This is a genomic window from Streptomyces sp. NPDC050610 (assembly GCF_040654875.1).
In the GTDB taxonomy this organism is placed as follows: domain Bacteria; phylum Actinomycetota; class Actinomycetes; order Streptomycetales; family Streptomycetaceae; genus Streptomyces.
Genome location: NZ_JBFAIV010000017.1, coordinates 111,555 through 196,838 on the forward strand (window position 1 = coordinate 111,555; position 85,284 = coordinate 196,838).

General features: G+C 72.3%; 76 protein-coding genes, 1 other RNA gene, 1 pseudogene and 1 riboswitch (1 of these 79 cut by a window edge). Of the genes and pseudogenes, 39 read left to right on the forward strand and 39 right to left on the reverse strand.

Annotated features, from left to right (window positions below):
* Both AB0I22_RS21905 and AB0I22_RS21910 read left to right on the forward strand, forming a co-directional pair.
* On the forward strand, positions 1 to 12 hold the 3' portion of the coding sequence (locus AB0I22_RS21905; RefSeq protein WP_363132512.1) for a hypothetical protein. The gene continues 633 nt to the left of window position 1, outside the view; only the last 12 of its 645 coding nucleotides appear in the window; its start codon lies off the left edge, out of view; it ends in the stop codon at positions 10 to 12.
* Between the two features lie 191 nt (positions 13 to 203).
* Positions 204 to 875 (forward strand): hypothetical protein, encoded by a 672-nt coding sequence (locus AB0I22_RS21910; protein ID WP_363132513.1) that lies wholly within the window; start codon positions 204 to 206, stop codon positions 873 to 875.
* A gap of 148 nt (positions 876 to 1,023) precedes the next feature.
* Here AB0I22_RS21910 and AB0I22_RS21915 read toward each other — a convergent pair whose 3' ends face one another.
* Both AB0I22_RS21915 and AB0I22_RS21920 read right to left on the reverse strand, forming a co-directional pair.
* Complete coding sequence (locus AB0I22_RS21915) at positions 1,024 to 1,704, reverse strand: helix-turn-helix domain-containing protein (RefSeq protein ID WP_363132514.1); 681 nt, start codon at positions 1,702 to 1,704, stop codon at positions 1,024 to 1,026.
* Between the two features lie 254 nt (positions 1,705 to 1,958).
* Positions 1,959 to 2,783: an O-methyltransferase gene (locus AB0I22_RS21920; RefSeq protein ID WP_363132515.1), complete on the reverse strand. Its 825-nt coding sequence runs from the start codon at positions 2,781 to 2,783 to the stop codon at positions 1,959 to 1,961.
* Between the two features lie 250 nt (positions 2,784 to 3,033).
* Between AB0I22_RS21920 and AB0I22_RS21925 the strand changes: the two genes are divergently transcribed.
* Positions 3,034 to 5,244, forward strand: a complete 2,211-nt coding sequence (locus tag AB0I22_RS21925; RefSeq protein WP_363132589.1) for a bifunctional glycosyltransferase 87/phosphatase PAP2 family protein — start codon at positions 3,034 to 3,036, stop codon at positions 5,242 to 5,244.
* Between the two features lie 164 nt (positions 5,245 to 5,408).
* Here AB0I22_RS21925 and AB0I22_RS21930 read toward each other — a convergent pair whose 3' ends face one another.
* The 6 genes from AB0I22_RS21930 to AB0I22_RS21955 all read right to left on the reverse strand — a co-directional run bounded on the left by AB0I22_RS21930 (position 5,409) and on the right by AB0I22_RS21955 (position 13,204).
* On the reverse strand, positions 5,409 to 6,146 hold the full coding sequence (locus AB0I22_RS21930) for a dienelactone hydrolase family protein (RefSeq protein ID WP_363132516.1): 738 nt from the start codon (positions 6,144 to 6,146) through the stop codon (positions 5,409 to 5,411).
* Positions 6,147 to 6,333: 187 nt separating this feature from the next.
* Entirely contained in the window at positions 6,334 to 8,490 is a 2,157-nt protein-coding gene (locus AB0I22_RS21935; protein ID WP_363132517.1) for an MMPL family transporter, read from the reverse strand.
* Between the two features lie 429 nt (positions 8,491 to 8,919).
* Positions 8,920 to 9,627, reverse strand: a complete 708-nt coding sequence (locus AB0I22_RS21940) for a hypothetical protein (RefSeq protein WP_363132518.1) — start codon at positions 9,625 to 9,627, stop codon at positions 8,920 to 8,922.
* Positions 9,627 to 10,178, reverse strand: coding sequence for a DUF6114 domain-containing protein (locus tag AB0I22_RS21945; protein WP_363132519.1), 552 nt, complete (start codon positions 10,176 to 10,178; stop codon positions 9,627 to 9,629). The genes AB0I22_RS21940 and AB0I22_RS21945 overlap by 1 nt, the downstream gene beginning before the upstream one ends.
* Positions 10,169 to 10,789, reverse strand: coding sequence for a DUF6230 family protein (locus AB0I22_RS21950; RefSeq protein ID WP_363132520.1), 621 nt, complete (start codon positions 10,787 to 10,789; stop codon positions 10,169 to 10,171). The genes AB0I22_RS21945 and AB0I22_RS21950 overlap by 10 nt, the downstream gene beginning before the upstream one ends.
* A 1,134-nt stretch (positions 10,790 to 11,923) precedes the next feature.
* Positions 11,924 to 13,204, reverse strand: coding sequence for a cytochrome P450 (locus AB0I22_RS21955; protein WP_363132521.1), 1,281 nt, complete (start codon positions 13,202 to 13,204; stop codon positions 11,924 to 11,926).
* A gap of 230 nt (positions 13,205 to 13,434) precedes the next feature.
* On the opposite strand from AB0I22_RS21955, the gene AB0I22_RS21960 reads away from it, so the two are divergent.
* Complete coding sequence (locus AB0I22_RS21960) at positions 13,435 to 14,604, forward strand: steroid 3-ketoacyl-CoA thiolase (RefSeq protein ID WP_363132522.1); 1,170 nt, start codon at positions 13,435 to 13,437, stop codon at positions 14,602 to 14,604.
* Positions 14,605 to 14,715: 111 nt separating this feature from the next.
* On the opposite strand, the gene AB0I22_RS21965 is transcribed toward AB0I22_RS21960, so the two are convergent.
* A complete protein-coding gene (locus tag AB0I22_RS21965; RefSeq protein ID WP_363132523.1) occupies positions 14,716 to 15,162 on the reverse strand; it encodes a transglycosylase SLT domain-containing protein in 447 nt (148 codons plus the stop codon).
* A gap of 314 nt (positions 15,163 to 15,476) precedes the next feature.
* Here AB0I22_RS21965 and AB0I22_RS21970 point away from each other — a divergent pair, with 314 nt between their 5' ends.
* The 3 genes from AB0I22_RS21970 (at position 15,477) to AB0I22_RS21980 (ending at position 16,961) form a co-directional block, all read left to right on the forward strand.
* Complete coding sequence (locus AB0I22_RS21970; RefSeq protein ID WP_363132524.1) at positions 15,477 to 16,064, forward strand: GNAT family N-acetyltransferase; 588 nt, start codon at positions 15,477 to 15,479, stop codon at positions 16,062 to 16,064.
* A 116-nt stretch (positions 16,065 to 16,180) separates the two neighbouring features.
* A complete protein-coding gene (locus tag AB0I22_RS21975) occupies positions 16,181 to 16,429 on the forward strand; it encodes a toxin-antitoxin system HicB family antitoxin (protein ID WP_363132525.1) in 249 nt (82 codons plus the stop codon).
* Entirely contained in the window at positions 16,413 to 16,961 is a 549-nt protein-coding gene (locus AB0I22_RS21980) for a hypothetical protein (RefSeq protein ID WP_363132526.1), read from the forward strand. The genes AB0I22_RS21975 and AB0I22_RS21980 overlap by 17 nt, the downstream gene beginning before the upstream one ends.
* An 89-nt stretch (positions 16,962 to 17,050) precedes the next feature.
* Here the strand turns inward: AB0I22_RS21980 and AB0I22_RS21985 are convergent, their stop codons facing one another.
* From AB0I22_RS21985 to AB0I22_RS22010, 6 genes are all read right to left on the reverse strand, one after another.
* Positions 17,051 to 17,920 carry an ECF transporter S component gene (locus AB0I22_RS21985; RefSeq protein WP_363132590.1) on the reverse strand — a complete coding sequence of 290 codons (870 nt, stop codon included), beginning with the start codon at positions 17,918 to 17,920 and terminating at the stop codon, positions 17,051 to 17,053.
* Between the two features lie 5 nt (positions 17,921 to 17,925).
* Complete coding sequence (locus AB0I22_RS21990; RefSeq protein WP_363132527.1) at positions 17,926 to 19,626, reverse strand: ATP-binding cassette domain-containing protein; 1,701 nt, start codon at positions 19,624 to 19,626, stop codon at positions 17,926 to 17,928.
* Positions 19,623 to 21,002 carry a CbiQ family ECF transporter T component gene (locus AB0I22_RS21995; protein ID WP_363132591.1) on the reverse strand — a complete coding sequence of 460 codons (1,380 nt, stop codon included), beginning with the start codon at positions 21,000 to 21,002 and terminating at the stop codon, positions 19,623 to 19,625. Before AB0I22_RS21995 ends, AB0I22_RS21990 begins: the two co-directional genes overlap by 4 nt.
* Before the next feature lie 62 nt (positions 21,003 to 21,064).
* Complete coding sequence (locus AB0I22_RS22000; RefSeq protein ID WP_363132528.1) at positions 21,065 to 21,745, reverse strand: SCO2322 family protein; 681 nt, start codon at positions 21,743 to 21,745, stop codon at positions 21,065 to 21,067.
* Positions 21,742 to 23,007, reverse strand: coding sequence for a prenyltransferase/squalene oxidase repeat-containing protein (locus AB0I22_RS22005; protein WP_363132529.1), 1,266 nt, complete (start codon positions 23,005 to 23,007; stop codon positions 21,742 to 21,744). Before AB0I22_RS22005 ends, AB0I22_RS22000 begins: the two co-directional genes overlap by 4 nt.
* Positions 23,008 to 23,205: 198 nt before the next feature.
* A riboswitch (cobalamin riboswitch) is annotated at positions 23,206 to 23,349 on the reverse strand.
* 58 nt (positions 23,350 to 23,407) lie between these two features.
* Positions 23,408 to 24,583 (reverse strand): MBL fold metallo-hydrolase, encoded by a 1,176-nt coding sequence (locus AB0I22_RS22010; protein ID WP_363132530.1) that lies wholly within the window; start codon positions 24,581 to 24,583, stop codon positions 23,408 to 23,410.
* Positions 24,584 to 24,789: 206 nt separating this feature from the next.
* Here AB0I22_RS22010 and AB0I22_RS22015 point away from each other — a divergent pair, with 206 nt between their 5' ends.
* From AB0I22_RS22015 to AB0I22_RS22040, 6 genes are all read left to right on the forward strand, one after another.
* Positions 24,790 to 26,250, forward strand: coding sequence for an aldehyde dehydrogenase (locus tag AB0I22_RS22015; protein ID WP_363132531.1), 1,461 nt, complete (start codon positions 24,790 to 24,792; stop codon positions 26,248 to 26,250).
* A gap of 174 nt (positions 26,251 to 26,424) precedes the next feature.
* Positions 26,425 to 26,658 carry a ferredoxin gene (locus AB0I22_RS22020; RefSeq protein ID WP_363132532.1) on the forward strand — a complete coding sequence of 78 codons (234 nt, stop codon included), beginning with the start codon at positions 26,425 to 26,427 and terminating at the stop codon, positions 26,656 to 26,658.
* Between the two features lie 131 nt (positions 26,659 to 26,789).
* Positions 26,790 to 29,564 carry a class III lanthionine synthetase LanKC gene (gene lanKC / locus AB0I22_RS22025; RefSeq protein WP_363132533.1) on the forward strand — a complete coding sequence of 925 codons (2,775 nt, stop codon included), beginning with the start codon at positions 26,790 to 26,792 and terminating at the stop codon, positions 29,562 to 29,564.
* Between the two features lie 36 nt (positions 29,565 to 29,600).
* Positions 29,601 to 29,720 carry a SapB/AmfS family lanthipeptide gene (locus AB0I22_RS22030; protein ID WP_363132534.1) on the forward strand — a complete coding sequence of 40 codons (120 nt, stop codon included), beginning with the start codon at positions 29,601 to 29,603 and terminating at the stop codon, positions 29,718 to 29,720.
* 140 nt (positions 29,721 to 29,860) lie between these two features.
* Positions 29,861 to 31,795, forward strand: coding sequence for an ABC transporter ATP-binding protein (locus AB0I22_RS22035; RefSeq protein WP_363132535.1), 1,935 nt, complete (start codon positions 29,861 to 29,863; stop codon positions 31,793 to 31,795).
* On the forward strand, positions 31,788 to 33,971 hold the full coding sequence (locus tag AB0I22_RS22040; RefSeq protein WP_363132536.1) for an ABC transporter ATP-binding protein: 2,184 nt from the start codon (positions 31,788 to 31,790) through the stop codon (positions 33,969 to 33,971). Before AB0I22_RS22035 ends, AB0I22_RS22040 begins: the two co-directional genes overlap by 8 nt.
* Here AB0I22_RS22040 and AB0I22_RS22045 read toward each other — a convergent pair.
* Positions 33,885 to 34,256: pseudogene (locus tag AB0I22_RS22045) on the reverse strand (LuxR C-terminal-related transcriptional regulator); the annotation flags it as partial. The gene AB0I22_RS22040 and the pseudogene AB0I22_RS22045 overlap by 87 nt on opposite strands.
* A gap of 346 nt (positions 34,257 to 34,602) precedes the next feature.
* Positions 34,603 to 35,235: a TetR family transcriptional regulator gene (locus tag AB0I22_RS22050; RefSeq protein ID WP_363132537.1), complete on the reverse strand. Its 633-nt coding sequence runs from the start codon at positions 35,233 to 35,235 to the stop codon at positions 34,603 to 34,605.
* Positions 35,236 to 35,463: 228 nt separating this feature from the next.
* On the opposite strand from AB0I22_RS22050, the gene AB0I22_RS22055 reads away from it, so the two are divergent.
* The 3 genes from AB0I22_RS22055 (at position 35,464) to AB0I22_RS22065 (ending at position 38,745) form a co-directional block, all read left to right on the forward strand.
* The gene (locus tag AB0I22_RS22055; RefSeq protein ID WP_363132538.1) at positions 35,464 to 36,801 is read left to right on the forward strand and encodes a glycosyltransferase family 4 protein; all 1,338 of its coding nucleotides are present in this window, start codon (positions 35,464 to 35,466) and stop codon (positions 36,799 to 36,801) included.
* A 121-nt stretch (positions 36,802 to 36,922) separates the two neighbouring features.
* Positions 36,923 to 37,666 carry a class I SAM-dependent methyltransferase gene (locus tag AB0I22_RS22060; protein ID WP_363132539.1) on the forward strand — a complete coding sequence of 248 codons (744 nt, stop codon included), beginning with the start codon at positions 36,923 to 36,925 and terminating at the stop codon, positions 37,664 to 37,666.
* The gene (locus tag AB0I22_RS22065) at positions 37,663 to 38,745 is read left to right on the forward strand and encodes a prenyltransferase/squalene oxidase repeat-containing protein (protein WP_363132540.1); all 1,083 of its coding nucleotides are present in this window, start codon (positions 37,663 to 37,665) and stop codon (positions 38,743 to 38,745) included. The genes AB0I22_RS22060 and AB0I22_RS22065 overlap by 4 nt, the downstream gene beginning before the upstream one ends.
* 7 nt (positions 38,746 to 38,752) lie before the next feature.
* Here the strand turns inward: AB0I22_RS22065 and AB0I22_RS22070 are convergent, their stop codons facing one another.
* The 5 genes from AB0I22_RS22070 to AB0I22_RS22090 form a co-directional block, all read right to left on the reverse strand.
* Positions 38,753 to 39,193 (reverse strand): hypothetical protein, encoded by a 441-nt coding sequence (locus tag AB0I22_RS22070; protein ID WP_363132541.1) that lies wholly within the window; start codon positions 39,191 to 39,193, stop codon positions 38,753 to 38,755.
* A gap of 244 nt (positions 39,194 to 39,437) precedes the next feature.
* Positions 39,438 to 39,731, reverse strand: coding sequence for a hypothetical protein (locus tag AB0I22_RS22075; RefSeq protein WP_363132542.1), 294 nt, complete (start codon positions 39,729 to 39,731; stop codon positions 39,438 to 39,440).
* 109 nt (positions 39,732 to 39,840) lie between these two features.
* Complete coding sequence (locus AB0I22_RS22080) at positions 39,841 to 40,977, reverse strand: hypothetical protein (RefSeq protein ID WP_363132543.1); 1,137 nt, start codon at positions 40,975 to 40,977, stop codon at positions 39,841 to 39,843.
* A 476-nt stretch (positions 40,978 to 41,453) separates the two neighbouring features.
* Positions 41,454 to 41,654, reverse strand: coding sequence for a DUF397 domain-containing protein (locus tag AB0I22_RS22085; protein ID WP_363132544.1), 201 nt, complete (start codon positions 41,652 to 41,654; stop codon positions 41,454 to 41,456).
* A 12-nt stretch (positions 41,655 to 41,666) separates the two neighbouring features.
* Positions 41,667 to 42,554, reverse strand: coding sequence for a helix-turn-helix transcriptional regulator (locus tag AB0I22_RS22090; protein WP_363132545.1), 888 nt, complete (start codon positions 42,552 to 42,554; stop codon positions 41,667 to 41,669).
* A 258-nt stretch (positions 42,555 to 42,812) separates the two neighbouring features.
* Here AB0I22_RS22090 and AB0I22_RS22095 point away from each other — a divergent pair, with 258 nt between their 5' ends.
* From AB0I22_RS22095 to AB0I22_RS22110, 4 genes are all read left to right on the forward strand, one after another.
* Positions 42,813 to 43,295, forward strand: a complete 483-nt coding sequence (locus AB0I22_RS22095) for an ATP-binding protein (protein WP_363132546.1) — start codon at positions 42,813 to 42,815, stop codon at positions 43,293 to 43,295.
* Between the two features lie 147 nt (positions 43,296 to 43,442).
* A complete protein-coding gene (locus tag AB0I22_RS22100; RefSeq protein WP_363132547.1) occupies positions 43,443 to 43,991 on the forward strand; it encodes a hypothetical protein in 549 nt (182 codons plus the stop codon).
* A 38-nt stretch (positions 43,992 to 44,029) separates the two neighbouring features.
* The gene (locus AB0I22_RS22105; protein WP_363132548.1) at positions 44,030 to 44,821 is read left to right on the forward strand and encodes a maleylpyruvate isomerase family mycothiol-dependent enzyme; all 792 of its coding nucleotides are present in this window, start codon (positions 44,030 to 44,032) and stop codon (positions 44,819 to 44,821) included.
* A 91-nt stretch (positions 44,822 to 44,912) separates the two neighbouring features.
* A complete protein-coding gene (locus AB0I22_RS22110) occupies positions 44,913 to 46,379 on the forward strand; it encodes a M1 family metallopeptidase (RefSeq protein WP_363132549.1) in 1,467 nt (488 codons plus the stop codon).
* 131 nt (positions 46,380 to 46,510) lie between these two features.
* On the opposite strand, the gene AB0I22_RS22115 is transcribed toward AB0I22_RS22110, so the two are convergent.
* Positions 46,511 to 46,963 carry a helix-turn-helix domain-containing protein gene (locus tag AB0I22_RS22115; RefSeq protein ID WP_363132550.1) on the reverse strand — a complete coding sequence of 151 codons (453 nt, stop codon included), beginning with the start codon at positions 46,961 to 46,963 and terminating at the stop codon, positions 46,511 to 46,513.
* 165 nt (positions 46,964 to 47,128) lie between these two features.
* Here AB0I22_RS22115 and AB0I22_RS22120 point away from each other — a divergent pair, with 165 nt between their 5' ends.
* Positions 47,129 to 48,361 carry an MFS transporter gene (locus AB0I22_RS22120; protein WP_363132592.1) on the forward strand — a complete coding sequence of 411 codons (1,233 nt, stop codon included), beginning with the start codon at positions 47,129 to 47,131 and terminating at the stop codon, positions 48,359 to 48,361.
* Between the two features lie 174 nt (positions 48,362 to 48,535).
* On the opposite strand, the gene AB0I22_RS22125 is transcribed toward AB0I22_RS22120, so the two are convergent.
* From AB0I22_RS22125 to AB0I22_RS22140, 4 genes are all read right to left on the reverse strand, one after another.
* Positions 48,536 to 49,546, reverse strand: a complete 1,011-nt coding sequence (locus tag AB0I22_RS22125) for an LLM class F420-dependent oxidoreductase (protein ID WP_363132551.1) — start codon at positions 49,544 to 49,546, stop codon at positions 48,536 to 48,538.
* Between the two features lie 248 nt (positions 49,547 to 49,794).
* The gene (locus AB0I22_RS22130) at positions 49,795 to 50,676 is read right to left on the reverse strand and encodes a hypothetical protein (RefSeq protein ID WP_363132552.1); all 882 of its coding nucleotides are present in this window, start codon (positions 50,674 to 50,676) and stop codon (positions 49,795 to 49,797) included.
* 333 nt (positions 50,677 to 51,009) lie between these two features.
* Positions 51,010 to 51,885: an N-acetylmuramoyl-L-alanine amidase gene (locus AB0I22_RS22135; protein ID WP_363132553.1), complete on the reverse strand. Its 876-nt coding sequence runs from the start codon at positions 51,883 to 51,885 to the stop codon at positions 51,010 to 51,012.
* Positions 51,886 to 52,114: 229 nt separating this feature from the next.
* Positions 52,115 to 52,753, reverse strand: coding sequence for a class I SAM-dependent methyltransferase (locus AB0I22_RS22140; protein ID WP_363132554.1), 639 nt, complete (start codon positions 52,751 to 52,753; stop codon positions 52,115 to 52,117).
* Between the two features lie 364 nt (positions 52,754 to 53,117).
* On the opposite strand from AB0I22_RS22140, the gene AB0I22_RS22145 reads away from it, so the two are divergent.
* The 3 genes from AB0I22_RS22145 to AB0I22_RS22155 all read left to right on the forward strand — a co-directional run bounded on the left by AB0I22_RS22145 (position 53,118) and on the right by AB0I22_RS22155 (position 58,289).
* Entirely contained in the window at positions 53,118 to 54,674 is a 1,557-nt protein-coding gene (locus AB0I22_RS22145) for a SpoIIE family protein phosphatase (RefSeq protein ID WP_363132555.1), read from the forward strand.
* Between the two features lie 228 nt (positions 54,675 to 54,902).
* Positions 54,903 to 57,086, forward strand: coding sequence for an acyl-CoA dehydrogenase (locus AB0I22_RS22150; protein WP_363132556.1), 2,184 nt, complete (start codon positions 54,903 to 54,905; stop codon positions 57,084 to 57,086).
* Positions 57,087 to 57,098: 12 nt separating this feature from the next.
* On the forward strand, positions 57,099 to 58,289 hold the full coding sequence (locus tag AB0I22_RS22155; RefSeq protein WP_363132557.1) for a lipid-transfer protein: 1,191 nt from the start codon (positions 57,099 to 57,101) through the stop codon (positions 58,287 to 58,289).
* Between the two features lie 173 nt (positions 58,290 to 58,462).
* On the opposite strand, the gene AB0I22_RS22160 is transcribed toward AB0I22_RS22155, so the two are convergent.
* The 3 genes from AB0I22_RS22160 to AB0I22_RS22170 all read right to left on the reverse strand — a co-directional run bounded on the left by AB0I22_RS22160 (position 58,463) and on the right by AB0I22_RS22170 (position 60,894).
* Positions 58,463 to 58,810: an SH3 domain-containing protein gene (locus AB0I22_RS22160; protein WP_363132558.1), complete on the reverse strand. Its 348-nt coding sequence runs from the start codon at positions 58,808 to 58,810 to the stop codon at positions 58,463 to 58,465.
* A 258-nt stretch (positions 58,811 to 59,068) separates the two neighbouring features.
* Positions 59,069 to 59,692 (reverse strand): response regulator transcription factor, encoded by a 624-nt coding sequence (locus tag AB0I22_RS22165; protein WP_363132559.1) that lies wholly within the window; start codon positions 59,690 to 59,692, stop codon positions 59,069 to 59,071.
* A complete protein-coding gene (locus AB0I22_RS22170; protein WP_363132560.1) occupies positions 59,689 to 60,894 on the reverse strand; it encodes a histidine kinase in 1,206 nt (401 codons plus the stop codon). Before AB0I22_RS22170 ends, AB0I22_RS22165 begins: the two co-directional genes overlap by 4 nt.
* A gap of 440 nt (positions 60,895 to 61,334) precedes the next feature.
* Here AB0I22_RS22170 and AB0I22_RS22175 point away from each other — a divergent pair, with 440 nt between their 5' ends.
* The 3 genes from AB0I22_RS22175 to AB0I22_RS22185 all read left to right on the forward strand — a co-directional run bounded on the left by AB0I22_RS22175 (position 61,335) and on the right by AB0I22_RS22185 (position 64,338).
* Positions 61,335 to 62,189 (forward strand): MaoC/PaaZ C-terminal domain-containing protein, encoded by an 855-nt coding sequence (locus AB0I22_RS22175; protein ID WP_363132561.1) that lies wholly within the window; start codon positions 61,335 to 61,337, stop codon positions 62,187 to 62,189.
* Positions 62,190 to 62,266: 77 nt separating this feature from the next.
* Positions 62,267 to 63,343: a Zn-dependent alcohol dehydrogenase gene (locus AB0I22_RS22180; RefSeq protein WP_363132562.1), complete on the forward strand. Its 1,077-nt coding sequence runs from the start codon at positions 62,267 to 62,269 to the stop codon at positions 63,341 to 63,343.
* Positions 63,344 to 63,399: 56 nt separating this feature from the next.
* Positions 63,400 to 64,338 (forward strand): 3-oxoacyl-ACP reductase, encoded by a 939-nt coding sequence (locus AB0I22_RS22185; RefSeq protein WP_363132563.1) that lies wholly within the window; start codon positions 63,400 to 63,402, stop codon positions 64,336 to 64,338.
* A 100-nt stretch (positions 64,339 to 64,438) separates the two neighbouring features.
* Here AB0I22_RS22185 and AB0I22_RS22190 read toward each other — a convergent pair whose 3' ends face one another.
* Positions 64,439 to 64,615 carry a hypothetical protein gene (locus AB0I22_RS22190; protein WP_363132564.1) on the reverse strand — a complete coding sequence of 59 codons (177 nt, stop codon included), beginning with the start codon at positions 64,613 to 64,615 and terminating at the stop codon, positions 64,439 to 64,441.
* 326 nt (positions 64,616 to 64,941) lie between these two features.
* On the reverse strand, positions 64,942 to 66,192 hold the full coding sequence (locus AB0I22_RS22195) for a hypothetical protein (RefSeq protein WP_363132565.1): 1,251 nt from the start codon (positions 66,190 to 66,192) through the stop codon (positions 64,942 to 64,944).
* 201 nt (positions 66,193 to 66,393) lie between these two features.
* Between AB0I22_RS22195 and AB0I22_RS22200 the strand changes: the two genes are divergently transcribed.
* The 4 genes from AB0I22_RS22200 to AB0I22_RS22215 all read left to right on the forward strand — a co-directional run bounded on the left by AB0I22_RS22200 (position 66,394) and on the right by AB0I22_RS22215 (position 70,296).
* Complete coding sequence (locus AB0I22_RS22200; protein WP_363132566.1) at positions 66,394 to 67,431, forward strand: iron-siderophore ABC transporter substrate-binding protein; 1,038 nt, start codon at positions 66,394 to 66,396, stop codon at positions 67,429 to 67,431.
* 101 nt (positions 67,432 to 67,532) lie between these two features.
* Complete coding sequence (locus tag AB0I22_RS22205; RefSeq protein ID WP_363132567.1) at positions 67,533 to 68,372, forward strand: Nif3-like dinuclear metal center hexameric protein; 840 nt, start codon at positions 67,533 to 67,535, stop codon at positions 68,370 to 68,372.
* A 13-nt stretch (positions 68,373 to 68,385) separates the two neighbouring features.
* Positions 68,386 to 69,129 carry a C4-type zinc ribbon domain-containing protein gene (locus tag AB0I22_RS22210; RefSeq protein WP_363132593.1) on the forward strand — a complete coding sequence of 248 codons (744 nt, stop codon included), beginning with the start codon at positions 68,386 to 68,388 and terminating at the stop codon, positions 69,127 to 69,129.
* Positions 69,130 to 70,296, forward strand: a complete 1,167-nt coding sequence (locus AB0I22_RS22215; protein WP_363132568.1) for a bifunctional RNase H/acid phosphatase — start codon at positions 69,130 to 69,132, stop codon at positions 70,294 to 70,296. It begins immediately after the preceding gene.
* Between the two features lie 670 nt (positions 70,297 to 70,966).
* Here AB0I22_RS22215 and AB0I22_RS22220 read toward each other — a convergent pair.
* Entirely contained in the window at positions 70,967 to 71,611 is a 645-nt protein-coding gene (locus AB0I22_RS22220; protein WP_363132569.1) for a bifunctional 4-hydroxy-2-oxoglutarate aldolase/2-dehydro-3-deoxy-phosphogluconate aldolase, read from the reverse strand.
* A 69-nt stretch (positions 71,612 to 71,680) separates the two neighbouring features.
* On the reverse strand, positions 71,681 to 72,478 hold the full coding sequence (gene yaaA / locus AB0I22_RS22225; RefSeq protein WP_363132570.1) for a peroxide stress protein YaaA: 798 nt from the start codon (positions 72,476 to 72,478) through the stop codon (positions 71,681 to 71,683).
* Positions 72,479 to 72,699: 221 nt separating this feature from the next.
* On the opposite strand from yaaA, the gene AB0I22_RS22230 reads away from it, so the two are divergent.
* Positions 72,700 to 74,151, forward strand: coding sequence for an RNB domain-containing ribonuclease (locus tag AB0I22_RS22230; RefSeq protein WP_363132571.1), 1,452 nt, complete (start codon positions 72,700 to 72,702; stop codon positions 74,149 to 74,151).
* A 17-nt stretch (positions 74,152 to 74,168) separates the two neighbouring features.
* On the opposite strand, the gene AB0I22_RS22235 is transcribed toward AB0I22_RS22230, so the two are convergent.
* Positions 74,169 to 74,771, reverse strand: coding sequence for a hypothetical protein (locus AB0I22_RS22235; protein WP_363132572.1), 603 nt, complete (start codon positions 74,769 to 74,771; stop codon positions 74,169 to 74,171).
* Positions 74,768 to 75,598, reverse strand: coding sequence for a MerR family transcriptional regulator (locus tag AB0I22_RS22240; protein WP_363132573.1), 831 nt, complete (start codon positions 75,596 to 75,598; stop codon positions 74,768 to 74,770). The genes AB0I22_RS22235 and AB0I22_RS22240 overlap by 4 nt, the downstream gene beginning before the upstream one ends.
* An 88-nt stretch (positions 75,599 to 75,686) precedes the next feature.
* Here AB0I22_RS22240 and rnpB point away from each other — a divergent pair.
* From rnpB to AB0I22_RS22255, 3 genes are all read left to right on the forward strand, one after another.
* An RNA gene (rnpB, locus tag AB0I22_RS22245) (RNase P RNA component class A) lies at positions 75,687 to 76,090 on the forward strand.
* A 316-nt stretch (positions 76,091 to 76,406) separates the two neighbouring features.
* Positions 76,407 to 77,186: an oxidoreductase gene (locus AB0I22_RS22250; protein WP_363132574.1), complete on the forward strand. Its 780-nt coding sequence runs from the start codon at positions 76,407 to 76,409 to the stop codon at positions 77,184 to 77,186.
* A gap of 196 nt (positions 77,187 to 77,382) precedes the next feature.
* Positions 77,383 to 78,126, forward strand: coding sequence for an SDR family oxidoreductase (locus AB0I22_RS22255; RefSeq protein WP_363132575.1), 744 nt, complete (start codon positions 77,383 to 77,385; stop codon positions 78,124 to 78,126).
* 1,402 nt (positions 78,127 to 79,528) lie between these two features.
* Here AB0I22_RS22255 and AB0I22_RS22260 read toward each other — a convergent pair.
* Complete coding sequence (locus AB0I22_RS22260) at positions 79,529 to 79,951, reverse strand: MarR family transcriptional regulator (RefSeq protein ID WP_363132576.1); 423 nt, start codon at positions 79,949 to 79,951, stop codon at positions 79,529 to 79,531.
* A 133-nt stretch (positions 79,952 to 80,084) separates the two neighbouring features.
* Here AB0I22_RS22260 and AB0I22_RS22265 point away from each other — a divergent pair, with 133 nt between their 5' ends.
* Positions 80,085 to 80,918: an SDR family oxidoreductase gene (locus AB0I22_RS22265; RefSeq protein WP_363132577.1), complete on the forward strand. Its 834-nt coding sequence runs from the start codon at positions 80,085 to 80,087 to the stop codon at positions 80,916 to 80,918.
* An 88-nt stretch (positions 80,919 to 81,006) separates the two neighbouring features.
* Here AB0I22_RS22265 and AB0I22_RS22270 read toward each other — a convergent pair whose 3' ends face one another.
* Together AB0I22_RS22270 and AB0I22_RS22275 are read right to left on the reverse strand one after the other, a co-directional pair.
* On the reverse strand, positions 81,007 to 81,903 hold the full coding sequence (locus AB0I22_RS22270) for a LysR family transcriptional regulator (RefSeq protein ID WP_363132578.1): 897 nt from the start codon (positions 81,901 to 81,903) through the stop codon (positions 81,007 to 81,009).
* A gap of 115 nt (positions 81,904 to 82,018) precedes the next feature.
* Positions 82,019 to 82,654 carry a TetR family transcriptional regulator gene (locus AB0I22_RS22275; protein WP_363132579.1) on the reverse strand — a complete coding sequence of 212 codons (636 nt, stop codon included), beginning with the start codon at positions 82,652 to 82,654 and terminating at the stop codon, positions 82,019 to 82,021.
* A 100-nt stretch (positions 82,655 to 82,754) separates the two neighbouring features.
* Between AB0I22_RS22275 and AB0I22_RS22280 the strand changes: the two genes are divergently transcribed.
* From AB0I22_RS22280 to AB0I22_RS22290, 3 genes are all read left to right on the forward strand, one after another.
* On the forward strand, positions 82,755 to 83,444 hold the full coding sequence (locus AB0I22_RS22280; protein WP_363132580.1) for a nitroreductase: 690 nt from the start codon (positions 82,755 to 82,757) through the stop codon (positions 83,442 to 83,444).
* Between the two features lie 146 nt (positions 83,445 to 83,590).
* Positions 83,591 to 84,511 (forward strand): oxidoreductase, encoded by a 921-nt coding sequence (locus tag AB0I22_RS22285; RefSeq protein WP_363132581.1) that lies wholly within the window; start codon positions 83,591 to 83,593, stop codon positions 84,509 to 84,511.
* Positions 84,511 to 85,125 carry a TetR/AcrR family transcriptional regulator gene (locus AB0I22_RS22290; RefSeq protein ID WP_363132582.1) on the forward strand — a complete coding sequence of 205 codons (615 nt, stop codon included), beginning with the start codon at positions 84,511 to 84,513 and terminating at the stop codon, positions 85,123 to 85,125. The genes AB0I22_RS22285 and AB0I22_RS22290 overlap by 1 nt, the downstream gene beginning before the upstream one ends.
* The last annotated feature ends 159 nt before the right edge of the window (positions 85,126 to 85,284 follow it).

An 85,284-nucleotide genomic window follows, 5' to 3' on the forward strand; every position in this document is an offset into this window, starting at 1 on the left:
GGGACACCGTGACGATGGGACCCACTGGACCGGGCGGCTTCTCGGGACGCGAAGGACGTGAAGGACGCCAAGAACGTGAGGGGCGCGAAGGGCGCGAGGGCCGCGGCTGGCGCGACGGGCAGGACGGCCTCGATGGACGTGAGGGGCCTGAAGAGCAGCGGCTCGGCACATCCGACGCGGGTCCCGCCGACCGTACGGACGGTATGGAACGAACGGGCCGCACGGACGGTACGGACGGTACGGACCGCGTGGACGGTACGGACCGAACGGGCCGTACGCGGTCGCCCGGGCACTACGAGCCGGGGAGCCGCGAGCCCGGACGCCACGAGTCCGAGAGCTACGGGCCCGGCGCCTCCGGGCCCGGGCGCGGCGGCCGGGAGGCGCGCGGCGGACGCGGCTCGGCGCCCCCGCCGGGCGAGGGCAGGGCCCCGGGTGAGGGCAGCGCTCCGGGGGAAGGGACCCCGCCGGGTACGGGCGCGGAGGCGGGCGCGGGCACGGGGGCGGTCCCGGGCAGGGACGCGGCCCGCGCCGCGGAAGAGCGCACTCCGCGCGTACCGCGGCAGGGCGGACCGGACGAGCGGGTGCCGCTTCAAGGTGAGCCGCCCGCGGCCACGCTGCTGCCGCAGGACGACCGCGACCGGCTCCTGCCGCAGCTGCGCCGCGCGGTCAACGGCTTCGTCGACGAGCCGCGGTCGTCGGTCCAGGAGATCGACGCGCTCTACGAGGAACTCACCGCCCGCCTCACCGACCTCTTCGGGGAACGCCGCCGCGCGCTGCGCGCCTCCTGGCACGACGACGCCGAACCGCAGACGGAAGAGCTGCGGCTGGTGCTGCGCGACTACCGTGACGCGATCGAACGGCTGCTTGCGATCTGATACGCCGTCATAGCTGTTGCTCGATGGGTCGCCATGGTCGTCGCGGTCGTCGGTTCTTCGGCCCGGCGGCGGGTCAGGGCCGCCGCCGGGTCTTTCGCCAACTGCCCTTCCCCCGAAGGGGAATGGCGCGTACGGGAGACGGCAGGGCCTATGCGGTCGGCGTACGGCCCGGGTTCATGTCCGCCATGACGCCCGCGAGTTGGGCGAGGGAGAGCGGCGGGGCGGGGAGCGGGTGCGCGCCCTCCGGGCGGAGGGCGTCCAGGAGCAGGGCGAGGTGCCGGCGCCAGGAACCGGGGGCGACGGCGGCGAAGGCGGGCACGGAGCGGCCCAGGGCGGCGAGTTGGAAGAGGATGTCCTCGGCGGTGATGTCGGGCCGCATCGTGCCTTGCTCCTGGGCGCGGGTGACGAGCGTCAGCACGGTCTCGTGGTTGTGCTCGCGGAGTGCGTCGAGCGAGGGCACGCCCTCTATGCCCGTGGTGATCAGGTCGCCGGCCCCTCGGTCGGCGGCGACGAGGGTGAAGATCCGCTCCCAGTAGCCGCGCAGCGCTTCCCAGGCGTCCTCGACCCGCCGTGCTTGCTCGCCGGCCTCGCGCGTCTCGGTGAGCGTGTCGTGGAAGACCGCCTCGATGAGCGCCTCGCGGGTCGGGAAGCGGCGGTAGAGCGTGGCGTTCCCGACGCCGGCCCGGCGCGCGATCTCGTCCAGCGGGGCCTCCACGCCCTGCTCGGCGTAGATCTCGTGGGCGGCCGCGATCAGCAGTTCCCGGTTGCGCCGGGCGTCCCGCCGCAGCGCCGGGGGCTCCCCGGCCGCCTTCTCCGCGCTCGCACTCATGGCCGCACCCTAGCAACAACCGAGGAAGGCTCCCCGTTTCAGCCGGGGTGCGGCAGGCGGGGCGGATGACGGGGCGGATATCGGGGCGCATGACGGGGCGGATATCGGGACCGGCGGCCCGTACCGTACCGGGCCGCCGTCTGCACCGCTGTCCGTCCCGCCACCCGTCCCGCCGTCCGTCGGCACGTGGTCGTCTTCCGGCTTTCGTGACCGGCCTGCATGCGGGCGAGCGCACCCCCGTCAAGGCCCGCCTGTCACTCCGTGACGAGCGCCATCGCGAAGCCGTCGTAGCCCTTGCTGCCGACCGTCTGGAACGCGGTGGCGTTCACCCGCGGGTGCTCGGCGAGCATGTCGAGGAAGGTGCGGATGCCCTGTATCCCGGCGTCCGTCTGGGCCGGGTCGATCACCGCGCCCGACCGTACGACGTTGTCGCCGATGATGAGCGTGCCCGGCCGGGAGAGCTTCAGCGCCCACTCCAGGTAGTGCGGGTTGTTCTGCTTGTCGGCGTCGATGAAGACGAGGTCGTACGGGGCCGTGTCCTCGGCCGCCAGCCGGGGCAGCGTCTCCAGGGCCGGGCCGACGTGCACCTTGACCCGGTCGGCGAGGCCGGCGCGCGCGATGTTGGCGCGGGCGACCTCGGCGTGCGCGGGGCTGAACTCCAAGGTGTCGAGGCGGCCGCCGGCGGGCAGGGCGCGGCCCATCCAGATGCTGCTGTAGCCGCCGAGCGTGCCGAACTCCAGGATGCGGCGGGCGCCCCGGAGCTGGGCCAGGAGCTGGAGAAGCTTGCCCTGGTTGGGGGCGACCGCTATCCGCGGCAGGCCGGCCGCGTCGCTGTCGCGCAGCGCCGCCGTGAGCGCGTCGTCGTCCGGGGCGAGCAGTTCGCTGAAGTAGCGGTCGACCTCGGTCCACCGCTCCTCGTCCCGTCGGCGCGGGGTGGCCGGGGCGCTCGCGCCGCTCGTGCTGCTTGTGCTGTTCGCGGCGCTGCTCGTACTGCTCGTACTGTTCGTACTGCTCGTGCCGTGGTGCGGGGTGGTCGGGTCGGTCGTACCGTTCGGGCCCTGCCCGGTGCTCTGAGTCATAAGGTCCTCGGGGTCCTCTCCCTTAGTTCCGCGAACAAAATACGTAAGAGGTGGGGGCGCGGCAATCGCTTTCGGACAACTGTGGGAGGTTGTCAGGTGGCCTAGGGGTGTCCTGCGTCTGTTTCCGGGGACTCAGTAAGGTTTCAACCTCCCCTAAGAGGGTGACTGGGCGACGGAGGAGCGGCGGGGCGTGGCAAATGCGGAACGGGGCGGACTGAGCGGTCCGTCGGGGCGAGGGCCCAGGATCTTCGTGGCGCTGGGCGCCCTGTGGCTCGTCGCGGGCCTGCTGGCCGCGCGGCAGGCCGCCGCCGTGCTGCGGCTGCCGCCCGAGCGGCGCTTCACGGCCCTGGAGACCTGGATCGGCGAGCACGGCGTGCTGCACGTGAACGGCTCGCTGTACGACACGGACAAGTTCACCGGGTCGCCGTTCGCCGGCCTCGTGCTCAAACCGCTGACCCGGGCCGCCGAGCAGGGGCTCGGCCTCGTCTGGACCTTCGCGACCCTGCTCCTCGTCGTCGCCCTCGCCCTCGTCGCCGCCCGGTCCCTGCCCGGCCCGGTCTCCCGGCGGACGGCGCACCTGGCCGCGCCCGTGGCGATCAGCCTGACGGTGCTGTCCCTGCCGGTACGGAACACCTTCACCCTCGGGCAGACCAGCATCATCCCGGTGCTGCTCGTGCTCCTCGGCTGCTGCCTGCCGCGGCTGTCGGACCGTACGACCGGGGTGCTCGTCGGCGTCGCGGCGGCGCTCCAGCCCGCCGTCCTGCTCTTCGCGCCCCTGCTGTGGCTGGTGGGGCGCCGCCGCGCGGCCGTGACGTCCGCCGCCTCCTTCGCCGTCTGCACGGCCCTGGCCTGGGTGGCGATGCCGGACGACTCCTGGTCGTACTGGGTGCACCACATCGCGGGCGCCGGGCTCGGCGACGCCGCCGACGGCCTCGCCAACCAGTCGCTGCACGGGCTGCTGCTGCGCATCGGGCTGCACGGCCCCGCGGAGCTGGCCCTGTACGGGGTGCTCGCCCTCGCGGTCGCCGTCCTCGGGCTGCGCCGCGCCGCGCACTACGCCAAGGACGGGCAGATCCTGCTCGCCACGGCGATCACCGGGTGCGTCGCGGTCGCCGTCTCGCCCACCGCCTGGCAGCACCAGCAGCTGTGGATTCTGCTCGCCCTCGTCGGGCGCGTCGGCAAGCGCCGCGCGGACCGGCTCGTATGGCCGGTACTCGTCGTGCTCGTCATGACGCTCAGCAGCACCGTCCTGGTGCCGGACAACCCGTTCCTCGGCCCCATCGGCGACAACGCGCCCCTCCTCGCGGCGCTCGCCGCGGCCTGCGCCGTGCCGTTCCTGACGCGGTCCTCGCCGCTGTGGGAGCGCCCGATGCCGACGCCGGTCGCCGAGCAGCTCCCCGGCCGGTTCGCCTGGATTCCCCTGCTCCGCTTCTGGCGGCGGCCGCTGACCCGGCCGAACCTGATGCTGGAGCTGATGCTGATCCGCATCGGCTACTTCGTCTACTCCTACATCCGCGGCAGCGCACCCGACGAACGGACCACCGCCGAGCACCACGGGCAGCAGATAGTCTCGGCCGAGCGGTTCCTGCACATCGATTTCGAGCACTGGTTCAACCACCTGGTGGCGAATACCCACTGGCTCGAAAGCAGCATGAACTACTACTACGGGACCTTCCACTTCCTGCTCCCGCTCTCCACGCTCGGCTACCTCTACGTCCGCCGCCCCGCCACCTACCGCTGGGCCCGCACCGCGCTGTCCATCACCACCCTGCTCGCCCTCGTCGGCTTCTGGCTCTACCCGCTGGCGCCGCCGCGGCTGATGCCCGGCCTCGGCTTCATCGACACCGCCAACGGCCCGCAGGACTTCGCCAACCCGGACTACGGCGCGCTCACCAAGCTCTCCAACCAGTACGCGGCGATGCCCTCGCTGCACATCGGCTGGTCGCTGTGGTGCGGCGTGGTGATAGCGATCGTCGCGCCGAAGCTGTGGATGAAGCTGCTGGGCCTGGTCTACCCGCTGCTGACCTTCTCCGTGATCGTCGGCACCGCCAACCACTACGTACTGGACGCGGTCGGCGGCGCGACGGTCGTCGGGCTGGGCTTCGGCCTCCAGTACGTGCTGACGGGGCCGGGTCGGCAGGCGCTCGGCAGGTTCAGGGCGGGGAAGGGCGAGGGCGAGGGTGAGGGGGCCGCGGGGGCTCTGGCGATCGTGGGGGCCCCGGGAGTCGTGGGGGTCGCCGGGGGCGCGGAAGCCGCAGCGGTGCAGGGCGGCGGGGGCCGTGCGTCCGAGCCGGGGGCCGACAGCGATCCGGATTCCAGCGATTCGAAGTCGAACGATTCGAAGTCCGGCGATTTGAAGTCGAGCGATCTGGGGGCCGGGGGCCTGGAGTCGAATGATCCGGAGACGGACGATTCGGAGTCGGTCGGCGCGGGCGGAGAGGATCGCAAGGCGAAGGCCTGACGCGCGGGCTCGTGGGGCGGCCGGCCCGTGGAGGCCGTCCCGTCCGGCTCCCGCCTCCGCCCCGTCAGTCCTCGCGTGAAGTCGGTCTCGGCGAACGCCGTTATGCACTCCAGCGCGCCCCCGAAACCGCCCGTAGACCCCGTAGACCGCCCGTATACCGGCCGTCATTCCGTCGCGAGATGCTCCCCGAAGAACGCCTCGATCCGCTGCCAGGCGTCGGCCGCCGACTCCGGTTCCGGGCCGAAGCCGGTGATGCGCCGCATGACCGGCGCCAGCGCGCGCGGCACGTTCTCGGCATCGCTCAGGAAACTGTGCCCCGCCTTGGGGTAGAGCTTCACATCGTGCGCGACGCCGGCGCGCTGGAGCGCAGACTCCAGCTTGGCCGCGTTGGCCCGGAACGGCTTGTCACGCCCGCCGTAGCTCGCGACCACCGGGCACGCGCCCTCCATCGCCTTGTCCAACTCGCCCGGCAACTGGCCGTAGTTGGCAGCCGCCGCGTCGAACCGGCCCTGCCCGGCCAGCACCAGTGCGAAGCCGCCGCCCATGCAGAACCCGATGACCCCGACCTTGCCCGTGCACGAGGGCTCGGCGAGCAGCCACTGCCGCGACGCCTCGATGTCCGCGAACGCCGGGCCGTGACCGCGCGCCAGTTGACGCATCGTCGGCACCATGCAGCGGATCGCCTTGCGGCCCGAGTAGAGGTCCGGCATCAGCGCCAGGTAACCCGCCGCCGCCATCCGCTCGTTGAGCCGCAGGTTCACCGCGTCCGCGCCCATCGCCTCGAAGATCACCACGACGCCGGGCCGGGGCCCCGTCCCCTCGGGGCGGGCGAGGTGGCCCAACAGGTGTGATGTGCCCGAGTGTTGGGCGCTGAGCGCCGAGAGTTCCACCGTTTCATTCATGAGCGTGACCGTACGCGAGGCGCGGTGTGATCGGCAGAGCGGGGCGGGGAGGGGTGGGTTGGGACGGGGCGCCGTGCGGAGGCTCGTACTGACGGGGGCGTGCGGGGCGTACGGGAGTGAGGGCGTACGGGCGTACTGGCGTGCCGGGCAGGGCCCGTACGGTCCGTACGCGCCGTACCCCTTGCGCTCAGCCAGTCGGGGGCGACGGCGGTGATGGGGGCGACGCGGTCGTCGGTGCGGCGGTCTCCCGCTTCTCGTCGCCGTGTCCCGGCCACCACGCCGCGTGTCCGATCAGCGCCGTCAGGCTCGGTGTGAAGACCATCGACATGACGAACGCGGACACCACGATGCCGAAGGACAGCGCGAACCCCATCTGGGAGAGGGTGGAGTTGCCCGCGAGCATCAGCGTCGCGAAGGTGCCCGCGAGGATCACGCCCGCCGCGGCGATCGTCGGCCCGGAGTGGCGGATGGCGGTGCCCGCCGCGTCGTGCGGGCCGCGGCCCTCGCGGGCCTCCTCGCGCAGCCGGGAGACCATCAGGATGTTGTAGTCGGTGCCGAGCGCGACGACGAAGAGATACATGATCACCGGCAGCATGAACATCAGCCCCGGCTGGCTGCCGATCTGCTGGAAGATGATCGAGGTCGCGCCGAGCGTCGCGCCGAAGCCGAGGGCGACGGACAGCATCAGATACCAGGGCGCGACGAGGCTGCGCAGCAGCAGCCCCAGAATCACCATGATGCACAGCGCGGCGACGGGGAACACCACCGAATAGTCGCGGTCCACGGCCTTGTTGATGTCGACGTAGACGGCGGTGATGCCGCCGACGAGCGCCTTCGTACCCTGCGGAGCGCCGTCGTGCGCGGCCGGCCGCAGCCGGTCCTTCACCGTCGACAGGGCCTCGTCGGAGGCGGGCGGGTTGGACAGGACGACGGAGTACGAGGCCGTGGAGCGGTCCGGGCTGAGCTTCGGCGCGGAGACCGAGCCGACGCCCTTGACCTTGCCCAGGTCCGTACGGAACGACGCGGCCTGCGCCGCGCTCAACGGGCGGTCGTCGTCCGAGGAGAGATAGACGGAGGTGGGGTCGACCGTGCCGGCCGGGAAGCCCTTCTGCATGTCCCGCATCGCCACCATCGACTCCTTGGTCTTCGGCAGCGAGGAGCCGGCGAGGTCGAAGTTGGCCCGGTAGCCGAGCGCGCCGACCGCCAGCCCGCCCATGACCAGGGCGGATATCAGCGCCCAGACGGCGGGGCGGCGGGCTATCGACGTCCCGAGCCGGGTGAAGGCGGCCCCCTTCGGCTCGTGCCGCCACGCCTTCGACGGCCAGAACACCCGGGTGCCCAGCAGGGACACCACGGCCGGTACGAGCGTGAGCCCGGCCAGCAGCGTCACGAACACCGCGATGGCGAGCGCGGGACCCATCGACTTGAGCATGCCGAGGGTGGACAGCGCGAGCGCGGCGAAGGCGACGATCACCGCGCCGGCCGCCGAGGCGATGGCCTCGCCTACCCGCTCCACGGCGTGCACCATGCCGCTCTTGGAGTCCTCACCGGCGCGCAGCGCCTCCCGGTACCGGAACAGGAGGAAGAGGATGTAGTCGGTGCCGACGCCGAAGAGTACGACCGTCAGCAGCTCCTGGACGGAGCTGTCGGCCTTCATGTCGAACGCCTTGTTGGCGGAGGCGATCAGTCCGGTCGCCATGGGCGAGATGAGGCCGATGAGGACGACGGGCAGCAGCGCGATGATCGGGCTGCGGAAGATGACCAGCAGCAGCAGGACGATGATCACCACCGTGCCGGCCGCCACCAGCATCCCCGCACGCGCGGAGGAGTCGCTCTCGTCCAGCGCCTGCGCGGCGGAGCCGGTGACGCCCGCCTTGAGCCGCGTACCGTCGAGGTCCGGCTTCAGGTCCTTGCGGAGCTCCTTGACCGCGTCCTGCGGGGACTTGTCGGCCGGGTCGGTCACCTTGGGCATGGCGACCGCGGCGGTCTGCACCTTCTTGTTGGGGGAGAGCGGGCCGGGCGCGACGGAGTCGATGCCCTTGATCTTCTCCTTGTTCAGCGCGGTGGCGATCTTCGCCACGGACGCGCTGTCCCGCGCGGTCAGCCGAGCGCCGTCGGAGCGCTGGAAGACGATGATCGCGCCGATGTTCTGCTGCTGGGGGAAGTCCTTCTCCTGGACGTCCGACGCTCTGATCGACTCGTAGTCGCCGGGCAGAAAGCTCGCCTCGTCGCTGCTGGAGGTGAGCTTGGGAGCGAGCGAGATGACCGCCGCGGCGGCGATGACCCAGGCGAGGATCACCCACCACGGCCGACGGACCACGAAGCGGCCCAGACTTGCGAACATGGAAGCCTCCCGCTCGCCCCCGACTCGGATCGTCGCGTCCCACCATGATGGGGCGGGGCGGGTGCCTCCGCGACTCGAATCCTGAAGCCGGTGCGGGCGGTGGCGAGTGGCGGCGGGTGGGCGGCGATGCGGGCTGCTATGGGGCGTGACGGGCGGGTAACGGCTCGGTGAGATGCGGGTGCCGCCGCTCGGCCGGGGGCCGGGGGCCGGTTGGTGGGCCGGAGGCGGGCCGGTGGGAGTGCTGGGCCGGGCCGACGGGATCGCTGGGCCGGTCCGGGCCGTTCGGCCGAGCGGCGGGGCGCGTGATGTCACTCAGTGTGCGCTTTGGTGGCGATTAGTGCTGGTTTGCTTGGGGGTGGCTTGGCTGACTGGCTGGATTGGCCGGTCAGATGGCCGGTCAGCCGGTCAGCCGGTCAGCCGGTCAGCCGGTCAGCCGGTGACGGTGATCTGCGACGCGGTGTCGGTCGTGTCCGTGACGTTGTACGTGGCATTGAACGTCGAGGACGTGGAGCTGGTCGGGCAGCCGAAGCCGCCGACGACGTGGACCGGTACGGATGCGCCGGAGAACCCGAGCTTCGACGGCGCGCCGTTGGCCCAGGTCCCGGCGATGTTCGCCGGCGCGGTCGGCGCGGCGGTCACGGTGCAGGAGGCCAGGCCGTTGGTCTGGAGGACGAAGCCGCCGGTGGGGATCGTCAGGCTCGCGGTGGTCGGGGAGCCGTTCTGCATGGAGACGCCCCAGTTGCCGCTGGTGGTGATGGTGGCGGTCACGCCGGGAAGGCTGGCGGTGCAGGAGCTGAAGCCGGGCGCGTTGATGGGGTTCGAGACCGGGCCCGAGGGGTTGGTGTTGCCGGGGGCCGCCGGAACCTTGTTGTTGTCGCCCGCGCCGGGTACGGAACTTGAGACGGAACACGTCACCGTCACGGCACCGGCCTTGAAGGTGGCCTTGCCGGTCAGGTTGGCGGCGAAGTGGTGCCCGGCCGGGGTGACGGTGGTCGACGCCGCGGCGACGCCGGTACCGGTGGTGGAGAGGGGCGCCTCGGCACCGGCGGTGCCGCCGCCGAGGGTGAACGCGGCGGCGAAGGCGAGCCCGGCCGCGGGGGCCGGCAGGGCGCGGGCGCGTAAGGGCTGACGTCTCATCAGATCTCCTTGAGGGGTGAGGGTTTGCGGAGATTGGTGGGTGCGGTTGGGGCGGTGCTTCTGGAGCTGGCGCCGGTGGGTGGGGCGCCTGCGGGTGGGGCGCCTGTGGGCGGTGGTACGTCCGTAGGCTGGGCGTCTCCGGGCGGTGCGGCTCCATGCGGCGAGGCGCCATGAGGTGCGTCCGGCGGTGTCTCGTCCGTGCTCGGGAGCGGCTGCCAGGCGAAGATCAGGCCACCGCCGACGATCCCGATGAGGGTGCCGACGAGGAACCCGCCGAGGTTGGACATGACCAGCGCGGCGGCGGCGACCATGACCGTGACGATCCCGGCCAGCGACCGGTACTGCGGGGCGAACCAGGCGGCGAGCCCCATCAGGATCATGACCGCGCCCATGAGCACGGACGGGATACCGGCGATGCCCTGCTGGAGCATGACCTTCAGCGGCGCGAGCGGAATGGCGCAGATCTCGGCGCCCGCGATGATGGCGGCCAGCCCGCCCCAGAAGGGGCGGCCCCGGCGCCACTGCCGCCACCGGCGCCGGATCAGAAGCATTCCTTCTTGCCCTTGGACACGTTCATGCTCAGCCCGGTGAGCTTGAACGTCGCGGCGTTGGTGGCCCACGCGGTCTGCTTGAGGTCGGTGATGCTGACGTCGTCGGCCTGCTGGGCGAACAGGTCCTGAAGGCCCTGCGCGCTGTCCGGGCCCTTGTCGAGCGTCGAGGCGTCGCGGCCGATCTCGATGTTGTTGAACGCGGCGTTGCCCGAGAGCTGCGTCGCGTCCACGAACAGGTCCTTGGCCTCGACGGGCTTGCCGCCGCCACCGGCGGAGAGCTTCAGGGAGATGTCCCCGACGACGGGGAGGTGGGTGACGACCGACTGACAGAGATTGTGCAGCTCGGCCTTCTTGATGGCGGTCACGGCCACCGGCAGCAGATCGCCGCGGGCGTTGGTGTCGATGCTGCCGTACTGGGCGAAGCCGTCGCCCTTGAGGCTGGTGGCCGAGACCTTGAACTGTTGCCCGGACACGGCGAACGACGCCGCCAGTGCCCCGTTGGCGAGGGCGATGGCAAGCGCCGCCGTCACCGCGAACCCGGGCACGGACAGCACGGCGAACCTCCGCCACCTGACCCGACCCGTCACCTGTCTGCCGTGTGCGTCTTTCATGTCGTGTTGCCCCTTCGATGAGCGTCGCGTAGCGCTGTCGAATCACATGTGGGGAGCGGCGGCGTGACCATGCGGTTGAGCTGCTGAACTACGTGTAGAGGTCATGCCAACCGTGCGGTGTACCCGAGAGTAAGTCCGCCAATGACCACTGGCAAGGTACGGGAACGTACCGAATTGCGGCGAGGGGGGAGGGGAGTTGGGGGGAGGGGGTGGTTGGTGGTGGGTGGTTGGTGGTGGGTGGGGTGCTGCTGGGTGGGGGGTGTGGGGCTGGGTGGGGCGGTATTGCCGGTGGGTGGGTGCTTGTTTCGTCTCGGACCCTCCGGGTCCAAGGCGCTACCAGCGGGAGGGGAGGGGGCCGGGCTACTCTCGGCTTGCTGACTGCGGGCGGGTTCTCGGCCGGGGCTAGAGAAGGCTCGCTGCGCTTCACCGCTGGTTGCTGCCGCGATGGGGTTGGCGCAGGGATCTTCGGGTGCGGGTGGGTTTGGGGCTTGGGCCTGTGATCCACGGCAGTGAGCAGGGGAGTGCGGCTCGCTGCGCTGCGCCTGGTGGTGGTTGCTGTCCGGGGAGGGTTTCCGCACCCAGGGGAGGGGTGTGCGGGTGTGGAAACTCCCCTCCGACGCCTGCGTGCCCGGTATGTCCGGCCTGGCAGGTTGAATGGGCAACCGGTTGGGGTTTCCATCCGATTCCGCGCCCGATATGGCGCTTTTGCCTGATGGAAACTCCTACCTACTTGCTGGTAGTCAACGAGGCCCTCCACAAGGCAGCCGCCGGCCGCGCAGCGCAGCGGAGCCCTCCCTGACCTCAACCTAGGACCGGGCGACAGCCAGCGAACCAGCCCAGGCCACCCACTCCCCGCCCCTGCCGGATCATTGGGCCGCAACCCACCCCCGACCCCCACCCGAAAGCCCCACCGAGACCACTTCGCGGCAGCAACCAGCGGGCAAAGCGCAGCGAGCCATCCCTGACCCCAGCCACACACACGGCGACAGCCAGCAAACCAACAGCAGCCCGGCCCCCTCCCCTCCCGCTGCTAGCGCCTTGGACCCGGAGGGTCCGAGACGAGAGCCGCAGTCGGCAGGGCGCAATACCGCCCCACCCAGCAACGCCCCACCCCGACGCCCTGCTGCCAACCCCCTACCCGTAAGCCACCCCCATCTCCTTGATGCCGTTCAGCCACGCCGACCTCAAGCGCCTCGGCGGGTCCGTCAGGCGGATGTCGGGGAGGGTGTCGGCTATGGCGTTGAAGATGAGGTTGATCTCCAGGACCGCCAGGGACTTGCCCAGGCAGAAGTGCGGGCCCCCGCCTCCGAAGCCCAGGTGGGGGTTGGGGTCCCGGGTGATGTCGAAGAGTTCGGGGTGGTCGAAGACTTCCGGGTCGTTGTTGGCCGACGCGTAGAAGATGCCTACGCGCTGGCCCTTCTTGATGTGGGCCCCGCCCAGTTCCGTGTCGTGGGTGGCCGTGCGCTGGAAGGAGATGACCGGGGTCGCCCACCGTACGATCTCCTCGGCCGCCGTCGCCGGGCGTTCGCGCTTGTAGATCTCCCACTGTTCGGGGTGGGTGAGGAACGCGTGCATGCCGTGCGAAATGGCGTTGCGCGTCGTCTCGTTGCCCGCGACCGCCAGCAGCAGGACGAAGAAGCCGAACTCGTCCGAGCCGAGGTTGCCCTCGTCCTCGGCGGCCACGAGCTGGCTGACGATGTCCTTGGCCGGACACTCCTTGCGGGCGGCGGAGAGGTTCATCGCGTATGAGATCAGTTCCATGGCCGCGTTGGCGCCGACCTCTTCCGTGATGGCCAGTTCGGGGTCGTCGTACGCGATCATCTTGTTGGACCAGTCGAAGATCCTGGCCCGCTCCTCCTGCGGCACGCCGATGAGTTCGGCGATGGCCTGGAGCGGCAGTTCGCAGGCGATGTCGGTGACGAAGTCGCCGCGCCCGCTCTCCTTCGCCTCCGCCACGATCTTGGCGGCCCGGTCGCGCAGGGCGTCTTCGAGCGCCCGTATGGCGCGTGGGGTGAAGCCGCGCTGGACGATCTGGCGGACCCGGGTGTGTTCGGGCGGGTCCATGTTGAGCATGATGAGTTTCTGTACGTCGATCTGTTCGCGCTGGATGTGTTCGTTGAAGCGGATGATCGAGGTGTTGAGGCCGGCCGAGTAGGTCTCCGGCTTGGTGGAGACCTCCTTGACGTCGGCGTGGCGGGTGACGACCCAGTACCCGTCGTCGTCGAAGCCCGCGATGCCGTGCGGCTGGGCGTTCCACCAGACCGGGGAGGTCTCCCGCAGCCGCGCGAACTCCGGGAGCGGCACCCGCTGGTGGTACAGGTCGGGGTCGGTGAAGTCGAAGCCTTCGGGGAGTCCGTGGGGGAGTCCTTGGCGGAGTCCGTCGGGCAGTCCTTCGGGGTGTACTGGGCAGGACATCGGCCACTCCAGGTCTGACGGCCCATCAGAAGTTGGCCTGAAGGTAGTAACGAGTTCTATAGGTCGCAAGGGTCGCGGCGTCATCTGTTGCCCGCTCGGCGCGGACGTGGTGCGTGCACACCCCTTGCGTACCGGGGGCGGCAGTCGTGAGACTGCGTGCAGAACTAGAACGGGTACTAGTTCTGCCGTGGGCGCCGGGACGCCCTGCGGACGCGAGGAGAGGACGAGTCATGGCCGCGGAACCCGTCATCGTCGAAGCCGTACGCACCCCCATCGGCAAGCGCGGGGGCGCGCTCGCCAACCTCCACCCCGCCTATCTGCTGGGCGAGACGTACCGCGAACTCCTGGCCCGTACGGGCATTCAGCCGGACTGCGTCGAGCAGATCGTCGGCGGCACGGTCACGCACGCGGGCGAGCAGTCCATGAACCCGGCGCGCAACGCCTGGCTCGCGATGGGACTGCCGTACGAGACGGCCGCCACCACCGTCGACTGCCAGTGCGGCTCGTCCCAGCAGGCCAACCACATGGTCGCCAACATGATCGCGGGCGGTGTCATCGACATCGGCATCGGCTGCGGCGTGGAGGCCATGTCGCGGGTGCCGCTGGGCAGCGGGTCCAAGCACGGGCCGGGCAAGCCCTGGCCGGACGAGTGGAATGTGGACCTCCCCAACCAGTTCCAGGCCGCCGAGCGGATCGCCAAGCGGCGCGGGCTGACCCGTGAGGACGTCGACGGGCTCGGTCTCGCCTCGCAGCGGCGCGCCGCCGAGGCCTGGGCCGAGGAGCGGTTCAAGCGCGAGACCTTCGCGGTCCAGGTGCCCACCACCGAGGAGGAGCAGACGGCCGGGCAAGGCATGTGGCGGCTCGTCGACCGGGACGAGGGGCTGCGCGATACGAGCATGGAGGCGCTCGGCGGCCTCAAGCCCGTCATGCCGACCGCCGTGCACACGGCCGGGAACTCCTCGCAGATCTCGGACGGCGCGTGCGCCGTGATGTGGGCGTCCAAGCGGATGGCGCGGGCGCTGCGGCTGCGGCCCCGCGCCCGTATCGTCGCCCAGGCGCTCGTCGGCTCCGACCCGCACTTCCACCTCGACGGGCCCATCGACGCGACGCGCGCGGTGCTCGGCAAGGCCGGGATGGCGCTGAAGGACATCGACCTCGTGGAGATCAACGAGGCTTTCGCTTCAGTGGTGTTGTCCTGGGGGCGCGTCTTCGAGCAGGACATGGCGAAGGTGAACGTGAACGGCGGCGCGATAGCGCTGGGCCATCCGGTCGGGGCCACCGGGGCGCGGCTGATCACCACCGCGCTGCATGAACTGGAGCGCAGGGACAAGGAGTTCGCGCTGATCACGATGTGCGCGGGCGGCGCGCTGGCGACCGGGACGATCATTCAGCGGCTGTGAGACGGCGCCGCGCCCGCCCCCCCCGTATGGCCTTCGCGTGGCATCCGCACGGCCTGAGGGGCCGACGTCGGCGACGTCGGCCCCTCAGGGGTGCTGTTGGGTCCGTCCGGCTCAGTACCAGTTGTGGGACTGCCAGAAGGACCAGGCGGCGCACGGGCTGCCGTACGTGGAGTTCATGTACTCCAGACCCCACTTGACCTGGGTCTCCGGGTTGGTCTTGTAGTCCGCGCCGGCCGAGGCCATCTTCGAGGCGGGCAGGGCCTGTACGAGGCCGTAGGCGCCGCTGGCCGCGTTGGTCGCGGTGGGGTTCCAGCCGCTCTCGTGCTCGACGATGTTGCTGAAGCACTGGTACTGCGCGGCGTCCGGGATCAGCTTGTGCGCGGCGGCCTGCGGGCTGCCGGTGGCGGTGGCGCTCACCGGGGCCTTGGGGGCCGCCGGGGCCGCGGCCTGGGCCGGGACGGAGGCGAGGGCGACGCCGGCCGCGCCCAGTGCCACGGTGGCGGCGGCAGCGGCGGTCTTGGTGCGGGGGGTGAAGCGGCTGATGGTGCGGGACGTCACGGGGAAAAGCCTTCCGTCGGGGGCAGGGGGGAAGTGCGATGTGCGTAACCGGACCGTCCTGCGTTCCGGCGACTCCACCGACAGTGCATCCGACGGGAAATGTCCGCAATGCCCCCTCTTACTAGTGGAACTCGCACGCCGGGCGGAAGGTCCCGGCCTGCGGGAGCACCCATATCTCCGCAGGTGAGAGCCGGTTTTTCGGAGGCCGCGACGGAGGCCGCGACATTACGAGGCGCGGTCGTAGGTGACGAAGGTCCTTGTGCGGGGCCTCACATTTCGGCCGCCGTGCGGCCCGGGTGCGTAATACTCGTCGCATGCCTTCAGTGATTACCGGCGGGGCGCGACGAGCGGCCGGAGTGACGGTGCGCCGGGCCACCGCCAAGGACGCGAAGCGGCTCACCGGGCTCGTACGGAAATCCAGCGCGTACCAGGGCCAGTACGCGGCCATGGTCGCCGGATACACCGTGGGCCCCGACTACATCGAGTCCCACCGCGTCTTCCTGGCCGTCGAGGGGGCGGGAGCGGACGGCGCGGGCGTGGACGGTACGGGCGGGGGGCCGGGCCCCGGCGGTACGGGCGCCGTGCTCGGCTTCTACGCGCTGGTCGTCGAGCCGCCGGAGCTGGACCTGATGTTCGTGTCCGACGCGGCCCAGGGGCTCGGCATCGGCCGGCTCCTCGTCCGGCACATGACCGCCGAGGCGCGCGCCGCCGGGCTGGAGAGCGTCCGCGTGGTCTCGCACCCGCCCGCCGAGGGCTTCTACCGCAGCGTGGGCGCGCGGCCGGTCGGCGTGATCCCCGCCAATCCGCCCGCGGTGCTGTGGGACCGGCCGGAGCTGGTCTTCCCCATCGGCCCCGTTGTCGCCTCTGACGCCACCGATCCCACCAGCTCGCCGGAGGGCTGACCCGCTCGGCGGGAGGGGTGCGGCCGTCACTCGGCCGTTGCCGCTGCCTCCGTCGCTGTCCGACAGGTGCTGGCCAAGGCTGGTGAGTGGTCGCTAGGCCCGGCTAGCTTCCCCGCATGGGGACCATCAAGACGCAGTTCAACGTCCGGCTGTCGCAGGAGGCCGCCGAGGCGGCCCGGCACGCGGCCACGGACGAGCGAATCAGCCTCAACGAGTACATCGAGCGGCTGATCAACGCCGACACCGACACCAAGCGCGCCGCGTCGCGGCGGGCCGCCGGGCGCTTCATCGCGGAGTGGGGAGAGTTCATCGAGGCCGAGGCGGCACGAGTGGACGGCGGGGCGCGGCGTGCCGTCTCGGGCTGACGGCATCAGGGCGGCTGCGGGTGCGGGTGCGGGCGCGAGTGCCGACGCGGGTGCCGGTGCGGGTACCGGCCCGGCCGCCCAGGGCCCGGCCGCCCCGGGCCCGTACGCCCGTACCAACGGGCATCAGCGCCAGGGGCCCGACATCGATCTCGCCTGGGTGCTGGAGACCGCCGAGGACGCCGGTGCGTACGGCCGGGGCCGGGCCCCCGCGGACTTCGGCGTGGGCATCGCCGCCGTGGAGCGGCACCGGGCCGGGCTGCTGGGCCGCCCCGTCTACGACAGCGTCCACGAGCGCGCCGCCGCCCTCGCGCACGCGCTCAGCCTGGACTGGCTGGAGCGCGCCAACACCACCGTCGCCGCCGCCTGCGCCGTGCGCTACCTCAGCGAGTCGGGGCCCGTACGGACGCCCGGCCGGGCCGCGGTCGCCGAGCTGGCCCGCGAGCTGCGCAACCCCGCGCGCACGGTACGGACCATCGCCGCCGTACTGCGCCGCTGGCAGGAGCCCGAACGACGCCCGCGCAATTGGAACTGAGCGTTCCCCGGGAGCCCAAGGCGCGGAGCGCCGTCCGCGGGCCCGCCGTGGCTGGTCGCGCAGGTTCCCCGCGCCCCTCGGGGCGCTGCCTAGCGCGGCCCCGCCTCAGGCCCGGCGAACTCCACCGGCGCGTCGAAGGCCGCCTTCCGCGTCGCCCTGCGCAGCGCCTTCAGCACCGTCGGCCCGAGCGCCAGCGTCAACGTGATCGTGACGACCGCGCGGGGCAGGTCCCAGCCGAGGGATGTGGCGAGGCAGTACGCGATGAAGCGGGCCAGGTTGTCGGGGAGCGGGTCGCCCGGGACGAAGGAGACGCCCGAGGTCAGCCCGCCGATGTAGGGCCAGCCCTGGAGGTTCATGATCGTGCCGTAGAGCAGCGAGGCGACGGCCCCGTACGCCGCCAGCATCGCCAGTTCGCGCCGGCCGCGCAGCCGGTCGGGGCCCGGCAGCAGCCCCGCGCCCATCGACACCCACCCCATCGACAGCATCTGGAACGGCATCCACGGGCCCACCCCGCCCGTCAGCAGCGCGGACGCGAACATCGACACCGCGCCCAGCACGAAGCCGAAGCCGGGGCCGAGCACCCGGCCGGACAGCACCATCAGGAAGAACATCGGCTCGATGCCGGCCGTGCCCGCGCCCAGCGGCCGCAGGGCCGCGCCCGCCGCCGCCAGGACGCCGAGCATCGCGATGGCCTTGGCGTCCAGGCCGGTGTCGGCGATCGTCGCCACGACGACCGCCAGCAGCAGGGGCAGCAGGGCGGCGAACAGCCAGGGCGCGTCCTTGGAGTGCGCGAGGCCGGAGGCGGAGTCGGCGAGCAGCGGCCAACCGAAGGCGGCCACGCCGATCGCGGAGATCAGGGCGAGGGCGGCCACGGAGCGGGGGCCGAGGCGAATCGCCCTCGCCTGCCGGTCGGCCGTCGCTGTCGGCTCAGTCGGCCCGGCCGCGTCGGGGGTGCGCAGCGCGGTCACGCGGTCGGCTCCAGTACGGCGCGTACCTGCGGGACCGTCAGCCAGGGCAGCGGCGCGAGGACCTTCGAGACCTGCGGGGCGAAGGCGGGGGACGAGACGACGACCTCGGCCGTCGGACCGTCCGCGACGATCTCCCCGTCGGCGAGGATCACCACCCGGTGGGCCAGCTCGGCGGCCAGCTCCACATCATGGGTGGCCAGCACGATCGCGTGGCCGTCCGCCGCCAGGGCCCGCAGGATCTCCACGAGCCGGGCCTTGGCCGCGTAGTCGAGGCCGCGCGTCGGCTCGTCGAGGAGGATCAGCGGCGGGCGGGCCGTCAGCACGATCGCCAGCGCGAGCGCGAGCCGCTGCCCCTCGGACAGATCGCGCGGATGCGTGGAGTCCGGTACGTCCGGCAGCAGCTCGCCGACCAGCGCCCGGCAGGCGCCGGGGGCCGCGCCCGCGTCGTGGTCGGCGGCCTCGCACTCGGCGCGGACGGTGTCCGCGTACAGCAGGTCGCGGGGCTCCTGCGGGACGAGTCCGACGTGGCGCAGCAGGTCGCGCGGGCCGGTGCGGTGCGGTACGAGCCCGCCGACGCGCGCGGTGCCGTTCGCCGGCTCGTGCATGCCGACGAGGGTGCGCAGCAGGGTGGACTTGCCCGCGCCGTTGCGGCCCATCAGCGCGATGGCCTCCCCGGCCCGCACGGTCAGCCCGACGCCGCTGAGCGCCTCGACGCGGCCCCGGCGCACCGCGAGCCCGGTGACGGCGGCGGGCGGCGCGTCGGCCCTCTTCTCCTCGACCGCCTTGCGGAACAGGCGCGGGCGGCGCGCCGCCCCACTCCGAGGGCCCTGGCGGTCCGCCCCGGCGCCGGCCGGGGGCGCGGGCGGAGTGAGGCCGGCCAGCCGCTCGCGCAGCGGCCCGGCCTTGCGGCGGGCGTCCCGTACGGACAGCGGCAGCGGTGACCAGCCCGCGAGGCGGCCGAGGTCGACCACGGGCGGGCGGACCGGGGAGCGGGCCATGACCTCGGCCGGGTCGCCGACGACGGGCGCCGCGCCGGGGGAGGGGAGCAGGATCACCTGGTCCGCGTACTGCACGACCCGCTCCAGCCGGTGCTCGGCCAGCAGGACCGTGGTGCCCAGGTCGTGGACGAGCCGCTGGAGGACCGCGAGGACCTCCTCGGCGGCGGCCGGGTCGAGCGCGGACGTCGGCTCGTCGAGCACCAGCACCTTGGGGTGGGTGGTGAGCACCGAGCCGATGGCGACGCGCTGCTGCTGGCCGCCGGAGAGGGCGGTGATGGGCCGGTCGCGCAGCTCGGCGAGGCCGAGCAGGTCGAGGGTCTCCTCGACGCGGCGGCGCATCACGTCGGGAGCGAGCCCCAGCGACTCCATGCCGTAGGCCAGCTCGTCCTCGACGGTGTCGGTGACGAAGTGGGAGAGCGGGTCCTGGCCGACCGTGCCGACGACGTCGGCGAGCTCGCGCGGCTTGTGGGTGCGGGTGTCGCGGCCCGCGACGGTGACGCGGCCGCGCAGCGTGCCGCCGGTGAAGTGCGGTACGAGCCCGCTCACCGCGCCCAGCATCGTCGACTTGCCGACACCGGACGGCCCGACCAGCAGCACCAGCTCCCCTTCGGGAACGGCCAGGTCCACGCCGTGGATCGCGGGCGCCGTCGCGTTGTCGTACGTGACCGACACCTGCTCGAAGCGGATCGCCGCGCTCACTGTCCGGCCTCCTTCGCATACGGGTACGGGCCGGGTTCGCCGCCCGGAGGGTGCGGAGCGGACGGTGTACGGCGGCTCGTGCGGGCGGGTGCCGAGCCCTCGGGATCGTCCGACGGGCGGGGATCGTCGGACGGCCGTGGATCGTCCGCCGGGTGCGGATCGTCCGACGGTCGCGGATCGCCGGACGGTCGCGGATCGCCGGACGGTCGCGGATCGTCCGACGGTCGCGGATCGTCCGACGGCCCCGGATCGCCGGACAAGCGCGGATCGTCCGACGGCCGCGGCCCGCGCGGCGGCACCGGTGCGACGAACGCGGGCAGCAGCCCCAGCAGCACCGAGGCCGCGGGCCACAGCGGCAGGTCCGGCGCGGTCAGCGGCACGGCCGGGGGGTGCAGCGGCTGCGCCGCGTAGGAACCGGCCCAGATCATCAGCCCCGCCACCGCCACCCCCGAACCCGCCACCAGCCACGCCCGCGCGCCCCACCGGTCGGGGCGGTAGCGGGTACGGACCGAGCGCTGCCCGCCCAGCCACAGGCCGCCCATGGCGGCGGCGAGACCGGCCAGCAGCACCGGCAGCCCGTACCCCGCGCCCTGCGCGGCCAGCAGCCCGTACGTACCGGCGCACACCCCGAGCAGCCCGCCCAGCGTCAGAGCGGTCGTGGTGTGCCGCACAGCGGACGGCACCTGGGCGGTACGGCCGTAGCCGCGCGCGTCCATGGCCGCCGCCAGCGCCACCGAACGCTCCAGCGCGCCCTCCAGCACCGGCAGCCCGACCTGGAGCAGCGCCTTGGCGCCGCGGTCGGGACGGCCGCGCAGCCGGCGCGCGGCGCGCAGCCGCGCCACGTCCGCGACGAGGTTCGGCGCGAACGTCATGGCGACGACGATCGCGACGCCCGCCTCGTACAGCGCGCCCGGCAGGGACTTCAGCAGCCGCGCCGGGTTCGCGAGCGCGTTCGCCGCGCCGACGCAGATCAGCAGGGCGGCGAGCTTGAGCCCGTCGTACAGCGCGAAGACCAGCCCCTCCGCCGTCACCCGGCCGCCGATCCGCACCCCGCGCGCCCAGTCCGGCAGCGGCACCTCGGGGAGGGTGAAGAGCGTGTGCGTACCGGGGATCGGGGAGCCGAGCACGACGGCGAAGACCAGGCGGATCGCCAGCACCAGCAGCCCCAGCTTGAGGAACGCCCCGTACGAACGCGCCCACGGCGCGTCCGTACGCCGCGCCGCCACCACATACCCCGCGACCCCGACCAGCAGGCACAGCAGCAGCGGATTCGTGGTCCGCGAAGCGGCCGTGGCCAGCCCGAGCGCCCACAGCCACCACGCGCCGGGGTGCAGGGCGCTGCTCCGGGAGGTCAGAGGAGCACGGGCGCGGCCCATGACCGGCCCGTTCCGCTGGTCCGCCGTCGTACGGGCGCGGGGGCGCCGCGCTTGGTGGTCGTTCATCCGCGGCGGCGGCGTGCCTGCCACCAGGCGGCGGCGCCGAGGGCGACGACGGCGGCGATGCCGCCGATCAGCCCGGCGGACGGGCCGCCCCCGCCATCGTCCTTGTCCGCCTTGTCTGTGGCCTCGGCCTTGTCCGACCCGCTCGGCGCGGGGGTCTTCTTCCCGCCGTCGGCGACCTGCTCGCCGCAGCCCGACTTCGGGTAGCCGTCGATGGCGCACAGCAGCGCCGCCGAGTTGTAGCGCAGCGGCTTCGCGACCGCCGCCAGGGCCTCGCTCGCGCTGGCGTCCGTACCGACGCGCGCGCAGGCCGTACGGGCCGGGGGCGGCGTACGCCCGTCCGGCGCGTCGGCGGCGGTGCCGAAGTCGACGACGAGCGCGACGCGCTTGCTGCCGCCCTTGGCCGGGGTGTCCGCGCAGATCGCGCCGAAGCCCGCGGCCCCGCGCGGCTTCGCCGCCTGCGAGGAGTCCTGGCTGACGGCGAACCGGAAGCCGAGGGTGTCGCCGTCGTCGGGCCGCGCCACAGAGGGCCCCTGTGTGGCGTACGTCCACTCTTGGCCGGAACGCTCCCAGAAGGACCAGTAGCGGTAGCCGTCCGCGTGCGCGGGCGCGGCGCCCAGGACGGCGAGCGCCCCGGCGAGCAGCGCCGCGCCGAACGCCCGGCGCAGGCCGCCCGTCACCGCTTCGGGTTCTTCTTGCGGCCGCTGATCAGGAAGCCGACGCCGATGCCCGCCACCAGGCAGACGCCCACGAACCACCAGACGCCGAACCCGCTGTCGTCCTTCTTCTTCTCGTCCTTCGCGTCCTTCTTCGACGAGTCCGCCGCCTCCGGCTTCGGGCCCGTCGCGTTCAGCTGCTGTACGAGGTCGCCGCCGACGGTGCGCGGGTCGGTCCCGGACGCCTTGGCCGCGAGGATCAGCTTCGCGAGCTTGCCGGGGTCGCCCTTGGCCCAGGCGGCGGCGCCGTTCTTGTCGTCCCGCAGCCACCCCATGGCCTTCCCCGCGGCGTCGGTGTGGCCGCCCGCCGCGAGGGCGGTGACGGCGTCGGCCGTGGCCCCGAAGTCGGGCTTGTCGGACTTGGGGTCCATGGCGGAGGCCAGGTGCTGCCCGTTGCCCGCGAGTTTCGCCGCCAGGTAGGCGGACCCGGCGTCGGCCGCCGCGGAGGCGTTCTCCGCCTTGCCCTTGCCGTTGCCATCGGTGCAGGCGAGCGGCTTCGGGGCCTTGTCCCCACCACTCGGGTGCTCCACCAGATACCCCTTGCCCGATGCGGCCAGCGTCGCCGCCGCGCTCGCGAGGTCGTTGGCGAGCAGCTGCCCCTTCTGCGGCAGATAGGCGAAGGCGCCGCGCTCGCCTTCCTTGGCGTCGCAGCCGAGCTGGAAGGTCAGCAGCGCGTCGTACGGGCTCTTGCCGCCCTTGGCGGCGGCCTTCGCCGGGTCCTGGCCGGCCGCGGCGTACGCGCCGATGGCCGTCGCGGTGGAGCTGGCGTTGCTGGGGTTGCCGGGCTGCGCGCCCCAGCCGCCGTCCTCGTTCTGGGTGGCCTTGAGCCAGTCGAGCCCCTTCTTCACCTCCGCGCCGCGCCCGCCGACCGTCGCGAGCCCCTGCACGGCGGCGGCCGTGGCGTCGGTGAACTCGCCCTTCTTCGCGTCGCACGCTGTGCCGGTGTCGGCCCGGTACCCGGCGAAGCCGCCGTCCGCGCACTGCTGCCCGGCCAGCCAGTCCACGGCCGGCTTGGCGGGCGTGACGCCCGCCGAGTCCTGCGCGAGGAAGGCCAGCGACTGCCGGAACACGCCGTCGAACTGCGGGTTCGTCGTCCCGTACAGGCCCGGCGCCGCCGGGGGCGGCGAATCGGCGAAGGCGGCGGGGGCCGCGGCCGCGCTCAGCAGGGCGGCGGCGGCCAGAGCCGCGGCGCCGCGGCGCGCGTGGACGGCGGGGGAGGGGGCCATGGGGTCGGTGCCTCTCGGTGAATGTCGCAGCGGTGGGTGATACACAGCGTGGTACACAGCGGTGGTGGTACACAGCCGTGCACGGCCGCCCACCCGCGCACTGTCGTCCAGACCGCGCGGTGGCACCGGGCTCAGCTCCGTATACCTCGACGGTGCCGGTGGCCGGGCGCCGCCGCCAGGCGGGCGCGTCCGGTTCCGGGAGCCTGTTCGCCCCGGCGCGGGTGCTCCGGCTCGTACGGCCGTACACGCGGTACGGGCCGCACTCACGGTTGCGGGTCAGCGCCGGAGTCGCACCGGCTTTCCCCGTGGCGAGGCGGGATGAAGTTGTGCAGAACACTCTAACGGGCGGGTTCCGCGCGCTCCGCTCACGGGCCGGAGCGGACCTTCCCTTCCCCTCTCTTCACACCGCCCGGTAGGTGACCGGCTCGCTCCCCGGCACCGCCTCCGCGTGGCCGAGCTTCACCAGCCGCCGCAGGTGGGCCTCGGTCTCGGAGACGGCGATGTTGCGGGAGGAGTAGGGGATGCCGGCCCAGGGGCGGTTCCACTCCATGGCCACGGCGAGCTGCCAGGGCGTCCGGGGGGTGGCGAGGAGTTCGCGCAGGTCGGCGAGGCGGGCCCGGTGGTGTTCGAGGAGTTCGCGGACGCGGGCGGGGGCGTCGGTGAAGGGGTGCTGGTGGGCGGGGAGCACTTCGGCGGGGCCGAGGGCGGCGACGCGTTCTAGGGAGGCGAGGTAGTCGCCGAGCGGGTCGATGGCCGCGCCCGCCGGGACGACTGCCGAAGCGCTCGCCGAGGCGTCTGGCGAAATGCCCGTCGACGCGCTCACCGAAGGGCTCGCCGAAGCGCTCGCCGAAGGGCCTGCCGAAGCGTCTCCCGGAGTGCCCGCCGCCGTTCCCTTCCCGGCGGCCGGGCCCTCGTACAGGCCGATGTGCGGGGTGATGCCGGGCAGCAGGTGGTCGCCGGAGAAGAGCCGGCCGTGACCGGGCCGGCCGGCGGGGTGGGCCTCTTCGAGGTGGAGGCAGACGTGGCCGGGCGTGTGGCCGGGGGTCCAGACGGCGCGCAGCCGGCGGCCGGGGAGGTCGAGGAGTTCGCCCGGTTCGATGGCCCGGTCGGGCAGTGCGGCCCGGTGTCCGGGGAGGGGGCGGGCGCGGCCTTCGGCGAGCGCGGCGGTCAGCGGGGCGAGGTGGTCGTCGGGGGCGCCCGCGGCGGCGAGCTTGTCGACGAGGTAGCCCAGCCAGTGGAGGGGGTCCGTCTCCCGGGTGCGGCGCACCACGTCCGTATCGGCGGGGTGCATGGCGATCCACGCGCCCGACGCCTCGCGGACCTGCCCGGAGAGGCCGTGGTGGTCGGGGTGGTGGTGGGTGATGAGCACGCCGCGCAGTTCGGAGACGGCCGTGCCGCACTCCGTGAGCCCTGCGGCGAGCGCGTCCCAGGAGGCGGGGTCGTCCCAGCCGGTGTCGATGAGGACGGGGCCGTCGTCGGTGTCGAGGAGGTATATGAGGGTGTGGCCGAGGGGGTTGTCCGGTATGGGGACGGGGATGGACCAGACCCCGCCTCCGTGGTCCGTGACGTGCGCCATGCGGGGTCCCCTCTCGCTGTGGCCGCCCGGTCTCGTCGCCGGGCGGGCCGTTCGTCGTCTGCCGGGCCGTATCCCACGGCGTCCCGCGTCGGATCCATTGCCCACTATAACTAGAACTGGTATCAGTTCTGATGCAGTGTCAGAACGGTTGCCGGCACCGGCGGCCGTACGGGCAGGGGCCAAGCCAACCCGCGGGAGGCTCAGACATGAGCGACCTCATCGAGCACGGACAGCTCTTCATCGGCGGCGAGTTGACCGATCCGGCAGGCCGGGACGCCATCGAGGTCGTCTCGCCGCACACGGAACAGGTCATCGGCCGGGTGCCGCACGCCTCGCGCGCGGACGTCGACAAGGCGGTCGCCGCCGCCCGCGCCTCCTTCGACTCCGGCGTCTGGGCGAGCCGCACCCTGGACGAGCGGATCGAGGTCGTCACCCGCATCAAGGACGCCATAGCCGCGCGCCACGAGGAGATCGCCCGGCTCATCTCGGCCCAGAACGGCTCCCCTTCCTCCTGGAGCGTTCTCGCGCAGGCGCTCGGCGCGATGATGGTCTGGGACTGCGCGATCACCGTCGCGCGCGACTTCCCGTACGAGGAGCGGCGGGCCGGAGTGCTCGGGCCGCTGCTGGTGCGGCGTGAGCCGGTGGGCGTGGTCGCGGCCGTGGTGCCGTGGAACGTACCGCAGTTCGTGGCCGCCGCGAAGCTCGCGCCCGCCCTGCTCGCCGGCTGCTCGGTGGTGCTCAAGCCGTCGCCGGAGACGCCGCTGGACGCGTATCTGCTGGCCGAGATCACGGCCGAGGCGGGGCTGCCGCGCGGGGTGCTGTCCGTCCTGCCGGCCGACCGGGAGGTCAGCGAGTACCTGGTCGGGCACCCCGGCGTCGACAAGGTGTCCTTCACCGGGTCGGTCGAGGCGGGCCGGCGCGTCATGGAGGTGGCCGCCCGGAACCTGACCCGCGTCACCCTGGAACTGGGCGGCAAGTCGGCCGCCGTCATCCTGCCGGACGCCGACCTGGAGGCGGCCGTCGCCGGGATCGTGCCCAGCGCCTGGATGAACAACGGGCAGGCGTGCGTGGCCCAGACCCGGGTGCTCGCGCCCCGCGCCCGCTACGACGAGATCGCGGAGCGGCTCGCCGCCGCCGCGGGCGCGCTCGTGGTGGGCGACCCGCTCGACGCCGCCACCGAGATCGGCCCGCTGGTCGCGCGGCGGCAGCGGCAGCGGTCCCTGGACTACATCGCCATCGGGCAGCGGGAGGGGGCCAAACTCCTCACCGGCGGCGGACGCCCGGCGGACCAGGAGACGGGCTGGTACGTGGAGCCGACGCTCTTCGGCGACGTCTCCAACTCCATGCGGATCGCCCGTGAGGAGATCTTCGGCCCGGTCGTCTGCCTGATCCCGTACGAGGGGGAGGAGGAGGCGGTACGGATCGCCAACGACTCCGACTACGGCCTGTCCGGCAGCGTCTGGACCGCCGACGTCGAGCGCGGCATCGACGTCGCGCGCCGGGTGCGCACCGGCACGTACTGCGTGAACACCTTCAGCCTCGACATGCTCGGACCGTTCGGCGGCTACAAGAACTCCGGCCTGGGCCGGGAGTTCGGGCCCGAGGGGTTCTCGGAGTATCTGGAGCACAAGATGATCCACCTGCCCGCGGGCTACGGGGACAGCTGATGGGCGACTGCCGGCACATCGAGGGGGACGGTTGATGGGCGACGGCCGGCACGTCGAGGGAGGCGGCTGATGGGCGACCGTCGGCACGTCGAGGGAGGTGGCTGATGAGGGACCGTCGGCACATCGAGGGAGACAGCTGATGGGCGACCGCCCGTACGTCGAGGGAGACAGCTGATGAGCGACCGCTGGCACGTCGAGGTGGACCGGGGCGTGTGCATCGGCTCCGGCATGTGCGCGAGCACCGCGCCCGAGGGCTTCCGGCTCGACGAGGCCCGCCAGTCGCACCCGGTGGCCGCCGAACGGGACGCCTCGGAATCCGTGCTCGCCGCGGCCGAGGGCTGTCCCGTCGAGGCCATCTCCATCACGGTGCTCGCGAGCGGAGAGGCGGTATTTCCACCCGAGGAATAGGGAACGCGCTCACCTACTAGCGCGTAATAGCGGTTACTTGTGAGTTCCGCACGGCCGCTTCATGACAACCGTGACTGTCCGTCCCCCCGGCGGCGTGGAAATCTCGATGCAACGTCGTCGAGGGGGGTCCGGTGGACAAGCGGTACGAGGTCTTCTGCCTTGCCGACAAGTACTTCTACGAGACCCCGGACCGACTCTCCGCCGCGGCCCCTGGAACCGGTGGTTCCGGCCCGCTTTACGAGGCCGCCCAGCGCGCCGTCCCCGAAGGATGGCGGTCCTTCCTCTCCGGGGACTGGCTCCATGTCAGCCCCGTGACCCCGGAGGGGAAATCCCTTCCGGGAAGGCCCCAGCAGGGGTGGAAGGTCCATGTCTCCGCGTGTCTGGAGAACGCCGAGAAGACCGCCGCGAAGGTGTGGGACTACTGCGTTCCGCGGGCCATTCCCTTCAAGTTCGTCCCCGGCCCGCGCCCGCTCCACTTGCGGAACTCCAAGTACGCGCCGCGCGGATCGAGCGGGAAATTCGTCACCATCTACCCGGCCGACGACCGGCAATTCCACCTCATTCTCGAAGAGCTGGGCGCGCTGCTGGCCGGCGAACCCGGCCCGTACATCCTCTCCGACCTGCGCTGGAACGAAGGCCCGCTGTACGTCAGATACGGCGGCTTCGCACCCCGCTACTGTCTCGACGCCGCCGGCTCCCTCGTCTCGGCCATCGAGGACGCCGACGGCCAGCTGATCCCGGACCGCCGGGACCCGGCCTTCCACGTCCCGGACTGGGTGACGCTGCCCGCCTTCCTGGAACCGCAGCTCGCCGCCCGCAACGCCACGACCACCACCGAACTGCCGTACCGCATCGAGCGGGCCCTGCACTTCTCCAACGGCGGCGGCGTCTACGCGGGGCAGTCCACCCGGACCGGCGCGAAGGTCGTCCTCAAGGAAGCCCGGCCGCACGCGGGACTCGCCGCCGACCGGGCCGACGCCGTCACCCGCCTGGAGCGCGAGAAGACGGCCCTGGAGCGGCTGACCGGCCTCGGCGTGGCCCCCGAGGTGCGGGACTGGTTCACCCTCGGCGACCACCGCTTCCTGGTGATGGACTACCTGGAGGGCACCACCCTCAACTCGTTCTACGCGCGGCGGCACCCTCTGATCGGCGCCGCCCCGGACCCCGCCGCCGTCGCCGACTACACCCGCTGGGCGCTGCGCGTCCACGGCGCGGTACGAGCGGCCGTCGCCGCCGTGCACAGCCGCGACGTGGTCTTCAACGACCTGCACATGTTCAACATCATGGTCGCGCCCGACGAGGAGTCCGTGATGCTCCTCGACTTCGAGACGGCCGCGCACGTCGACGAGAACCACCGGCAGGCCGTCGCCCACCCCGGCTTCATCGCCCCCGCCGACCGCCGGGGCTTCGACGTCGACCGCTACGCGCTCGCGTGTCTGGGCCTCGCGCTGTTCCTGCCGATGACCACGCTGCTGGTGATGGACCGGGACAAGGCGGCACACCTCGCCGCCGTCGCCGCCGACGAATTCCCCGATGTGCCCCAGGAGTTCTGGGACGACGCGGTACGGGAGATCGCGCGCGTCACGGGAGCGCCGGAGGGGGCGGCTACGGCGGTCACGGCTGCTGAGCCGGTCACTGAGGGGCGGCCGTACCGCCTGCTGGACGAGGTCTCCACGGCCTCCACGAGCCCGTCAGCCGGGTCGGCCGGCTCGGCCTCCACGAGCCCGTCAGCCGGGTCGGCCTCCACGGCTCCCTCGGCCTCCGCCGAGCGGTACCTGCCCGTCGAGCCCGCGGAGTGGCCGCTCAGCCGTGACTCCATGGTCCGCGCCATCCTCGCGTCGGCCACCCCCGAGCGCGACGACCGGCTCTTCCCGGGCGACATCTCCCAGTTCGAGACCGGCGGCGGCCTCGGCCTCGCGTACGGCGCGGCCGGGGTGCTGTACGCGCTCGGCGAGGTGGGCGCGGCCCGTTACGAGCAGGGCGAGCAGTGGCTGCTGCGCCAGGCCGGCGACCCGCCGCGCGGCGCGCCGCTCGGGCTCTACGACGGCCTGCTCGGCGCCGGGTACGTACTCGACCGGCTCGGCCACCCCGAGCCCGCGCTGGACCTGGTCGAACAGGTGCTCAGCGAGAAGTGGCAGCGGCTGTCCCCCGACCTGAACAGCGGACTCGCCGGGCTGGGCCTCACGCTCGACCACCTGGCGGCGACCACGGGCGAGTCCGCCCTGCGCGGCCGGGCCCTGGAGGTCGCCGAGCTCACCGCCGCCCGGCTGGCCCGGGTCCGGGAGGCCGGGAAGCGGACCCGCGCCGGACTGCTGCACGGGGCGAGCGGACCGGCCCTGCTCTTCCTGCGGCTGTACGAGCGTACGGGCGACGCGGCCCTGCTGGACCTCGCGGCCGACGCCCTGCGGCAGGACCTCGCGGTGTGCGTTCGCAACGACCGCGGCACCCTGGTCGTCGACGAGGGCTGGCGCACCCTGCCGTATCTGGGCGAGGGCAGCATCGGCATCGGGGCGGTGCTCGACGACTTCGCGGCGCACCGGACCGACGAGGAGTTCGAGTCGGCGCGGTCCGGCATCCTGCCCGCCGCGAAGTCGCGCTTCTACGCGCAGCCCGGCCTCTTCCGGGGCCGCGGCGGATCGATCCTCCACCTCAGCCGTACGACCGTACCCGGCGCCGCCGGCGGCCTCGCCGCCCAACTGGCCGCCCTCGCCTGGTACGCGGTCCCCTACCAGGGCCATCTCGCCTTCCCCGGCGACCAGATGATGCGCCTGTCGATGGATCTGGCGACCGGCACCGCGGGCTGTCTGCTCGCCCTGGGCGCCGCGCTGCACACCGAGCCCGTAGGGCTCCCCTTCCTCCCGCCGCCCCGGCGGGACCACGAACCGGCCCCGGAGACGGGTCCGTAGCAAGACAGTTCAGTCCCCACTGTGAAAGGAACCACCATGGCCCTTCTCGACCTGCAGACGATGGAAACCGAATTCGGCGGGCACGGCGGTGGCGGCGGCAGCGAGGCCAGCCTCCTGCTGTGCTGGAGCGAAGCGAGCATCGTTCTGTGTCTCTGAGCGTCTGAGTATCCGAGTCTCTGACAACGAGTCTCTGACAACCCTGATGACACGTCACGCATGACGCTTCATCGGTTGTAGGGCGGCCCCGGGCAGCACCAAGCCCGGGGCCGCACCCCGAAGGGAGGACCGCTCCGAGCATGCCGACGCCCACCGGCGGTGACCAGCCGACGCGGACGACGAACCGGGCCGCCGACCGCCTGCTGCTGGAAGCGGTACGGCACAGCGCCGGCCGCACCGCGGCGATCTGCCTGCTCACCACGGCCGCCGCCGGAGCCTCCCTGGCGCTGCCCCTGGTACTCGGCCGCGCCCTCGACGCCGTCCTCGTCGGCGGCCACGGGACGGATGCCGCCCGGTGGATCACCGTGTGCGCCGCCCTGATCGGACTCTCCGTCCTGTTCGACGCGGTCGAAGAGCTGCTCACCGGCACCGCCAACGCCCGCGGCACGGCCTGGGCGCGCGGCCGCCTGCTGCGGCACGTACTGCACACCGGGCCGCGCGCCGCCGACCGGTTCGGCCCCGGCGACCTGGTCTCGCGGCTGGTCGGCAACGCCGCCTACGCGGGCACCGCCCCCGCCAACTTCGCCGCCACCCTCTCCGCCGTCGTCCCGCCCGTCGGCGGGCTCGTGGCGCTCGCCCTGATCGACCTCTGGGCCGCCGCGGCCTTCCTCCTCGGGATGCCGCTGCTCGCCGCGCTGCTGCGGGTCTTCGTGCGCGACAGCACCGACAGCATCGCCCAGTACCAACGCGGCCAGGGCGAGATCGCGGGCCGGCTCGTGGAGGCCATCGGCGGTGCCGCCACCATCGCCGCCGCGCGGACCGCCGGGCGGGAACGCGCCCGCATCCTCGAACCGCTCCCGGAACTGGGCCGGCAGGGCCACCGGATGTGGCGGGTCCAGGGCAAGTCCAGCGCGCGGGCCGTCATGGTCGTCCCCCTCCTCCAGATCGCTGTCCTCGCCGTCGCCGGATTCCGGCTGGCGGCAGGGCAGTTGAGCGTGGGCGAACTGCTGGCCGTCTCCCGGTACGCCGTCCTCGCCTCGGGCATCGGCGCGATCGTCGGCCGCCTCAACGCCCTCGTGCACGCCCGCACCGCCGCCCGCCGCCTCGCCGAAGTCCTCACCGAGCCCGCGATGGAGTACGGGCCGCGCCGCCTTCCGCCCGGCCCCGGCACCCTGGAACTGGCCGGGGTGACGGCCCGGCGCGGCGGCCGCGAGGTGCTGCGCGAGGTGGACCTCGTAGTGCCCGGCGGCACCTCGATGGCCCTGGTCGGCCGCTCCGGCACGGGAAAGTCCGTACTCGCGGCGGTCGCCGGCCGGCTCGCCGACGCCGACGCCGGAACCGTCACCATCGACGGCGAACCACTGACCGGCCTCGACCGCGAGACGCTGCGCGGCGCGGTCGGCTACGCCTTCGAGCGCCCCGCCCCGCTGGGCGGCACCATCGGCGGCACGATCGGCTTCGGCGCCCGCGAACCCACCGCGGAACGGGTCCGCGAAGCGGCGCGCGCGGCCTGCGCCGACGGATTCGTACAACTGCTTCCGGACGGCTACGAAACCCGGCTGACGGAAGCACCGCTGTCCGGGGGAGAGGCCCAACGCCTAGGACTGGCACGGGCGTTCACCCACCAAGGGCGTCTGCTCGTACTGGACGACGCGACCTCCAGCCTCGACACCGTGACGGAACTCCGCGTCGCCGAAGCCCTGTTGAACGACATCGGCCCCCGAACCCACCTGATCGTCGCCCACCGCGCCACGACCGCGGCCCGTGCCGACCGCGTGGCGTGGCTGGAGGACGGACGCATCCGCGCGGTGGGACGCCACGAGGAGCTGTGGCGACTCCCCGGATACCGGGCGGTGTTCAACGCCGGGGCGGATGACGGCGCGAGCGATGGCGGTCCGCCTGATCGCGCGAGGGATGGGGCGTTGTCTGACTGTATGGACGACGACAAGTTGCCTGATCGTGCGGGCGACGGCAAGTTGCCAGGCTGTACGAGCGCCGGCAAGTTGCTTGATCGTACGAGCGATGCCCCGTCGCCCGGCCCCGCGGACGACGGCGGGCGGGGGCCGCATGGCTGACGGCCGGGGAGGTGCGGGCGGTCGGACGGCGGGCTCCGGCACGTACGCGCAGGGGCTGCGGTTCCTGCGCCGCCGCGCCCGGGTGGTGGCGCGGCTCGCGGCGTGGTCGGCGCTGGAGACCGGGCAGACGTTCGTGATGGGGTTCGCGCTGGCCCGCGCGCTCGACGAGGGCTTCCTGGCGGGCCGGTCCGAGGTCGGCCTGGGCTGGCTGGGGCTGGCGGCGCTCGCCGTGGCCGTCGGTGCGTACGGCACGGGCCGGGTGTACGGGGCCGTGGCCGCGCTCGTGGAACCGCTGCGCGACGCGCTCGTGCGCCGTGTGGTGAACCGGGCGCTCGTCGATGCCGACAGCGCGGCCGTCTCCCGCCTCACCCACCAGGTCGAGATCGCCCGCGACACCTTCGCGGGGCTGGTCATGGTGGCCCGCTCCTTCGTCTTCACCGCCGCCGGAGCGCTCGTCGGCCTCTTCTCCCTCGCGCCCGTACTGCTCCTGGTCGTCGTGCCCCCGCTCGTACTGGGCCTGGCACTCTTCGCGGCCACCCTGCGGCCGATGGCCCGCCGCCAGGAGACGTTCCTCGCGGCGGACGAGGCCATCGCCGAGGAGCTGGGCACGGTGGCCGAGGGGCTCCGCGATATCACCGCCGCCGGCGCCGAGGACCGTGTGGCGGCGGACGCGGACACCCGTATCGAGGCCGAGTTCCGCGCCGCCCGCACCCTCGCCCGCTGGGGGGTGCTGCGGGTGCTGGCCGTGGCCCTGGCCGGGCGGTTCCCCATCGTCCTGCTCATCGTCACCGCGCCGTGGCTGCTGGACCGGGGCGTCACTCCGGGCGCGCTCGTCGGCGCGCTCTCCTACCTCACGACGTCGCTGCTGCCGGCGTTGCAGAACCTGATGCACGGGCTCGGCACGAGCGGTTCGCGGCTGGTGGTGGTGGTGCGCCGACTGACGGCCGGGGCGGCTGTGCCGCTCGGGGGCACGGCTCGTACGGGCGAGGCGCCGTCCGATTCCTCCGGTACGGGCTCGGGCGCGGTCTCCCGGCCGGGGCCCGCCGTCGAGCTGAACGCGGTGACCTTCGCGTACGGGGAGCACGCGCGGCCGGTGGTCCAGGACCTGGACCTGAGCGTTCCCGAGGGCGGCCATCTGGCGGTCGTCGGCCCCAGCGGCGTGGGGAAGTCGACCCTCGCGGGGCTGATCGCCGGGCTGCTGGAGCCGCGTTCCGGGGAGGTCAGGGTCGGCGGCGAGCCCGTACGGGGCGGCGGCGACCCCGGGCGGCGGGTGCTGATCCCGCAGGAGGCGTACGTCTTCTCCGGAACCCTCCGCGCCAACCTGGGCTATCTGCGCGCTGATCCGGTACCGGACACAGAGCTGGCGGCGGCCGCCGACGCGATCGGCCTGACCGAACTGGCCGATCGGCTAGGGGGGCCGACGGCCGCCGTCGACCCGGCGGGGCTCTCCGCCGGGGAACGTCAGCTGATCGCGCTGACCCGGGCGTATCTGAGCCGCGCACCGGTCGCGGTGCTGGACGAGGCGACGTGCCACCTCGACCCGGCGGCGGAGGCGCGTGCCGAGCGGGCCTTCGCCCGCCGCGCCGGCGGCACGCTGATCGTGATCGCCCACCGCGTCAGCTCGGCCCACCGCGCGGACCGCATTCTGATCATGGACGGCCCGCAGGCCCTCTGCGGCACCCATGAGGAGCTGCTGCGCCGCTCCGATCTCTACCGGGCGCTGACGGGAGGCTGGTCCAATCCGCCTCCCGGAGCTCTATCCGCCGCTGAGCCTCCGGGGCCGGGGCGCTCAGCGCTCGATGCCGTACCGTCCGCGCCTCCGCCGCCGGGTCCGGGGCGGCCGTGCCCGGGGGGTACCGCTGACGCGCCCGCGTCCAGGCAACGGTTGGCGGGTTCCGATGCGACAGCACCCCGGCGACGGTTGGCGGATTCCGAGGGGGACGCGTCGCAGCCGGCCCGTTCCGCGGGCGCAACGTCACCGGCAGCCCGTTTCGCGGGAGCGCCGTCACAGCCATCCGGCCCCGCGCGAGATGCGGATGGCGTCGACCCGGTTGCGGGCCCCCGTCTTTCGGGTGATGGCGGCCATGTAGTTGCGCACGGTCCCCTGCGAGAGGTGCAGGCTGCACGCGATCTCGCTGATGGAGGCGCCTTCGGCGGCGAGCGAGAGGACCCCTAATTCGCGCGGCGTGAGCGGGATCTCCGCCGCCTGGAGGAAGCCGAAGCCGAGTGACTCGTCTATGCAGCGTTCGCCTTTGGCCACCCGCCGTATCGACTCGATCAGGCGCCCCGGGGAAGCGTTTTTGCTCACGTACCCGAGCGCCCGCGCCTCGAACGCGCGGCGGAGCGGGCCCGGTCTGCCCGCCGTCGCGAGGGCGAGCAGCGAGGGGCCTCCTTCCTCGTCGCAACAGTCCTCGCTGAGCAGCCGCACCCCTCGGGGACCGCCGGCCTCCGGACTGTCCATGTCCACCACGCAGACGTGCGGCCGCACGGCGTGGGCCTTGCCGATGGCGCCGTTCCACGCCGTGGAGGACACCTCGATGTCCGTTTCTCTGCCTACCAGCGCCGCCAGCGCGGTGCGCAGCAGATAGGTGTCGTGCACCAGAAGTACCCGGATCACGTTCTCCCCCAGACCCTCTGCGCAGGTCGCATCGGTTGGACGCGTGGCTACATATTCCTACCGGTATCCCCCGGCGTCCCGGATACGCAATATTGGCCAAGAGGGAGCGTAGGGGCGCATCGAACAAGCCGTGTGCGCCCCGCTCGCTACCAAATACGTTCGTTGCGGTCCCCGGGGACCGACATGGGTACTAAGTGACCGGAGCGGCCTGGTGGGGAGCGGTGAGGTCGATGAGGCGGCAGACCATCTCGATGTCGATCTTCACCTGGGCGATCGACGCGCGCCCCGACAGCCAGGTGATGAGCGCCGAGTGCCAGGTGTGCTCGATGACGCGGACGGCCGAGAGCTGCTCGGGCGTGGGCGGCCCCGTCAGCCCCATCGCGTCGAGAATGATGGCCGTGGTCAGCCGCGAGACGGTGTCGACCTCGGGGCTCACGGACCGGTCGGCGAAGGTGAGGGCGCGCACCATCGCGTCGGCGAGGTGCGGTTCGCGCTGCATGGCGCGGAAGGCCCGCATCAGCGTCTGCGCGACGCGGGCGGCCGGGGCCTCGTCGGTCGGCGGGCGCTTGCGCAGGGTCGCGTGCATGTGCTGGAGCTGGTCCTGCATGGTCGCGACCAGCAGGTGGATCTTCGACGGGAAGTAGCGGTAGAGGGTGCCGAGTGCGACCCCGGCCGCCTCGGCGACCTCCCGCATCTGCACGGCGTCGAAGCCGCCGCGGCCGGCCAGCTCCGCGCTGGCGTGCAGGATGCGGCGCCGGCGCGCCTCCTGACGCTCGGTCAGGGGCGGGGTGGAGGCGATGGCCGACTTGGTTTCTGTCGTCATATGTCCCATTCCCTGGTCCCTGGTGCCCATCGGGCGGTCTTGCTGCGGCCCGGATGGGCCCACAGCATGGCAGGGCCCGGGCCGTGGCGCGAATCACCCGATCCGGCCCTTTGCGGGCCGGGCCGGGCCGGTAGATTCGGAGCCTCTTGAACGATCAAGTCTGAAACTTGTTCTAGATTAGCGCTACCGGTTACGCTCCGGCTGAACTGCGTGAGAAGGGGGCCGAGAGTGACCGCTGAGGCCACGGAGGCAGCCGCGCCTCGCCTCCTGGGCGGGGACGAGGACGGGCCGCTGCGCATCGCGCTGCTCACCTACAAGGGCAACCCGTACTGCGGCGGCCAAGGCGTGTACGTACGCCACCTCTCCCGCGAACTCGCCCGCCTCGGCCACCGCGTCGAGGTCATCGGCGCCCAGCCCTACCCGGTCCTCGACCCCGGCGAGGGCGTCACCCTCACCGAGCTCCCCAGCCTCGACCTCTACCGGCAGCCCGACCCCTTCCGCACGCCGGGCCGCGGCGAGTACCGCGACTGGATCGACGCCCTCGAAGTCGCCACCATGTGGACCGGCGGCTTCCCCGAGCCGCTCACCTTCTCGCTCCGCGCCCGCCGCCATCTGGCCGCCCGGCGCGGCGAATTCGACGTCGTGCACGACAACCAGACCCTCGGCTACGGGCTGCTCGGCATGGAACGCGCCGGGTTCCCCCTGGTCACCACCATCCACCACCCCATCACCGTCGACCGCCGGCTCGATCTCGACGCCGCCCCCGACTGGCGGCGCCGCGCCTCCGTCCGCCGCTGGTACGGCTTCACCCGCATGCAGAAGCGCGTGGCCCGCCGGCTGCCGGCCGTGCTCACCGTCTCCGGCTCCTCCCGCCAGGAGATCGTCGACGACCTCGGCGTCCGCGACGACCGGGTGCACGTCGTCCACATCGGCGCCGACACCGGCCTCTTCGCCCCGGACCCGGCCGTTCCCGAGACCCCCGGCCGCATCGTCACCACCTCCAGCGCGGACGTCCCCCTCAAGGGCCTCGTCCACCTCGTCGAGGCGCTGGCCAAGGTCCGTACCGAATACCCCGAAGCGCACCTGGTCGTCGTCGGCAAGCGCGCGGAGGACGGCCCGGTGGCCACCGCGATCGAGCGGTACGGGCTGGGGGACGCCGTGGAATTCGTCAAGGGCATCAGCGACTCCGAACTCGTGGACCTCATGCGCTCCGCCCAGATCGCCTGCGTGCCCTCCCTCTACGAGGGCTTCTCGCTGCCCGCCGCCGAGGCCATGGCCACCGGCACCCCGCTGGTCGCCACCACGGGCGGCGCCATCCCCGAGGTCGCCGGACCCGACGGCGAGACCTGCCTGGCCGTACCGCCCGGCGACGCGCAGGCGCTAGCCGCCGGACTCGGCCGGCTGCTGGGCGACGCCGAGCTGCGGCGCAGGCTCGGCGCCGCCGGACGGGAGCGCGTACTGGCCCGCTTCACCTGGAAACAGGCCGCCCTCGGCACGGTCGAGCGCTACCGCGCCGCGATGGCGGACCGCCCCGCCGCCGCCCCGCCCAGACGCGGACGGGGCTAGCGGGGCCGGGGCTAGCGGGGCCGGGGCGCCCCCTTCGCACCGCCCCCGCCGGACGCCCCTTCCACTCCAGACAGCCGCAGACTCCCTCCCCGAGACGGCCCAAGACAGAAGGCAGACCCCCGTGCTGACCGTCGATTTCTCCCGCTTCCCGCTCGCCGCAGGCGATCGCGTCCTCGACCTGGGCTGCGGCGCGGGGCGGCACGCCTTCGAGTGCTACCGGCGTGGCGCCCAGGTCGTGGCCCTCGACCGCAACGGCGAGGAGATCCGCGAGGTCGCCAAGTGGTTCGCCGCGATGAAGGAGGCGGGCGAGGCCCCGGCCGGGGCGACCGCCACCGCGATGGAGGGCGACGCGCTCGCGCTGCCCTTCCCCGACGACAGCTTCGACGTCGTGATCATCTCCGAGGTCATGGAGCACATCCCGGACGACAAGGGCGTGCTCGCGGAGATGGCGCGGGTCCTGCGGCCCGGCGGCCGGATCGCCGTCACCGTGCCCCGGTACGGGCCGGAGAAGGTCTGCTGGGCGCTGAGCGACGCGTACCACGAGGTGGAGGGCGGCCACATCCGCATCTACCGCGGCGGGGAACTGCTCGCCAAGATGCGCGAGGCCGGCCTCAAGCCGTACGGCACCCACCACGCGCACGGTCTGCACAGCCCGTACTGGTGGCTGAAGTGCGCGTTCGGCGTCGACAACGACAAGGCGCTGCCGGTACGGGCGTACCACCAGCTGCTGGTCTGGGACATCATGAAGAAGCCGCTGGCCACCCGGGTCGCCGAACAGGCGCTCAACCCCCTCATCGGAAAGAGTTTCGTGGCCTACGCGACCAAGCCGCACCTGCCTGCCACGGCCGCGGCGGCCGCCGAATGACCTCGCCGGAACGTACCGAACGCCTCGAACTCGCCGGGGTCCTCACCGCCGAACAGGCCGCCCGCACGGTGGCCGGCATCGCCGCCGCCCAGCGCTCGGACGGGGCCATCCCGTGGTTCCGCGGCCACCACCTGGACCCCTGGGACCACGTCGAGGCCGCGATGGCGCTCGACGCGGCCGGCGAACACGAGCGCGCCGAGGCCGCGTACCGGTGGCTCGCGGAGCACCAGAACCCCGACGGCTCCTGGTACGCGGCCTACACCGACGAACCGAGCGGCGTGAACACCGAGGAGCCCGCGGACCGGGGCCGGGAGACGAACTTCGTCGCGTACGTGGCGGTCGGGGTCTGGCACCACTACCTCGCCACCGGCGACGACACCTTCGTCGACCGGATGTGGCCGGTCGTCTTCGCGGCGGTCGAGTTCGTACTGGCACTCCAGCAGCCCGGCGGCCAGATCGGCTGGAAACGCGAGGACGACGGCGCTCCGGTCGCGGACGCCCTCCTCACCGGCTCCTCCTCCATCCACCAGGCCCTGCGCTGCGCCCTGGCCATCGCCGAACACCGCGAAGAGCCCCAGCCCGACTGGGAACTGGCCCTCGGCCTGCTGCGCCACGCGATCCGCCACCACCCGGAACGGTTCCTCGACAAGCGCCGCTACTCCATGGACTGGTACTACCCGATCCTCGGCGGCGCCCTCACCGGCCTCGCCGCCAAGGCCCGCGTCGAATCCGACTGGGACCGCTTCGTCGTCCCCGGCCTAGGCGTCCGCTGCGTCCTCCCCAACCCCTGGGTGACCGGCGGCGAAAGCTGCGAACTCGCCCTGGCCCTCTGGGCCATGGGCGAATCCGACCGCGCCGTGGAGATCCTCCAATGGATCCAGCCCCACCTGCGCGCCCCGGACGGCCTGTACTGGACCGGCTACGTCTACGACGACGACGCCGTCTGGCCCGAGGAACGGACCACTTGGACCGCCGCCTCCCTGCTCCTGGCCGTGGCCGCACTGGGCGGGGACGAGGCGACGACGACGGTCTTCGGCGGCGAGGGCCTGCCGAAGGGCTTGGCACCGGACTGCTGCTGACGCTCGGTCAGGGCTCCGAGTCGGCTTTCGAGCACTCGGGCAGGCCGGGGGCGGGGTTCTGGTCAGTGTTCACATCTGCCGCCGGAGCATTGCCCCAATAGCGGTCGCTGTCGTAGTCCGTCCAGTACCAGATGTCGTTGCCTTCCGAGTCGGGAAAGCCATGCCCCCAGCACGAATAAAGGATGGAGGTATTGGTGAGTGTGAAGAGGAGATCGGACTTTTCGTCGCGCTGACGGTACAACTTGACCGCTCGCTTGTCGCCTGTGCAGTAGAGGAACTCGGAACGGACCTTGCACTTGGCGGCGGAGGCGGAGGTGGGCCGGCCGGTGCCAGGTGTTTCGGCAGCGGCCGCCTTCTGCGGCCTTTCATCGCCGTCCCCGCCACCGCCCATCGCAGTCGTGGCGGCGGTGGCCACGCCGAACGCCCCTCCACCGACGGTCGTGATCACAGCCGCGACAAGAGCGACCTTGCCCGCCTCGCTCAGACCGACGAACCACTCCCGCAACCGGCGCAAGCGCCCCCGCCGGGGTGGAGGAACTGGTCCGGGACCCGGGCCGGGGACGGGGTCCGGGTCACTGTTCGGAGATGCCGGCGCCGGGGACAACGAAACCTCCTGGGCCTTCCCATTGGCAGGTCGGGCTCAAGACTGTAGAGGATTCGAGTGACCAGGGCGACAGGGCAAAACCAGTGCGCTAGACGCGACGAATCCGGGCCGCGACCATGTGCCCGACGATCAGGTAAATCACGGCGGGCAGCCCGTAGTTGAGCAGCGTACGCAACCAGTCGGTGCGCATCGTGAAGAGGTCGTACGACCATCCCGCCAGCCAGCGTGCCGCGTCGTGCACAAAGCTGACGAGGTCGTTCGCCCGGTTGGCATCGAGCACGTAGAAGAGAATCCACAACCCGAGGATCAGCGCGGTGACATCCGCGACGACGATCACGGCTGTCGCCGCGCCATTACTCCCCTGACGAAGGCGTTTGGACATAGGGCCCGAGTGACCCGTGAGGAACGTCTCAAACTCGCCCGGCGGCAGGGGAGTTGGGTACGGCGGAGGCCAGGGCCCGCCCGCCTCCCCTGGCAGCCGGCCGGTACCGTCAGGTCCGCCGGTAGTGGACGCGGATCTCCGGGTAGAGCAACGCCTTGTCCTTGATGAGGAATTCGTTGGTTCCTGTCGCTCCGATCCGGGCCGGGTTCTTCTTGAGGCCGGGGCTCATCACGGAGGTACGGCCCTCCTTCAGCGTCTTGTGGTCCTCGGCCCGCCTGTTGTGCCCGAGGTGCGCGAAGTCGGGTGATCCCAGGAGGCCGCGCATCAGCATCAACTGCCGGGGCGGGTGCGTCGCGTCCGTGCACTCGGGGTCCTCGCACTGGGGGCAGGCGAAGTACGTCTGTGCTTTGGAGGCGTTGTCGGCGACGTAGGTGCCCTGGCCGAGCACGCCGTACTTGGGCTTGTCGTCGGTGCCCTTGTTCCGGCCGAGATGGGGCGCCGGTCCGTTCTCGTCGATCAGGTCCATGATGTTGGTACCGGTGCCGTGCCAGAAGAATCCCTCCCCGGCGCTCTGGGGCACGCCGGGCGGCAACTGGGCGGGGCGCTGGTAGCCGGGCTGGACCGAGGTCGACGCCGCGCCGTCGAGGTCGGGCCGGCTTCCGGTGGACCAGGGGATCCGCTCGCTGCGGTCCTTCCCCGATGCCTTCAGCCCCTGTTTGCCGTGCGAGAGCATCGACTGGTGGTAGAGCTGCCGGTTGGTCGCGTACTTCTTCCACAGCGTGGGGTTGGCGCAGACGACGATCTCCACGATGTCCATGTGGGCGCTGCTGGGCGGTGGCGGACCGCCGGGCTTGCCCTCCTGGAGCCGACGGGTGTGGGACGCGCGCTGTTCGTCGGTGATCGCCGGGTCGGTGAGCCGCTTCTCGGACTCCGCCATCCGGGTCGCCTCGGCCTTCGGCGCGGTGACGGGTGCGCGTTCCTGGGAGAGCCGGGCGTAGTTCTCGATGGCGTCCCACACGCGATGGCCGCGGGGCAGGGAGGCCGTGTGGAAACCCCGCCCGCTGTCGGCCCACTGGAGATCGTGCCAGTAGTCCGGGATCTCCTTGCCGAGCGCGGTATTGAGGTCCGGCGGCAGCCCGACCTGCGGCTGCGCCGGGGCCGGGGTATTGCCCGGCGCCCGCTGGACGTGCCCGACGCGCGTCGCGGCGGCCCGCTGGACGAGGCCGGCGGTTTCTCCCCGCGTCATCCCCTGACCGTGTCCGCACCCGGGACCGTGCTGATGCCGGGCCTCGCCGACCGCGCGCGAGACGGCCGCGTTCCCGGCCAGCCGCTGGAGCGAGAGGACACCGTCCGGCCACCCTGGCGCCCGCGCCGGCCGGGACCGCTTCCCAGCCGGACCGCTCCCGCGGTCCGCCTCCTTGCCGCTGTCCTGCGCGCGCACGAGCGCTCCCCTCATCGGTGTATGCGTATCAGCACGAGACTGTCCTCCGGCGTGCCCCTGTCAGGCAGGACCCCGAGGGCACAACTGAGGGCAGAGGGAAGGGCCTTATGACCGTAAGGGAGACGTAAGGGGGCCTGGGAGGGCAGAAGGACTGCCCCTCTTCCGGCACTTGAGGATGTTTCGACGGGCCCTCGCGTGTTTTCGGGCCGCCGTCAGGACGGGCGCCGGGCGTGCGTGCGTATGAGGGGTGCCCTGCCCCGATCCGGACGACCGCCCTCTCTCTACCGCCAGGCCGTCGCCGCCGGCTCTTTCGCCCAGCTGAGCAGCGCCCGCATGGCGGGCTTGGAAGGGGCGATCACGGTGTGGGGGTTGTCGCTCTCGCGGAGGCGGAGGACGCCGCTGCCGTCAGCGGAGACTTCGATGCACGTGGTGTTGCCGTCACTGCTGCTGAAGGAGGATTTCTGCCAGGACAGTTGGGACATGAGGCCGCTTTCTCACAGGATGTAGGCAAGGTGCTGCAAGAGGGTAAACGAATCACGCTCTGTGGGGAACCTTCGTTCGGCCTCGGGCATAAGGGCCGGCAGGGCGACTGATGAGAGGCGCTCGAAGATCATGTTGTACCGATTGAGGTGGCCTTGATCGCCGAAGAAGACGGCCCCCGCGTCGTGTTCCAGGTAGACGGTGTTCAGTTCCGGTGACGCCGCGTGGAAGAGCGTGAACGGTGTTCCCATCGCGGGGAACCTGCTAGATCTGAAGGGCAGGATCTGGATGATGACGTGTGGGAGGCGCGCCACCTCTACGAGGTGGGCCAGCTGTCGTCTCATGGCCGTCGGGTCGACGAAGCCCATGTGGAACGCCGCCTCATGGATGATCGCGTGATAGCGGGCCGGGTAGTCACCGGTGAGGATCTCCTGTCGCTGGAGCCGGAACTCCAGGAAGCGTTCTGTGATGCGCGGGTCACTGCCCTGAGGAGCCGACTCCAGGAGGGCTCGGGCGTATTCGGGCGACTGGAGCAGTCCTGGCAGGTTCACCATGTCGAAGACGCCTTGAGATTCGGATGTGCCCTCCAGCTCGGCCAAGTCGACGGCGCTGCTTGCGACATCACCTCTGTAGTCGGACCACCAACCACGGCCGGTAGCGTCGTTCATGGTCAGTAGGCCCCGGATATAGGGCTCTGATTCAATCCCATAAGCATCCAGCAAGGCGTGCAGCTTGGCTGAGGGGACGGCTGTCCGCCCTGACTCCATGTGCCCCAGGTGCGTGCCGCCGATGCCGGCGCGCTGGCCTGCCTGTGCCGCGGTCATGCCGCTGATGTCACGTAGTCGGCGCAGTTCAAGGCCGATGCGCTGTTGCCGTTGTGACGGGTTGACGCGTAGTCCCATGGCGCTCTCCTAGCATTGGCTCGTTGCGCTGGGGCCGGAACCCGCTCTCGTCACACGATAGAGGGAGGCGCTTATGAAGGTGACGTATTCGATACCTTTTTGCTCTACCTTCTGAAGTGCCTCACCTGGCACCGGCAAAAGCCGGAAGTGAACGGAGCGCCCTAGAAGTTGGCGATGGCGCCTCCGTCAAAACCGGGCCGGGTCCGCCGAGCGGAATGGCGCTGTCCGGCTACTCCTCGCACTCACGGAGGCCGCATCATGTGCCCCACCCCCGCTCTGGCTCCCTCTCTCGACTTCTCCCTCGCATTCCCACCCGATCCGGTGTGGGTCCGTACCTGCCGGGAGACCATTCGTACGTTCACCCGCACGCTAAAGGCCCCCGAGCTCACCGAACTCGCCGTGCTGCTCACTTCGGAGAGCGTTACCAATGCGATCACGGCATGCGCGGGTGGCGGGTGCGCGCACGCCATCACGCTTCACGGCGAGTGGCGGCGTGAGGGTTCGCTCCGCATCCACGTGCGCGACGCGGCACCTGGTGTTCCCGCTGTGCACAGTCCCGCCCCCGATGCCGTGCATGGCCGCGGTATGCACCTCATCGCCACCTGTGCCGCCCGTTGGGGCATCTGTCTCGACGGGCCAGGGCCCGGCAAATCCGTCTGGTTCCAACTGGATGAGCCCGCCAACCCCCGTGGCGGCTCCGGCGGATCGGTGGTACGCGGACCGCATCGCGTCGCCGTATGACTTCCCGTACTGCCGTCAGCGCCGCGCCGCCCGGTGCGGATCGGCTCGAATCGGACCCGTACGGATGTCCTGGGGTCGCGGTAGCGGGGCGGGTGGGCGACCCTGCCAGGGAGTGTGTCCTGATAGCGCCCTGCCTGGAGGTCCGCGGTGTCCGTACGCGTCACGTTGCGCCATGCCGTTATTGCTCTGCTGCTCAGCAGCTTCCTTCTGGTGGGGACGGGCTGCGGGAGTAAGGACAAGGACGGTGGGAGTGGGGCGACGCCGTCGGCCAGTACGTCCGCGGAGCGGCAGAAGTTCGCGAAGACGCGGTTCGTGGCCAATGCGGGGCTGGCGGCGGGGGCGACGTATCAGTGGATTGTGAAGCCGTATCGGAACGGCAAGTTCAAGAAGGGCGCGAACGGGCGCGTCGCAGCCATGGTCAAGGCGGGGCTGGCCGGGGCCTTCACCTATAACCGGTTGAAGGCTGCGAGTGCCAACGCCAAGGGGGATCCGACGCTCTCCAAGGCCGTCGCGCCGCTCGGTGCGGGCATCGCCTCGCTCAAGGGGCTCGGGAGCAAGCTGCGCAGGGGGGAGAGCGTGGACGGGGACGTCGGCTCGTTCCAGAACGTCATCTCCGGCGTCAAGGACGCGGGCAAGGGGGCGGGGGCCGAAGTGACGGACAAGGTTCCGTCGTTCTCGGACGTCAAGAAGGGGTAGCGGGGGCCCTTGTCAGTGGGGCGGTCTATCGTGCCGTCATGACTCTTCTCAGCTTTGACCGGTACTGCGACGAAGTGCTGTCGCAGACCGAGCAGTTGGCGTCGGCCGTGGCGGGCGCGGATCTGACGGCCATGGTGCCGTCCTGTCCGGAGTGGACGCTGGAGCAGCTGCTGCGGCACGTCGGCGGGGCCCACCACCGGGTCGAGGCGATCATCCGGACGCGGGCGACCGCGTTCATTCCGGACGAGCAGATCAGCGGCATAGGCGGGCCCGAGGGCGGGGACGCGGGCGCCATCGCCGACTGGCTGCGGGAGGGCGCCGCCGAGCTGGTACGGACGCTGCGCGCCACGGAGCCCGACGCCGAGGTGTGGGTGATCTTCGGTTCGGGGCCCGCGTCCTTCTGGGCCCGGCGCATGGTGCACGAGACGGTCGTCCACCGCGCGGACGCGGAGCAGACCGTGGGCGTGGAGTTCACCGTGGACGGGGCGGTCGGGGCCGACGCCATCGACGAGTGGCTCCAGATCTGCGCCATGCCGCAGCTCATGGAGGCACGGCCCGAGCTGCGCGAGCTGCTCGGCTCCGGGCGCACCCTGCACTTCCACGGCACCGACGCCGGGCCCGCGACCGAAGCCGAGTGGCTCGTCGACCTCACCGGCGATGCCATAGCCGTCCGGCGCGCCCACGAGAAGGCCGCCGTCGCGGTGCGGGGCCCCATCGGTGACGTACTCCAGGTCGTCTACCGCCGGCAGCCGGTCTCCGCGGGGCGCGTCGAGGTGCTCGGCGACGCGAAGCTGCTCGACTTCTGGCTGGAACGCGTCAAGTTCGGATGAGGAGCGGGGGAGGGGGAGTGAGTGAGCCGCGGGTCCCGGGGGACGGTTCTTCTATGCTCGGGTGACCGCTGACTAGGGGGAACGCCCGAGCATGACCACGTCGAGCAGGACCACGCCGACAACGACCGCCGCACGCCGTACGGCCCCGCGCCGCCGCCTCCTGGCCTGCGCCCTGCCGCTAGTACTGGCGCTCACCGCCTCCTGTACGAGCGCGGGTCATCAGGAGAAGTCCGCGACCGCCGGGGCCCCCGGCGTCGGGGACCCGCTCTTCCCCGGCCTCGGCAACGGCGGCTACCACGTCCGGCACTACGGCCTCACGCTCGACTACGAGCCCGACGGCAACCGCCTCAAGGGCAAGGCGGTGATCACGGCCCGCTCCACCCAGCCGCTCAGCGCGTTCAACCTGGACCTCAAGGGGCTGAAGGTGCGGAGCGCGAGCGTCGACGGGAAGGCGGCCCGTACGGCCCGCGCGGGCGCCGAGCTGACGGTGACGCCGGAGACGGCCGTCGGCAAGGACCGCGAGTTCACGACGACCGTCGTCTACGACGGCGTCCCGGAGACGATCGAGGGCGCCGACGGCTCGAAGGAAGGGTGGATCGAGACGTCCGACGGCGCGGTGGGGCTCGGCGAGCCATCCGGGTCGATGACCTGGTTCCCGGGCAACCACCACCCCTCGGACAAGGCCGCCTACGACATCGCCGTCACCGTGCCCAAGGGCCTCACCGCCGTCTCCAACGGCGAGCTGAAGCGCAAGGAGACCAAGGGCGACCGCACCACCTTCGCCTGGCACAACGGCGAACCCATGGCCGGCTACCTCGCCACCGTCGCCGTCGGCGACTTCGACGTCGCCACCTCGAAGTCCGGCGACACCTCCGTCTACGTCGCCACCGACCCCAAGGAGGCCGAGACCGAGGACGACGACAGCATCGACGTGCCCGGCACCGTCGACGAGGTCCTCGACTGGGAGCGCGGCCTCTTCGGCCCGTATCCCTTCAGCAGCGCGGGCGCGATCGTCGACCACCTCCCCGGCCTCGACTACGCCCTGGAGACCCAGACCAAGCCGTACTTCGACTCGGCGCCCGACGAATCCCTCGTGGTGCACGAGCTGGCCCACCAGTGGTTCGGCAACTCCGTCACCCCGCGCACCTGGCGCGACATGTGGCTGAACGAGAGTTTCGCGACGTACGCCGAGTGGATGTGGGAGGAGAAGTCGGGCGGGCGCTCCACGGACCAGATCTTCTCGGACTTCTACGACGGCACCGACGACGAGAGCGACGGCATCTGGGCCTTCCCGCCCGCCGATCCGCCCTCGGGGGCCGAGGTCTCCGACTCGCCGGTCTACGGCCGGGGCGCCATGGTCCTGCACAAGGTGCGCAAGGCCGTCGGCGACAAGGTCTTCTTCGCGACCGTACGGGCCTGGGTCAAGGACCACCGGCACGGGAACGCCGACACCGCGCAGTTCATCCGGCACTGCGAGGAACAGTCCGGCAAAGACCTCGGCGGCGTCTTCGACACCTGGCTGCGGGCCAAGGGGAAGCCGTCATCCGCCGACGCCTGATGTCCTGAGCGATGCGCGGCGCACGATGCGCGACGCACGATGCGCGACGCACGATGCGCGACGCACGATGCGCGACGCACGATGCGCGACGCACGATGCGCGACGCACGATGCGCGGGGCCCCGGCCCGCATCACTCGGTCGGCACCTTGTGGACCGCGGTGTCGTCGGGGTCCAGTCGGCGTCCGTCCGCGGACAGCACCTCCAGTGCGCGCAGCGGGCGTTCCTGCCTGCGGTCGACCAGCTGTGAGTGCGGTTCGCCGGGGGCGAAGAAGTTCCCTTCGCCCCACTGCCGCAGCGCCACGATGACGGGGAACAGGGCTCTGCCCTTCGGCGTCAGTACGTACTCGCGGTAGGCGCTGCCGTCCGAGGCGGGGACGGTTTCGAGGACACCGCCCGCGACGAGGCCGCGCAGCCGCGCCGTGAGGATGTTCTTGGCCACGCCGAGGCTGCGCTGGAACTCCCCGAACCGCCGGCTTCCGTCGAAGGCGTCCCGCACGATCAGCAGGGACCACCAGTCGCCGATCGCGTCCACGGACCGGGCTACGGGGCAGTCGCTGTCGTCGAAGCGCGTCCTGGTGACCATGGCGTCCCTCACTCTCCTCATGACGGTTGCAACATGCTACCAAGGCGGCTACTTTCCTTTCTGGTAGCAAGATGAAACCAGATGCGTGGAGGGGCGCCGATGTCGGGCAAGGCCAAGGCCAAGGGTGAGGGCAAGCTCAAGGGCGATAGTGATGGCGCGACTGTGATGCGACGGGCCGAACCCCGAAGCGGAGACGGCCCCGCGCCCGCCCTGCCCCGCGGCCTCGTCGCGCTGTTCGCCGTCGCCTGCGGCGCCGCCGTGGCCAACGTCTACTTCTCCCAGCCGCTCCTGGTGACCATGGGCCACGACCTCGCCATGAGCCCGGCCCTCGTCGGCGGCGTCGTCACCCTCACGCAGGTCGGATACGGACTGGGGCTCTTCTTCCTCGTGCCGCTGGGCGACGTGGCCGACCGCAGACGGCTCATCGTCGCCCAACTGCTGCTCCTGGTAGTCGCGTTGATCGTGGTGGCCGCCGCCCCCACGGCTGCGGCACTGCTCGCGGGCATGGCCGCGATGGGGCTGCTCGCCGTCGTCACGCAGACGCTGGCGGCCTTCGCGGCGTCACTGGCCCCGCCCGCCGGGCGCGGCCGCGTCGTCGGCCTGGTCACCAGCGGCGTGGTCACCGGCATCCTGCTCGCCCGCACCGCGTCCGGCCTGCTGGCCGACCTCGCGGGCTGGCGCTCCGTCTACCTCGCCTCCGCGTCGCTCACCGCACTGCTCGCCCTGGTCCTGCACCGCGTACTGCCCCGGCACAGCGGCGCCTCGCCGACGACCGCCCTGCGCTACGGCCAACTCCTGCGCTCCACGGTCACCCTGTTCGCACGGGAGCGGCTGCTGCGGCTCCGGGCCCTGTTCGGACTGCTGATCTTCGCCGCCTTCAGCACCCTCTGGAGCAGCGTCGCGCTACCGCTCAGCGAACCCCCGTACTCCCTGTCCCACAGCGCGATCGGCGCGCTGGGCCTGATCGGCGTCGCCGGCGCCCTGGCCGCGACCGCGGCGGGCCGCCTCAACGACCGCGGACTCTCCGGGCGGACCACCGGCATCGCCCTGGCCCTGCTCACCGCCGCGTGGCTGCCCCTGGCCTTCACCCGCACCTCGCTCTGGGCCCTGATCGTCGGGGTCGTCCTGCTCGACCTCGCCGTGCAGGCGGTCCACGTCACCAACCAGACCCTGATCTACGCGCTGCACCCGGTCGCGGGCAGCCGCCTGATCGGCGGATACATGGTCTTCTACTCCATCGGCAGCGCCACCGGCGCCATCGCCGCTACCTCCCTCTACGCGGCGGCGGGCTGGGGCGCGGTCTGCGCGCTGGGCGCCGCGTTCAGCTGCGCCGGGCTGGCGCTCTGGGCATTCACCCGGCGCGGCGGGCAGGGACCGGCCGCCGCCCCGGCCTCGTAAGCTCGACCGGCCCCGTACGAGCGTCCGCCACGGACCTTGCTCAGCCGTACGAGCGTCCGCCACGGTCCCCGCTCAGCCGTACGGGCGTCCGCCACGGACCCGCTGTACGGGCGGCCCGGCTGTACGACCGTCCCGGCCCCCGAGCGCCCCGGCCTCCACACGCCCCGGCCCCGCTCAGCTGTTCAGCTCCGCGAGCACCCGCAGCGTCGCCGGGTCCGGGGCCGTGACCAGGAGGTCCGTGACCGGGCCCGCGCGCCACAGCTCCAGCCGCTCCGCGATCCGGGCGCGCGGGCCGACCAGCGAGATCTCGTCGGCGAACGCGTCCGGCACGGCGGCTATCGCCTCGTCGCGGCGGCCTTCCCCGAACAGTTCCTGTACCCGCCGGGCCGCCTCCCCGTACCCCATCCGGGCCATGAGGTCGGCGTGGAAGTTGCGGGTCGCGTGGCCCATGCCGCCGATGTAGAAGCCCAGCATCGCCTTGACCGGCAGCAGCCCTTCGGCGACGTCGTCGCAGAGTCGGGCCTGGGCCATGGGCGCGACCAGGAAGCCGGGCGGCGCCTCGGCGAGGGCCGGCGCGTACACGTCGGCGCGCGCCGGGGACCAGTACAGCGGCAGCCAGCCGTCGGCGATGCGCGCCGTCTGCGCGATGTTCTTGGGGCCCTCCGCGCCGAGCAGTACGGGCAGGTCCGCGCGGAGCGGGTGGGTGATCGGCTTGAGGGGCTTGCCGAGCCCGGTGGCGTCGGGGCCCCGGTACGGGTGGGGGTGGAAGCGCCCGGCCGACTGGACCGGGGCCTCGCGCCGCAGGACCTGCCGGATCACGTCCACGTACTCGCGCGTCGCGGTCAGCGGGCTCTTGGGGAACGGGCGCCCGTACCAGCCCTCCACGACCTGCGGGCCCGACAGCCCGAGGCCGAGCAGCACCCGGCCCCCGCTGAGGTGATCGAGCGTCAGCGCGTGCATGGCGGTGGCCGTGGGCGTACGGGCGGCCATCTGCGCGATGGCCGTGCCGAGCCTGATCCGCGTGGTGTGCGCGGCGAACCAGGTCAGCGCGGTGAAGGCGTCCGAGCCCCAGGACTCGGACGTCCAGAGCGAGTGGTATCCCAAGTCCTCGGCCAGCCGGGCGAGTTCGAGGTGGCGGGGGTCGGGGCCGCGCCCCCAGTAGCCGAGTGCGAGGCCGAGCCGCATGGTGTGCCCTCCACGGTCGCCGTTGCTGACGCCGGGTGTAGCTGACGCTGCGTCAGTTCAATGCGTCGTGACTGTACGGGCCGGGGCACGGACTAGGCAACGCCCCCAGCGCGGGACGCCCCCGCCCGGCCCTTGCCACCCGGCGAGCCCGCCCGGCCCATACCCCCTGAGAGCCCGGGCAACGCAACGGCCCCCCGCCCGCGAGTGCGGGCGAGGGGCCGGAGGTGCGATGTGCGCGGTGTCGGCCGTCAGCCGCGCTGGATGCCCGTGGTGTCCTGGAGGACGCCGCGGCGGCCGTCCTGCGTCTGGGCGACGAGCGCCTGACCGCGCTGGTCCACCGCGAGGTACCAGGTGCCGGGCGCGAGCTCAGCGATCGGCGTGGGCGCGCCGTCCTCCCCGTACAGCGGACGGGCGACCGGTACCGCGAACCAGAACGGGGCGAACTCCGGACCGGGCTGCGCCGCGGCGGGCTGCTGCTGCGCGGCCGGGCCCGGCTGCTGCTGGGCGGCCATCGGCTGACCGCCCTGGCTGTGCTGCTGCGGGCCGGGCTGGGCTCCGTACGGCTGCTGGCCGCCGGGCTGCGCGCCGTATGGGGAGGGGCCGCCGGGCTGGCCGGCGGCCGGGCCGGGGTAGCCGTACCCCGGGTTCGGGCCCACGCCGTACGGGGACGGCTTCGGGGCCGCGGCCGGCAGCAGGCCCGCCTTCAGCGCCGGGAGGCGCGGCGTGAGCACGGCCGCGGCGGCGAGCGCCAGGGTCGCGATCACGGTGAGGATGGAGCCGATGCCCGCCGAGGCGTGCTTGGGGGAGACCAGCAGGGACCAGATCGCGGACCAGGCCGCGGCCACCGTGAGGGCCGCGCCCCACTGGTCGAGGGAGAGCCCCGCGAGCTTGCGGCCGGTGGGCTGAAAACGCGCGGCGATGATAAGGATCGCGCCGATCAGGCCGGTCAGGATCACCGACGGAAGCACCAGGAAAAGCTCGTCCGTCGACCACGCGTTGGGGAGATCGAGCTTGTCGCAGAACCTGCCGCAGTTGTCGACGGAGTAGTAGTCGAGGAACGAGGCGATGAACAGCAACACCGCTGCTCCGATCACCACGCCGTCGCCTCTAGTGAGGGAGCGGATGTTCACCTGAAATCCTTTGTCGGTCTCGTCGGTCTTCTTTGTCGCTGTCGCCGGAACGCGAGGTGCGAGGGCGCGGGGGTGGCCCCCCATCGTACGGGTGAACATATCCCCTGGATGGTCGGGGCGTCCTCATCGTTTCACCCCTGTGACACGGTCGTGGCCTGCCGGTCCTTAGGGCCTGTAGCAGGCTTTGAGCGGCCCGGGGCAGGCTTTGAACAGCCTGCTGCGGGTATTGAGCGGCCCGCCGCGGGCATTGGGCGGCCCGCCGGGCCCGCCGTAGGCATTGAGCGGCCTGCTGCGGGCTCCGACGGGCCGGTCGCGGGCCTTAGGCGGCGGGCCTTACCGCGCCAAGAAGTCCGTAATGCCGTCCGAGATACCGCGTGCCGCTTTTTGCCGCCACTTCGCGTCGATGAGTTCGGCGGCGTCCTTGGGATCACGCATATTGCCGCATTCAATGAACACCTTCGGCACGGTGGAGAGGTTGAGACCGCCCAGGTCATCGCGGACATTCAGGCCGCTGCCGGCGGCGATGTAGTTGGCCGGGCGGCTGCCTGTCGCGCGGCTGAACTTACCGGCAATACGCTCGCCCAGTACTCGGGACGGACCGACGATGGCTGAAGTATCGGCGCCGTCCTGCTTGACGGCCGCGGGCAGAATGACGTGAAATCCGCGGTTTCCGACAGTGGAACCGTCCGCGTGCACGGAAACCGACGCGTCGGCGTGTGCCGCGTTCCCGATTCTCGCCCGCTCGTCCACGCACGGCCCGAACGGCCGGTCGGCGTCGTGAGTGAGCTTGACCTTGGCGCCCCGCGCTTCGAGGAGCGTACGCATCCGGTGCGCGACGTCGAGGGTGAAGGCGGCCTCGGCGTAACCGGCCTCCGTGGCGGTGCCGGTGGTGTCGCACGCCTTGTGGCCCTTGCCCGCTTGGACGGCGCGCGCTATTTCGGCGGTGTGGTCGCGGTTGCGGGGGTTGTGCCCAGGGTCGATGACGACGACTTTCCCCGTGAGGGGGCGCGCTCCGGAGGGCGCCCCCGGGCGGGCCGCCGCCGCGCTCGCCGCAGGCCGCTTCGCGTCGTCCTCGGCGCTGTCGCCGCCGGCCGCCGCGTCCCACGCCAGCCAGCCGGCGAAACCGATCGGTATGAGCACGGCCAGCCCTGCGGCGAGGGGGCCGACTCTGGGGCGGCGGGGCGCGGGGGTAGGTCTGCCGTTCGACACGCGGGCGATGCTAACGCCTCCCCCCTCGGCATTCGCCTCGCGGCCGCGTCCGGCACGTCATCAGCGGCCGTACGGCGCACGCGCTCTGGCCCGTACGGCGCATACGGCGTGGTCCGTACGGCGCAGTACGGGCGGGGGGGGATCGCGGGGCGTGGTCCGGCGCCGTACGTGCGAGCCGCCCGTACGGGCACGGCGTGCGCGGTGTGCGCCGCGACCGTGCCCGTACAGCTCATATGCCCTGGCCCGTGCGGCGCAGTACGTGCAGCGAGCGGGTCGCCGAGACCTCGGTGAACGCGCCGGATTCCAGGGCGCGGCGGTAGACCCGGTACGGGGCCTGGCCGCCGTCGGCCGGGTCGGCGAAGACGTCGTGGATGACGAGCGTGCCGCCGGGCGCGAGGTGCGGGGCCCAGCCCTCGTAGTCGCCGGCGGCGTGTTCGTCGGTGTGGCCGCCGTCGATGAAGACGAGCCCGACGGGCGCGGCCCAGAGGACGGCGACCTGCGGGGAGCGGCCGACGACGGCGACGACGTGCTCTTCGAGCCCGGCGGCGTGCAGGGTGCGGCGGAAGGCGGGGAGGGTGTCCATACGGCCGACCTCGGGGTCGACGACGTCGGGGTCGTGGTACTCCCAGCCCGGCTGCTGCTCCTCGCTGCCGCGGTGGTGATCGACCGTCACGGCGGTCACCCCGGCGCCCCGCGCGGCGTCGGCGAGCAGGATGGTCGAGCGCCCGCAGTACGTACCGACCTCGACCAGCGGCAGGCCGAGCCGGGCCGCCTCCTCGGCGGCGGCGTGCAGGGCGAGCCCCTCGTCGAGGGGCATGAAGCCCTTCGCCGCCTCGAAGGCGGCGAGAATCTCGGGCTTGGGCGCCATGGTGTCCTCCTGCGGGTGGGGCGGCGGTCGCGGCGGTCTCTCGACGGCCCATCGTGCCGGATCGCCTGCGGCACGACGAGCCGGGGCCGGGGCCGGGGCAGGACCGGGGGCGGGGCCGAGGGGGCGCGGGCCGGGGTGCGGAGGGGCGTGTCGCGTCTGATGTTCCGATGTGCGGTGCGGAGTCGTGAAGTGAGCGTAAAGGAGCAGTAGTTGCGCGAGTGGTGGTCATAACCGGACATGTCGGTGGAGATGGGGTCCGGAAGTGCTCCAATAGCCCCACCCCGAGAGGGAGCCCGGCCCTCGGGCGAGCTTCCGGGCGCGCGGGGTGAGCCGTCGCTCTCGCTGATCGGAAAATGAGCATGTCATGCGAGGTGAGGCATCGGTGATGTCGCAGGAGACGCTGCTGGGCAGTGCGGGCGGACACGAGCTGCTCCGGGGGGTGGTGGAGTCCTCCCACGACGCGATCCTCATCAAGACCCTCGACGGGCAGATCGCCTTCTGGAACGCCGCCGCGCAGCGCCTGTACGGGTACAGCGCCGTCGAGGCCGTCGGCCGGCACGTCGGCATGCTGGTGCCGCCGGAACTCAAGGACGAGGAGGCCGGGCTGCTGGAGCGGATCGGCCGGGGCGAGCGGATCGAGCACTACGAGACCCGGCGGGCCGCCTGCGACGGCCGGCTGCTGGACGTCGACGTGACCCTGTGGCCGGTACGCACCCGGGACGGCTCCGTCACCGCCGCCTGCTCGATCACGCGGGACATCACCGACCGCAAGCGGGCCGAGCGGGAACTGGCCGAACTGCACCAGCAGCGGCGGCACATCTCGCTCGCGCTGCAGCTGATGGGCGGCTCCGAGGTGATCCCCGGCACCATGGCGGCCAGCCGCTATCTCCCCTCGACCCGGGGTCAGGGGGTCGGCGGCGACTGGCTCGACCTGATCGACCTGGGCGGCGGGCGGGTCGGCGTGATCATCGGGGATGTGATGGGGCGCGGCCTGGACGCGGCCGTCGTGATGGGGCAGCTGCGCTCGGCGGCCAGGGCGCTGGCCCTGGCCGGGGTCGCGCCGTGCGACCTGATCCAGGCGCTGGACACGTTCACCTGCGGGATGCCGGAACAGTTCGTCACCTGCGTCTATCTGGAGGCGGACCCCGGCCGCGGCACGGTGACGGCCTGCTCGGCCGGGCATCTGCCGGTGCTGCTCGTCGCGCCGGACGCGACGGTCGAGCCGCTGGCCGTCCCGACCGGCACCCCGCTGGGGGTGGGCGGGCTGCCGCACCAGCAGGTGAGCCTGACGATCCGGGCCGGGACGACCCTGGTCCTCTACACCGACGGGCTGGTGGAGACCCCGCGCAGCGACATCGACGCGCAGTTGGCGGTGCTGACCGCGACGCTGCGGGACGTCTTCGCCCCCGCCGTGAGCCTGGAGGCCGCCGCGGACCGGGTGCTGAACACGCTGCTGCCGGACACCGCCGCGTACGCCGACGATGTGACCCTGCTGCTGGTCGGCTTCCCCGCGGCCCCGCTCGCGACGGCCTCGCTGGAACTGGCCGGCGAGCGGGCCTCGGTGCCGGCCGGGCGGCGGTTCCTGCTGCGGGTGCTGCGGGAGTGGGGGCTCGCGGCGCTGGAGGACACGGCGCCGCTGCTGGTCTCGGAGCTGCTGACCAACGCCGTCTGCCACGCGGGGGGCCCGATCGGCCTCCGGATGTGGCTCAGCGACCGGGAGCTGGGAGTGGAGGTCAGCGACGGCAGCTCGCCCCGGCCGCGGGCGCGGCTCGCGGCGGCGACGGAGGAGTGCGGGCGCGGCCTGATCCTGGTCGAGGCGCTCGCCGACGCCTGGGGCACCCGGCCCGAGGTCACCGGCAAGGCGGTCTGGTTCACCATGCGGACGGCTCCCGACGCGGCGGAGTGCGCGGTGTCCTGCTGATCGGGGCGTCGTCGCTTGAACGGCGGCGGGGTGGTGAGGGGCGCCGCCTCCCCCGTGGCCGGTGCGTCCGAGCCCGAAAGCCGAGCCCTCCAAGGGAGCTGCCGCCCGGCCTTCCCTGCCGCCCGGCCTTCCCTGGCGACCGACCTTCCTCGTAACTGCCCTTCCCCGTAACTGACCTACCCCGTAACTGACCTTCCGTCAGAATGAAACGTGTTCTAGTCTGCGCGCATGGGCATCGGAATCACGCAAGAGCAACGCGAATTGGCGCAGGCCGTCCGCGGCTGGATCGCCCGCGCCGTGCCGCCCGAAGAGGTGCGCAAACTCCTCGACGCCCCCGGCGGCGACGCCGGACGGCCCGCGTGGTGGGCCGGGCTCGCCGAACTCGGGCTGCTCGGACCGCACTTGCCGCACGAGTGCGGGGGCGACGGCGGCGAACTGCTGGACCTGGCGGTGGTCCTGGAGGAGACCGGCCGGGCCGCGCTCCCCGGCCCGTACCTGCCCACCGTGCTCGCCTCGACCCTGCTGAACGCGGGGGACCGCCCCGACCTCGCCCGCACCCTCGTCGACGGGAAGCGCGCCGCGGCCGTCGCCCTCGGCGCCGGTTCGCTGACGGCCGTCGCGACCGGCGACGGCTACGTACTCGACGGCACCGCCCCGCCCGTGCTCGGCGGTGCGGACGCCGACCTGATCCTCCTGACCGCCGAGGCCGCCGACGGCCCGCTGTGGCTCGCCGTCGACGCCCGGACGCTGACCGTACGGGCCCAGGACAGCGCCGACGCCACCCGGCCCACCGCCGAGGTCACGGCCGCGGGGACCGCCGTGCCCGCCGGGCGGACCGTGGCCGTGGACGGCGCGCTCGTCCGCGACCTCGCCGCCGTCCTGTTCGCCGCCGAGGCGTGCGGCACCGCGGACTGGGCGCTGGCGACCGCCGCCGAGTACGCGAAGGTCCGCGAGCAGTTCGGCCGCCCCATCGGCCAGTTCCAGGCCGTCAAGCACCTCTGCGCCGACATGCTCGTACGCACCGAACAGGCCCGCGCCCTCACCTGGGACGCCGCCCGCGCGATGGACGCGGAGCCCGGCGCGCGGGCCCTGACGGCGGCCCTCGCGGCGGCCACCGCGCTGGACGCCGCGTACAGCTGCGCCAAGGACTGCATCCAGATACTCGGCGGCATCGGCTTCACCTGGGAACACGACGCCCACCTCTATCTGCGCCGCGCCACCGTCGCCCGCCAGCTGCTCGGCCCCGGCTCGACCCACCGGCTGCGCGCCGCCCGCCTCGCCGCCGACGGGGCCCGCCGCGAACTGCGCCTGGAACTGCCCCCGGAGGCCGACGCCCACCGCGCGCGGGCGCGCACCGCCATCGAGGCCGCCCGCGGCCTCGACCCCGCCGCCGCCCGCCGCGCCCTCGCCCCCGCCGGCTACGCCGCCCCGCACCTGCCGCCGCCGTACGGGCTCGGCGCCGGCCCCGTACAACAGCTGGCCGTACAGCAGGAACTGAAGGCGGCTCAGGTCAAGGTGAGCGACCTCGGCATCGCCACCTGGGTGGTGCCCTCCCTCATCGCCCACGGCTCCGAGGCGCAGCGCGACCAATACCTGCCGCCGACGCTCCGCGGCGAGGTGCTGTGGTGCCAGCTGTTCTCCGAGCCGGGCGCCGGCTCCGACCTCGCCTCGCTGCGCACCAAGGCCGTACGCACGGAGGACGGCTGGCGGATCAGCGGCCAGAAGGTGTGGACGTCGGCCGCCCAGTGGGCGCACTACGGCATCCTGCTGGCCCGTACCGACCCCGACGCCCCCAAGCACAAGGGGCTGACCTACTTCGTCGTCGACATGAAGCGGACCGAGGGCATCGACATCCGGCCGCTGAAGGAGATCACCGGGGACTCCCTCTTCAACGAGGTCTACTTCGACGACGCGCTGCTGCCGCCCGACGCCGTGGTCGGCGAGGTGGGCGACGGCTGGCGGGTCGCCCGCCACACCCTGGGCAACGAACGCGTCCACATGGCCGACCAGCTCACCTTCGACACCGGCCTGGAGACGCTGATCGCGCGGACCGGGGACGCCGACGGATCGGTGCGCGAACGGGTCGGCGCGCTCGCCGCCGAGGCCCACGCGCTCGCCTGCATCGGGCTCCGTACGACCCTCCAGCAGACCCTGGGCCTGGAGCCCGGCGCGGGCGCCAGCATCCGCAAGCTCGTCCAGACCCCGCACCAGCAGAAGGTCGCCGAACTCGCCCTGGAACTCCTCGGCCCGCAGGGCGCGGTGCGCGAGGGGCCGGGCGAGCGGGCCCTGCACGGCTTCCTGATGTCCCGCTGCCTGACCATCGCGGGCGGCACGACGCAGGTGCAGCTCAACGTCGTCGCGGAACGGCTGCTCGGCCTGCCGCGCGACCCGGAGCCCCGCCCCCTGATCTGAGGAGCTAGCCGTATGAAGGCGTACATCGTCGGCGTCGGGATGACGAAGTTCGAGAAGCCCGAGAGCCGGGACTGGCAGTACTGGGACATGGCCGAAGAAGCGGGCTCCAAGGCGCTCGCCGACGCCGGGATACCGTACGGGCTCGTCGAGCAGGTGCCCGTCGGCTACTGCTACCAGGGCTCGACCGCCGGACAGCGCGCGGCCTACGGGCTCGGCCTGACCGGCGTCCCCGTCTACAACGTCAACAACAACTGCGCGACCGGCGCCACGGCGCTGATGCTGGCCCGCCAGTTCGTCGAGGCGGGCGTCAACGACTGCGTGCTCGCGCTCGGCTTCGAGAAGATGAAGAAGGGCGCGCTCGGCGGCGGCGCGGACGGCGGCGACTTCAAGACCTCGCCCGTGGCCCGGCACTACGGCGTCATGGCCGCCCGGCACGGCTTCGAGCAGACCCCGCCCACCGCCCAGATCTTCGGCAACGCCGCCCGCGAGCACATGGAGCGGTACGGCACCACCGCCGAACAGCTCGCCGCCGTCGGCGCGAAGAACCACCGGCACTCGACGGGCAACCCCAACGCCCAGTTCCAGGAGGCCTATTCGGTGGACGAGGTGCTGGCGGCCAGGACCATCCACCGGCCGCTGACCAAGCTCCAGTGCTCCCCGACCTCCGACGGGTCGGCCGCCGCCGTCGTCGTGTCCGAGCGCTTCGCCGCCGAACACGGCCTGATGGAACGGGCGGTGGAGATCAGCGCCCAGGCCATGACCACGGACACCGAGGAGAGCTTCGCCTCCGGCTCGTGCGTCGACGTCGTCGGCAAGCCCATGTCGCGGGCGGCGGCCCGGCAGGTCTACGAGCGCTCCGGGCTCGGCATCGAGGACGTCGACGTGATCGAGCTGCACGACTGCTTCTCCGTCAACGAGCTGATCACCTATGAGGCGTTGGGGATGTGCGCGGACGGCGAGTCCGGCAAGCTCGTCGCCGACGGCGCGACGACGTACGGCGGCCGATGGGTCGTCAACCCGTCCGGCGGGCTGATCTCCAAGGGCCACCCGCTCGGCGCGACGGGCCTCGCACAGGCCGCCGAACTGGTCTGGCAGCTGCGCGGCGAGGCGGGCCCCCGCCAGGTCGAGGGCGCGCGTACCGGCCTCGCGCACAACATCGGGCTGGGCGGCGCGGCCGTGGTCACGCTGCTGCGCAAGCCGTAGCGGCCGCGCGTACAGGGCCGAAAAACGCACGGCATGCCGTACGCCCCGGCCCACCCGAAATCGGGAGGCGGGGGCGTACGGGGATCGCGGGGCGCGGGCGGCGTACGGTCGTGTGCGGCGTACAGGCCGTGTGCGGCGTACGAGCCGCGGCCGGCGTCAGCCCGCGCCGCGGGTCAGCACCAGGCCGGGGCCCGCCCGATGTTGCGGATGTAGCGGGCGGAGGACCACCCGTACGTACCGTCGCTGAGCAGGTACCAGCGCGGGTTGCCGCGGATGTTCTGGCCGTTGACCTTGCACACGATGTGCACGATCTGGCCGTACTTGTGCTTGCCGATCACCTTGTAATGGGTGCTCGGTCCGGTGCGGACCAGCAGGCCGGTCTTGGCGATGACGCGCCCCTTGTACGGGGCGTGGCCGTCGCCCGCCGGGGCGGCGATGGCGGGGCCGACCGCGGTGGCGGCGGCGAGGGCGCCGGTGGCGGTCACGAGGGCGAGCTTGCTGAGCTTCGACTGCGGAAACATCTGCTTCCTCCTGCGAAGGGACATCCCAACGGGATGGAACGGGGAGCCGGGGCGTTCGGGGACGCATGGCCGGGGCCGCGCCGCGCTGCCGCGGCGTGGTGGCCTTTCTCCGGCTGTGAGTGCGGTCCATCCCTTATGAGATGTACTGCGTGCCTCACGCGCCTCACGCTAAATATGTGGCTCTATGTCCGCAACTCGTCACTGTGTGCGGTTGCCTGCCTGGCGCCCCTCCGGAACCCCGCAGCCCTTTGCGCCCAACTAGAGCCAGCCGTTCTGGCGGGCCGTGCGCACTGCCTCCATCCGGTTGCGGGTCCCCGTCTTCCCGATCGCCGCGGAGAGGTAATTGCGCACGGTCGCGGGGGACAGATGCACCCGGCCCGCGATGTCGGCGACGGTCGCCCCGTCCACCGCCGCCGCCAGCACATCCCGCTCGCGCTGCGTGAGCGGATTGGGCCCCGCGCTCAGCGCCGCCGCCGCCAGCGCCGGATCGATGACCCGCTCACCCGCCAGCACCCGCCGGATCGCCGCCGCCAGTTCCTCCACCGGCCCGTCCTTCACCAGGAACCCGCTGGCCCCGGCCTCCATCGCCCGGCGCAGGTACCCCGGACGGCCGAACGTGGTCAGAATCAGCACCCGGCACTCCGGCAGCGCCCCGCGCAGCTCGGCGGCGGCGTCCAGCCCGCTGCGCCCCGGCAGCTCGATGTCGAGCAGCGCGACGTCCGGCCGTACGTCCTTGGCCGTGGGCAGGATCTCGTCCCCGTTCGAGACCTGGGCGACGACCTCGATGTCGTCCTCAAGGCCGAGCAGCAGCGCGAGCGCGCCCCGCATCATCCCCTGGTCCTCGGCGAGCAACACCTTGGTCACCTTGGCCACCTCGGTCATGTGGTCCGGGCCTCCTGGGTCCTGTTCTCGGTCGTGTTCTCGGTCCTGCTCTTCGTCGATGCCGAACGGTCGTCGTCCGCGTCTTCGTCCGCGTCCACCGGCAGTTCCGCCACCAGACGATAACCGCGACGCCCGGCGGACCCGCTGGTCAGGGAGCCCCCCGCGGCGGCCAGCCGTTCGGTGAGCCCCTTGAGGCCCGTACCGCGAGCGGTGTCGGGCGAGGCGGCCGGGCCGCGGCCGTCGTCGGTGATCTCCAGGTGGACGCCGTCGGGCTTGCCGCGGACCTCCACCGAGCAGTTGGCCGCGCCGCTGTGCCGCACGACGTTGGTGACGCCCTCGCGCACCACCCAGCCCAGCAGCGCCTCGGTCTGCGGCGCCAGCGGCGGGCCGGACTGGGTGATCCGGGTGTCGATGCCGGAGGCTTCCAGGAGGGAGCGGGCGCGGTCGAGTTCCGTGGTCAGGCTGCCCTCGCGGTAGCCGGAGACGGCCTCGCGGATCTCGGTGAGCGCCTGCCGGCCGACGGCCTCGATGTCGGCGGCCTGGCCGAGCGCGGCGTCCAGGTCGCGGGGCGCCAGGCGGCGTACGGCCTCGGCCTTGACGACGATCACGGACATGGTGTGGCCGAGCAGGTCGTGCAGGTCGCGGGAGAAGCGGAGCCGCTCCTGTTCGACGGCGCCGCGCGCCAGTTCCTCGCGGGTGTCGCGGAGCTGACGCACGGCCTCGAAGAGGGAGATGACCATGGCGATGACCACGCCGGAGAGCAGAGTGCCGTACCCCATGAGCGCCGCTTCGCTCCCGTCGCCGAATATTCCGGTGATGGCCCCGGCCGAGCCGGAGAAGATCATCATTGTGAGGCCCAGGGCGCGCTGCGTGCCGCGCAGCGTGACGCCCGCGCTGACCGCCAGCAGGAGGAAACAGTGGGTCCACTGGGATCCGTAGCCGATGGCGAGGGGGTAGGCGGCCGCGGCCTCGACGGCGAGCAGGCTTCGGGCCAGGTGGGAGTGGCGACGCTCGTCGAAGCCCAGGGTGACGGTGCCGGCGTAGCAGCCGGCGAAGATCAGCAAGCCCGCGGCGGCGAGCCAGGGCAGCGGCGGCTCGCCCTCGGCGACGTCGATGGCGTTCCCGCTGAGGATGAAGAGCCAGGGCAGGAGGGCCCACCTGTTCGGCGCCTTGCGCGGGACGTTGGCCAAGATGTCGCTCATGCCCACGACCCTACGTATCCGGCCGTGAGCTGCGTAGATGCGGATGTCCGGGGTCGGCCGTGACATTTGTACCGGTGGGGTGGGAAGGGGCGCGTCGAGCCGGTTACCTGATGGGCCGTCAGCAGTGCTCTTCACAGTCGCCGGGGGATCGGCTATACATGGGCCACCGGCTAGAACGCGTTCTAGAACGGCGCGGGCGGCCGGCCGCAACGGCTCCGGCGCGATCGACGGTGCGGACGGCCGCGCCGGAGCTGTGCAACCGCCTGCCGCGTACCGCCTGCCGCGCACCACCGACCGCCATCGCCTACGAACCACCCCGAACCGCCGCCGTCCATGAACCACTGCCGTCCACGAACCACCGCGAACCACTGCCGTCCACGAATCACCACGAACCGCCGCCGTCCACGAACCGCCGCCACGTGGCGAAGGAGCAGTACCCCATGCCCATCGATGCCGCGAAGGCCACCTCGGCCGAGCCCCGCAGTACCGATCTCACCTGGGACCACAAGGACGTCCAGCTCTACCACCTGGGCATCGGCGCGGGCCGCCCCGCCACCGACCCCGACGAACTCCGCTACACCCTGGAGAGCAAACTCCACGTGCTCCCCAGCTTCGCGACCGTCGCGGGCGCCGGCATGGCCGTCGTCGGCGGCCTCGACGCCCCCGGCATCGACGTCGACCTCGCCGCCGTCCTGCACGGCAGCCAGCGGATCGAGCTGCACCGCCCGATCCCCGTCCAGGGCACGGCCACCCAGACCTCCACCGTCCCCGCCGTCTACGACAAGGGGAAGGCCGCCGTCATCGTGCTGCGCTCCGAGGTCGCCGACGCCGACGGGCCGCTCTGGACCTCCGACACCCAGATCTTCGTCCGCGGGGAGGGCGGCTTCGGCGGCGAACGCGGCCCCTCCAGCCGCCTCGAACTCCCCGACCGCGCGCCCGACCACACCGTCGAGCGCGCCATCCGCGAGGACCAGGCCCTCCTCTACCGCCTCTCCGGCGACTGGAACCCGCTGCACGCCGACCCCGAGTTCGCCAAGCTCGCCGGGTTCGACAAGCCGATCCTGCACGGGCTCTGCACCTACGGCGTCGCCCTCAAGGCCGTCGTGGACACCGTCCTCGGCGGTGACGTCGCGCGCGTGCGCTCGTACTCCGCGCGCTTCACCGGCGTCGTCCTCCCCGGCGAGACCCTGCGCGTCCGCATGTGGCGGGAGGACGGCCGGGTCCAGGTGTCGGTCACCGCCGCCGAGCGGGACGACGCGCCGGTCCTCGCGGACACCGTCGTCGAGTACGCGTAACGCCGAACGGGCCGCCTTCACGGAGAACGCCCGGCGACCATCCGCATCCGTACGCACCCCATGTAAGGAGCCGCACCATGCGCGCAGCCGTGCAGCAGGAGATCGGACAGGACAAACTGGAGGTCTTCGACGACGTCGAGACGGTGGGGTTCGGCCCCGGCAAGGTCAAGATCCGCATCAAGGCCACCGGGCTCTGCCACTCCGACGTGTCCGCGATGAGCGGCGTGCTGCCGCAGCCCGCCCCCTTCGTTCCCGGCCACGAGGGCGCGGGCGAGATCCTCGACGTCGGCGACGGCGTCAGCGGGCTCGCCCAGGGGGACCGCGTACTGGTCTGCTGGCTGCCCGCCTGCGGCGCGTGCCCGTCCTGCAAGCGCGGCCAGAGCCAGCTCTGCCTGACCGGCTTCATGAACGCGGGCACCCCCAACTTCAAGCGCCCCGGCGGCGACGTCTTCGGCTTCGCCGGCACCGGCACCTTCACCGAGGAGGTCGTGGTCGGAGCCGGCTGCGCCGTGCCGATCCCCGACGACGTGCCGTACGAGATAGCGGCGCTCATCGGCTGCGGCGTGACCACCGGCCTCGGGGCCGTCTTCAACACCGCGAAGGTCGAGGCCGCCTCGTCGGTCGCCGTGATCGGCTGCGGCGGCGTCGGCCTCTCCGTCATCCAGGGCGCGCGGGCCAGCGGCGCCGCGCAGATCGTCGCCGTCGACCCGGTCGCCTCCCGGCGCGAGGCCGCACTGCGGTTCGGGGCGACGGAGGCGGTGGCGCCGGACGGGCTCGCCGACGCCAAAGCCCGGATCACCGGCGGCGAGGGCTTCGACTACGTCTTCGAGGTCGTCGGCAAGTCCGCCACCGCCCGCACCGCGTACGAGAACACCCGGCGCGGCGGCACCCTGTGCGTCGTCGGGGCGGGTGCGATGGACGACATCTTCCAGGTCAACATGTTCGAGCTGTTCTTCGACGAGAAGAAGATCCTGCCCTCCCTGTACGGCGGCGGCGACGTGCTGCGGTCCTACGAGCGGTCGATCGCGCTGTGGCGCGCGGGCCGCATCGACCTCGAAGGGCTGATCACCCACCGGGTGCGGCTCACCGAGATCAATGACGCGCTCGACCAGATGCGTACGGGCGAGGCGCTGCGCACCTGCATCGAACTGTGAACCCGCACCGAGCCCATGTAGCTCACCGAGCCCACTCCGAACGCTAGGAGACGCACATGTCACTCCAGGGCAGGACGGCCGTCGTCACCGGCGCCGGCCGCGGCCTCGGCCGCGCCGAGGCGCTCGAACTGGCGCGGCTGGGCGCCAACGTCGTCGTCAACGACCTCGGGCGGCCCGGCCGCGACGGCTCCGGCGAGGCGTCGGCCGCACCCGCCGAGGAAGTCGTCGAGGAGATCCGCGCCGCGGGCGGCCAGGCCACGGCCCATCTCGGCGACGTGGCCGACTTCGAGGACGCGCGGGCGCTCGTACAGCTGGCTGTCGACACGTACGGACAGCTCGACATCCTCGTCAACAACGCGGGCATCCTGCGGGACCGGATGATCTTCTCGATGAGCGAGGAGGAGTGGGACACCGTCATCCGCGTCCACCTCAAGGGCCACTTCAACACCGTGCACTTCGCCTCCGTCCACTGGCGCGAGCGGTCCAAGGCGACGGGCGGGCCGGTCTACGGACGGATCGTCAACACGTCCTCCGAGGCGTTCCTCGCGGGCTCGGCCGGGCAGCCCAACTACGCGGCGGCCAAGGGCGGCATCGTCGGCCTCACCACGTCGAGCGCCGCCGCTCTCGGCAAGTACGGCGTCACCGCCAACGTGATCTGCCCGCGCGCCCGCACCCGGATGACCGAGGACGTCTTCGCCGGGTTCGAGGTGCCCGGGGACGGCGACCTCGACGCGCTCGCCCCCGAGCACGTCTCGCCGCTCGTCGGCTACCTCGCCTCACCGGCGGCCGAACGCGTCAACGGCCAGGTCTTCGTCGTGCACGGCGGGATGGTGGCGGTACTCGAACGGCCCAAGGTGGCGGCCAAGTTCGACACCGGGAAGGACCGCTTCAGCGCGGCGGAGCTGGACGAGCTGCTGACCCCGTACTACGAGGGGCGCCCGCCGAACGAGACGTTCGCGGCCGTGGAGGTGCTGGGCCTCAAACACGGCGGCTGAGGCGGCTGATACGGCCGGTACGGGCACACGCGCCAGTGGCCGCCGCGGGGTGGTGACCCCGGGGCGGCCACTGGCCGGTGCGGACGCGTCAGTCGCCGCTTCAGGACTGCTGGGCGGCAGCGTCCTCTTGGCGGCGGTGCTTTCCATGGACAGGTGCCGGGGAATCCTCCGGCAGTGCGGGACCGCGGTGCTTGCCGGCGCCGGAGCCAGCGGCTGCGGCCTGGGCGGACGCCTCGCGGGGGCGCGCCTCGGTCGTGTCGATACGGGCTTCGGGCATGTGGGACGTCACTCCGTTGAATCTCGCTGCGTGCTGTGCGCGTCGGGGGCCGTCGCAGTCGCGTACGGCGCAAATCAGACGTCAACACGCCTTCCACGCACGGCCGTTCGGAAACCTTAAACGGTCCCGCCCGGCACTGCCGCGTGGCCCCCGCGCCAGTCTACTGAACCCCGCCAAGCGGCCTGCGGACCGGGGTCCCTCGGCCCGTACGGAGCGGCGGGGTCGCCTTTCGCGCCTGTTGCAGCAGCACAGCTGCGAAGGGCCGTGCACCCGCGGGCGTTGGGCAGGAGCGGCCGATTCGGCTGCGCCCCTGCCCTGAGCGTCCTTCAGTGCGCCTGCGCCAGCGGCGCCTGTTGCAGCGGCACCGGACGGGGAGCCTCCGGCGGCAGCGGTTCGCTCCGGACGGCCTCTTGGGCGAAGGCCCAATCCTGTTCCGCGGCCTGCCCTTGTCCCTGTTGTTCCTGTTCCGTGGTCCGCTCGTGCTCCCGCGCCTGCGCCTGCGTCTGGGCCCCGGACTCCGGAGCCCCGCGCCGCGGCTCCGCCCCCGGCTCCGGCAGCAGCAGCCGCGCCACCCCGCACGGCACCTGCGGCGTCGCGTACGGCAGCAGCAGCCGGCCGCCCGGCGTCCACAGGCCCGCGCCCGTCAGCCACCCCATCGGCGCCGGGAACTGCTGCAACTGCCGTCCCATCGGCCGCCACACGCCGATCCACGGCCCGACCGCCCCGCTGCCGTGGGTGCTGTCGATCCGGAACGCCACCGCGCACGCCTCCGGCGTCAGCGACTGGCCGGGCTGCACCGCGAAGGGCGTCGCCGTCCCGCCCGGCACCCGCAGGCTCTCCGGGAACCGCACCGGGAGCGTGGAGCCGAGGACGCCCCAGCCCAGCCGCTGCTCGCCGGGGGCGTCGGACCGTACGAGCAGCAGACCGCTGTCCGGGTCCGCGAACAGCAGCCGGTCGTCGCTCTCCCGCGTGATCTGAAGCAGCGGACTCGTCTCGCCGCCCCGTTCCAGATCGACGACGACCGCCTTCGTCCGGCCCTCCAGCTCCTGGTCGAGGGCGAGCAGCCGGCCCGTACGGTCCAGCCAGCCGCCGCCCGTACAGCGGCCGGGGACCTCGGCGACGTGCTCGGGGCCGAAGGCGCCGCCGTGCACCAGCCACAGATCGGTGCCGTGCCGGCCGGGGGCGAGCGCGAACACGGACGAGCCGTCGGGCGCGGGTGGCAGCAGGGTCAGCCGCTCGCATTCGACGGCGCCGAGCGGCACCTCGCCGGTGCCGGGCCCGGTCGGGTAGAGCAGCGTGAGCGTGTGCCGTTCGGCGACGCGGCGGCGGATCAGCACCCGCCCGTCGGCGAGCGGCAGCACCTCGCTGTCGGGCTCCTCGGGCTGGTCGCCGGGGAGCGGTACGGCGTACGGCTCGGGTCCCGTCAGCGTCCACCGCTCCGGGAACCAGCCGCCCACCGTGCCCGCCGGACCGCCGAGCGTGAGGCGGGCCGCGTACGAGCCGTCCGCGGCGATCGTCAGCCCCGGGCGGCCCGGTGTGCTGCTGGTTGTGGCGGTCTCGTATGCACAGGCCGTCATCAGTGAAGTCACCTCCGTCACAGAAGGTAGTTTTCGCACTTCCTGGCGAAGGACGTGAGTTGAACCGATTCACACATAAGGGTGTCTCTCGACCGATTTGCCTGAGAGGTGGGGGGCGACTGTGCTGCTGTCGAGGCCCGCGTTTAAGGTAAGGCGTGCCTAAGTGGGCGCATTAGATCCAGATCCGTACAGGAGCACGTCATGCCCATACGCCGTCGCGGCGCCGCCGCCGTCGCCCTCTCCGCGGTCGCCGCGCTCTCGCTCGCGGCCTGCGGCTCCTCGGACGACGGCAAGGCCGGCAAGGACGGCGGCAACGGCTCGAAGGCCGTCGCCCAGGGCGGCAAGGACTTCGGGAAGGCCGCCGAGCAGACGGCGAAGATGGGCACGGACGCGAAGCCCGGCCAGTTCCCGCGGACCATCAAGCACGCGCTCGGCACGACGGAGCTGAAGGCCGCGCCCAAGCGGGTCGTCGTCCTCGACGTCGGCGAGCTCGACAACGTGGTCTCGCTCGGCATGAAGCCGGTCGGCTACGCGCCCACCGAGGGCAGCCAGGGCATCCCCGGCTACCTCAAGAACGCCGGCGACCCCAAGAACATCGGCACCATCAACAACCTCAACCTCGAAGCGATCAACGCGCTCCACCCGGACCTGATCCTCGGCAGCAAGCTGCGCGCCGAGAAGAACTACAAGGACCTCGCGAAGATCGCCCCCACCGTCTTCTCCATCCGCCCCGGCTTCACGTGGAAGGAGAACTACCTCCTCAACGCCGCGGCCCTGGACAAGACCGCCGACGCGAAGAAGAACCTCGCCGCGTACGAGGCCAAGGCCAAGAAGCTGGGCGACGACATCGGCGCGAAGGGCGCGAAGAAGCCGACGATCAGCATGCTCCGCTACATGCCGCAGTTCACGCGGCTGTACGCGCAGCAGTCGTTCATCGGCACCATCCTCAAGGACGCGGGCCTGCCCCGGCCCGCGAACCAGCAGGTCGACGACCTCGCCGTGCAGATCAGCCCGGAGAACATCAACAAGGCCGACGCCGACTGGATCTTCACCGGCGTCTACGGCGACCCCAAGGCCACCAAGCAGGACGCGGCCCAGGGCAACCCCCTGTGGAAGAACCTCAAGGCGGTCAAGGACGGCCACGCGAAGAACGTGAAGGACGAGACCTGGTTCCTGGGCCTCGGCGTCACGGCCGCCGACTCCGTCCTCGACGATCTCCGCGGCTACCTGGTCAAGTAGGACCCCTCGTACTGATCGCGTAGGACCGCCCGTCCCCGGCCGCGTAGAGCCGTCCCGCACGGCCGGGCATACGGGCACGGGTGGGAGGTAACCTTCCATCCGTGCCCGCACTGTCTGAAGTCCTCGCCGCCCTCGACGCCCTGTGGCCCCCGGAGCGGGCCGAGCAGTGGGACGCCGTCGGCACGGTCTGCGGCGACCCCGATGCCGCCGTACGCCGCGTGCTCTTCGCCGTCGACCCCGTACAGGAAGTCGTCGACGAGGCCGTGAAGCTCGGGGCCGACCTGCTCGTGACCCACCACCCGCTCTACCTGCGCGGCACGACGACGGTGGCCGCGGACACGTTCAAGGGGCGCGTCGTGCACACGCTGATCAAGAACGACATCGCCCTGCACGTCGCCCACACCAACGCCGACCGCGCCGACCCCGGCGTCTCCGACGCCCTCGCCGGCGCCCTCGACCTGCGGGTCACGGGCCCGCTCGTGCCCGACGCCGACGACGCCGCGGGCCGCCGCGGGCTCGGCCGGATCTGCGAGCTCGACCAGCCCGAGACGGCGAGCGAGTTCGCAGCCCGCGCCGCCGCCCGGCTCCCCGGCACCGCCCAGGGCATCCGCGTCGCGGGCGACCCGGAGCGCACTATCCGCACGGTCGCCGTCTGCGGCGGCTCCGGCGACTCCCTCTTCGACGAGGTACGGGCCGCCGGCGTCGACGCCTACGTCACCGCGGACCTGCGCCACCACCCGGCCTCCGAGGCCCAGCAGCACAGCCCGCTGGTCCTGGTCGACGCCGCCCACTGGGCCACCGAGTGGCCCTGGACCGAGCAGGCCGCGGCCCAGCTCGACGAGATCTCCGACCGCCACGGCTGGGGCCTGCGCACCCACGTCTCCCGCACGGTCACCGACCCTTGGACCGCCCACGCGGCGTCCTCGTCACCCAACGAATAACCAGGAGCTTCCACTGAACGCCGCGCCCGCCGACCAGATCCGCCTCCTCGACGTCCAGGCCCTCGACCTCCGCCTCTCGCAGCTCGCGCACAAGCGCAAGTCGCTGCCCGAGCACGCCGAGATCCAGGCCCTGGAGGCCGACCTCGCCCAGCACCGGGACCTCCTCGTCGCATCGCAGACCGAGGAGAGCGACACCGACCGCGAGCAGACCAAGGCCGAGCAGGACGTGGACCAGGTGCGCCAGCGCGCCGCCCGCGACCAGCAGCGCCTCGACTCCGGCGCCATCACCTCGCCGAAGGACCTGGAGAACCTCCAGCGCGAGATCGTCTCCCTCGCCAAGCGCCAGGGCGACCTGGAGGACGTCGTCCTGGAGGTCATGGAGCGCCGCGAGTCCGCGCAGGAGCGGGTCGGCGAACTGACCGCCCGCGTGGAGTCCGTGCAGGCCAAGGTCAACGACGCCACCGCGCGCCGGGACGCCGCCTTCGAGGAGATCGACGGCGAGGTGGCGACGGTCACCAAGGAGCGCGAGGTCGTCGCCGCGTCCATCCCCGCCGACCTGCTGAAGCTCTACGACAAGCTGCGCGCGCAGCAGGGCGGCGTCGGCGCGGCCAAGCTCTTCCAGCGCCGCTGCGAGGGCTGCCGCCTGGAGCTCAACATCACCGAGGTGAACGACGTACGGGCCGCCGCCGCCGACGAGGTCGTACGGTGCGAGAACTGCCGCCGCATCCTGGTCCGCACCGCCGACTCGGGGCTGTAAGTGGCGAATCGCTTCATCGTCGAGGCCGACGGCGGGTCCCGGGGCAACCCGGGGCCCGCGGGCTATGGAGCGGTGGTCCTCGACCCGGCGACGGGCGAGGCGCTCGCGGAGGCCGCCGAGTACATCGGCACGGCCACCAACAATGTCGCGGAGTACAAAGGTCTGATCGCCGGGCTGCGCGCGGCCAAGGCCCTCGACCCGGAGGCCACGGTCGCCGTCCGGATGGACTCCAAGCTGGTCGTCGAGCAGATGTCGGGCCGCTGGAAGATCAAGCACCCTGATATGAAGCCGCTGGCGGCCGAGGCGAGTGCGGTCCTCCCGCCGTCTCAGGTGACGTACGAGTGGATTCCGCGCGAGAAGAACAAGCACGCGGACCGTCTCGCGAACGAGGCCATGGACGCGGGCAAGGCGGGGAAGCAGTGGAGCGCGGCCGGCTCGTCGGCGGCAGTGTCCTCACGCGGCTCCGCCGAGTCCCTTGCCTCTCTGGACGAGGAGGCCGAGCCCGTGGCCGCGCCCGTCGGCTGGGCCGCCCCCGCCGACCTCGGGCAGCCCGCCACGTTCGTCCTGCTGCGGCACGGAGAGACGGCCCTCACCCCGCAGAAGCGGTTCTCCGGGAGCGGCGGCGACGACCCCGAACTCTCTGCCGCCGGCCGCCGCCAGGCGGATTCCACCGCCGCCGCGCTCGCCGCGCGCGGCACCGTACAGGCCGTCGTCAGCTCCCCGCTGCGCCGCTGCCGGCAGACGGCCGAGACGGTCGCCGCGCGGCTCGGCCTCGACGTCCATATCGACGACGGCCTGCGCGAGACCGACTTCGGCGCCTGGGATGGCCTCACCTTCGCCGAAGTGCGCGAACGTCACCCGGACGACCTCGACGCCTGGCTCGCCTCCACCAAGGCCGCTCCCACGGGGGGCGGCGAGAGCTTCGCCGCCGTCGCCCGTCGCGTCGCGCTGTCGCGCGACAAGCTCATCACCCGGTACGCGGGGCGCACGGTCCTGCTGGTCACCCACGTGACGCCGATCAAGACGCTGGTACGGCTCGCGCTGGGCGCGCCGCCGGAGTCGCTGTTCCGGATGGAACTGTCGGCGGCGTCGCTGTCGGCGGTGGCGTATTACGGGGATGGGAACGCGTCGGTCCGCCTCCTGAACGACACCAGTCACCTGCGGTGAGCTTGGTGCCGGTCACCTGCGGTGGGCTGGGCTTCTGCGGTGCCGGTCACCTGCGGTGGGCTGGGCTCCTGCGGTGCGGGGGGCTTTGCGTCGTGCCGTCGCGGCTGTCCCTGCGGGGCGTTTCACCTGCGGTGGGCTGAGCCCCTGCGGGGCGGTACACCTGCGGTGGGCTGAGCCCCTGCGGGGCGGTACACCTGCGGTGGGCTGGGCTCCTGCGGTGTGAGGTGCTTTGCGTCGTGCCGCCGCGCTTGCCCCTGCGGGGCGTTTCACCTGCGGTGGGCTGCCCCTGCGGGGTGCTTCACCTGCGGTGGGCTGGGCTCCTGCGGTGCGAGGTGCTTTGCGTCGTGCCGCCGCGGCTGCCCCTGTGGGGTGTTTCACCTGCGGTGGGCTGCCCCTGCGGGGCGCTTCACCTGCGGTGGGCTGAGCCCCTGCGGTGCGGGGTGCTTTGCGTCGTGCCGCCGCGGCTGCCCCTGCGGGGCGTTTCACCTGCGGTGAGCTGAGCCCCCGTGGGCTGGTGCGGCGTGCGTTGTGGTGCGGGGGCGGGCCGCGACGGGGGATCTCCGGGCTGCTTCGCTTTACGCCCTGAGATGCCCCCGTCGCGGCCCGCCCCCTCCCGTCGTCGTACGGCTGCCCGGCGTCTCTTTCGGGCCCGTCGTCGTTCGGCTCTTGTTCAGCGCAGCGTCGCGGCCTCGCGGGCCAGGTTTTCGACGCGGGCCCAGTCCTTCGCGCGGAGCGCGTCGGCCGGGAGCATCCAGGTGCCGCCTACGCAGCCGACGTTGGGGAGGGCCAGGTAGGCGGGGGCGTTGGTGAGGCCGATGCCGCCGGTCGGGCAGAAGCGGGCCTGGGGGAGGGGCGAGGCGAGGGATTTGAGGTAGGCGGTGCCGCCTGCGGCCTCGGCCGGGAAGAACTTCATCTCGGTGATGCCGTGCTCCAGCAGGGTCACCACCTCCGAGGTGGTCGAGACCCCCGGGAGGAAGGGGACGCCGGACGCCCGCATCGCCTCCACCAGGTTCGGCGTCCATCCAGGACTCACCAGAAAGCGGGAGCCCGCCTCCACGGCGGCGTCCACGTGGGCGGGGTTCAGGACCGTACCCGCGCCCACCATCGCCTCCGGTACCTCGGCCGCTATCGCGCGTATCGCGTCGAGTGCGGCCTCCGTGCGCAGGGTCACCTCGATCGCGGGCAGGCCGCCCGCGACGAGGGCGCGGGCGAGTGGCACGGCGTCGGCCGCGTCGTCCAGGACGACGACGGGGATGACGGGGGCCAGGTCGAGTACGGAAGCGGGGGCCGGGGTAGCGGCGGCAGCACTGGTCACGGCACCATCCTGCGCGCGTACCTCATTGTGCGCAACGAGCGTTGCGCATGGTGCAATGATAGGGGGTGGTCAGAGCTCCGTCACGATCACATCCAGCGCCCACGGGCGGCCCGCCTTCGCGGGCGCCTCGGCCTCCACCGTGTACCCCAGTTCGCGCACCGTCCCCACCAGTTCCTCCGGCCCGCCCGGCGCCGCGCCGCTCACCAGCAGATCGCGCACCAGCCGCCCCTTCGTCGCCTTATTGAAGTGGCTCACCACGGACCGCTTCTCCACCCCGGCCACCATCTTCGACTGGAGCACCCGCACCGTCGCCGTACGCTCCGCGACCTCGCCCTTCGGCTTCCACGCCGACGCGTACGCCGCCGAGCGCAGATCCAGCACCAGCCCGTCCCCGGCCGCCGCCGGCAGCACGTCGGCCATCGGCCCCCGCCAGTACGCGCCGAGCGCCCCCGTCCCCGGCAGCTTCACCCCCATCGAGCAGCGGTAGGAGGGGATGCGGTCGCCGATCCGCACCGCGCCCCACAGCCCGGAGAAGACCAGCAGCGACCGCTCCGCGCGCCGCCGGGCCGCCGCGTCCAAGGTCGCCAGGCCCAGCGCGTCGTACAGCACGCCCGTATAGATCTCACCGGCCGGCCGCGTCCCGGCCTCCCGCAGCGCCGCGTTCTTCGCGATCTCGCCGCGCAGCCCGTCGCTCAGCCCCAGTACCCGCGCGGCCTTCTCCTCGTCGCCCGCGCACAGGTTCACAAGTTCGTCGAGTACGGCCCCGCGCGCGGCCGTCAGCTCCGGGAGCGACAGCGCCGCCAGGTCCAGCGGGGCCCCGGAACCACCGGCGGCCTTCCCCTCCGACGGCGGCAGCAGCACGAGCACGACGATCTCCTTCAGGCGGTGGTACGGGACGGGGCGACCCCGAGGCAGCTTAAATCCTGCCCGGCCGCACTCGCCCCGGACGCCCGCCCACGCCCGTACGCGGGGGAGTCCCCACGCCCGTAGCCGGGGAGCCCCCACGCCCGTACGCGACGACGGCCGCCCCACGCCCGTACGCGACAGTCACCGTGCCGCGCGCCGCGCGCCGTCCTACGCTCGGTGCCATGCCCCGCCGCCATATGCATGTGACCGACACGGACGGCGCCCCCCTGCGGGCCGCGCTGTGCGAGTTGCGCACGAAGATGGAGCTTCCCGAGGCGTTCGAACCGGCCGTCCTCGACGAGGCCGAACAGGCCGCCAAAAGCCCCCGCCTGCCCGACCACGACGCCACCGACCTGCCGCTCTTCACCATCGACCCGCCCGATTCGATGGACCTCGACCAGGCCATGTTCCTCGCCCGCCGCGACGGCGGCGGCTACCGCGTGCACTACGCCATCGCCGACGTCGCCGCCTTCGTCACCCCCGGCCGCGCCCTCGACGCCGAGGCCCACCGCCGCGTCATGACCCTCTACTTCCCCGACGAGCGCGTACCCCTGCACCCCGCCGTCCTCGGCGAGGCCGCCGCCAGCCTGCTGCCCGACCAGGACCGGCCCGCACTCCTGTGGCAGCTCGACCTCGACCCGTCCGGCCAGGTCGTACGGACCGACGTGCGCCGCGCCCTCGTCCGCAGCCGCGCCAAGCTCGACTACGCGGGCGTACAGCGCGCCATCGACTCCCGTACCGCCGAGGAACCGCTCTCCCTCCTCCGCGAGATCGGCCTGCTCCGCGAGGAGCTCGAACGCGAACGCGGCGGCATCTCCCTGCACGTCCCCGAGCAGGAGATCGTCGAGCGCGGCGACAGCTACGCGCTCGAATACCGCGCCCCGCTGCCCGCCGACGGCTGGAACGCCCAGATCTCCCTGATGACCGGCATGGCCGCCGCGGACCTCATGCTCCGCACGGGCACCGGCATCCTGCGCACCCTCCCGGCCGCCCCCGAGAGCGCCGCCGCCCGGCTGCGCCACGTCGCCCGCGCGCTCGGCGTCGACTGGCCCGACGGCATGCCGTACGCGCAGGTCATCCGCTCCCTCGACGCGCGCCGCATTAACCACGCCGCCTTCCTCCAGGAATGCACCGCCCTGTTGCGCGGCGCCGGCTACACCCTCTTCGAGGGCGAGGCCCCACAGCCCGCCGAGGCCGTACACGCCGCGGTCGCCGCCCCGTACACGCACTGCACCGCCCCGCTGCGCCGCCTCGTCGACCGCTACGCGGGCGAGCTGTGCCTGGCGGGGGCCGCGGGAATCGAGCCGCCCGAGTGGGCGCGCGAGGCGCTCGACGCGCTGCCGGGGGAGATGGAGGGCGGTTCCCGGCGGGCGAACCAGGCCGAGCGGGAGAGCGTGGACCTGGTGGAGGCGGCGTCGCTGCGGGGCCGGGTCGGCGAGATCTTCGACGCGTACGTGGTGGACGTACAGCCGAAGCGGCCGTCCTCCGGCACGGTCCACCTCTACGAACCGGCGGTCATCGGCCGCGTCGACGGCGCCCCGGACGCGCCGCCGCTCCCGCTCGGGCACCGGCTGCGGGTACGGCTGACGGAGGCGGAGCCGGGGCGGCGGAAGGTGCGGTTCGCGCCGGTGTGAGGGGTGCGGGGGGCCGCTCAGGCTGGTTCCGGTGCCGGTAGCAGCGCCCGTACCGCCGTGACCAGCGCGGTGGGGTCGTCGGCGTGGCAGCGGATCGTACGGGCCTGGCGCGGCGCGCCGAGGAGTGTGCGGTAGCCGACCGGCTCGGTCAGCTCCACGGTGACGGAGGTCTGCCCGGCGATGGGCAGTTCCAGCACGTCGTCGGGGGCCTTGGCGGCGGGGAAGCGGACGTCGCGGCGTACGGAGGCGATGAGTTCGGGGGCGACCCGTAGATCGATCCGGGCGGCGGCCCGGACGCGCAGTCCGGCGGGGCCGACGGTGTGCGGGCGGGTGACGGCGGCGGCGTGCAGGCCGAGCACGAACAGCACGCCGTACAGGTCGATGACCAGCGTGATGAGGTGCGCGACGGGAAAGCCGGAGAGCAGTACGGCGAGCCCGGCCGTCTCGACGACGGCGACGAAGACGAGGGAGTAGAGCATGGAGGCTTGAGCTCGGGCGTACCCGAACCCTTCAGCGCTGCCGCCGACCCCGTCCCGCCGCCTGGCTGCCCACAGCCCGAGGCTGACGGCTGTGCGTCCTTCATGCGCCGCTACGAGGCGGGCCTTGCGCAGGGCGCTCATCGAGGGTCGCCTCCAGCCTGGGCGCGGGAAACGAGCAGCCGCATCGCGCCGCGTACGGCGGCGGCCTGGGCGGGGGAGAAGTCGGAGAACAGCACGCCTACGAAGCCGTCCTGAGCGTTCTCTCCCACTCCCACCCCCACTCCCGCTTCGGCCTCTGCGGCGATTTCTGCCGCCACGCCGGGCGGCAGGCAGTCGGCGAGCAGTCGGGCGGCCTCGTCCACGCGGGGGTCGGCGGGGTCCGCGTCCGCGAGGGTGTCGAGGAGCGCGTACACCTCGTACGCGCGCTCCATCGCCCCCGGCTCGGCCGCCGTCGACCGCAGCAGCGCCACGAGCCGCTCGCGGTCCTCGGGCGCGGCGGCGGTCTCCAGCAGGGCCAGCAACTCCCGTTCCTTGGCGGCGGTGGCGGGCTCCGGGCCGGGGCGCGCGGCGCCGACCCGGGCCATCTCGGCGTAGAGCGCGGCGAGTTCGGCGGAGACCGGCCCCTCGGCGGTCAGGGCCCCCTCCTCGGCCTGGCGCAGCAGCACCGCCACCCGCGCCCGCCGCTCACGGACCGCCGCCTCCTGGCGGGCGAGGTCCGCGTCCAGCTCGCCCAGCACCTCGCGCAGCTCGCGCCCGGAACCGTCGGCGAGCACGTCCCGTACCTCGTCCAGGCTCAGGCCCAGATCGGTCAGGCGGCGTACGCGCGTCAGGGCGACGGCGTCCCGGAGCCCGTACGCGCGGTAGCCGTTGGCGAGCCGCGGCGGCTCGGGGAGCAGCCCGAGGTGGTGGTAATGGCGTACGGTCCGGGGGCTGACGGCCGCCAGCGCGGCGAGCTCTCCGATTCTCATGGGACCAGTAGAAACGTTGCCGTCGCGGCAAGGTCAAGCCTTGTCGGGCCTTCCGTGGCAGGCCAGGTAGCATGGGCGGCACGGCGGACGAGCCGGCCGGGCGGCCGCGTGAGGATCTTCGGATCCTCCCGAGGAACGTCCGGGCTCCACAAGGCAGGGTGGTGGGTAACGCCCACCCGGGGTGACCCGCGGGACAGTGCCACAGAAAACAGACCGCCGGGGGCCGCGAGGCTTCCGGTAAGGGTGAAACGGTGGTGTAAGAGACCACCAGCCTCCGAGGCGACTCGGAGGGCTAGGTAAACCCCACCCGGAGCAAGGTCAAGAGGGGCCGTCGGCTGACGGCCCTGCGCGGACGTTCGAGGGCAGCCGGCCCGAGTCCGCGGGTAGACCGCACGAGTCTGTCGGCAACGGCAGACCTAGATGGATGGCCGCCTCCCCCGGGGCCGCAAGGCCCCAGGGAGACAGAACCCGGCGTACAGGCCGACTCGTCCGCCGCCTACCGGTTCGCCGGCCTGCTTGCACATGGCCCCTGGCCCGCTGATCCACTGGGATGGCGGGCCAGGGGCTTTGTTTTTGCCGCCCGCTGCATGCCGTCTACCGGTGGGGCATAGGACTTCCCTATAGCGGCTGCTGACTTTTCGTCTTTGCCTCTCGTTGTTTTCCGATCGTACTGTGAAACAGCTCGATGAGGTGTGCGTCGCGATTTCTCCAAAGATTCGCGATCAGGTCGCGGTCGATTCTTTTCTGTCGAGCGGGCGACGAATACTTCGATGAACGTATTGAATCTATTGTTGAGAGGGCCGGTGGCATGACCACGATCGAGAATGGTTCGGGAACGCGAGGAATCCGGGAACTCGCGGGGAAGCGGGCCGTGGTCACGGGTGGTTCCCGCGGAATCGGAGCGGCCATCGTGCGCCAGCTCCTGGACGCGGGCGCCGAGGTACTCACGACCGCGCGGTCGGCGACGAGCACGGTGCCGGAAGGGGCCTCCTTCGTGGCGGCCGACGTGCAGACGCGGGCCGGCGCGGAAGCACTCGCGCTGGCCGCGCAGGAGAAGCTCGGCGCGGTGGACATCCTGGTCCACAACGCGGGCGGGGCGAAGCCGTACAAGGGGGCTCTGGCCATTCCCGACGAGGCGTGGCAAGAGGCGCTGAACCTGAACTTCCTGGCGGCCGTGCGGCTTGACGCGCTGCTGGCGCCGGGGATGCGGGGGCGGGGTTCGGGGGCGATCGTGCACATCTCCTCGGCCGCGGTCCCCACCGTGGCACCGCCGTTCCTGCACTACGCCACGGCGAAGGCGGCGCTGGAGAACTACAGCCGGGGACTGGCCGCGGAGCTGGCCCCGTCCGGAATCCGGGTCAACACCGTGTCCCCCGGCAGGACCGCCACCCCCGGCGGCGAAGCGACGCGGGAACAGTGGGCGCTCCTGACCGAGGGGCCCGGCCAGGACAACACCGCCCCGCCGCTGGGGCGCGACGGACTGCCCGACGACATCGCCAACGCGGTGCTGTTCCTCACGACGGAACGGGCGGGCTGGCTGACCGGGAGCAATATCGTCGTGGACGGCGGAGAATTCCCCAGGGGCTGATGCCGAAGGAATTCCGGAGCGTCGATTTCGTAGCGCTTCGATTTCGTGAAATTCATCCCGGCGTGTCCCTGTGAGGGGCGCTCTCGCTGGGCGTGCGATCGGTGACTGTTCGCGCCGAGACGGAATGTGGATGACCGGCGCCCGCTGACGGTGACCCACCGCACTGACAAAGCAGCATCAGGAAAGGCAACGAGAAATGTCCCAGGGGCTGGAACTACAAGGCAAGACCACGCTGGTCACCGGCGGCACCTCCGGCATCGGTCTGGCAACCGCCCGCATGCTGGCCCGCGCGGGCGCCGAGGTCGTCATCACCGGCCGCGACGTCCAACGCGGCAAGAACGCCGAGCATGCGGCAGGGGAGGAGGGCGTGGTCCGGTTCCTCCCGGCCGACATGGCCGACTCGGACTCGGTCGCCGAACTGGCCCGCCGGAGCGGTCCGGTCGACATCCTCGTCAACAACGCGGGCGCCTTCCCCACCTCGCTCACCGTCGAACAGAGCGTGGAGGGCTACGAACGGGTCTTCAACACCAATGTGCGGGGCGCGTACTTCCTGGTCGCCGCGCTCGTACCGCACATGCTCGAAAAGGGCGAGGGCAGCATCGTCAACGTCACCTCGCTCGCGGCGTCCAAGGGCTTCCCGAACGCCTCGGTCTACAGCGCGTCCAAGGCCGCGCTGTCCTCGCTGACCCGCACGTGGGCGGCGGAGTTCGCCGCCGGCGGCGTACGAGTCAACAGCGTCTCCCCGGGGCCGACCCGTACCGAAGGCGTGCTGGCCGAATGGGGTGAGGAGGGCAACGAGGGCGTGGCCAAGACCTTGGGGCTCCAGCGAACGGCCAAGTCGGAGGAGATCGCCGAGGCGATCTGCTTCCTCGCCTCTCCGCGCGCCAGCTACATCACCGGCACCACACTCGACGTCGATGCCGGGGGCGCCGTCTTCTAAGGGCGAGTGGTCGGGTGCCCCGCCTTCAGGTGACGGACGACGGCTGCGGTCTGCGGCCTGCGGTCTGCGGCCTTGGCCGGGGGTACGTGCTGGTTCGCCGCCTATCGGTTGGTGTGGGGGCTGGGGTTGCAGGCGTTGCTGGGTGGGGCGGTATTGGGGGTGGGTGGGTGCTTGTTTCGTCTCGGACCCTCCGGGTCCAAGGCGCCAGCAGCGGGAGGGGAGGGGGCCGGGCTGCTCTCGGTTCGCGGCCCGTCGCCGTGTGCGTGGCTGAGGTCAGAGAAGGCTCGCTGCGCTTCACCGCTGGTTGCTGCCGCGAAGTGGTCGCGGTAGGGCTTTCGGGTGGGGGGTGGGGGTGGGTTGCGGCCCAATGATCCGGCAGGGGTGGGGAGCGGGTGGCCTGGGCTGGTTCGCTGCCCGTCGCCCGGTCCTGGGGTGAGGTCAGGGAGGGCTCCGCTGCGCTGCGCGGTCGGCCGCTGCCTCGTGGAGGGGCCTCGTTGGCTACTAGCAGGTAGGTAGGAGTTTCCGTCAGACAAAAGCGCCATAACGGGCGCGAAATCGGATGGAAACCCCAACCGGTTGCCCATTCAACCTGCCAGGCCGGGCATATCGGGCACGCGGGCGTCGGAGGGCGGTTTCCGCACCCTCAGCCCCCTGCTCCGGGTGCGGAAACCCTCCTCGGGCAGCAACCACGACCAGGCGCAGCGCAGCGAGCCACACCCCCTGCCAACTGTCGTGGATCACAGGCCCAAGCCACAAACCCACCCGCACCCGAAGACCCCTGCACCAACCCCATCGCGGCAGCAACCAGCAGGCAAAGCGCAGCGAGCCATCCCTGACCCCAGCCGAGAACCCACCCGCAGTCAGCCAACCGACAGCAGCCCGGCCCCCTCCCCTCCCGCTGCTAGCGCCTTGGACCCGGAGGGTCCGAGACGAAACAAGCACCCACCCACCCCCAATACCGCCCCACGCGGCAGCGCTTGGAGCCGCGCTCCCTCCCATTGCCTTCTGCGGATCACAGGCCGAGACGCACTCTCGCCCGCGCCCGACGCCCCCCGTATTAGCCCCATCGCGGCAGCAACCAGCGGCAAAGCGCAGCGAGCCTTCCCTGACCCCAGCTACAATCCCGGGTCGCAGTCAGCAAGCCGAGAGCAGCCCGGCCCCCTCCCCTCCCGCCGCCAGCGCCTTGGACCCGGAGGGTCCGAGACGAAACAAGCACCCGGCCGGACGCAATACCGCCCCACCCAGCAACAGCCGCAGCGAAGCGCAGCGGAGTACGGAAGGGCCGACGAGCAATCCCACGCTCCGCCAGCCGCAATGTCGTCCCATGCGACCAACCGACCAACCGACCAGCCGACCAACCCACCAGCCGGCGAACCAATCCGCCCGCCCACCAGCCCGCCCCCTACCTCACCCCACCGAGCGCGCGCCGCAAGATCTCCGCCAGTTGGGCCAAGTCCTCCGGGTCGCATGTGGCGAAAGGGCTCTGGGCGAGCGTCAGTTGTACGACGCGTTCGCGGACCTCGCGGCCTCGCGGGGTGAGGACGGCTACTCGGATGCGTCGGTCGGTGGGGTCTGTGCCGCGTTCGACCAGGCCGCGGTCGATGAGTTGGTTGATGACGAAGTTGAGGTTGGGGGCGTTGCAGAAGAGGCGGCCGGCCAGGGCCTTCATGGACGGGGCGGGTTCGTTCGGCTCGATGCACCAGAGGGCTTGGGCCGTCGCGTGGGTGAGGCCGAGTTCGTCCAGGGGCTGGGCGAGGCGGTCGGTGGTGCGCATGAAGAGTTCGTGGTTGGCGCGTACGACCGATTCCAGCGACTGGTTCTCCATGGTCGAAGGCTAGCACTGTGCTTCGAGGCTCGAAGCTGTTACGGTCGCTACGCTTCGAGTCTCGAAGTACTTCGGGTTGCTCCGGCGCGCTCCGACGGCGGCCGGTCGCACAGGAACAGGAAGGGGAAAGCGCATGGGCGCCTACTCCGGCAGCACCGCCCTCGTCACCGGTGCCTCGAAAGGTCTGGGCGAGGCGTACGCCCGCGAACTCGCCCGGCGCGGCGCCGACTTGGTGCTCGTAGCCCGGTCCGGGGAGGCGTTGGACCGGGTCGCCGACGACATCCGGCGGGAGCACGGCGTCGAGGTCGAGACGGAGGCGGTCGACCTCGCCGCCGCCGACGGGGCGTCCCGGCTGATCGCCGAGCTGGACCGGCGGGGCCGCGTCGTCGACCTGTTGGTCAACAACGCCGGCGCCGGCACGGTCGGCCCCTTCCTCGACTCCGCGCCCGACCGCAACGTCGCTTCGGTCGAGCTGAACGTCGTCGCCCTGATGAACCTGACCCACGTGCTGGGCCGCCGCATGGCCGCCAGGGGGAGCGGCGGCATCATCAACGTGGGGTCCACGGCGGCGTTCCAGTCCATGCCGTACCAGGCGGCCTACGCGGCGACGAAGGCGTTCGTGCTGTCGTTCACCGAAGCGCTCGCCGAGGAGCTGCGCGGGAGCGGGGTGCGGGTCATGGCGGCCCACCCCGGAGCCACGGCCACGGGGTTCTTCGACCACACCACCGCCACGATGAACCCCGCGTACACCGATTCGCCCGAACGCGTCGCGGCCAAGACCCTCGACGCCTATGCCAAGGGCGCCGTCAACGCCTACCCGGGCCGCGTGATCATGCGCGTGACCACCTGGGTGGGGCGGCTGCTGCCCCGTACCACGGTGACGCGTACGACTGGGCGGTTGAACCGGGCCCTGGGGCTCCACCGCGCCCATGACCTCGACACTCCGGCGTCCCCGGCGCGGCCGTGACCGGTCATCCGCCGCCCCGTCCCTCGCCCCGTCCCCCGTTGATCGTGGACAGAACAACTAGGGCCTCAAGGGTTCCGCTTCTCAGCCCTCAGGGCACCGGTGTGAACTCGGCGGACTTGTGCCAGCTCTCCTGGCGCAGAAGTTCGTGCAGGGCCGTCTCCGCCGGGCCCGCGGCCTGCCGGAGGACGGCGATGACGGGCTGGGACACGGCGGGGGACACCGGGCGTACGAGGTGTTCGTGGGCCGGGGGCACCGCGGAGGCCGGTACGAGCGTCACTCCGAGTCCTTGGGCGGCCCAGCGGGCGGCCGTCGCGGTCTGGGAGACGCGGGCTGCCGTGGCCGGGGCCAGGCCGTTGTCCCGCAGTACGTTCAGGAGTACGGCGTCGAGTGCGCTGTCGCGGTCGAACCGGACCCACGGCTCGCCCTCCAGCTCGCGCAGTTCGACCCGGTCCGCGGCGAGCAGCGGGTGCCCGGAGCCCAGTACCACGACGAACTCCTCGTCGCCGAGGTGGTGGGCGTCGGAAGGGCTCCGCTCGCACGCCGCCATCAGGGCGAGGTCGAGCACGCCCCGGCGGCACAGCTGTTCCAGTTCGGCGGAGCTGGGCTCCTCGAAGACGCTGATCTCCAGCCGCGGGTAGCGGCGGCGCAGGGCGCTGAGCGCGCCCGGCAGTTGCCGGGTGCCGAAGCCCATCTGCGCCGCGACGACCAGTTCGCCCACCAGGTCTTCGGCGCCGGCCCGTGCCGTCGCCCGCGCCCGCCGCGACGCGCTCACGGCGACCTCGGCCTCCCGGAGGAACGCGCGGCCGACCACGGTGGGCACGAGCCCGGTCGGCGTGCGCGTGAAGAGTTGCACGCCGAGGTCCCGCTCCAGGCCGCGGATCTGCTGGGACATCGACGGCTGGGCGACGTGCAGCAGCTCCGCCGCCGCGGTCACCGAGCCTTCCTGGGCGACGGCCAGGGCGTACTCGTACTGACGAAGGCTCATGGGCTTCCGTTCTCTCCCTGCGTAGTTGGCGCAATGGTAAGTGGCCGGGATCGGCGCCTTCGGTCTCAGGCCGTCTCAGGCCGTGACAGACCGTGACAGGCCGTGACGGGCCATGTCAGGCCGCGTCCGACAGGGCGTGCGCCAGCAGGATCTCGGCTGCTTTACGTGCGTGGCGGCCGTAGTCCGCTTCGTCCAGCACCATGGCGCGGCTGGCCGCCCCGTCCGCGAGGGTGACCAGCTGTTCGGCGAGTGCGGCGGGTTCGCGGCAGCCCAGTTCTGTGACCAGTGCGGTGACGAGCCGCACCATCCGCAGTTTCTGCTCGCGGGCGTACGAGTGGACCGCGCTCTCCGGGTCGGGGAACTCCGCCGCGGCGTCGATGAACGGGCAGCCGCGCACCGGCGCCGCGTCCGGCGCGGGCTGGTCGAACAGCCCGAGTACGCGCTCCAGCGGAGAGACGTCCTCGCGGGTCAGCACGGTTTCCAGCGTGACTCCGGATGCGGAGAGGCCCTGGAGGTGGGCGATGACCAGGTCGTTCTTGGTCCGGAAGTGCGCGTAGAGCGTGCGCTTGGACACCGGCGCGGCCTCCGCGATCTGCTCCATGCCGGTCGCGTTGATCCCCTGGGCCGCGAACAGCCGAGCGGCGGCGGCCAGGACGCGCTCCCGCGCACCTCGGCCCCGGCCCTGCCCTCGCCCCTTGCTTTGAGATCCCGCTCCCGCTTCCGCTTCCGCATTCGCCGTCGTCGCACTCATGCCGCAAGTGTACGGCTGCGTTTACTTCGGCGGGAAAAGGCTGTTAGGGTCCAGCGATGTAAACGCTCCCGTTTACTTCATTCGCCTTCGAGGAGCGCCCATGAATCTGTCGATTCCCACCGAGCTGAGCGGCGGCGCGGAGAAGCTGATACGCGGCCGTCGCGCGACCCGCGCCTTCCGCCCGGACGCGGTGCCCGATGACACGATGCGGGCGATCTTCTCGCTGGCCGGCGCCGCGCCGTCCAACTCCAACGCCCAGCCGTGGCGGGTGGAGGTGGTGAGCGGCGCTCCGCGCGAGCGGCTGGCGGGCGCCTTGCGGGCGGCCCATGCTGAACGCCGCACTTCGGTCGACTTTCCGTACTCCGAGGACATGTACGCGCCGGTGCACCAGACGCGCCGGGCGGAGTTCGGCGCCCAGCTGTACGGAGCGCTGGGCATCGGTCCCGAGGACCGCGAGGCGCGGGCGGCCTACGACGCGGAGAGCCTGGGCTTCTACGGTGCGCCGCACGCCGCGTTCCTGTTCGTCACCGGGAACGGCGGGGCCCGGCTGGCCGCCGACGTCGGGGCCTATATGCAGACGCTGCTCCTGGCGATGGCCGCGTATGGCGTGGCGAGCTGCCCGCAGGGGCTGCTGAGTTTCTACGCCGACACGGTTCGCTCCGAACTGTCGGTGCCGGAAGGAAAGTTGCTCGTAGGGATCTCCTTCGGCTACGCCGACGAGGCCGCCCCGGTGAACCACGTCACTGCCGAGCGGGCCGCACTCGAAACGGTCGCGACCTTCCACGGCTAGCCGGTGCGGGTTCGCCTGAGCGGCAGAAAACCAACAGGCCGACGATAAAAATCGACACTGTGTAGACTTTCCGGGTGAGGGGGCAGTCCAGCGCCCCTCGCGAGTCCTCATCCGGATCTGTCTCCGGATCTATCCAAGGAGCAGCAGTGCGCAAGCAGAACTGGCTCATCACCGGCGTCAGCACCGGCCTCGGACGTGCCTTCGCCCAAGCCGCCCTGGCCGCCGGGCACACCGTCGTCGGCACGGTCCGCTCGGAGAACGACCTGCGGGCCTTCGAAGAGCTGGGGGCCTCGGAGGAGCTGGGGACTGCCGAGCAACTGGGGGCTGTCGAAGGCTTGAGGGCCGTCGCAGAACCGGAGCCCGGCCGCGCCCTCGGCCGCATCCTGGACGTGACGGACGACGACGCGGTGGCGAGTGTGATCACCGAGGTGGAGCGGAGCGTCGGTCCCCTGGACGTCGTCATCGCCAACGCGGGCTACGGCCTGGAGGGCACCTTCGAGGAGACGCCCCTGGCCGAGGTGCGGCGGCAGTTCGAGGTCAACGTGTTCGGGGCGGCGGCCACCCTGCGGGCCGCGCTGCCCCACATGCGCGAGCGCCGCCGCGGGCACCTGATGGCCGTCACCTCCATGGGCGGGCTCATGGCCGTACCCGGCATGTCCGCGTACTGCGGAAGCAAGTTCGCCCTCGAAGGCATCCTGGAGGCGCTGGGCAAGGAGGTCGCGCAGTTCGGGATTCACGTGACGGCGATCGAGCCCGGCTCCTTCCGCACCGACTGGGCCGGACGGTCCATGACCCGCGCGGAGCGGTCCATCGACGACTACGACGAGCTGTTCACGCCCATCCGCGAGGGGCGGCAGAAGGCCAGCGGGAACCAGCTGGGCGACCCGGTCAAGGCCGGGGAGGCCGTCGTGCGCATCGCGTCGGTGGACCAGCCCCCGGCCCACCTCATCCTGGGCTCGGACGCGCTGCGGCTGGTCGGCACCGCCCGTACGGCCGTGGACGAGGACATCCGCGCGTGGGAGGCGCTGTCCCGTACGACCGACTTCGCCGAGGGTGCTCAGCTCTGATGCCCGGCCACCACCCCGCGCGGAGCCGACGCGCCGCCGAACGCAAGGGCGACGTCCGCGAGCGGGCCATCCTCGACACCTGCGAGGCCCTGCTGGCGGACAAGGGCTACGACGCCATGACCGTCGGCGACATCGCCCAGGGCGCCGGCATCACCCGCGGCGCCCTGTACTTCTACTTCGGCTCCAAACAGGAAGTGGTCGCGGCGCTCGTGGCCCGGACCGTCGAGCACCTGTGGGAACGGTCGAGGGTCACCGCGCGGACCGAAGAGCCGCGCCAGGCCGTCGCGGCGGCCATGCGGCGCACGGTCGAGCTGTGGAACGAGCACGGGCTGGTCATGCGCACGGCGATCGACCTGTCGTTGACCGTGCCGGAGATCGGCGAGCTGTGGGACCGTACGGCCGACTTGTTCATCGCGGCCATCACCGCCGTTCTGGAACGAGCCGGCGTCCGGTCCGGCAGCGGACCGCAGCAGGCCTCGGCGATGGCCCGCGCCCTGTGCTGGATGATCGAGCGGACCTTCTACCACGCCTCGCAGGAGTCCCGAGAGGCGTTGCAGAAGGCGTCTTCGACCTGCGAACACATCTGGCTGACCAGCGCCGGCCTGACCGATTGAACCTGAAGCGGACATCTCCCCGATGACCGAAGCCGCTGAAGAGGTGACCCGCGCTGCCGGGGCCGCGCGGCCCCGGCCGCCCGCCGGGCACCCCCGGCCCCCACCCCCCCCCCAACCCCGGGATGCCGGAAGTGAAAACTCACACCCTAAAAACAACAA

What these genes read in the sequence shown, in the direction of transcription:
- AB0I22_RS22255 (WP_363132575.1), top strand. Translation starts at nt 77,383, where the DNA reads ATGTCCCAGGGGCTGGAACTACAAGGCAAGACCACGCTGGTCACCGGC.
- AB0I22_RS21970 (WP_363132524.1), top strand. Translation starts at nt 15,477, where the DNA reads ATGCCTTCAGTGATTACCGGCGGGGCGCGACGAGCGGCCGGAGTGACG.
- AB0I22_RS22105 (WP_363132548.1), top strand. Translation starts at nt 44,030, where the DNA reads ATGACTCTTCTCAGCTTTGACCGGTACTGCGACGAAGTGCTGTCGCAG.
- AB0I22_RS22035 (WP_363132535.1), top strand. Translation starts at nt 29,861, where the DNA reads ATGCCGACGCCCACCGGCGGTGACCAGCCGACGCGGACGACGAACCGG.
- AB0I22_RS22170 (WP_363132560.1), bottom strand. Translation starts at nt 60,894, where the DNA reads ATGAGCGACATCTTGGCCAACGTCCCGCGCAAGGCGCCGAACAGGTGG.
- AB0I22_RS22010 (WP_363132530.1), bottom strand. Translation starts at nt 24,583, where the DNA reads ATGGCGCACGTCACGGACCACGGAGGCGGGGTCTGGTCCATCCCCGTC.
- AB0I22_RS22290 (WP_363132582.1), top strand. Translation starts at nt 84,511, where the DNA reads ATGCCCGGCCACCACCCCGCGCGGAGCCGACGCGCCGCCGAACGCAAG.
- AB0I22_RS22020 (WP_363132532.1), top strand. Translation starts at nt 26,425, where the DNA reads ATGAGCGACCGCTGGCACGTCGAGGTGGACCGGGGCGTGTGCATCGGC.
- AB0I22_RS21955 (WP_363132521.1), bottom strand. Translation starts at nt 13,204, where the DNA reads ATGTCCTGCCCAGTACACCCCGAAGGACTGCCCGACGGACTCCGCCAA.
- AB0I22_RS21995 (WP_363132591.1), bottom strand. Translation starts at nt 21,002, where the DNA reads ATGGGCCGCGCCCGTGCTCCTCTGACCTCCCGGAGCAGCGCCCTGCAC.
- AB0I22_RS22230 (WP_363132571.1), top strand. Translation starts at nt 72,700, where the DNA reads ATGCCCCGCCGCCATATGCATGTGACCGACACGGACGGCGCCCCCCTG.
- AB0I22_RS22160 (WP_363132558.1), bottom strand. Translation starts at nt 58,810, where the DNA reads ATGTTTCCGCAGTCGAAGCTCAGCAAGCTCGCCCTCGTGACCGCCACC.
- AB0I22_RS21910 (WP_363132513.1), top strand. Translation starts at nt 204, where the DNA reads ATGGAACGAACGGGCCGCACGGACGGTACGGACGGTACGGACCGCGTG.
- AB0I22_RS22075 (WP_363132542.1), bottom strand. Translation starts at nt 39,731, where the DNA reads ATGTCCAAACGCCTTCGTCAGGGGAGTAATGGCGCGGCGACAGCCGTG.
- AB0I22_RS22040 (WP_363132536.1), top strand. Translation starts at nt 31,788, where the DNA reads ATGGCTGACGGCCGGGGAGGTGCGGGCGGTCGGACGGCGGGCTCCGGC.
- AB0I22_RS22120 (WP_363132592.1), top strand. Translation starts at nt 47,129, where the DNA reads ATGCGACGGGCCGAACCCCGAAGCGGAGACGGCCCCGCGCCCGCCCTG.
- AB0I22_RS21920 (WP_363132515.1), bottom strand. Translation starts at nt 2,783, where the DNA reads ATGACTCAGAGCACCGGGCAGGGCCCGAACGGTACGACCGACCCGACC.
- AB0I22_RS22265 (WP_363132577.1), top strand. Translation starts at nt 80,085, where the DNA reads ATGGGCGCCTACTCCGGCAGCACCGCCCTCGTCACCGGTGCCTCGAAA.
- AB0I22_RS22015 (WP_363132531.1), top strand. Translation starts at nt 24,790, where the DNA reads ATGAGCGACCTCATCGAGCACGGACAGCTCTTCATCGGCGGCGAGTTG.
- AB0I22_RS21940 (WP_363132518.1), bottom strand. Translation starts at nt 9,627, where the DNA reads ATGAGACGTCAGCCCTTACGCGCCCGCGCCCTGCCGGCCCCCGCGGCC.
- AB0I22_RS22005 (WP_363132529.1), bottom strand. Translation starts at nt 23,007, where the DNA reads ATGGCCCCCTCCCCCGCCGTCCACGCGCGCCGCGGCGCCGCGGCTCTG.
- AB0I22_RS22180 (WP_363132562.1), top strand. Translation starts at nt 62,267, where the DNA reads ATGCGCGCAGCCGTGCAGCAGGAGATCGGACAGGACAAACTGGAGGTC.
- AB0I22_RS22270 (WP_363132578.1), bottom strand. Translation starts at nt 81,903, where the DNA reads ATGAGCCTTCGTCAGTACGAGTACGCCCTGGCCGTCGCCCAGGAAGGC.
- AB0I22_RS22235 (WP_363132572.1), bottom strand. Translation starts at nt 74,771, where the DNA reads ATGAGCGCCCTGCGCAAGGCCCGCCTCGTAGCGGCGCATGAAGGACGC.
- AB0I22_RS21960 (WP_363132522.1), top strand. Translation starts at nt 13,435, where the DNA reads ATGGCCGCGGAACCCGTCATCGTCGAAGCCGTACGCACCCCCATCGGC.
- AB0I22_RS22250 (WP_363132574.1), top strand. Translation starts at nt 76,407, where the DNA reads ATGACCACGATCGAGAATGGTTCGGGAACGCGAGGAATCCGGGAACTC.
- AB0I22_RS22200 (WP_363132566.1), top strand. Translation starts at nt 66,394, where the DNA reads ATGCCCATACGCCGTCGCGGCGCCGCCGCCGTCGCCCTCTCCGCGGTC.
- AB0I22_RS22080 (WP_363132543.1), bottom strand. Translation starts at nt 40,977, where the DNA reads ATGACGCGGGGAGAAACCGCCGGCCTCGTCCAGCGGGCCGCCGCGACG.
- AB0I22_RS22065 (WP_363132540.1), top strand. Translation starts at nt 37,663, where the DNA reads ATGACCTCGCCGGAACGTACCGAACGCCTCGAACTCGCCGGGGTCCTC.
- AB0I22_RS22090 (WP_363132545.1), bottom strand. Translation starts at nt 42,554, where the DNA reads ATGGGACTACGCGTCAACCCGTCACAACGGCAACAGCGCATCGGCCTT.
- AB0I22_RS21950 (WP_363132520.1), bottom strand. Translation starts at nt 10,789, where the DNA reads ATGAAAGACGCACACGGCAGACAGGTGACGGGTCGGGTCAGGTGGCGG.
- AB0I22_RS22190 (WP_363132564.1), bottom strand. Translation starts at nt 64,615, where the DNA reads ATGCCCGAAGCCCGTATCGACACGACCGAGGCGCGCCCCCGCGAGGCG.
- AB0I22_RS21915 (WP_363132514.1), bottom strand. Translation starts at nt 1,704, where the DNA reads ATGAGTGCGAGCGCGGAGAAGGCGGCCGGGGAGCCCCCGGCGCTGCGG.
- AB0I22_RS22155 (WP_363132557.1), top strand. Translation starts at nt 57,099, where the DNA reads ATGAAGGCGTACATCGTCGGCGTCGGGATGACGAAGTTCGAGAAGCCC.
- AB0I22_RS22150 (WP_363132556.1), top strand. Translation starts at nt 54,903, where the DNA reads ATGGGCATCGGAATCACGCAAGAGCAACGCGAATTGGCGCAGGCCGTC.
- AB0I22_RS22240 (WP_363132573.1), bottom strand. Translation starts at nt 75,598, where the DNA reads ATGAGAATCGGAGAGCTCGCCGCGCTGGCGGCCGTCAGCCCCCGGACC.
- AB0I22_RS22145 (WP_363132555.1), top strand. Translation starts at nt 53,118, where the DNA reads ATGCGAGGTGAGGCATCGGTGATGTCGCAGGAGACGCTGCTGGGCAGT.
- AB0I22_RS22185 (WP_363132563.1), top strand. Translation starts at nt 63,400, where the DNA reads ATGTCACTCCAGGGCAGGACGGCCGTCGTCACCGGCGCCGGCCGCGGC.
- AB0I22_RS22030 (WP_363132534.1), top strand. Translation starts at nt 29,601, where the DNA reads ATGGCCCTTCTCGACCTGCAGACGATGGAAACCGAATTCGGCGGGCAC.
- AB0I22_RS22125 (WP_363132551.1), bottom strand. Translation starts at nt 49,546, where the DNA reads ATGCGGCTCGGCCTCGCACTCGGCTACTGGGGGCGCGGCCCCGACCCC.
- AB0I22_RS22165 (WP_363132559.1), bottom strand. Translation starts at nt 59,692, where the DNA reads ATGACCGAGGTGGCCAAGGTGACCAAGGTGTTGCTCGCCGAGGACCAG.
- AB0I22_RS22260 (WP_363132576.1), bottom strand. Translation starts at nt 79,951, where the DNA reads ATGGAGAACCAGTCGCTGGAATCGGTCGTACGCGCCAACCACGAACTC.
- AB0I22_RS22175 (WP_363132561.1), top strand. Translation starts at nt 61,335, where the DNA reads ATGCCCATCGATGCCGCGAAGGCCACCTCGGCCGAGCCCCGCAGTACC.
- AB0I22_RS22275 (WP_363132579.1), bottom strand. Translation starts at nt 82,654, where the DNA reads ATGAGTGCGACGACGGCGAATGCGGAAGCGGAAGCGGGAGCGGGATCT.
- AB0I22_RS21935 (WP_363132517.1), bottom strand. Translation starts at nt 8,490, where the DNA reads ATGTTCGCAAGTCTGGGCCGCTTCGTGGTCCGTCGGCCGTGGTGGGTG.
- AB0I22_RS21975 (WP_363132525.1), top strand. Translation starts at nt 16,181, where the DNA reads ATGGGGACCATCAAGACGCAGTTCAACGTCCGGCTGTCGCAGGAGGCC.
- AB0I22_RS22280 (WP_363132580.1), top strand. Translation starts at nt 82,755, where the DNA reads ATGAATCTGTCGATTCCCACCGAGCTGAGCGGCGGCGCGGAGAAGCTG.
- AB0I22_RS22115 (WP_363132550.1), bottom strand. Translation starts at nt 46,963, where the DNA reads ATGGTCACCAGGACGCGCTTCGACGACAGCGACTGCCCCGTAGCCCGG.
- AB0I22_RS22095 (WP_363132546.1), top strand. Translation starts at nt 42,813, where the DNA reads ATGTGCCCCACCCCCGCTCTGGCTCCCTCTCTCGACTTCTCCCTCGCA.
- AB0I22_RS21945 (WP_363132519.1), bottom strand. Translation starts at nt 10,178, where the DNA reads ATGCTTCTGATCCGGCGCCGGTGGCGGCAGTGGCGCCGGGGCCGCCCC.
- AB0I22_RS22195 (WP_363132565.1), bottom strand. Translation starts at nt 66,192, where the DNA reads ATGACGGCCTGTGCATACGAGACCGCCACAACCAGCAGCACACCGGGC.
- AB0I22_RS22110 (WP_363132549.1), top strand. Translation starts at nt 44,913, where the DNA reads ATGACCACGTCGAGCAGGACCACGCCGACAACGACCGCCGCACGCCGT.
- AB0I22_RS22050 (WP_363132537.1), bottom strand. Translation starts at nt 35,235, where the DNA reads ATGACGACAGAAACCAAGTCGGCCATCGCCTCCACCCCGCCCCTGACC.
- AB0I22_RS22140 (WP_363132554.1), bottom strand. Translation starts at nt 52,753, where the DNA reads ATGGCGCCCAAGCCCGAGATTCTCGCCGCCTTCGAGGCGGCGAAGGGC.
- AB0I22_RS21930 (WP_363132516.1), bottom strand. Translation starts at nt 6,146, where the DNA reads ATGAATGAAACGGTGGAACTCTCGGCGCTCAGCGCCCAACACTCGGGC.
- AB0I22_RS22085 (WP_363132544.1), bottom strand. Translation starts at nt 41,654, where the DNA reads ATGTCCCAACTGTCCTGGCAGAAATCCTCCTTCAGCAGCAGTGACGGC.